The organism is Streptomyces sp. NPDC027185 (assembly GCF_055567035.1).
In genome coordinates, this window is the sequence record NZ_JBVHRF010000003.1 from 1 (window position 1) to 115,343 (window position 115,343).

Genomic DNA, 115,343 nt, shown 5'->3' on the forward strand with positions numbered 1-115,343 from the left:
AGGGAACAAGGGGGGAGTGAGTGGAAAAAAAAACAAGGAGAACAGACAAGAAAGACGCCGGGCTTTTGGCCCGCGGACCCAACCTCCCTACCGCTACCCAAATTCGCCCGGGGCCCCCGGCCCCGGCGGGTACGGGGACCGGCCCCGTACCCGCCGCATCCGCAGGCCCGCCAGGGCCGCGCGCCGGTGCGGAGCGACGGCGCGCGGCCCATGAGGAGACGACGATGAGCACGGCACAGGCCCCCGCACCGGGGGACGTCATGACACAGCGGCCGGTGGCCACCGAGCAGACACCGCCCCAGGGGACCACCGGCCCGGCGGGGGCGGGCGGTAAGGCCGACGTCAAGGTCACCCCCGACATGATCAGGAAGTTCGCCGGTCTGCTGCGGGAGGCCGCGGCGCCGTTGGAGGAGTCCGAGTCCCAGCTCGCGGCCGTCAACGGGCTGCACGCCGGATGGTTCCCCGACGGCGAGGACCTGCGGAAATTCGTCGGCTCGGGCCGGGACGGCCGGATCAACGAACTCATGCAGAGCGCGGTCACCGTCCGCGATCAGCTCCACCGGCTGGCCGACAAGCTCGACGACGTCTCCCGCCGCTACCGCACCTCGGAGGAGCTCAACGCCCACCTGGTCACCGACCTCGCCCCGGTCGTGGGCTCGTTCACGTCCGCGCTCTCCCAGGCGAAGGACGCCGGCGCCCCGGACGCCGCCGGCGGGGGAGCGGACGCGCCGCCCGCCGCCGGCAAGGGCCCGGCACCGGTCTGACCGCGCCCGCCGCGGCACAGGTCAGGGGCTGTCGGCGGACGGCCCGTGGAGAAGAGGGGAGCGTGGGGCATGGGCAAGGACAAGGAAGCGGAAAAGGACAAGCAGAAGGAAGAGGAAGCAAATTCCAAGTCGCAGCAGATGCGGTCCGATTCGGATTACAGCACCTGGGACGCCAAAGCGATCCGTAAGGTTTTCACCGGGCAGGCCCGCCCGTATTCGCAGGACCGCATCGACAGCTGGACCAAGCCCGATCCGCAGACCTTCTATCTGGCGGCCGACGCGGTGACCGCCATGTCCGATGCCATGGGAAGAACCCGCTCACTCCTCTCCGAACTGAACAAACACGTGAACCGCGGAGAATACTGGTCGGGTGCGGCGGCGGATTCCTTCTCCGGCCTGCTCACCCAGGCGGACACGGTGCTGGGAGAACACTCCTCCGCGCTGGAACGCCACGTCGGCGCCATCAACAGCAGCGGCGACGCGCTCGATGTGCACGGGCAGGAGGTGATGAATCTGTGGCACACCGCCTGCGAATCGGTGCACACCTGGTGGGACGGCCTCGGCGATCCTGGCAGGGAAGCCTGGAAGAGAAAGTACAAGATCCCGCCGGTCGAGCAGAAGGGCGGAGTGTGGTACTTCCACCTCACCGACATCCCCTCTGTGAACGGGCCCATGGAACAGAGAATGCGGGAGGAGCTCACCAAACTCGCCGCGGCCTACCGCACACAGAAGGCGAACATGCCTGCGCCGGGCGCGGTGCAGTTCGCCGGCGGCGGCTCCGGTGCCGGATCTTCCCCGGCGAATCTGAAAATGCCGAGCATGCCGAGCATGCCGAAAACGGTCACGGGCCCGGACGGTGTGAAGGCGTCCTCGCTGCCCTCGATGCCGGGAATGCCGGACCGTACGGATTCCGGCACCACGGGCACGGACGGGCCGTCGGACACGGCGATGCCCGGCACCCCGGAATTCCCCTCCGCCGGGAGCGGCGACGGCACCGGATCCGTCCCGGACATGAGCACGATGAGCGCGTCCGGCACCCCGGATCTGTCCGCCACCCCGGACCTGCCCGCCACCCCGGAATTCCCTTCCGGCGCGGGCGGTCTCGACACCTCGGCCATGCCGGGCGCCGACGGCTACGCCCCCGCCGCCCCGGACGCCGCTGCGGCGGGTGACGGCGGGGCCCTGCCCGCCATGCCGGTGATGCCCACGATGCCGACGCGACCGGGTGCGCCGGCGGGCGGTGCGGGAAGCCCCCGCGCCCCCCTCTTCCGGCCGGGTACCGGCCCCTCCGGCAACCGGTCCGCGCTGGGCCGGCCCGCGCTGCCCGCGCCGCCCAAGTTCCCGGGCGTCCCCTCCGGTCCGCCCGGCGGGCGCATCGGCGACGGCGGGATCGGGCCCTCCCCGAAAGGCGTCCCCAAGCCGACGCCGCTCGGGAAGGAGTTCGGTGACCTGCTGCGCAACGATCCGGCGGTGAAGGGGCTGACCGCGACCGCGGGTGCCGGACGGGCCGCAGCCGCGGAGGCGCAGGCGGCCCGGACCGCGGCCGCCGAGAGCGCCCTGGCCGGCCGGACCGCCGGTGCCGCGGCGCGCGGCGGTATGGGCGGGATGCCGTTCCTGCCGCCCATGACCGGTGCCCAGGGCGCCCAGCGCGGTGGCGAGTCCGAACGTGAGCGCACCACCTGGCTGCTGGAGGACGAGGACACCTGGGGCGCCGACACGGGAGGGGACACCGACGGAGTGATCGGCCGCCCGCAGCGCTGACCGGCGCCCTCCGCCACCGACGTATCCGAGAAAGGCAGCACCCAGATGGACCCCTTCGCCGGGCTGAGCGGATTTCCCGACCTGAACGTCGAGGAACTTCAGAAGAAACTCCGCGGCCGGATGGACGAACTCACCTCCGTACAGCGGAAAATGCGGGAGATGTCCGCCTCGGCGGCCTCACCGCAACGGCTGCTGACCGTGACGGTGGGCCCGCAGGGCGAGACCACCGGCGTCACCTTCCATTCGGACGGCTACCGCAAGATGGCCCGCTCCGAACTCGAACACCTCATTCTGGAAACCACCCGCAGCGCACGGGCGAAGGTCATGACGCAGATGCGGGAACTCATGACACCCATGGCGCCTTCCGGCGTGGACATGGACGCTCTCCTGGAAGGCCGTCTGGTGCCCGGAGACCTGCTGGGCCACGTCTTCTCGCCACGGACCGAAGCACCCGCGTCCCACCCGGACGACGAGGAGGACTGACCCGGCGCCCCCACGGCGTACCAGGTCAGGGCCTGCTCCTCGCCGCGAAGGCGCGGACGGCGAACCCGGCGCGAACCCGGCCTTTTCCGCCGGGAATTGGGCCCGGGGGCCCTTTTTCCGGCCGGGCGCACCGTGATGAAGTGCTGTTTCCGGCCCCGGCTCCCGCTCCGCCGGATCTCCTCACCTTTTCCCTCCCCCCACCCCTCCCTCTTTCCGTCCTCTGACGGTGCGCCCGGATTTCCGTGCCGTCCGGAGGCCGGTCCGCAGAAAGGCGGCGTCGATGACTTCCGACCACATGTCCGTGGACACCGCTCCGTTGGACGCCCACGGCCGGGAATTGCGTGATCACGCGGAAGCGGTACGCGCCGCCCACGACCGGTTCTGCGATTCCCTCGCCGCGCTCGGCACACCGTGGGGCGCCGGGGACGATTACGCCGAAGCCTTCACCCAGTGGTATTGCCCGGCGACCGAAAAGCTTCAGGAGAGCCTGAACGCCATCACCGAACAGATGGAACAGGCACACCGGGCGGTGCGGCAGGCGTCCGGGAACTACCAGGCCAACGCCGACGCCGCGGAGTAACACACCGTGTCGATGAACTTGCCGCCCGAGGTGCGGTCGGTCGCGAAGTACCTCATCGGTGTCTGGCCCGCCGCGGACGAGGACCAACTGCGGGTCCTGTCGCAGGTGCACCGGGCCGTCGCGGAGGACGCCCGCGCGCTGCACGAGGCGATGGCCGGCGGCCCCAACGGCGTACGGGGCTGGGAGGGTGAGGCGCGCGAGGCGCACGACCGGCTGATGGACCGGTTGCTCAACGATTCGGGGCTGGCGGCGCTCGCGGACTCCGCCGAGAAGATCGCCGACGGCGCCCACGAGACCGCCGCGCAGGTGGAGAAGGCCAAGCTGCAGGCGATCTTCTTCGGCCTGTATCTGGTGGCGTCCATCGCCTGGGCGGTGGCCAACGCGGTGGAGACCCTCGGCGGCTCCCTCGTCTGGCTGGCCGGTGTCGAGATCGTCGTCTCGGAGCTGCTCTCCCAGGTCGGCCGGTTCCTCCTGGAGGCGGTGATCGCCGCCGGGCTGGGCGCGCTGGTCATGGCCGGCGCCGATGTACTGGCCCAGGGCATCGTGATGGGCAAGGGGCACAGCGACCACTTCGACTGGGGCTCGGTGCTCACCTCGGCGGGCATGGGCGCGCTGATGGGCGCGGTCGCGCACGGCGTCGGAACGGCCATCGGCGCCGGCTCCCGCGCGGCGTACCGGGGCATCACCGGGGGCGTGGGGAAAGCCGCGGCGGGCGCGGAGAAGGCGGCGCTGTCCGAAGGCGGCCGTGCGGCGGAGCGCGCGATCACGGCGGGCGGGACGCGGGACGTGGTGGCCGCCGCCGGACAGTCCGCCTCGGCGCTGTCCCGCACGGCCGTCGGCGAGGGCGCCGCCGCGGCCGGGCGTGAGGTGACGGTGGCCACCTCCCGGGCGGCGGACACGGTGGCCGGTTCGGCCGCGTCGGCCGGTTCCCGGGAGGTGGCGGAAGGGGCCGCGCAGGCCGCCCCGCGGGTGACCGCGGGACGGGTGGCGGCGGGCCTCGCGGAGTCGGTGGTGCAGGCGGGCGTGGGCGGCTACGCCGGTATGGCCGCCGGGACGACGGTGATGGGCGGCAAGACCCACACCGGCGCGGACGGCCTGACGGCGGGTATGGCCGGCGGGCTCGCCCGGCGTATCGGCGGCGCCCACCCCGTCGGCGCGCCCGCCGGCCTCGCGGCCTCCCTCGCCCGCCTCTCCGCCCTCCCCGACGCCGCCCGTTTCACCCCCTTCGAACACGTCCAGGACGCGGGCCGGGGCTTCTCGCTGCCCGGCGCGACACGGGTGGAGATCACCCCGCAGGGCAATTTCTGGGCCCGCCCGCAGGACGCGGGCAGCGCCGTGTCCGACGCCGCGTTCTCCTCCGCCGTACGGACCATGGGCACGGCCGACGGCCTGCCCCGCATGGTCGTCGGCACCCCCGAACTGCCCGCGGGGAGCGGGGTGGCGCATCTGGAGTCCACCTGGCAGGAGATGGCGGCGGCGCCGGACGCACCGACGCGGCTGCCGGACCGGGTGGTCCTGGCCACACCCGTCACCGAGGCCGAGATCCCGGCCCTGCACGCGTTCGTGACACGGCATCAGGTGGAGGTGCAGGTGCCGTCCGGACCGGTGCTCGCCGGCGCCGACGGCGCGCTCTTCGTCACCGGGAGCGGGCACGGGGACGCCGCCGGCGGCCGCTGGACGACGTTCTCCCCGCCGGCCGAGGAGGCCGGGCACCGGGCCCCCGCCCCGGCCTCGCCGTCCGCCGCCGCACCGTCCGCCGGACACCCCGTCACCGCCGAGCGGACGGTGCCGCCGGCGCCCCGGATGCCGGGAGCCGCCGAGGGCCGGACGGGACCGCTGCCCGCCTCCCAGCAGGTGGCCGGGGCAGGTTCCCCGGCCACGGGCCGTACGGGTACGGCCTGGGCCGAGGTACGCGGCGCGGAAGCCGCGGGCGCGGGCGCGTCCCGCGAGCGGGCGGCGGACGCCGGCGCCCCGGCGCCCCGTGGCACGGCGACGGCCGGTGCGGCGACGGAACCGGTGGGCGGAGCCGCGGGCGCCGGACAGCGGACCGCCGGGGCCCCGGGCGCCGGGCAGGGGAGCGCGCACCTCCAGGCCGCCGGGGCCCCCGCACCCGGTGGCCGGGCCGGCGGCACGCCGGAGGGCGGGACGCTGCCCGCCCCCTCCGGCCGCCACGCCACCGGACTGTCCGGAGCGGAGGCGCCGGCCCCCGCTCACCGGCCCACCACCGAGCCGCCGGCCGCCGGCCCCCGGACCACGGAAACCCCGGCCCCCGCCACCGGGGCTCCCGGCCACCCGTCCACCGGGGCGTCGCCCTCCGCTCCCGCCGAGGGCAACGCCCCCGCGGCGCGGCCGGACGCCCCCGCCCCGCACACGTCCCCCGCGGACCGCACCCCGCCGCCGGACCCGGGCCCCGCGGCCCCCGTACCGGGGGAGCGGACCCACGACGGGCCGCCGCCTCCGGGGCCGGTGCGTACCCGGGTCGCCGGGGCGGTGCTCGACGCCCCCGCCTGGGAGCGGGCGCTTCAGGCGCACGACGACGGGAACGGGCTGCCCGCCGGTGCCGCGGAGCGGCTGGGCGCGGTACGGGCCGAACGGATACCGGCGGGCATCGCGCTCCGCGACCCGGCCGGTGCCCCCGGGTTGTTCGAACGGCCCGAGGTCGCGGCGATGCTGCGGTCCCTGGCACCGGACCCGCAGCGCCTCACCGTGATCGCGCCGGACGCCGCCGCGGCACGCTCCTTGCCCGCACTCGTCGACGCGCTGCCGCCCGGCGCCCGCGAGAGCCTGCGGCTGGTGATGCCGGAACGCGGCCTCGACCACGCCGCGAGCCTGCTGCGTTCGGTCCCCGGCATCCGCGAGGTGATCGCCGCCGACGGGCCCGTCCAGCTCACCGCAACCGGTTACGCCCACGTACTGCCGCCCGAGCACGGCGCCCCGGAATCCGGTGGGGCGGGCGCGGGCCAGTGGCAGCGCGTCACCCGTACCGAGGAGCCGTCGGTGCCCGGCGACGGGGCCGTGCCGCGTCCGGACCTGACCGCCGAACCGGTCGGCGCCCTCTTCCCCTCGCCCGCCTGGGACCAGATCCTCACCACGGCCACCCGGTACGGCACCCCCGAGGGGCTGGAGCGGATCCCGGCGGGCCTGGTCCTGACCGGCCCGGCCACCGCCGGGTCCTTCGACGCCGCCCGGCTGCTGCCCGACCCCGGCCGCGTCACCGTCGCGGGCCACGGCGATCTCCACACGCCCGAGATCCGCCGACGGGTCGAGGACACGGTGCGCGATCTGGCCGCCCTGCCCGGCACCCGCGCGCTGCGGCTCGCCTGGGACGGCGCGGCCCTCGCCACCGGTGAGCGGGGCCGCGGCTTCCTCCAGGACCTGGCCGACCGCTACCAGGTTGACATCACGGCCCCCGACGGCCGCATCGCCGTCCTGGAGGGCGGGGCGTCCCAGGTCACCCGGCCCGACGGCGGGCACTGGCAGCGGTTCCGCCCGGGGCGGGCCGCGGCGTCGGAGGGGGCGGTGTTCCCGCCGCTCGCCTGGCACGGGGCGACCGAGGACGCGGCCGCCGTCCCCGTCACGGGCGCCCGGCTGCAGTCCGTGGCGGCCGGTCTGTGGATCGACGCGGCGGCCGACCCGGCCACCGCTCACCCCGGCATGCCCGCCGCGGCCGACATCCACGCCCTCGCACCGTCCGCGGAGGGCCCGGTCGTGGTCGTCACCGTCGACCCCGCGGCGCCCGGCACCCGGACCGCCCTGGACCAGGTGCTCGGCCGGCTCTCCGCGTGGCCCGGCACGGCAGCGCGGGTCAGGCTGCTCGTCGCCCACCCGGCCGCGGACGCCGCCCTGCCCGGCCGTCCCGGCGCCGACCTCGCCGCCGCCGTCGCCCACGACGCCTTCCAACGCCTCGCCGACACCCACGGCCTCACCCTCCGCGTCGCCGAGGGCGCCTGGTCCCCCGGCCGCGCCGGCACACCCGACGGCCTGCGCCCCACCACCGCGGACGGCCCCGAAGGACGGACGCCGGTGTGGCACGACTACACCCCGGGCCGGGCAACGGCCACGTCCCGTATCGAGGAGCAGCTTCCGGGGGGCTCCCCGCCGCCCGCCGCCGCGCCGCACCCCGCCGCCCCCGGCGACCGGTCCGGCGCCCCCGCCGACGCACCGCCCCCGCGGGACGAGTTCGCCGCGGTGTCCCGTACGGAGGACCCCGCGGCGCCCCACGGCGCGCCACCCCAGGAGACGCCGCCCACGCCCACCGGCGCTCCCCGCGGGACGTCCCCCGAGCCGCCGCGGCCCGCGCCTTCCCGCGACCCCGGGGACCGGCCGGTACGTGACGGCTCCGAGGACGCCGTGCCCTCGCACGAGACGCCTTCCCGTGTCCCGGAAGACCCTCCGGCGCCGCACGACGCGCCCGCGCACGGCTCCGAGGACCGGCCGGTGCCCCGCGGCTCCGAGGACCGGCCGGCGCCGGATGACTCCGGCGCACAGCCGGCGTCTCACGGCTCCGAGGGCGCCGCGCCCCCGCACGAGACGTCCCCCCGGACGCCCGGAGCGCCCGCTGCCACGAGCGACGGAGCACCTCCGGCCGGGTCCGGCGCCTCCCGGACGCGCGGGCTGCCCGCGGGTCTCGCGGTGGCGGGCCGGTTCGGGACCGCGATCCGGCTGATGGACACCGGGGCGGTGTACGAGCGGCTGGCCGGCGCGCTGGCCGGCGCGGTCCGGCAGGGCGGCCACCCGGAGTCCGTCGTCGGGCAGGCGCTGAACCGGTTCGACGTGGTACGGCGGGCGGTGGGGGACGAGGAGTTCGGCGACTGGCTCGCCCACGGCGGTTACGAGGTCACCGCCTCGCTGCCGGACGGCGGGCACTACCGCGTCCACGCACAACTGCTGCTGCCGGCGGACCGGGACACCGTCCGGGAGACCCGCCCGGCGACGGAGGACGCCGCGAAGGCGGAGCGGCTGGGGAGGTCCTGGGACCCGGAGTACGACTTCCGGGTCTCCGGCACCCGCAGCAAGGCGGTCACCTGGAAGGTCGCGGGTTCGGTCACCGATGTCCTGCCGCCGGCCTCGTTCGCCCCGACCATCGGTATCCCCTTCTCGGGCAGCCGCACCACCACCGTCGGCAGCGGTGACATGTCCATCGGCACGGCCCGGCTCACCCCGCCGGCCGGCGACGCCGTCCACTTCACCTTCCCCGGCGCACGGGCCGAGGTCACGGTCCGCCGCGAAGCCACCGGCACACCGGCACCACCGGCCACGGCCCCGCCCCCCGCCACCGCCGTGCGCTCCGCCCCGTTCGACGTACGGATCGAGGCGGCCGGGTCGCTCGTGCCCGAGGTCCCCGTCCACGACGGTCGGCCGCTCCGTCCACGCCCCCGGGACACGTACGTCCTGACCGGCGACGGGCCCCGCACCGCCGCCGACCAGCGCCGGTTCGACGACGTGATGTGGACGCACCTGGCCGCCCCCGAGGCCCTCGACGGTCTGGAAGGGCTCCACGCTCGGGTGCTCGACCATCTCGACCGGGCCCACCGCGGCCCCGACGGCCCCCCGGACGCCACCGCGCTCACCCGTGGCTCCGAAGCCGCCTGGCGGCTGCGCCGCTTCCTGAGCGAACGCGTCCAGCTGTACGGGATCATCCACCACTCCGGCATCGGCCATGCCTCCGAGACGTTCCCGCTGAGCGGCGGCGCGCGAGAGGTGGGCATCGCCGTCCGGGCCCACCTCGTCTCCGCACGGCGCGTCGAACACACGCGGATCGACGACGGCACGGTCTCCGTCCAGCACCGCACCCTGCACTTCGCCGTCGCCGCCCGGTCCGGGGCGAACGCCGCGGAAGGCGGCTTCGCCGCGAAGGCCGGCGGCAGTATCTCCTCCGTCGCGACCGTCAAGGCCCAACTCGACTTCCACACCGGCGGATCCACCGCCCGGAGCCTGGAGCTGGACCAGGGCCCCGCGACCTGGCAGCAGCTCAACACCACGGGCCCGTCCGTCGTCTACGAACTGGGCGTCACCCTCGTCGCGCAGCTGTGGTCGAACCTGAAGGGCGCCACCGGAGAGGTCACCCACCCGGGCACCGTCCACCTGCGGCTGCCCCTGGCGGACGCCCCCGCGTTCGAGGCCGCGCTCCGCGCCGCGCCGTCCGGCCCGGAACGTCCGCCGTCCGCGCCGTCCGGCCCGGAACACCCGCCGTCCGCGCGGCCCGAGGCCCTGCTGCCGCCGGCGGTCCGCGACCACCGGGGCGCCGGCCCCACCCACGTCGAACTCTCCGGCTCCGTACGCCAGGTGCAGGTCAAGGCGCTGGAGCTGATCGTCGCGGCATGGGAGGAACACGGCAGCCGGGTCACCCCGCTGGAACTGCACCATCTGCACCGGCAGCTGGCGCCCGACTTCTCCCTCGCCGGGCTGAGCGTGCACGGCGGGAAACTCTTCACGCCCCGGGGGCTGCGGCGCCTCCTGGAACTGCCGAGCGGAAGGAGCGCCGCCGTCACCGTCACCGGCCGGTTCGACCCCGATGCGCTGCTGTCCTCCGACGTCCGCGAGGACCGCACCGTCAAGCTGCACAAGGCGATGGCGCACTCCGTCGAACACGGCGGGACGCTCACGCGGACCCAGCGCGTCAGCGCCGAGGTGTCGGCGAAGCTCGCCAACCGGGCGGCCGTCGACCTCTCCGCCGGCGTCGGCTACTCACAGTCCGTCACCCACTCCCTGGCCAGCTCCGACTTCGTCTTCACCACCACCAGTCCCGCGATCACCGGCCCCAGCAGAGGGCTCGCGTACGCCGCCGCCTTCGACATCACGGTCACCGTCGGGCCCCGGGGGCGGACCGGCCCGCACCCCTCCGCCACCGGCCACCCGCCGCAGCACACCCGGGCAGCGGCCGCCGCGGGCCGCGCGGTCACCACCCGCCACGCCTCCGTCGACGGCGGCGAGGTGCGGTTCTGGGCGCCGGAGAGCCTGCTCTTCGCCACCCGGGCACTGGGCCCCGGCCCGCGCCGGGCCGAATTCGCCGCCGACCGGCGGGAGTTCGGTACCGGCCAGGAGCGGGAACGGCTGGGCCCCGACGACCTCCTCCTGAGCGTCAACAGCGCGCCCGAGGTCGCCGAACTGCTCACCGGGATACTGACCCGGATCGCCTCCTTCCCCGCCGACGACCTCGCCTCGGTGGTCGACCGGCTCACCGACGCCGAACGCCTGATGGCGCTCTTCCAGCGCGGTATCGGCGACGGCGCCGTCCACACCGAACTGTTCCGGGACAGCCGGACGCTGCGCGAACACGGTCTCGTCGTCCGCATCCGCGCCGCACTCGGCACCTCCTGGACCGCCCCCGGCGAAGTGTCCGCGACAAGGATGTCCCTCCACGAGTCCACCCCGCAGATCACCGAGGGGATGGCGGCCGGCGCGAACCACACCTACAAGGCCGGCGCCGGCATCGGCGTGGGGCTGCCGTGGCGCTACGCCCCGTCCGCCGGCGTCGCCGGGAACTACAGCCGCGGCGGCGCGGTGGGGACGTCCCGCCTCCAGAAGGTCACCTCCGGCGGCCTCACCGAGACCGGCGCCGCCCCGCACCGCCACCACTTCGCGGACGTCGTCTACACGGTGGAGGTGGAACACCGGCGCACCTGGGACCTCGGGGTCTTCGGCTCGTCCCGGCAGCTGGTGCACGAGCGCGGCAGCGTCAAGGTGCCGGACGCGCTGGAGTTCCTCCGCCGCGTCCCGCGGACCCCGGCGGACGGCGCCGAGGCCCGCCCGACCCTCGACGCCCGGACCACACTGCTCTCCCAGGTGCCGTACGCCCTGCGGTTCGACGACCCCGCCCGCCATCCGGGCGACGAGCGCGCGCCGGGCGACAATCCGCTGGTCGACGCCGTGGTGGGGCTGCTGCGCCGCCACCCGGCCTTCGCGAAGCTGATGGGGGACGCCGCCGACTCCCGGGTCCCGCTGCGGGCCGAGAGCGCGCTGGTGGAATCGCTGCACCAGATGCTCAGCCCGACGTCGCTGCTGGGCGCCGTCCGGCGGATGCTCGGCACCGGCCTGCGGCTGAACCCGCTGGGCGCCGACGGCCCGTACTTCGTGGAGGTGACGGCGGTACCCGTCGGCGAGCTGACGCATGTCGAGACGGACGCCGCCATGTCCGTCGGCCGCTACCTCAACACCTTCGACTGGGCGGTCACCAGCGAGAGCGCCACCCGCGCCAAGGAACTCTCCGCGCACCTCGGCGGCACCGGCAAGCCCCCGGAGTCCGGCCGGGTCACCGAGCCGGGCGGCAACCTGACGTACACCCGGGGCGAGTCCCGCAGCACCTCCTGGAAGCTGTACGAGGGCCGCACCCTCGTCGACAGGGTCACCTTCCCGCCGGGCGCCCAGCTCTACACCGGCCACCTGCGCGTCACGCTGGCCGTCAAACGCGTCGTCCAGCCGGTGCCCCTGCTGCTCAACACCGTCCTCGGCGGGGTGCCCGACCGGGTGCGGAGCGCCTACCACCGCGCCGGCGACCCGCACCCGGACGACGTCCGCGAGGTGACGCTGAAGCAGTACGTCGCGGTGGCGCAGGCCCTGGACACCGACACCGGACCCCTCGCCCGCCCGGCCCGCCCCGCCGTGGAACGGCTGACCGGCGCCGCGGACACCAATCCGGTGCGGCCGTTCCCGCTTCCCGCGGCGGACCTCCCGCGCGCGGTGCACGAGCGCCGCCTCGTCCTCAAGGCACTGGACGACCTGTCGGTCCGTGAGATGTACGAGCAGTTCCTCGGCGCGCTCCGCGGCGAGTCCGGCGGCGGGCTGCTCTCCCGCCTCCGCCCCAGCGGCGCCGGACTGCTGACGGAGTGGGGCACGGTCTCAGAGGAGGCCCTGCGCAACGCCCTGTCGTCCCCCTTCCTCAGCGGATTCTTCGACCGGACGCTGGCGCCGGAGGGATTCCGCCCGCCGGGATTCATCCGCGACGGCGTCGTCAGCGACACCCACGGTCACCTCACGGTGCGCGCCGAACTCTTCGACGCCACCCCGCTCGGCCGGGTCACGGTCGAGCACGGCCTGGAGGACAACGGCCGCAGCCGCCAGGTCAGCGGTACCGGCACCGGCCGGACCGCGGGCACCACCGGCGACGCGACGGCCACCGGAGAGGCCGGAGGGGCGAGCCTGACCGGAGCCCCGAGCGCCGGCCGGACCTCGACGCGCGCCGCCGCGGGCAGCGTCACCACCCACGCCCTCCTCGGCCCGCACCGGTTCGTCGAACGGGCGAAGCGGGAGTATCTGCACGTCCGCGCGGGCATCGCCTACACCCTCACTCTCGAAACGTCCGGGCGGCCCGCCGCGGGTACCCGCCCGGACGGTTCCTTCACCTTCCGGCTCAGGGACTCCGTGGAACTGCTGGTGGACCCCGGACAGGCGCGGCTCTTCGAGGCGGACGCGACCACCGGCACCCGCGATCCCGGGACGACGCCGGAGCCCGCCGACCCGCCACCCGGCACGGAGCCGGACCCGGCCACCGCACCCCGCCCCGCCGACGCCCCGCTCACCGGCACACCCGGCCCCGGCCGTGACCCGGGCCCGGACACCCCGGACCGGGCGGCCCCCGCCGAGCAGCACATCGACATCAGCCCGGCGAACGTCGCCCGCGGCCTGAAGGCGCTCGGCAAGCTCCCCGAGGGGAAGTACGCGCAGGTCATGGGCGCTGCCAGGGATCTCCTCGCCGACCGCGGCATCAACGTCCCGGACCAGGCGCTCGACCTCGACGCGCCGGGCGACCAGGCCGTCCGGCTCCGCCAGGTCGCCCACGTCCTGCACCGCCACGGCGACGAGGCGGCCCACGCCCTCGCCGACAGCTTCGCGCCCGCCCTCCGGCCCGGCACACCGCCCCGCGACCCCGGTCGGCCCGCCTCCGGGGACAGCGCGCTGTCGCGGGTACTGCGCGGCGACGACCCCGCCCCGCGGCCACCGGACATCCGGCCGGTGCCCGGCGCCACGGACCGGCCCCAGGAGCCGCGGCCGGTCCCCCGCGATCTGATCTCGGCGGTGCTGAGCGGCGCGGCGGACCCCAGGGAGCCCCGCCCGGCCGCACCGGAGACGATCGCCGGGGTCCTCGGCGGCGCCCACGACGGTGCGCCCGCGCCGGGGGAGAGCCCCCGGCAGCCTGCCGGGCCCGCCCCCGCCGACGGCCCGGCCCTGCCGTGGCGCCCGCGGATCGTCCTCGGCCGGGACGCCGCCGCCGAGGAACTGCGCAGCCTCCAGCGCGGGGCACCGGCCCGGCTCGCCGAAGCGCTGGCGGCGGCCGGCGGCGACGCCGCCCAGGTCGACGCCCTGGCCGGGCAACTGGGCATGACCCGGGAACCGGGCCTGCCCGGCGGGATGGACCGTGGCGCCGCCCCCGGCGCCAGGGGGCCGTTGTCGTTCGTCCGCAGGGTCAACGGGCACGTCGCGTTCGGCACGGCGTCCGGGACCGTGAACTTTCTGGCGAGGATTCCCGCGGAACCGGCCGCGATGATGGTCGTGGCGATGGTGTCGCAGGACGGCCACCTGGGTGCCTGGCTGCCGAACGCCGGTCAGACGGAGTGGAACGCGGTGGAGATCGCCAGGGCACTCGTCCACGACGACCCCGAGGCGTACGCGCGGACCGCGATCCTGCGGTTCGTGCTGCCCGGCCACGCCGAGTGGAACACGCAGCGCGTCACCGAGCACCTCCAGCGGATCGCCCACCTCACCCGGCGCCCCGTGTGGTACCGGCCCGACGTCCACGACCTGCACGTCGACGGCTGGGGAGAGCTGTCGCCGCCCGACGGCCCCGCCCCCGGACCCTGGCGCGAACTCCTTCCCGACACACCGGTCCACCGCAGCCACCGGGTGGGGAACGACGGGTCCGTGGGGCAGATCGCCGACCGGGCACCGATCGGCCTCGGCCTGCAGGACCACTTCCTCGTCAACAGCCCCGCCCGCCGGGAACTGGTACTGACCGGTGTCCTCACCCGGGAGGGGCGGCTGCGCATCCCGGACGGGTACGGGCTGCTGCTGCGCGTCGAGGAGGAGAACCTCGGCGTGGCACACGGGTGGGAGAACAGGGCGGGGAACATGGCCCTGCCGGAAGGCGAGGCTCTGCGCGCCCTGTTCGCGGAGGCCGAGAAAGGTCAGGCCGGCGGCCCCCGGCGGGTCGGCCTGATCCGCCTCCATCTGCCGGCCGCGGGGCCGCTCGCACCGCAGGCCCATGGGGTCCTGGCCCGGGAAGCGTCCCGGCTCGCGGAGTTCCTGAACCGCCCGGTGGCGTTCCCCGGAGCCGGCCGGGCGACGGTCATCGAGGGGGGAGCCGTGCGCGCGGTCGGGCCGGTCACCGACGGCCCGGACTGGGGCCTGGCGAACCCCCGGCCGCTGACGCTGATGTTCCGGGAGGGCGCGAACCTCGCACAGCTCACCGGCCACCTCACGGAACGGGGCCACGCCCTGCCCGCCGCGACGGACGCCCTCGTCATGGTGGCCGCCGCGGGCCCGCGAGGCGAGATCACCCGCCTCGGGGACGCCGAGGCCGTCACGCCGGACACCGTGCGCGACGAGATCGCGCTGGCCGGGGCCGGTGACCTCCCCGATGAGCCGCTCCGGATGTATCTCCCCGAGGGCGTCCCGCCCCACGTGTACGAAGAGTTCGTCCGGCACGTCGAGGAGTTGGCGCGTCGGACGGAGCGGATCGTCCTGCTCCCGCCGCCGGGCGTCCGCGTCCTGGTCGACGGGGGAGAGCTGACCGTGCCCGAGGGGCACCTGTGGAAGATGGTGAACGGCACCGGCGGCGTACCCGAGTTCTTCTTCCCCACCGACGCCCGGGGCCGCGCGCGGCGGGACTGGCCGACGGTGCTGACGGGTCTGCCCGACCACCCGCTCGAAGCGCGCCTCGCGGCCGGGGGGATCGGCATCCCCCCGGTCCGCAGCGACCGGAGTGTCGTCTTCCTCGCGGCCGGAGGACGGGGCGAGTTCCTCCGGTACGGCAGCGACGAGAGTTTCGTGCCCGTATCTCCTGAGCAGTTGAGCGAGGAGCTCGCCCAGCACGAGGCGCCGGTCGTCCAGATCCACGGGCCCGGCCCCATTTTCGCCGAGGTGTTTCCGCAGTTCGCCGCAGGCGCCCGCGACCTGGCCCGGCTGACGGGCCGTACGGTCGTGTTCCCGTCGCCCGAGACCTCCGTCCGGGTCGGCTCGGAGCCCGCGGATCTGCTGGTCACCGCCGAAGGCGCCACCTGGCGGGTGGCGGTGCCGGACGGCGGGACGGCGGACGGGTTCCGCACCGGCGAGGCCGGTCAGCTGCTGGCGCCGGAAGCCGACTTCACCGATGTCCACGGTGGTCAGTGGTCCCGCGCCGACGTGGACACCGAGACGACGCCGGACGGGTACTGGTCCTTGCGGAGGAACGCCGGCCAGGAGATCGACTTCCCCGTCCCCGCCGAGGGCACCTTCTTCGTGGGGCTCGACGTGGACCACGCGGGCCGCCCCGCGCTGGTCACCTGGTTCAGGGAACTGCTCCCCGTGTCCCCCGAGCAACTGGTGCGGGCGCTGTGGCCGGACGGCGTACCCCAGGGGTGGCCGATCATCCTCGCCAGGACCACCGCGGACCCCGGCAGGCCCCTCGGGGACGCCGCCCGTGCCGCCGGCCTCACCGCCTGGGTGTACGACCTGGCCCGGTACCTCGGCCGGGGAGTGGGCTTCTCCGAGGACCAGATCTGGACACGCGGCGGACTCGGCCGCGTCGACGTGGCCGTACCGCTCCCCGAGGGGTACCGGTACCGCTGGGACGTCGGCGGCGGGGCGTTGCCCGGCACGCTCCAGATGCCGGGGGCGGTGTCGGTGACCCTCCCGGAGTGGCACGGGGAGCCGACTTTCCAGCAGATCGCCTCGCAGGTGATTTTCCACGTCGTCGCGTGGCGCGGACGGCTGGCGGACCGCCCCGGCGAGCTGTTCCTGGCGAATCTGTACCGTGCCCCCCAGGGTGGGCTGCGGTTGCCCGGACAACCGCGTCCGGCGACAGCGCGGGAGGTCGCCGACTGGGTGCGGGCGTACGGCTGGGACCGGACACGGGCGCTCCAACTGGCGTGGACGGGGGAGCTTCGCGAGGACGCCCGGCTCCCGGACCGTGATACCGAGCTGGCTGTCGGGGTCGCGGCAGAGCTGGGAGTTCCGGTGTACCTGCCGGCCAGGGGCGGTGCCGCGCTCCCGCTGTTCCGGGGAGGAACGGCGGCAGCGCGCCGGGACATGACCGTCGTCGCCGATGAGGACGCGCTCTCCGGGTGGCGGCGCGTCGATCCGCCCGACGGCACCCACCACGGTCTGCCCGACTTCACCGGTGACCCTTACGGGCGCCTGGTGCCGGCCGACGAGCGCCCGGCGTTCGCCCCCACTCCGGGCGGCATCACGCTGATGCCGTACCGCACCGAGGAACCCCCGGCGCACTCCTGGACCTACGACGTGTCCCTGAGCCTCTCCGAACAGACCGGCGCCCCCCTCGTCCGCCGGGTGGACGGCGCCGAGCGCGAGGCCACCCCCCAGGAGGTGGTGGAGGTGCTGACCCGACGTGTCGCGTTCGCCGAGCCGCTGCCGGACGGCGGGGTGGCGGGTGCCTGGCGCGGGCAGCCGGTGCGGCTGCTGACGGACACGCCCGAGCGGGGCCCCCGCTACGACCGGTTCCTGGAGTGGGTCCAGGGCCGCCCGGGGGAGCCTGGTCTGCGGAGCTTCCTGGAAGCGGCCCCGGGCCGCACCGGGGACCACCCGGTCCAGCTGTACGTGCCGGAACCCGGCTCCCGCGTCGGCCTGTCCGGGGGGAGGCCCGGCTCCGACGCTCCGGACGTCTTCGTTCTCCGGTCCAGGGAGAATCCCGAGCTGCCCGGACAGTGGGTGCGGCTGCGCGGCCCCGGGGAGGAGGACCGGGGCGCGGAGCTCGTCGAGAGTCCCGACGGCCCGTTCGACGGCACGCTCGTACACATGGGGGCGGAGCCGCTGCCCGCGATGCTGGTGACGGACGAGCGGGGCGCCCTCGTGCCGGACCAGGCTCTGGAAGGGTTCTTCCGCGTCTCGAAATCGAGGGCCCTGGTCTCCGCGGCCGTCCAGGACGAAACGCCCGTCGGCCACGCTGTGATCAGCGCGTCCGGCCTGCACAGCTCCCCGGTCGGCGACGACCCGTTCCGCCTCCGGTCCTACGTGGGGCTGCAGGCGCTGGACATGATGGTGCGCCATGACGGGAACCTGGCGACGCTCCGGTTCGACGGCACCCCGGTCACCGTCACGCCGGCCGCGCTGGCGCGGCACCTGCGCAGCCTGCCGCAGTTTGTGTCCGGCGCCGATGTGCAGTTTTTGGCGCGCTTCCAGGTGCGGCAGGACGGCGAGGTCGTTTTCCAGATGCTGGGGATCGGAGGGGAAGCCGCGCGGAGGCTCGCCCGCCGGATGGCGGAGCTGGCCCGGGAACTGGGCCAGGACGTGTACTTCCCGGTGAGCGGCGGGGAGACGGCCTCGCTGCCGGCTCTGCTGATGCAGACGGGCGAGGTGCTCGCCCGGGGCGTCGACGGAGCGGTGGGCGCCTGGCAGCGGGCCGCCGCACGGGAGGACACCCCGCCGCGGTTCGCGACCAACACCTATGGGGCCCTGGTGCCTGCCGCAGATCTGCGGACCGACGAACTGGCACGGCTGGGCGCCGGTCCGGCCGACGTCCGCACGGAACCGTTCGCCGGTGGCCTCGCCCTGTACCGCGGTCCCGACTCCGCCACCGGTGCGGTCCGGCCACGGCTGGCCGGTACCCTCAAGCTGCCCGACCCGGAAGTGTGGGAGCGGTGCGCCGTCCCGGGCGAGTTCTTGGTGGTGGCCTCCGGGGGCCGGGACCGGGTCGACCTGGTACTTCCGGGCAGCGACCGCCGGGTACCCGCCGGGCCGCAGCCGCTGCTGGAGGTGTTGCGTCGGCCCGGGTCCGGATGGGACGGCCGTACGGAGCTGCGTCTTGCCGTCGACCGACTGGCGTTCGCGGACGATCTGTCGCGCAAGCACGACGAGTGGGTACCGGGCCCCCGTTTCGGACAGCAACTGGCGGACCTGGCCGGTGTCACCGTGCACGCCCCCACCGGACAGGTGGACTGGGACGCGGCCGTCCACGACTCGTCGGTAGGGGCGAAGCTGCCCTTGGCGGAGCAGCTGGGGGACGAAGACGCGGCCCGGGTCCACTGGGTCACCTACGTCCCGTCGGGGGAGCGGCCGGTGTCCGCCGGCCTGTCGGCGGGTGAGGAACCGGCCACCGCCCCGGCCGCTACCGCCCCGCGCGGAGCAGGCGGGAGCGTGAGCGGGCCCGACGACGCCCCCCGGCCCGCCGGGGAATCCGGCCTGATACTGCCAGGGGCCACCCGCCACGGCGGTGTCGCCGATCTTGCCTCGCTCGGTGCGCACGGCGGGCGGCTGGGGCTCACGCCCGCCGCTTTCGACATCGTGAGCCATCCGGAGCTGCTGCCGGTGGACGTGGTCGTCGCGTACGACGGTGAGTTCGCGGAGCTGGCCGAGGACGGCCGGGTCCGCACTCTCTCCGTCGACGAGCTGGCCTTCCGCCTGCGGGGCCGGCCGGACGTCCCCGACGCCTCCGGCACCCCCGCGGGCCCGGCGGCGAGCGGTCCGGGGCGGCCCGCGGCGCGGCCGGAGATGGGGCCGCCCGACTTCGCCGGGCCCTGGGAGGGCACCGAGGACATCCAGCTTCTCGGGCGGTTCACCGGGCGCGCGGACGCCACCGTCGCCCACGGGGAGCCGCTGCCCGCCGCGGCGCGGGAGACCTTCCACCGGCGGGTGCGCGCACTCGCCACCGCACTGGGCGCCGATGTGTACGTCCCGGCGCCGTCCGGCGGCGCGGCGGCGTACCGCATCGACGCGACCGGCGAGGTGGTCGTGGCGGACGCCGACGGCCGGCCGGGCACCTGGCATCTCGTCGCCGGGCGGCCCGACGCCGTGGGCCCCCGGTTCGCCACGAACTCCTACGGCGCGCTGGTACCGGCCGCTTCGTTCCCGGTGGAACACCTCACACGGCTGCGGGCGGTGCCCGGCGACGTCCGGACCGAACCGTTCCCCGGCGGACTGGCGCTGCCCACCCAGGAGCACATGCCGCTCCCCGCCGCCTGGCGGGAGGCCGCCGCGCCGGGCGAGTTCCTGGTGGCCGGCCACGGCGTGCCGGACGCGGTACACCTGCGGCTGGCCGCGTCGGCCCCCGGCGTCGTGGGCACCGCCGGTCTCACCGTCGCGGCCGGTCCCGAGGCGCTGCTGCAGGTGCTGCGCGCGGCGGGGTGGGACGGGCGTACCCCGCTGCGGCTGGCCGTCGACCGGCTGGCGTTCGGCCAGGACGGGCCGCCCGTGCCCGGCGACCGGTTCGGCCGGCGGCTCGCCGACCTCACCGGCGTCACCGTGCACGCGGCCACCGGAACGGTCCGCTGGGACCTGGCCGCCCCGCACGCCGCCCACCCCGACACCCGCCTGCCGGTGACCGGCGAAGGCCCCGGAGGCTGGGCCACCTACGTACCGGGGGCCGGACCGGCCCACCCCCATCAGCGGCCTGACGGCCCGTCGGCCAGGACGCACCGGTGACCCGGGCACGGCCGGGCACCGGGCCGGAACCGGCCTCGTGGCTCCCCGGCGCGCACCGGGCACCGGCCGGTGCGACGCCTGCCGGGGCGGCGCCGGGGACTGCCGGTGTGCCGTCGGACGGTGCGGAGCCTTCCGGTGTGCCGTCGGACGGCGCTGTGCCGGGGCCTGCCGGTGCCGCGTCGGCCGGTGCGCCGCCGGGGCCGTCCGCCGTCCGCGGGCCGTCCGCCGGTGGACACCCCGGAGCTTCCCCGGCATGCCCGCTCAAGACGCCCGGCCCGTCCCCCCGCCCGCGCCACCGGGTACGGGCCCCCGGAGGCCGCCGGGCACCGTGCCGACCCCTCGGAGGACACCTGCCATGAACCCCACCGCACCCGGCGCCCCGCCGACCGGTCTCCCCGCATCCGGCCACGCCGGTCATGACCTTCCCGGACCGCCCGTCCCCCTCCCGCCGCGCCCCACCTGGCGGGCCGACTGCCACCACCTGCTCCTCTCCCTCGCCGGGACCGTCGACGACGACGCGCTGACCCGCGCCCGGCGGCACCTCGCCGTGCCCGCCCGGCCGGACTTCGCCCGCGAGGCGCTCCGCGCCGTGCGGGCGGCCGGTGCCGCGCTGCCGGAGGGCGACGCCGACCTGCTCGCGGAGGTGCTGGAGGCCGACGGCCAGGACTCCGGCCCCCTCGACCTGCTGCCCGCGCCGCCCGCTTGGCCGACGCCGCTCCCGTACGTCTTCGAACCGTCCGGCGACCCCGCGCCCCCGGCGCTCGCCGCGGCCGCCGCGCGGGCCGGCGCGCGCGGCCTGTGGTGCGCCCGGCGGCGGCCCGTCACGGACCGGGCGCGGCCCGCGCGCCGGGTGTACGTCTGCGAGACCCCGCCCGGCACCGGCCTGCCGTCCGTCACCGCCGTACTGCTGGACGCCCTGGCGACGGCGGGCGAGCCGACCGCACAGGCCGAGGTCTACGCCACCGGCGACCGGCTGCCCCGCTACCAGCGGGCCGCCCGCGACGACGGGGCCCTTGTGTGGGCGGTGCGGCGCACCCCGTTCACGGCGGCCCCGGTCTTCGACGGGGTGACGGACGCCGGACGGCCCTTCTTCCGGCCCGGCCACCCCCGGCTGGAGCCCGCCGAACGCACCCGCGTCCTCGCCTACCTGCGGGCCGGCGCCCCGCTGCTCGACTGCCCGGAACCGCTCGACGACGTCGTGGACCCCGCCCGCCCCGGCGGCGTCCCGGCCGGAATCCGTACCGACGGCACCTGGCTGTGGTCCGAGGCGAGCGCCCACTACCTCGACGTGTACGGCCTGGCCCCCGCCGAGGGGCTGCTGCGCCACATCCGGGCGGCGGGCCACACCGCCCCGCCCGTCGACGACACCACCCGCCACCGGGCGCTCGCCCACTGCACCACCGGACAACTCCGGCCCTGACCCCCGGGCCCGACCCCCGCCCTGACCCCCGTCCGCCTCCGACGTCCCTCGACCCCGCACCCACCGGCCGTACCGAGCGGACCGGTACGCCGAGCTTGGAGCACCCCGTGAACCCCTCCCGATGCCACACCGCCCCCGAGCCGGGCACCGCACCCGCCCGCCGCGCCGGCACGGCCGCCGAGGCCGCGCGATGAGCCGGGTCCTCAACGTGTCGGACACCGAGGCCGGTTGCTACCCGACCATCGGCCAGGCCCTCACCGAGGCGGACCCCGGAGCCATCATCAACGTGCTGCCCGGCTCCTACCACGAGAGCCTGGTGATCCGGGTGCCGGTGAGCATCACCGCCGAGGAGGGCCCCGGCAGCGTCACCTGGGACAGCGCCGAGGGCAGCACCGTCCTCCTCGCCGCCGAGACGCTCACCCTGCGCGGCCTCGAACTGCGCGGCCGGGACGGTGGCGCCGCGGTGGTGGACGCCGCGATGGGCACCCTGACGATGGAGGAGTGCACCGTCACCGCCGCCTCCGCCGCCGCGGTGCTCGCCCGCGGCGGCGCGCGCCTCGCGCTCCGCGACTGCGCGCTCGCCAACTCCGCGGGCTCCGGCCTCGTCGCCATGGAGGAGGCCGCGGGCGAGGTCGAACGGTGCGCCTTCCGCGCGGTCCAGGGCTCCGGCGTCGTCCTCGCCTCCGGCGCCGACCCGCTGATCCGCGACTGCGCCTTCGGCGACATCGGCGGCAACGCGGTCTGCTCCACCGAGGGCGGCCGCGGCCGGATCGAGGACTGCGACCTCTCCGGCATCCGCGGCCCGGCCATCGGCGTCGAGAAGGGCGGCGCCACCTCCGTCCGCCGCACCCGTATCCACGACAGCGCCGACTCCGCGGTGCACCTCACCGGCCGGGTCCGCGGCGTCTTCGAGGACTGCGAGATCACGGACGTCACCGGCCACGGTTTCGTCCTCGGCGCGGGCGCGGCACCGCATGTCGTCCGCTGCACCGTGACCCGGACCGGCGGCAACGGACTCCTCGTCACCGACCGCTCCCACGGCACCTTCGAGGACTGCGAGATCACCGGCGCCGGGGAGACCGCGGTCTGGGTGACGGGGGAGAGCGACCCGCAGCTCACCGGCGTCCGCATCCACCACGGCGCCGCACTGGCCGTCGCGGTGCGCGACCAGTCCGCCGGGACCTACACCGGCCTCGACATCCACGACATGGAACGGCACGGCATCGGCATCTCCACCGGTGCCAACCCGCTGTTCCGCAAGGCGGCCGTCCGCGACTGCCGGGGACACGGCGTCCTCGTCGCCGAGGACGGCCGGGGCCGGATCGAGGACTCCCGCATCGAACGCACCACCCTCGCCGGACTGGCCGCGACCGGCGGCGGGAACCCGTACGTCCAGGGCACCCGGATCGCCGACTGCGCCGACGCCGGGGTCCTGGTGGGCGAGGGGGGACGGGCGGTACTGCGGGACTGCGAGGTCACCGGGGCCCGCGCCCAGGGCGTCGCCGTCGAGGGCGACGGTGACCTCGCGCTCGGCCGGTCCCGGGTGCACACCAACCGGCGGCACGGCGTCCGCCTCACCGGCCGTGCCACCGGGGCCGTCACCTCCTGCGAGGTGTACGGCAACGACGGCGACGGCCTGCTCGTCGAGACCACCGGCGAGGTCACCGTCGTCTCCAGCGAGGTCCACGGCAACCGGGGCGCCGGACTGCGCCGCACCGCCTCGGACACCGCGGTCCGCGTCGAGGAGCTGACCAGCCACGGCAACGGCGCACCGGACAGCGGCAGCCCGGCCACCGCCACCGCCGACGCCGGCCCGCCGGCCACCTTGCCGCCGGCCACCCCGGAACCGGCCGCCGCCCCCGCGCCCGCCGGCGGGCCGGACGGCGACGACCCGCTGGCCGCCGCGCTCGCCGAACTCCGCTCCCTGGTCGGCCTCGCCGGCGTCAAGAAGGAAGTCACCTACCTCGTCAACCTCAACCGGATGGCCGCCCACCGCAAACAGGCCGGACTGCCCGTGCCGCCCATGAGCCGCCACCTGGTCTTCGCCGGCCCGCCCGGCACCGGCAAGACCACCGTGGCCCGCCTCTACGCCCGCATCCTCGCCGCCCTCGGCACCCTGCGCAGCGGCCACCTCGTCGAGGTGGCCCGCCTCGACCTCGTCGCGCAGGTGGTCGGCGGCACCGCCCTGAAGACCGCGGAACGCTTCGAGGAGGCCCGCGGCGGGGTGCTCTTCATCGACGAGGCGTACGGACTGCTGTCGGGCGAGGGCGGCAGCGGCCCGGACTTCGGCAAGGAGGCGATCGACACGCTGGTGAAGCTGATGGAGGATCACCGCGACGAGGTGGTCGTCGTCGCCGCGGGCTACGAGGACGAGATGCGCCGCTTCCTCTCCTCCAACCCGGGCCTGTCCTCCCGGTTCACCCGTACCGTGCAGTTCGACAACTACGCCTCCGGCGAACTGGTCACCATCGTCGAGCACATGTGCCGCACCCACCACTACGACCTGGGCGACGGCACCCGGGAGACCCTCACCCGCCACTTCGACCTCATCCCCCGCGACCGGGACTTCGGCAACGGCCGCACCGCCCGCAAGATCTTCGAGTCGATGGTGGAACACCAGGCCCAGCGCCTCGCCGGCCAGGAACACCCCACCGGCCGGGAGTTGACCCTGCTGCTGCCCGAGGACGTCGCCCTCCCGGAAGGCGTGGACGAGCCCGACGCGGCGGACGGGGCGGATGCCGCGGACGCCGCCACCCTCCTCGGCGAACTCCACCGCATGGTCGGCCTGGCGCAGGTCAAGCGGGAGGTGTCCGGCATGGTCGACCTCCTCGAATCGGTCCGCCGCCGCCGGGCGGCCGGGCTGCCCGCGCCCTCCCTCAGCCGCCACCTGATCTTCTCCGGCGCCCCCGGCACCGGGAAGACGACCGTCGCCCGCCTCTACGGCCGGCTGCTGCGCGCCCTGGGCGTCCTGCCCCGCGGTCAGCTCGTCGAGGTCTCCCGCGCCGACCTGGTGGGGGAGTGGGTCGGCCACACCGCGCAGCGCACCAGGGAAGCGTTCGAACGGGCCCGGGGCGGTGTGCTGTTCATCGATGAGGCGTACACCCTCGCCCCGGCGTCCACCGGCTCGGACTTCGGACAGGAGGCCGTCGACACGCTGGTGAAGCTGATGGAGGACCACCGCGAGGAGGTCGTCGTCATCGCCGCGGGCTACTCCGCCGACATGGAGCGGTTCATCGCCTCCAACGCGGGCCTGGCCTCCCGCTTCTCCCGCACCGTGGAGTTCGACGACTACACCCCGGCGGAGCTGGTGACCCTCGTCGACCAGCAGGCCGCCGACGCCGGCTACGTCTGCTCCGACGACCTGCGCCGGGCCCTGCTGCACCACTTCGAGGAGGTGCCGCGCGGCGCCGCGTTCGGCAACGGACGCTACGCCCGCCAGGTCCTGGACGGCATGGTCACCCTCCAGGCGGGGCGGCTCGGCGCCGTCCCCCGGCCCACCGACCACGACCTGTGCACCCTGCTGCCGGCGGACCTCGCCCTCCCGCCGGGCCCCGGCGCCCCGGCCGGTGGCGCCCCCGCCCGGGAGGAGAAGGCCCTGGACAACTGCTGACGGCCGCCCGGACCGCGCCACCGGAGCCCCGCACGGGACCCGGCGGCGCGGTCCGCCGCGGTCAGCGGGCGCGCCGCAGCGCCGCCACCGCCGCGTCCGCCTCCTCACCGGCCGACCGGTAGCGCCCGGCCGCGGCCAGCAGCCCTTCGGCCCGGCTCTCACAGGTCCCGACGAGGTCGCCCAGCACGCGGATCAGCTCACCGGCCGTCAACTCCCCTTCGCGGTCCGCGGCTTCCCCGGCGCGCGTGGGGCCGTACCCGCCGCCGGTGTCCGCGCAGCGCTCCCGGTAGCGGTCGAGACAGGCGGCCAACTCCCGCCCGGCGTCCTGGAGTTCCCGGCCGAGCCGCCGTACGGCGTCGGCGTCGATGGTGACGGAGTCGTTGCGGTCGGGCATGTCGCTCCTCGGTACGGGGTGCGGGACGGCCCCCGCGCGGTGGCACCACGCCGGGGCCGAAAAGGGGCGCCGGTCCGGGCAGGTCCGGCGGCGCCCCGGCACGATAGCCCCGCGCGGCCCGTCCGTGAGACGGTCGCCACCGGCCCGCGTCTCCGCCGGGCGAGGAGGTCTTCGCAGGTGGGGAGCGGGCGGACGGCGGCTCGCGGCGGCTTGCGGATTGAGCCTGTGGACCCTGTCCGGGGCGCGACGGGCCCGCTTGACTGTGGGGGACGCCGCCCAGCCCCCGTGACGGCGTCGTCCCGCGCCGGAACCGGCCCGCCGGAGTGCGGCGGCCCGGCTCCGGCGCGGGTGCCACCGGTCCTTCCGCAGGCCGGGCGCCCGCGGACCAGCGCGCCGGAACGTCCCCATCCCGCAGCGCACGCCGGCCTCCCGGCCCGGGGTCCACGCCGGCCGGGCCGCGTGACGGCTGCACCGCGTACGAAGGACACCGCAGTGAGCCACTTGAGCAAGGCCCCCGCAAGCGCCGCGGCACCGGGGCCCGGAACCGGGCGGCCCTGGACCGGCGCCACGGGACACGGCCCGGCCGTGGCCGTACCGCTGCCGGACCAGGGGCCGCGCCACCCGGCGGCGACGGCCGCCTGCCCGCCCGGCCGGACCTACGGGACGCCCAACGGCCGCCCGATCGACGGCGGGGTGGTCTTCGAACCGGGCGGCGAGCCGCTGGAGCCCTCCCAACTCGCCCCCTGGTGGCGGCCGGACCGGAATCTCCACACCGTCTTCGTCCGCTTCGACGACCACCTCGGCGCCTTCTACATCGCCTCCCGGCCGGTCACCCCGCTCGAACTGGCCGAGCGCGTCCTCGCCTGCCCCCGGCGGAGCGGCCGGGCCGTGCTGCTGGTCTCCAACGGGTCCGTCGCCGGCTGGATGGTCCAGCAGATCGCGGACCGCCTCCAGGTCCCGGTGCTCGCCGGCGGCCACCGTGACCGCTGGTGGGGGGTGACCCCGCAACGCGCCGACCGCCGCCGGACACCCGCCGTCCGGCTCACCGGCCGCCACCCCTTCCCCGAGGCGGAACTGGACCGGCTGCGGCCCGGCACCGAGCCGCCCCGCGATCTGCCGGGCCCCGCGCCGCTGGCCCGCCCGGACGCCCGCGGACTGGTACTGGCCGAACGGAGCGCCCCGGAAACGGCCGCACTCACGGCGGACCTCGGACACTGGGCCGAGCAGCGCTGGCGCCCCGGCCTGTACGGCGTCGCCGTCCACCGCCCGGCGGGCAACCGGGGCGCGCCCTACCTGATCGGCACCCGCCCCGCCTCGGTGTGGGACCTCGCCCGCGCCCTGTGGACCGTACGGAGGCACTGGCAGGGGCACGCCGCGGTACTCGCCGTCCTCACCTCGCCCCCGCCCCCGGCGCCGGACGGCGCCCGGGAACTCCGGCTGCTGGCCTCCTACCTCCGCACCTCGGTCGTCGACGCCCGCGACCCGGCCGCCTGCGCGGCCCCGTCACCGGCGAGCCTCCCGGCCACCTCGGCGGTGGGCCCGTCCGCGGTGGGCCCGTCCGCGGTGGGGGCGGGCGGAGGGGCTGTGCCCCTGTCTCCGTCCGTGCCCGTGCCCGCGTCTGCGTCCGTGCCCGCGCCGGTGGTCGCGGCTTCGCCCGCGCTTGCGGCTCCGGCCGGGCCGGAGCCGGCTGTGCCTTCGCCCGTGGGCGTGTCTGCGCCGGTTCCCGGGCCCGCGGCTCCGGGTAGGTCCGCGTCCCCGTCCGAGCCCGCACCGGTGGCCGCGACGCCCTCGCCGGTGGCCGGGGATTCCCCGGCCCCGGCCGGGCCGGGGGCCGCCGTACCCGTGGCCGCCTCGATGGCCGCCGCCCCGGTGGCCGCGTCGCCGTTCCCTCCGGTGCTCGGCCCGTCCTCGCCTCCCCTCGCACCCACCGCTCCCGGCCCCGCGGGGTGGGCGGCCCCCGGTGCTCCCGCCCCCGCGCCGCCGCCCGTCCCCGAGGGGCCCTCGGCCCCGGCGCCCGGCCCCGGAGCGCCGCCGTCCGCCCCGGACGTACCCGCCGCCCCCGTACCGCCGTTCCTCCCGGAGGCGGCGACACCGCCGCCGCCCGCCCTCGGCACCCTCCCGGCGGCGGTCGCGGGACTGCCCGCCGCCGTGGGCGTCACACCACGGCCGCCCGGCCCGCCGGCAAACGCCCCCGCGGCACCGGCGGCCCCGCACCGTACCGACGACGAACCGCGTCAGGACGGGCTGCGCCAGGACGGACCGCCCGCCGCCGGGCCCGCCCTCGCGGACACCGGCCCCGAGCCCGAGCCCGTGCCCGAGCCCGTGCCCGTGCCCGCCGACGCTGCCGACCCCGCCGCTCCCGAGCCCGGTACCGCCCCCGGACCACCGCGCCGCCCGGGGGTCCTGTACGCGCCCGCCGGTCTGCCGCCCGTCCACCGCAGTACGGCGGGGGAGCGGGCCGTGCTGCGGGAGGCGCTGCGGCGTGGCTACGACGTGCACGCGCGGGCCGTGGCGCGGGTGCTGGCCACCCGGCCGGGGCTGCGGTCGGCGGCCGACGCGGAGGACTCCGGTCTCTGCGACCTCATCGCCGTACGCGCGCTGATCTGCGACGACTGGCAGGCGGCCGGACCCGGACGGCTGCCCTCCGCACCCCTGGCGGGCGCCTGGGCGGCGTGCGTGGCCTCCGGTCTCCGGCGGCTGCCGTCCTACCGCGGGGTGGCCTACGGCCGGGACGCGCCGGCACCGGACGGTCCGGACGGGTACCGGACCGGGCAACTGCTCCGCCCCGCCGAGGTGGTGCGGGCCCGCCGGGGCGCGCCGGAGCCCGGTGACGCCGGGGTGACGTACGCGGTCTGGTCGGTGAGCGGCCGCCGGACCGACGCGCTCGGCACCGCCGGCGCCGGCGAGGAGATCCTCTTCCCCGGGAACAGTGCGTTCCGCGTCCTGGCGGCCGGACCGGACACCGGCCCCGGCCCCCGCCTGCTGCTCCGGGAGGTCACCGCCGCCGAATACGACGCCCCGGACGCCGGGCGCCGGCCGGCGGCCCCTGAGGCGGAGCTGGACGAGCGGGAGCTGGCGGTGCGGGACAAGCTCCTCGCCGCGTGCCGGGCCTGCTGAACGGTGCGGCGGCCGGGCCGGGGCGGCCCGACGACGGGCACCGGCACGGCTCCCTCGCCGTCCCTCCGGCCGCCCGCCGCCCGCTGTCGCCCTCCGTCCCCGCCGCCGTCCCTCCGGCCGCCCCGGACACCGCGACGGCCAGGGCTCCGCCCCCGCGCGCCGGCTCAGCGCCCTGCCTGGTCCGCGAGGCCGGGACCGGCTTCGCTCCGCCCTCGCGCCGGGGGCCCAGGGACACCGCGGCGGTGCGAAGAACCGCACCGGACACCGCCGTTGGGCCCCCGGGCTCACCCGCCCTGGGCTCACCGGCCCAATTCGCCGCCCGCCCGCCCCGGATATCGCAGAACGCGCCCCGCCCTGTGCCAGTCTGACGAAAGGCGGCCGCCGGGGAGAACTCCCCCCGAACTCCGGCCTTTCCCCCGTACATTTCTCCGCCGGCCCGTGCGGTGCGGAAGGTGCGAGGTGGAATGCGTCGCCGTCCCGCCGCGCGGATTCCGGAGAATCCGAACAGCCGGAATCCGCGCGGCACCTTCAACAGAACTCCCCGGTCAGGAAAGGCTCCCACATGAAGAACCAACGCCTTTCGGCCGGCCCGAGGAACGGTGCCGAGCCGGACGGGGCCACCCACCACGAGACGTTCCTGCGAGAGCTCTACGCCCATCACTGCGCCGCCCTGGAGCACTATGTGATGCGGGTCGGAGGAGTCGGCAGGGAAACCGCGGAGGACCTCGTCCAGGAGACCTTTCTGCGCGCCTGGCGCAACGCCGCGAAACTCGCCCGCCCCCACGGCGGGACCGGCGACGCGATGCGCCCCTGGCTGCTCCGCGTGGCCCGGAACCTGGTCATCGACGCCTACCGGGCCAGGAACGCCCGCCCCCGGCAGACCACCGACCCCGCGCCGCCGGACACCGAGGCGGTCCCGGACGGCGCCGAACAGGTCGCCCTCGCCCAGGACATGGCGGGCGTCCTGGCGCTGCTCTCCCCGCCGCACCGGGAGGTCGTGGTGCATCTGCACTGCATGGACCGGTCGATACCGGACACCGCCCGGACGATCGGCGTCCCCGCCGGCACCGTCAAGTCCCGTAACCACTACGCCCTCAAGGAGCTGCGGCGCATCGTCGCGGAGACCGGCATGGCCGGCTGAGCGGGCGGCCGGTCCGTCCGGCCGCCTCCGCCCGACCGCCCGGCGGGAACATGGGAGCCGCCGGGCGGTCCGGGTGACCGGAAGGTCAGGCGCGGCGGGCCGCCGGCCGGTCGCTCGCCTCGACATCGGCGCCGAGCCAGAGCGCCACCGCCGCGGCACGGGTGCGGACCCGCAGCTTCCCGTAGATACGGTTCACATGGTTCTTGACCGTCTTCTCGCTCAGGAAAAGCGTATCGGCTATTTCCCGATTGCTGCGCCCGCGCGAGATATGGCCCATGATTTCGCTCTCCCGCCGGGAGAGCGATCCGATACGGGCGCCGGGTCCGATTCCGTCATAGCGCGGTGACGCCATCCGCAGATTTCCGGGAAAAGCGCCGGACGTTCCGCCGGTACGCGGAGCGCGCCCCCGGGCGGCCGAGGCGACCGTGGTGTAGAGATCCGTCACCGAGAATTCCCGGTGCATCAGACAACCGGCCGCACCGCCCCGTACGGCCTGCTGGATTTCCTGCGGACGCTCCCGGTGGGCGAGCAGCACCACCTCGCACAGCACGGAAAGTCCGGGCAGCGCGTCGAGGCTCGCTCCCCCGGAAAGGCCGAGCAGTGCCACATCGGGGGCGGAATGCCGGACGAGTTCCAGGGCCTGTCCGAATTCCTGGGACTCACCGACGACGGCGAACCGGCTGCTCGCCCGGAGCAGACCGACCAGACCGTGGCGGGTCACCAGATCCCTGTCGATGACAACGACCCGTACCGGTCGGGCCCTCCCGTCCGGGCTCGGGGCCGTGTGCGTCATGTTCATCATGGAGTTTTCCCTAGAAGGTGCAGCTGAGGGGCGGCGGCCGCAACGGGCCGACGGCGCCGGGGACTTCACCCAGCATCGCCGCGCCCGGTCGCCGAGTGATCCGCCACCTGACGAGGATTGCCGCGCCCGCCGCCCGCCCGGCCGCACAGCTCGCCGCCGCCCCGCCTCAGTCCGGCAACCCCCAGCGGGGCGCCGGATCGTTCGGTGTGACCGGTACGGGCCGGATGTCCGGCCGCTCCCCGGGCGGCGCGAGCAGCGCGGTGCCGCCCCGGGCCAGCCGCAGCCGCACCGTCCCCGGGCCGCTCTCCTCGTACGGCAGCGGGCGGCCGTGTCCGTCGGTGACCGCCACCGGTCCCGGCAGCGAGTGCCGCACCACGCACGGCGCGCCCGCCTCGCTGAACACCCGCACCCACCGCGTGCGGCCACCGGTGCGCGCCGCGCTCAGCAGGAACGCGCCCTGGGTGCGGAAATCGTGCAGCCGCACCTCGCGCCAGGACGCCGGGACGGCGGGGAAGACCCGGATCACCCCGCCCCAGCTCTGGCAGAGCATGTCGTGCAGCGACTGCGCCGCCGACAGCGGCGTCTCGATCACCGGGCCGGACTCCTCGTACATCGTGTTCGGCCGGATGAAGCGGTCCAGCAGCGTCCGCAGATGGCCCAGCGCCTCGTCGCCCCGGCCCATCTGCGCGCACATCGACGCCGCACCGGTGAACGTGTAGCCCTGCAACGCGCCCTCGAACCCGACCCAGTGCCGCAGCGAGGTCTCGATCAGCTCCCGGTGTTCGGGCTGCTCCCAGGTCACCTCGTACAGCGGGTACACCGCCAGCAGATGGGAGTAGTGCCGGTGCGACTTCGCGAACGGCACGCCCGCGCCGATCATGAAGCCGTCGCCGTTCACCGCGTACGGCGCGAGCCGGGCCAGCACCTCCCGCCAGCGATCGGCCGCCGGATCGGACACCTCCAGTGTCCGCGCCGCGTCCAGCAGCGTGGCGCAGCCCCACCGCAGCAGCGCCAGGTCGAAGGTGCAGTCCCGCGCGTCGACGCCGTACTCCGGGGAGAACGTCGCCGGCAGATGCAGCCGGCCGTCCGGCCCCCGCTCCAGGAACCGCAGGTAGTAGGCGACCGCCCTGCGCAGCAGCGGGAAGAGGACGTCGCGCAGGACATCCTCGTCCATGGTGTGGCGGTAGGTCAGCCACACGTTGTGCAGCGCCCACGTCAGATTGCCGACCTCCGGCGCCGGCGGGTCCTGACCGGGCACCCCGACCGGATACCCGCCGCCCGGCACCGCCGTACCGCCCCGCAGGAACCGGTCGGTGGTACGCGGGATGCCCGCGCACCCGGCCCGGTACGGCGCCTCCAGCTGCTCCGACAGCGCCTCGCGGTACTCGCCCAGCGCCCGTGTCACCGCGTCCAGTTCGAGGTGGTTGGCGCCGTGGATCGGCCAGTACTCCAACTGCACGTTGAGGTTCCACCAGGTCGCGGGCCACGGTGTCGGCTCCAGCCAGGGGCCGCAGGTCGCCATCACCGGCGCCGCGGCGCGCGCCGCCGACGCCGCCTTGTACAGCTGGATCCAGTAGAACCGCTGGAGCCGGGCGTCGGGCACCGACAGGAAGCCGCGGCGGAAGTAGGCGTGCCACCACGCGCGGTGGTCCGCCGCCAGCGCGTCGTACGGCAGCGCGGCGGCGTCCCGGACCGTCCGCAGCGCCCGCCGCCGCACCGCGCGGCGCGGGCGCGCCGGGACGACCGCCGCGTACAGCGTCCGCGCCCCGTGCCCGCCGGTCCGCTCCCGCCACGCCGTGACATGCTCTCCGCCGGCCAGCAGCGGCTGGACGGCGGCGCGCGCCGCCGTGTGCTCCTCGATCCGGGCGGGCGGATTGCCGGTGTACCCCTCGGGCACCGGTTTGAACGCGGCGCGCGGACTGATCGCCTCGGCCGGGTGGAACACCCAGCGGAACGCCCGCTCCCCGGTGCTCGGCACCACCTCGACCGCCAGCACGGAGCGGGAGGTGTGCACCAGCGCCCGCACCGTCAGGGTGCCGCGGTCGGTGGTGACCGTGCCGGTCAGCTCCGCGTCGCGCAGCCGCAGCCGCCAGTCCACCGCGGTGATCGTGCCGCACGGCTCCAGCGTGAAGTGCCCCACGGGCAGCCGCGCCAGCCCGAACAGTGCCCCGAACTCCGGCCGGTGGTCCTGTACTTCGCTGTGCTGCACGGTGAACCGCACCGCGTTCGCGTCCGGTTCGGCGTACACCTGGCTGCCCAGCAGCGCGTTCCCGAGGAACGGCGCCTCGTGCCACGCCGCGGGCAGCCGCCGCCACACGGGGTCGGCGTCGTCGAGGATCCGCACCCAGGGATCACCGGACACCGCCTCCCGCCGCTCCCGCGCCGCCCCGGGCCCCGGCGCGGCCACCGCCGCCCCTCTCCCGGTGGCCCCCACCGCACCGACGGCGAGCGCCGCCCCCAGCACCTGCCGTCTCGGCGGGGACGCGGGGGAGCGGGGGGACGGGGACGGTTCGACGGCCATGCGGCCTCCAGTCGGCACGCGCGGCGGGGAACGGGCGCGTACGGGACGGCCGCCCGCCGCACCGGCCCCTCCCGCATGGTGCGGGCCCACCGGCCGGACCGGAAGCCCCCGGGCCCGGCGTACGCCGGAGGGGTGAGCGGATTCAGGACGGTCAACTCCCTTGTGGTGGAGGGGGTTCGGCGGCGTGCCGATCCCGGCCGGGTGCTCCCCGGCCCCGTGCGGGAGCCGTCCGGTGCCCGGTCCCGCAGCCGCTCAGCACCCCGCCAGGTCCGCCGCCACCCGCGCCCGCCGCAGCTCCTCGGCGCCGCCCGGGACGTCGCCGTGCGCCGCCTCGTACAGGGCGCTCTCCACCCCGCGCGCCACCGACCAGGCCAGCAGCCGCGCCGGGTCCTGGGCGAGGGCGTCGCCGAGCAGCGCGGCGCGGGCGCGCAGCACCGGGCCCGGACCGGAACGGGTGAACGGGTCGTCGATCTGCATCAGCAGCGGCCACGGGTCGTACGCCGGATCGCCGGTCATCGGCTTGGGGTCGATGGCCAGCCAGGGGCGGCGCCGGGCGGCGAGGATGTTGCCCGGGTTGGCGTCGCCGTGGACGACGGTCCGGCGGCGGGCGCCGCGCGGCAGTGTCCGCAGCAGCCGCGCGCCCAGCGCCACCAGCCCAGGGTCGTAACCGGTCCGCAGCCGCGCCGCCCGCTCCTCGACCAGCGCCGCCCACGCGTCGCACACGTCCGCCATCCGCTGCGGCCCGCCGTCCGCCGGGAGCGGCGCCGCCCACAGCCGGCGCAGCACCCCGGCGGCGCGGGTGAGCCGTTCCTCCGGAGGCAGCGGCGCGGCGGCGAGCGGGGTCCCCGGGGCGCACCGCTCGATGAGCAGCGCGCCGAGCGCCGGGGCGTCGTCCAGCAGCCGCACGGCGCCGTCGCCCGCCCAGGCGCGGAGCGCCGGTCCCTCCCCGTCGGCCTCCCGGTGCGGCAGCCCGATCTTCACCACGGCGGGCGTACCGTCCGGCAACTCGACGGGCGCGACCCACGCGCAGCTGCCGCCGTCGTACGGTGCGCCCAGCCGCAGGTCCCAGCGCTCCTGCGCGGACCGGATCAGCCCCGGCAGGCGCGCCAGCCACTCCCGTCCGTCCGGGGTGCGCCGCACCGTGCGGAGCATGGTCAGGCCGGGCGGGAAACGGTCCGTGCCGTGCCGGTCGTGGGTGTCCATCCGGGCAGCGTAGGGGCGGCGGCGCGCGGGGAGAGCCCCGGGGGGCCGGTCGTCGGGGGCGGTGGCCCGGGAGGGCGCGCCGCCGTCCGGGCGATATACCGGCGATGCGTGCCGCACACGTCTTATCGGAAGAACCATGTTGATATGCGTCAGGGATGAGCCAGTACACCCGGTATGCGGCGACCGCTCTGCTCGCCGCCCTCGCCGCCGGCTGCGGTGCGCCCGCTGCCGCCCCGCCGCCCCGCCCGGCCCCGCCCGCACCGGCCGCCGCGGGCGGTCACGCCGGAGCCCCGCAGCCCACGGAGGCCAAGGCGCCCTTCACCCTCGTCGCGTCCGGCGACGTCCTCGCCTCGTCCCCGGCGGCGTTGGACACCGCGAAGGGAGACGTCCCGGCCTTCGCCCGGCGCGGCTCCGGCCCGACCGGCTACGACTACCGGCCGATGCTCAAGGGCATCAAGCCCGTCATCGCCGAGGCGGACCTCGCCCTGTGCCACCTGGGCACCCCGCTCGGCCCGCTGACCGGCCCCTTCACCGGCTCCGGAGCCCTGCAGTCCCCGCCGCAGGTCGCCACCGCCCTCAAGGACGCCGGATTCGACTCCTGCGCCACCGCGTCCGGCCACACCCTCGACCGCGGCGACGCCGGGATCGGCTCCACCCTGGAGGCGCTGGACACCGTCGGACTGCGGCACACCGGGTCCGCGCGGAACGCCGCCGAGGGCACCCGGCCCGCACTGCTGCGGGCGCGCGGCGGCGCCCAGGTCGCCCACCTCTCCTACGCCCTCGGGAACGGCAGGACCGCCCGGGGCGGGAAACCCTGGGCGGTCTCCCTCGTCGACGAGCAGCGGATCCTCGCCGACGCCCGCGCCGCCCGGCGGGCCGGCGCCGACCTCGTCGTGGTCAGTGTCGCGTGGGGCGCCGAGTACCGCACCGCCCCCGACGCCACCCAGCTCGCCCTGGCCCGCACCCTCACCGCGGCGGAGACCGACGGCCGCCCCGACATCGACCTGATCCTGGGCTCCGGCGCGCACACCCCGCAGGCGTACGAGAAGGTCAACGGCGTCTGGGTGGTCTACGGGCTCGGCGACCAGATCGCCGGTTCCACGAAGCGTCCGGAAGGCACCTGGGGCACCGTCGCGCGCTTCCGCTTCGTCCCGCCGGAGCGCCCCGGCGAGCGCTGGCAGGTGACCGACACGGAGTACGTCCCGCAGCTCGTCACCCGTACCAAGCCGCTGCGCACCGTCAACCTCAACCGCACCAAGCTGTGGGTCAGGGAACGGGCCGCGATCGCAAAGACCGTGCTCAGCAGGGGTGCCGCCGCATCGGGCCTGGTGGCGGGCCGCTGACCGGGCCCGCCCGCCGGGCGTCCGCCGCTCCGGCGGCCGGTGTGCCACCCTTGGGGAGGAATCCGCCGGGCCCGGCCAGGGCCCGGCCGGGAGTGCGCGGAAGGAACGGGGGCCGGAGGGCAGTGAGCGGGAAGGCGCCCGTCCGGGCCAGGAATCCGCGGGGACAGGGCGACCGGCTGCGGGAGGAGCTGCTGCGGGCCACCGAGCGGCTGCTCGAAGAGGTCGGCAGCGAGGACGCGCTGTCGCTGCGCGCCGTCGCCCGGGAGGCGGGCGTCGCGGCCCCGAGCATCTACCGTCACTTCGCCGACAAGACCGAGCTGGTCTGGGCGACGCTGGAGACCAGCTTCGAGCGGCTGGCCGCCGCCATGACCGAGGCCGCGGCGCGGGCCGAACCGTCCGGCGACCCCGTCGCCCGCCTCCGCGCCATGCTCCGCGCCTACTGCCGCTACGCCATCGACCACCCCGCCACCTACCGCCTCGTGTACAACACCCGGCAGACCCCGGTCGGCCCGGAGCGCCTCGCCGGTCACCCGGCGGGCGTGCTGGTGCGCGGCTGGCTCGACGCGCTGACCGCCTGCGAGGAGGCGGGCTGGCGGATCCGCTGCACCCGCGCCGAGGCGCCGTACCTCCTGTGGTCGGCGGTCCACGGCCGCGTCATGCTCTGGCAGGCCATGCCCAGCCGCAAGGACCCCGCCCGCCTGGACCGCTTCATCGACGAAATGCTCCAGCTGCTCCTGGAACGCTGAAGCCGGGCGCGTGCCCCGGGCGCCGCCCCGCCGAGCGCCGGAGCGCCGAGCCGGGCGGCACCGGAATGCCCGGGGCGCCGAGCCGCGCCGGTCTCGCGGGGCGCCGGATTTCCGGTTGGCCGGGGGCTCGGCCGGAGGGGCCCAAAGCCGGGGCCTGCCGGATGGGGAGTGCCGAGCCCGTCGGGGGTTGAAGGCGCGGGGCGCCGCACAGCGGGGAGCCGGGCTTGCGGGGCTGCGGGCCTCCGGTGCCGGTGCTGCCCGAGCGCACGCAGAAGGGCGAGCCCTCGGCCCGCCCGCCGGGCGGTTCCCCGTCCCGCGCACGGCCTGGCGCCGCACTCGTCCGGCACCGGCACCGGCTGCCCCGGCCTCCCGCCGTTCCCCGGCGCCCCGGCGGCACCTGCCCCCCCCGGCCACACCCGTCCCTCCGGCCTCCCCGCGGGCCCCGCCCGACCCGGCATCGCCGGATCGTCACCTTTCGGCCCGGTCACCGCTGATCCACCGTCAGTCCGGATCTCCGTCCGGCAACCCGACCGCCGTCCCCCTCGGTTTACCTTCCCATTACGCGTGTAAGTTTACGCTTGTTAGGCGAGCGTCGGAGCTCCGGCGCCCGCTTCCGCCACCGCGCGTATCTGGAGCTGAGCGAGATGACTCTCACCGACGCCGTCCCGGCACCCCTTCCCGTGCAGCCGCCGGAGGGCTGCCCCTTCGACCCGCCGCCCGAGTTCGCGGCGCTGCGTGCCGCCGAACCGCTCTCGCGGATCGCGCTGCCCGACGGCACCACCGCCTGGCTCGCCACCCGCTACGCCGACATCCGCGCGATCCTCGGCGACACCCGCTTCAGCTCCGACACCACGCGCCCCGGCTACCCGCTCAGCGGGATGACCGGCGGCGCCCCCGCCGGACGGCGCGGCTTCATCCGCATGGACCCGCCCGAGCACACCCGGCTGCGCCGCATGGTCACCCGGGAGTTCATGGTCAAGCGCGTCGAGGCGCTGCGCCCGGAGATCCAGGCGCTCACCGACCGCCTCTGCGACGACCTGGAGGCCACCGTGCGCGCCCACGGCCGCGCCGACCTCGTCGAAACCCTCGCCCTGCCGGTGCCCTCCCTCGTCATCAGCCTGCTGCTCGGCGTCCCCTACGACGACCACGACCTCTTCCAGCGGCTCACCGGCACCCTGCTCTCCCGCACCGTCACCGACGCCGAGCGCGAGGAGGCGCGGGGAGAACTCCGCGTCTACCTCGACCGGTTGGTCACCGCGAAGGAGGCCGAGCCGGGCGACGACATCCTCGGCCGCCTCATCACCGAACAGCAGCGCACCGGCGAGATCACCCACGACGACGTCACCGCCTTCGCCGCCCTGCTGCTCATCGCCGGGCACGAGACCACCGCCAACATGATCGGGCTGAGCGCCCTGACCCTGATGCGCGACGCGGACACCGCCCGGCAGCTGCGCGAGGAACCGGCGCTGATCCGCGGCGCCGTCGAGGAGCTGCTGCGCTTCCACAGCATCATCCGCAACGGCCCGCGCCGCGTCGCCACCGCCGACATCGAGATCGGCGGCCACCTCATCCGCACCGGTGAGGGCGTCGTCGTCGCCGTCCCCTCCGCCAACCGCGACGAGGAGACGTTCCCCGAGGCCGACCGCCTCGACATCCGCCGCCCCAACGCCCAGCACCACGTCGCCTTCGGCTACGGCATCCACCAGTGCCTGGGGCAGGCGCTGGCCCGCGTCGAGCTCCAGGTCGTGCTCGCCACCCTGCTGCGCCGCTTCCCCGGCCTGCGGCCCGCCGAACCGCTGGACGCCATCCCGTTCCGCACCGACATGTCGATCTACGGCTGCCACGCCCTGCCGGTCACCTTCTGACGGCGGTACCGTCCTTCCGCCGGGCCCTCGGAACGTACGCCCCAACAGACCCACCGAACACAGGAGTTACCTGCCATGAAGATCACCCTTGACGCCGACAAGTGCTGCGCCGCCGGTCAGTGCGTGCTCGTCGCCCCCGAGGTCTTCGACCAGCGGGACGAGGACGGCGTCGTCGTGCTGCTCGACGACGCGCCGCCCGCCGAGCAGCACGACGCGGTCCGCGAGGCGGCCGCCCTCTGCCCCGCCGCCGTCATCGAGCTGCACGCATGAGCGCCCGCCCCGTCGCCGTCGTCGGCGCGTCCGCCGCCGGACTGGCCGCAGCCGAGACGCTGCGCCGCTCCGGCTGGACCGGCCCGCTGACCCTGATCGGCGACGAACCGCACCTGCCGTACGACCGGCCGCCGCTGTCCAAGCAACTGCTGCACGGCACCTGGGAGCGCGAGAAGCTGCTGCTGCGCACCGCCGACCAGCTCGCCCCGCTCGACCTCGATCTGCGGCTCGGCACCCGCGCCACCGCCCTGGACGCCGCCACCCGCACCCTGACGCTCGACGACGGCACCCGCCTCGCCTGCGCCGGAGTGATCGTGGCGACCGGCGTCACCGCCCGCACCCTGCCCGGCGCGGACGGCCTCGACGGGGTGCTGACCCTGCGCACCCTCGACGACGCGACGGCGCTCCGCGACCGGCTGTCCGGCACCGGCCACCGTCTCGTCGTGGTCGGCAACGGCGTCCTCGGCTGCGAGGCCGCCGCCGTCGCCCGGGAGCTGGGGCACGACGTCACCCTCGTCGGCCGCGACCCCGTCCCGATGGCACGCGCCGTCGGGCCCGAGGTCGGCGCGCTGCTCGCCGAGGAGCACCGCACCCGCGGCGTCCGCCTGGTCACCGGTGACGTCGCGGAGTTCCTGACCGGCCCGGCGCCCGGCACGGTCGGCGGGGTCCGGCTCACCGACGGCACCGAACTGCCCGCCGACACCGTCCTGCTGGCCATCGGCTCCGTCCCGGCCACCGGCTGGCTGCGCGGCGAGCCCGCCCTCGACACCACCGACGGCCTGCGCTGCGACGCGTACTGCGCGGCGGCGCCCGGCATCTACGCCGCCGGGGACGTGGCCCGCTGGGACCACCCGCTGCACGGCGCCCCGCTCCGCTTCGAGCACCGTATGAACGCCACCGAGCAGGGCATGGCCGCCGCCCGCAACCTCCTGGCCGAACTCGCCGCGGAGAAGACCCCCGGCGCCCCCGCCACCGAGGACGCGCCCGACGCCATGCCCGCACCCGAGCGCCGCCCGTTCGCCCCCGTGCCGTACTTCTGGTCCGACCAGTACGGCATCAAGCTCCAGGCGTACGGACTCACCGCGGGCGCCGACCGGACGGAGACCGCGGTCCTGGACCGCACCGCCCGCAGCGCCGTCGCCCTCTACGGACGCGACGGCACCGCCACCGGCGTCCTCGCCGCCGGACTGCCGCCCCGCCAGGTGCGGGCGCTGCGTGCCGTCGTCGCCACCCCGCTGCCCTGGGAGGAGGCACGCGCCCGCACCCGGGCGGTCATCGCCCCCGCCTGACAGTGCCCGATCATGGAGAGATGACCGACTCGTACGTACGGGTGCGCGGCGCCCGTGAGCACAACCTCCGCACCGTCGATGTGGTCATCCCGAGGGACGCGCTGGTCGCGTTCACCGGGGTGTCCGGATCGGGCAAGTCCTCCCTGGCCTTCGGCACCCTCTACGCCGAGGCGCAACGCCGCTACTTCGAATCGGTCGCCCCGTACGCCCGCCGGCTGATCCACCAGGTCGGCGCACCCAAGGTCGAACAGGTCAGCGGACTGCCGCCGGCCGTCGCCCTGGAACAGCGCCGCTCCGCGCCGTCCGCCCGCTCCTCCGTCGGCACCGTCACCACCCTCTCCAACTCGCTGCGGATGCTCTTCTCCCGCGCCGGTGACTACCCGGAGGGCGCCGCCCGCCTCGACTCCGACGCCTTCTCGCCCAACACCGCGGCCGGCGCCTGCCCCCGCTGCCACGGGCTCGGCCGGATCCACCGTGTCACCGAGGACTCCCTCGTCCCCGACCCGTCGCTGACCATCCGCGAGGGCGCCGTCGCCGCCTGGCCCGGCGCCTGGCAGGGCAAGAACCTCCGCGACATCCTCGCCACCCTCGGCCACGACATCGACCGGCCCTGGCGCGACCTGCCGCCCGCCGACCGCGAGTGGATCCTCTTCACCGACGAACAGCCCGTCGTCACCGTCGAACCGGTCCGCGAGGCGGGCCGTATCCAACGCCCGTACAAGGGTCAGTACATGAGCGCCCGCCGCTATGTGCTGCACACCTTCGCCGACTCCAAGAGCGAGACACTGCGCACCCGGGTCCGCGGCTTCATGATCACCGAACCGTGTCCGGCGTGCGACGGACGGCGGCTGCGCCCCGAGGCGCTGGCCGTCACCTTCGCCGGCCACGACATCGCCGAACTGGCCGCCCGCCCGCTCACCGCGCTCGCCGCCCTGCTCGCCCCCACCGCCCGCCGCGACGACGAGGGCGTCGCCGCCACCCTCGCCCGCGACCTCGTCGCCCGCATCGAGGTCCTCACCGAACTCGGCCTCGGCTACCTCGCCATGGACCGCCCCGCGCCCTCCCTCTCCGCCGGGGAACTCCAGCGCCTGCGCCTCGCCACCCAGCTCCGCTCCGGCCTCTTCGGCGTCGTCTACGTCCTCGACGAACCCTCCGCCGGACTCCACCCCGCCGACACCGAATCCCTCCTCGGCGTCCTCGGACGGCTCAAGGAGGCGGGCAACTCCCTCTTCGTCGTCGAACACGACATGGACGTGGTGCGCAGCGCCGACTGGCTGGTCGACGTCGGCCCGCGCGCCGGCGAACACGGCGGCCGGATCCTGCACAGCGGCCCCGTCGCCGGCCTCGCCGACGCCGCGGAATCCGCCACCCGCCGCTTCCTCTTCGACCCCGCGCCGCCCCCGGAGCGCACCCCCCGCACCCCCACCGGCACCCTCGCGCTGCGCGGCGTCACCCTGCACAACCTCCGCGACCTCGACGCCGATTTCCCGCTCGGCGTCTTCACCGCCGTCACCGGCGTCTCCGGCTCCGGAAAGTCCACCCTCGTCACCCGGGTGCTGGCCGACGCCGTCCGCGACCACCTGGGAACGGCGGAGGAACCGGCCGCGCCCCAGGACGACGGCAGCGCCGAGGACGCCGCCGCCGACCGCGCCCGGATCGCCTCCGTGACGGGCCTGGACGCCGTCGGCCGGCTGGTCCGCGTCGACCAGAAGCCCATCGGCCGCACCCCGCGCTCCAACCTCGCCACCTACACCGGCCTCTTCGACGCGGTCCGCAAGGTCTTCGCCGCCACCGACATCTCCCGCGCCCGCGGCTACACCGCCGGCCGCTTCTCCTTCAACGTCGCCGCCGGACGGTGCGAGACCTGCCAGGGCGAAGGCTTCGTCGCCGTCGAACTCCTCTTCCTGCCCGGCACCTACGCCCCCTGCACCGCCTGCCACGGCGCCCGCTACAACCCCGAGACCCTGGAGATCACCTACCGCGGACGGACCGTCGCCGACGTCCTCGCGATGACCGTCGACACCGCCGCGGACTTCCTCGCCGACGTCCCCGCCGCCGCCCGCAGCCTGCGCACCCTGCGCGAGGTGGGCCTGGGCTACCTGCGCCTCGGCCAGCCCGCCACCGAACTCTCCGGCGGCGAGGCCCAGCGCATCAAACTCGCCACCGAACTCCAGCGCACCCGCCGCGGCCACACCCTCTACCTCCTCGACGAGCCCACCACCGGCCTGCACCCCGCCGACACCGAGGTCCTCCTGCGCCAGCTGCACGGACTGGTCGACGCCGGGCACACCGTCGTGGTCGTCGAGCACGACATGGGCGTGGTCGCCGGCGCCGACCACGTCATCGACCTCGGCCCCGGCGGCGGCGCGGACGGCGGCCGGATCGTCGCCGCCGGCACCCCGCAGCAGGTCGCGGCCGCCCCCGGCAGCCGCACCGCCCCCTACCTGGCCCGCGCCGGGGCCCGCCCGGCGGGCGGCTGACCGGCCCCGTTAATGTACGCAGGTCATATCAGCGACACGGATCGTCCAGTACACGAAGGGGGCACTCGCATGGCAGACATCGAGAAGGCCAGGGAACAGTTCGCGCGGTTCGACGGGGACGGCGACGGCCTGGTCACCGCCGATGAGTTCAAGCGCGCCATGGCCGAGATGGGCGACCCGTTCGTCACCGGCCCGATCGCCGAGTCCGTCATCAAGGCCAAGGACACCGACGGCGACGGCCGGATGTCCTTCGACGAGTTCTGGACCGCGCTCCAGGGCTGACCGCGCCCGCCCGGGGCGGGCGGCCCGCGAGCCGCCCGCCCCGGACACCGCCGCTCAGCCCGCGCGGTCCGGCCGTCCGGATCCCGCGTCCATCGGCGGCGGCGCGTCCGCCGCCCCGGTGCCCCACCCGGACGGCGAGCCGCCCACGGTGAACGCCAGCTCCCGCGCCCCGCGCAGCTCCCCGGTGGTCAGATACGTCCGCTGCCGCGCGACGCCGTCGAGCCGTACCGACCGCACATAGCGGTCCGTCGCCGACGTACCGGGCGCCGTCACGGTGAAGCGGCCCGCCGGGTAGAACCGCCGGTCCAGCCGCAGGTCGACGCGGTCGAAGACCGGGGTGCTCAGCCCCCAGGTGTCGGTGCCGGGCTGCACGGGGAACACCCCGATCGACGACAGCACCATCCACGCCGACATCGTCCCCAGATCGTCGTTGCCGGTCATCCCGCTCGGCGCGTCCGTGAACAGCGTCAGCGCCGCGTGCACCACATCCGTCGTCTTCCACGGCTGACCGGTCGACAGATACGTGTACGGCGCGATGAGATCCGGTTCGTTCTGCGGGTTGTACTTGTCCGCGTTGTAGTAGTCGTACGGACCGTTGACCCACACCTCCCGCGCGGTGCGCTCCGGGTCCTTCCGCAGCGCGCCGTAGGCGAAGAAGGAATCCAGCCGCTCGGTGGCCTTCTCCTTGCCGCCGATGAGGGAGAGCATCCCGGGCAGGTCCTGCGGCACCAGCCACTGGTACTGCCACGCCGTGCCCTCGTGGAACCCCTCGCTCTTCGCCGGATCGGCGGGCCCGGTGAACGCGCCCTGCCCGTCCCGCGCCCGGAAGAAGCCGGTCGAGGCGTCGAAGACCTTCCGGTAGTTCTGCGCCCGCGCCGCGTACCGGTCGGCGTCCGTGTCATGCCCCAGATCGCGCGCCATCCGCGCCAGCGCCGCGTCCGCCAGGGCGTATTCGAGCGTCGCCGACGCGCCGTGGTCGAAGTCGGAGTCCCCGGGCTTGGCGTGCGGGCGGCCCTTGAGGAACGGCACGAAACCGTTCCTGAGGTACTCCGCGTTGCCCTCCCGGCCCACCGCGGGCGAATCGGCCGGCGGCACCCCGTCGGCGTTCCGCCTCAGCGCCGCGTACGTCTCCTCCTCGTGCCCGGCCAGCAGCCCCTGCCGGTAGGCGTTGGTCAGGAACGGCGTCACCGGATCGCCGGTCATGATGTTCGTCTCGACCGTGCCGTAGCCCCACTTGGGCAGCCAGCCGCTCTCCTTGCCGGCCCGCAGCACCGACAGCGCCATGTCCCGCGACTCCCGCGGCGCGAGCAGCGCCAGCAGTTGCGCCTGGGTGCGGTAGGTGTCCCACAGCGACCAGTTCTGGTAGTACGTGAACCCGCGCGCGGTGTGGACGCGCTGGTCCCAGCCCCGGTAGCGGCGGTCCACATCCGTCCCGGTGTTGGGCGCGAGGAACGAGCGGTACAGCGACGAGTAGAACGTCCGCCGCAGCGTCGGATCGCCGCCTTTGACCCGCACCTGCCCGAGCCGCCGCTCCCACGCCGCGTCGGCAGCCGCCCGCACCCGGTCGAAGGACGCGCCGCCCTCCGCCCGCAGATTGCGCGCCGCGCCCGCCGCGTCCACATAGCTGATCGCGGTGACCGCCTCGACGGTGCGGTCCCCGCGCGTATCGAAGCGGACGTACGCGCCGTGCCGCCCCGCCGCCGTCGACGCCTTCGAACCGGCCGTCACCGTGTCGCCCCGCCACGTCCCGTAGGAGGCGAAGGGCCGGTCGAAGCGGGTCAGCGTGTAGACGGTGTACGGCCGGGTGTCCTGGCAGAAACCGCGGCCGGTGACGGCGGTGCGCACGGTGTGCGAATCCAGCACCTCGACGCGGCTGGACACCACCTCGTGCAGCGCCTGCCCCGCGTTGAGCAGCACATTCGCCTTCTCCGTCGCCGGGAAGACGTACCGCTGCCGCCCGGTGTGCGCGGTCGCGGTCAGCTCGGCGCCGATCCCGCCGTACGAGGTGAGCTTCACGCGGTACGAGCCGGGGCGGGCCGACTCGCCGTCATGGGTGTAGGCCGCGGCGTACTTGGCGTAGTCGGTCTCGGTGACGTCGCCGGTGGTCGGCAGCGTCGGCAGATCGCCGCCGAGACCGCAGCCGACACCGGAGATGTGCACGGCGCTGAAGCCGCGGATGTGAGCGTCGTCGTAGTCGTAGCCCGTGGTGTGGCCGGTGTCGGGGGAGAGCTGCACCATGCCGAACGGCACGGCGGCGCCCGGGTAGGTGTTGCCGTCGTTACGGCTGCCGATGAACGGGTTGACCAGATCGGTGAGGCGGCCGGACGGGGGCGCGGCCTGCGCGGCGGGCGACGCGAGGGCGCCCCCGACGAGCGCGGCCGCCAGCACCGCGCCCGCGGTACGCAGCCGGGTGCGACGGGGCCATGGCATGGGTGGACCTCCGGGGTGAGCGCGGCGCGGCCCCGCCGGACGCGGCCGGGCACCGGGGCACCCGGCAGGGCGGCGGGCCGGCACCACGGGAGCCGACAACGTTGTCAGGGCGGGCTCATTCTCGGGGTCCGTCCGGGGCCGGTCAAGAGGGCCCGGACGTCTCCGGGAACGGGAGCCCACCCTCGGGGCGTCTTGACGATGACACGTCAAAAAAGTCGGCGGCGTGGCCTTGTTCTCTGCGCGGGGCCATGTCTGAATGGGCTCCGCATTCAGGTTGCTGAACACACGTCAGATCCGTGTGCCGGCACGGGACCGCGCCCGCGGCCCCGCGCGGACGCCCGCCGCACCACCACGGGCGCCCCGGCCTTTCGTCCCCCCACGCGAAGGCGGACCCCACATGAGACACGGCAAGCTCGGCATCGGCAGCGCACTCGCCGTCGGCGCGGCACTCGCCGGCACCCTCGCCATGGCCCCGGCCGCCGGTGCGGTGGACCCCGACACCGCCACCATCGGCTTCGACTGCGGCAGCTACGGCAAGGGCACCGCCACCCTCACCGCCACCCAGGACGGCACCGCCGCCACCATCAGCGTCTCCACCTCGGCCGTCACCGCCCCCATCGACGTGGCCGAGAACTCCGTCAAGTCCACCCTCACGCTCACCAAGAACGGGTCGGACACCGCCACCTTCAGCGGCAGCTCCAACCCGAAGATCCCCTCCGGCAGCGCCGTCAGCACCGGCCCGCTCACCGGCACCGTCGCCTCCGGCGACAAGCTCGAAGCCACCTCCCTCAAGGTCGTGGTCTTCGGCATCACCGCCACCTGCAAGGCCACGAGCGCCCAGGACCCGGGCCCGTTCGTCTTCTGACCCGCCCGCACGGAACACGGCGGGCCCCGGGACGCTCCCCGGGGCCCGCCGGCCGTCCGCGTGCCGTCAGGCCGCCCCGCCGCCCGGCCCCGCCGCGCGGCGTTCCGCCTTCGCGACCTCCGAACGCCGGTAGGAGTAGCCGAAGTAGACGACCAGGCCGATCAGGAACCACACCACGAACCGGACCCAGGTCTGCCACTCCAGGAACGTGATGAGCCAGAGCGAGAAGAGCACCCCGAGCGCCGGTACCACCGGCATCCCCGGCGTACGGAACGTCCGCGGCAGGTCGGGGCGCTTGTACCGCAGCACGATCACCGCGACGCAGACCACCACGAACGCCAGCAGGATGCCGATGTTGGTCAGCTCCGCCGCCTCGCCGATCGGCAGGAAACCGGCGATGGCCGCCGACGCCACCCCGACGATCCACGTCACCCGGGTCGGTACGTGCCGCGTCGGATGGGTCTTCGCGAACCACTTCGGCAGCAGCCCGTCCCGGCTCATCGAGAACCACACCCGGGTCACGCCCAGCATGAAGGTGAACATCACGGTGAGGATGCCGATGATCGCGCCGACCGCGATGACGTCCGCGATGCTGCTCAGCCCCACCGACTTGAACGCCGACGAGAAGCCGCTCTCCGGGTCGATGTCCTTGTAGTTCTGCATGCCCGTCAGCACCAGGCACGCCAGGACGTACAGCACCATCGAGATGACCAGCGAGTAGATGATCGCCTTCGGCATGTGGCGCTGCGCGTCCTTCGACTCCTCCGCCGCGGTGCTCATCGCGTCGTAGCCGAAGACGGCGAAGAAGACGGTGGCGGCGCCGGTGAACGCGCCGCTCACGCCGAACGGGAAGAACGGGTGGTAGTTCGCGGTCTTGATGTGGAAGAAGCCGACGGCGATGACGCCGACCACCACCAGGACCTTCAGCCCCACCACGATCATCTCGAAGCGGGCCGCGTTCTTGATGCCCAGCGTCAGCAGATAGGCGATCAGCAGGCAGAGGACCGCGGCGAAGAGGTCCACCCGGTGGCCGGGCCCGGTGCCGGGCGCGCCCAGCATCCAGTCCGGCAGCTTCGCCCCCATCTCGCCCACCAGGAAGCTGAAGTAGCCGGAGATGCCGATGGCGACCACCGCCACGATCGCGGTGTACTCCAGCAGCAGATCCCAGCCGATGAACCAGCCCGCCAGCTCACCGAGGACCGCGTAGCCGTAGGTGTACGCCGAACCGGCCTTCGGGATCAGACCGGCGAACTCCGCGTACGAGAACGCCGCCGCGGCGCTGGCGATGCCCGCGATCAGGAAGGAGATCAGCACGGCGGGTCCGGCCTTGCCGTTGGCGACGGTACCGGCCAGCGTGAAGATGCCGGCGCCGATGATGCCGCCGACGCCGATCGCGGTCAGCTGCCACAGGCCCAGCACCCGCGTCAGCTGCTGGGCCGAGCCGCCCTCCGCCTCCTCGATGTGCTCGATCGGTTTGCGGCGCAGTACACCGTGTCCTGGGCGCAGCCCCATTGGTGACCTCCGTACCCTCCGTCGTGGCCTGACGGCGGCTCATGATGGACCCTCGGTGGCCGGCGGGGAAGGTGCCTCCCCGGGGTGTTCACGCCGGCCGGGCGAGGAGATCACCGGGGCATGCCGGGACGGAGTCAGTCCGTCTCCTCCAAGCGGAAGCCGACCTTGAGGCAGACCTGGTAGTGCTCGATCTCGCCGTCGGAAAGGTTGCCGCGCACCTGGGAGACCTCGAACCAGTCGAGGTTGCGCAGGGTCTGCGAGGCGCGCCGTACGCCGTTGCGGATCGCGGCGTCGACGCTCTCGTGGGACGTGCCGACGATCTCCGTCACACGGTAGGTGTGGTTCGTCACGGTGGTCTCCCTGGCCGGGGCGGCGCTCCGCCCGTGCCCTCTCACCGTGCCTCAGCACCGCCCGGCCCACCAGCGGGACTGACCCGCCCGGAGCCGTACCCCCTACGGGACGACCGTCACCGGCCAGCGTCCGGTCTTCACCAGCCGGACCGCGACCGACCCCATGATGCGGTGCCCGGCCGACTCCGAGGCGCCCACGACCACGGCGTCCGCCCGCAGCTCGTCGGCCATCTGCACCATCCCGCCGTACGGATCGCCGCGCAGCGTGTGGAACTCCCAGCGCATGTGGTAGATCCCCTGGAGCCGCTCCACCGACCGGCGGATCTCCGCCATCAGCTCCTCGGCCACCTCATGGGTGGCGTCGACGACCGGCGCGCCCATCGCCGCCCCGGCGGCCAGCACCGGCTGGATGTACACCAGTGCCAGCTTCGCGCCCTGGCGGCGGGCCAGCCCGGCGGCGTAGGCGGCGGCGCGCCACGACGAGCCGGAGCCGTCGATCCCGACGACGATGACCTTCGGGCCGTCCGTACCGCGCTCGAACACGGGCTGCTGCTTGTCCTCCACACCTTTGAGGTTATCCGTACGCCTGTCCGCACGGACGGCCGGGACCGGGCGTCCGTGCGGCGCGCGGTCAGACGGCGCGCGGCGGCCAGCTGCCCGGCTCCAGGATGCCCAGGACGTAGGCGCGGGCCACCAGCGCGGTACGGCCCTGGACCCGCCAGCGGCGGGCCAGCCGGGAGAGGTGGTAGTTGACGCCGTCGACGGTCAGTCCCAGCGCGGAGCCGATCGCCGCGGTGGTGGCGCCGCCCGCGGCCAGCGCCAGGATCCGGCCCTCGACCGGGCTGACCCGGCCGCGCGGCGCGGGCGGCGGTGCCGCCGGCTCCCGCACCTTCAGCAGCGCCAGCAGCGCCGGGGGACGGGCCGACGGATCGCCCACCGGGTCGAGGGACAGCTCACCCTGGCGCGCCATGCCGTCCGTGCCCCGCCAGCCCACGGCCACCGGGTAGCGCGAGCGGCGGCCCAGTCGCAGCGCCTCCGTCAGCCGGTCCAGCTGCGCGGTGTCCCGGGGGCGGAAGAGGTCCAGCAGATTGCGACCGCAGAGCCGCCCGGGGGCGACGCCCCACTCGCCGGCCATCGCCGGGTTGGCGATCAGCACCCCGCCGTCCGCCCGGCACACCGCGATCGGGGTGGGGAGCCGGTCGAGCAGGGTCAGGAAATGGTTGCGCCAGGAGCTGTGCGGGCCCTTGCCCGGAGTGCCCGGCGGAGGGAACGCCGCGCCCTCCGCCGGGATCTCTGCGGCCTCGGTACAGCCTCTGTCCGGTGTTCCGCTGCGCACCGTACCCGCCTCGGCTCCGTCCGCCATGCCCTGTCGACCCTTCCTCGTCCCGCCTCGGAGCGGCGGGGAAAACCACTGCACAATCATGCAGTGGCGGGGCGCGGGCCGGATACCCCTAAAGGCGCACCGCACTGCGATGACCTGCGCAGGTGTCCGGCCGACGGCCGCGGATTAGGGGTTGCGCCAGGGGTTCGCGGGGGCGGGGCCGGGACTCGTGAGGGGCCGGGGCCGGCACGGGCCGTGGCGCGTGAAGGGGCCGGGGCCGTGGCGCGCCGGGCGCCTTCATGTACGGTCCGTGACCCGCCGCGGCGCCGCCGGGGACCGTACGCCGGGCCGCGCGGCCCGGTCCGTCAGCCGCCGGCCCGGTCCGCGGGGAGGCCCCGGGCCGGCGGCGGTACCGCGTCCCGGGCGGCGGGGTCCGTCTCCCGGCGTCCGGTCGCCTGCACCACCAGCAGGGCCAGGCCCGCGACGGTGACGTTCCGGGTCGCCGCGTCCAGCCCGTTCCACTGCTTCGACTGCCACATCGCGAACCACTCGCCGCCCACCGCGAGGAACCCGGCACCGAACAGCACCAGCACCATCAGCAGCCCGGCCACCGCCGCCGTCCGCGCCCGTCCGGGGGAGTCCCGCCGCAGCCGCAGCGCCCACCCCACCGCCCCGGCCGTCAGCAGCGCCGCGGCCACCGTTTCCCAGACGATGATCGCCACATACGCGCCGTCCTGCACCGTGCGGGAGGTCACCGCCCGCCACATCAGGTCCTCGTCCCCGAACGTCGTGTCCATCGCCAGGACATGGCGGACGAACTCCTGGTTGGTGGCGAAATCGGTGAGGTTGCCGAACGCGACGAGCGCCATGTACAGCGCGACGATCCCGGTCAGTACGACCGCGGCGACCGGTGATCCGCCCCGCGTGGCCCGTTCGGACATGGTTCCTCCCCTGGTCGGCCGCGCCCCGGCGGCCACGGCCCGTGCAGCCTGCCACGACCGCCGCCCGAACGTGCCCGACCTGCCGCCGGCCGGCCTCACCGGGCGTCAACTCCCGTACGCTGCTGACCGTTCGACCGGGTGAGCGACCGGTGGACGGCGGCGCGGTGCGCGGTCGCGGAGCGAGCGGGAGAGCGGGACGGATGAAAAAGGTGTGGGGCGCCGGAGCGGTGGCCGTGGCGGCGGCCGGACTGATCACGGTGGCGGCCACCGCGGGCGCGCAGACGGCGCCGGCGACATACGCCACCAGTACCTCCGTCGGCGTCCACAACGCCTACGAGAAGGACAAGTACCCCTACTTCGCCGACGCGTTGGACTCCGGCGCCTCCCTCATCGAGGTCGACGTGTGGACCAACGGCTTCGGCCGCTCCTGGCGCGTCTCGCACAGCAACCCGCTCGGCGACAACAGCAACTGCGAGGGCGCCACCACCCCGGCCGAACTCCGCACCAAACAGCGCGACCAGGACTTCGGCGGCTGCCTCGCCGACATGCGCGCCTGGCACGACGCGCACCCCGGCCACCGGCCGGTGCTCATCAAGGTCGAGATGAAGGACGGCTTCAGCGACAAGGGCGGCCGCGGCCCCGCCGCCTTCGACGCGCTGGTACGGCAGAAGCTGGGCGACGCGGTCTACGGCCCCGGCGACCTGACCGCCGGACACGCCACCCCGGACGAGGCGGTGCGCGCCGGCGGCTGGCCCGGACGGGACGCCCTCAAGGGGAAGTTCCTCTTCGAACTGATCCCCGGCACCGTCGAGGAGAAGAACCCCCTCGACAAGCTCTGGACGGACGTCGAATACGCCGGCCACCTCAAGGACCTCGCCGCCAAGGGCACGTTGTCGCAGGCCACGGCCTTCCCCGCGGTGCACGGCGCGGCCGGTGGCGACCCCCGGAGCCGGTACGCGGACGCCTCGCTGCGCCCGTGGTTCGTGATGTTCGACGGCGACGCCGCGAAGTACCTCGCCGACGGCATCGACACCGCCTGGTACGACACCCGCCACTATCTGCTGATCATGACGGACGCCCACAAGGTGGCCCCGGAGATCGACGGGACGAAGCCCGGTGAGAGCGAGGCGCTGGCCCGCGTCCGCCAACTCGCCGCCGCGCACGCCAGCTTCGCCACCGCCGACTGGTATCCGCTGCCGTCCGTCCTCAAGGCCGTCGAGCCGCGCGGCGGTTCCTGACCTGCGGGCCCGGGTCCGGTCGCGCGGCCGGACCCGGTGCGCTCACCGGGCCCCGGCGTGGAGCGCTCTGCCCGGACGGGCGCGCCGGGGCCCCGCGGCGCCGGTCACACCAGCGCGTCCCCGACGTTGTGCCGGATCAGGGTCTCGGCCAGCCCGGTCTCGTTGGGGAAGTCCATCGGGACGATGCCGAGTCCCTGCCAACCGGCGCCCTCACCCTCCAGCAGGCTCTTGACCCGCGGGTTGAGACGGTCGGCGTTGGAGCGGGGCGGCAGCAGCGCCGCGGTGGAGACGTAGTTGACGAACAGCTTGCCGGGCTCCGCGACGGCCTTGCGGAACTGCGCCTCGACCTTCGGGAACTTGCCGATCGGCTCCGTCATGTAGTCGTCCTGGATGTCGAACAGCTCCGACGCGCCGTAGCGCACGCCCGGCATGCCGTCGGCGTCGGCCAGCAGCACGACCCGGCCGCGCGCCTCGCCCAGCGCGGGCAGCCCGCCGTCCAGCCGGAAGAGGGAGCGGTAGCCCTTGTCGTCGAGGTAGATGTCGAAGATCCGGCGGAACTCCTCCGCCGGTACCTCGGAGTACTCCTGCTGCACCCGCATCAGCACCGTCTCCGACGGCTGCGCCGCCAGGAAGTCCCGGCAGGCGTTGAGCACATCGCCGAACATCAACTCCTGGTAGAACGCGCCGTGGTGGATGGCGAAGACGGAGTCGATGGCGCGGCAGCGGATGTCGAGGAAGCGGATACCGCTCGCCAGTTGCTCACCGATCGAGGTGTTCTGGCACTCCGTCCAGGGGCCGCCGTGCCGGGCGCCCGAGTCGTGCGTGCCCGGGATCGAGAGCCGCTGCACAGGAGTGGCGTCGCCGACCGCCGCCAGCCAGTTCTGTGCCGAGACCGTCGCCGTGCGGCGCTCCGGTGCGGCCACCGCGGCGCCCGCTCCCGCGCCCGCCAGCATTCCGGCGCCCGCCACCGCGGCCGCGCCCTTGAGGAAACCCCGCCGATCCAGCCCCATGCCGACACCCCTGCCCTGGTCCGTGGTACGCCCGGACCTACCGGTGCGTACAGGTGATCGAGGTATCGAACCACACGGGCCCGCCGCACGGCACCCGTGCGGCGGGCCACAAAAGGCGGGGGAGGAGCGGAACCGGTCAGCGGCGTACCGACAGCGACAGGGCGAAACGCCCGGCCGCATCCGTCCACCAGTGCGTCAACTCCATTCCGGCGGCGGCCAGTTCGGTACGCACACCCGCCTCGCGGAACTTCGCGGAGACCTCGGTGCGCAGCTCCTCACCCGCGGTGAACGGCACCGCCAGGCCCAGCTCCGGGATCTTCACCGTCAGCGCGCGGCGGGCGCGCAGCCGCATCTCGATCCAGGCGTCCTCGGCGTTCCACCGGGCGAGGTGGGTGAAGTCGTCCGGGTCGAAGTCGGCGTCCAGCTCGCGGTTGATGACGTGCAGGACGTTCTTGTTGAACGCGGCGGTGACGCCCTGCGGATCGTCGTACGCCGCGACCAGCGTCGCCTCGTCCTTGACCAGATCCGTGCCGAGCAGCAGCGCGTCCCCCGGGGCGAGCAGGCCGTGCATGTCGCGCAGGAACACGGCGCGTTCGGCGGGCAGCAGATTGCCCAGGGTGCCGCCGAGGAACGCCAGCAGCCGCGGGCCCGGGGTGTCCGGCAGCGTCAGTCCGTGCTGGAAGTCGGCGACCAGCGCGTGCACCGTCAGCCCGGGGTGCTCGGCGAGCAGCGAACGCCCGGCCGCCTCCAGGGCGGAGGCGCTGACGTCAACCGGGACGTAGGTGTCCAGATCCTCCAGCGCGCCGATGAGATGGCGGGTCTTGTCCGACGAGCCGGAGCCCAGCTCGATCAGGGTGCGGGCGCCCGTCGCCGCGGCGATCGCACCGGAGCGGGTCAGCAGGATCTCCCGTTCGGCGCGGGTCGGGTAGTAGACCGGCAGCCGGGTGATCTCGTCGAACAGCTCGCTGCCGCGGGCGTCGTAGAACCACTTCGGCGGCAGCTCCTTGGGGCTGCGGGTCAGTCCGCGCCGGACATCGGCGCGCAGCGCCGCCGCGGTGGCGTCGGCGGGCAGGGCGGTGGTGAGGGAGAAGGGGCTCACGGGGTGTGCTCCTCGAAGGGGGTGAGGTGGACGCCGCCGCGGGTGGCCCGCAGCAGGGTGCCGTCGGGCACCTCGGTCCAGTGGGGGGAGTCGTCGAACGGCTCGGAGGCGACGACCGTGCCGCCGCCCGGCACCGCCAGATGGAAGAGGGTGTCGCCCCAGGTGGTGGCGGCGATGGCGGCGCCGTCGGTCAGCAGGAACGTCAGCCGGGAGCCGGGCGCCGCTTCGGCCACCGCCGTGACGGTGTGCGCCAGCGCCCGGCCCATGTCGTCACCCAGGGCGAGCCTGCGCCGGACGAGCGCCCAGCAGAACGCGGCGTCGCAGCGGGCCGCCAGCCGCAGCAGATCGGCCGGCGGCAGCGACGCGGTGAGCGGTGCCAGGGACTCCGGCCAGCCGCGCACCGCGCCGTTGTGGCTGAAGAGGTGCCCGTCGCCGGTGTACGGCGCGGCCGCGGCCTCGGCGTCGGCGCCCGACTCGGTGGCGTCCCGCACCGCGGCCAGCAGCGCGCCGGTGCGCACCACCCGCGCGATGCCGGGCAGGCACTCATCGGCCCAGATCGGCCCGGCGCGGCGGTAACGGGCCGGTTCGGGATCGTCCGGCGCGTACCAGCCGACGCCGAAACCGTCGGCGTTGACCGTGCCGTGCCGCTGGTGGCGCGGCGCCCACGACTGGTGATAGAGGCCGTGCGGCGGATCCAGGACGATCTGCCGCACGGGCACCGGCGGGCCCACGTAGGCGAGATGACGGCACATCGCTCACCGCCCTCCCCGCCGCGGGCCGGGGCGCCTCACGCTTCCCCCGGTGCGGCGTCGCGGGCGGTGCGGAACCCGGCGAAGATCTGCCGCCGCACCGGCAGGTCCCAGTTGCGGAACGTGCCCCGGCAGGCCACCGGATCGACGGCGAACGAACCGCCCCGCAGCACTTTGTACGCCCCGCCGAAGAACACCTCCGAGTACTCCCGGTAGGGGAACGCGGCGAACCCCGGATACGGCAGGAAGTCGTCGGCGGTCCACTCCCACACATCGCCGATCAACTGCCCGACGCCCAGCGGCGAACGGCCCTCGGGGTAGCTGCCGGCCGGGGCGGGCCGCAGATGGCGCTGGCCGAGGTTGGCGTGGCGGGGCTCCGGGTCCGCGTCGCCCCACGGGTAGCGGCGGGAGCGGCCGGTCGCCGGATCGTGCCGGGCGGCCTTCTCCCACTCGGCCTCGGTGGGCAGCCGCCGCCCCGCCCAGCGCGCGTAGGCGTCCGCCTCGTACCAGCTCACATGCAGGACCGGCTCGTTCGGCGGGACCTCCTCGACGGTGCCGAAGCGGCGGCGCAGCCAGCTGCCGCCGTCACGCCGCCAGAACAGCGGGGCGCGCAGGCCGTGTTCGCGGACCTGCGCCCAGCCCTCGGCGGCCCACCAGCGCGGCTCGTCGTACCCGCCGTCCTCGATGAAGCGCAGATAGGCGGCGTTGCTGACGGGCGCGGTGTCGAGGTGGAACGGCGCCACGACGCGGGGATGCGCGGGCCGTTCGTTGTCCAGCGCCCACGGCTCGGTGGAGGTGCCCATGGTGAACGGGCCGCCGGGGACCAGGACCTCGGCGGGCAGCGGACGGCCGGTGGCGCCCGGCGGCTCGGGCGCGGTGAGGACGGCCGGGCCGCGGCGCAGCTGGTGGGTGATGAGCATCGTCTCGTCGTGCTGCTGCTCGTGCTGGGCGATCATGCCGAACGCGAAGGCGGCGTCGAGCAGCGGACCGCCGCGCAGCGCGGTGCCCTCCAGGACGTCCAGGACCCGGCCGCGGACCTCGGCGACGTAGCCGTGCGCCTCGGCGGGGCCCAGCAGCGGCAGCGACGGGCGGCTGGCACGGGGGTGCGCGAACGCGTCGTAGACGGTGTCCAGCTCCGGGCGGAGCGCGTCACGGCCGCCCACGGTGCGCAGCAGCCACTGCTCCTCCTGATTGCCGATGTGCGCGAGGTCCCACACCAGCGGCGACATGAGCGGGGAGTGCTGCGCCAGCAGATCGGGCTCCTCGACGCAGCCGGTCAGCAGGTGGGTGCGGTCGCGGGCGGCGAGCAGCGCGGTGGCCGCGCGGGAGCGCAGCGCCTCGGGATCGTGGGTCACGGGCTGTCCTTCCCAGAGGTGGGGCCGGCCTCGGGTAACCCCGTGGCGGCCGCGGTGTCCAGGGCGTCCAGATGATCGTCGGCGGGGCAGCGGCCCGGGGCGACGTAGCGCGCGGTGAACGCGTCGACGGCGTCTTGGACCTCGGGGGAGGCACCCAGCCGGGGCAGCGCCTCGCGTGCGGCGTCGAAGCAGGTCAGCGCGGCGGCGTGCAGCTCCGGATCGGTCAGCGCGGCGCGTGCCGCCCGGCGCCACAGCGGGTTACGGGGCGCGGGACGGCCGCCTGCGGTCTCCGCGAGGGGCTTGACCGCGCGGTAGGCCCGCTCGGCGGCCTCGGGGTCGTCGAAGAGCGCGGCGGTGACGGCCAGCGGGACCACCCAGCCGTGCTCCCCGGCCTGCGCGTCGATCATCCGCAGCTCCAGATGGCCGCGCGGGCGCACCGGTGGGAACAGGGTGGTGACGTGGTAGTCGAGGTCTTCCAGGGTCGGTGGCCGGGGCGCCCCGCCGCGGACCCAGTCGCGGAAGGTGAGCCCCTCGGGGGCGTCCCAGGGCCCTTCCGGCCCGCGGATGCACATCACCGGGGCGTCGAGGACGTACCGGGCCCAGGCGGCGCGCGGATCGTCGTCCTGCGGCGGGGCGAGGGTACGCGCCGGGTCGAGCTGGGACCACACCAGCTGCCGGGTGGTGCGGTAGCCGGTGGGGCACCCCTCGCTGGTGGGGGAGTTGGCGAACGCGGCGGACAGCACGGCGCCGAGCAGATGCGCCATCAGCCAGCGGCGGCCCAGGCCCAGCGGTCCGGGCTCCTCGTGGCCGGCGTCGACGCAGACCTGCACCGACGCGGTGGCGCACATCATGGAGCGCCCGGCCGGGCCCCAGCGGTCGAAGTACGCCTCCATCGTGTCGTACCGGGGCTCGGTGAGGACCCGGCGGGGGGCGTGCCAGGGGTTGTGGCCGTGACCGGCGAGGCCCAGACCGTGGGCGCGGACGACGGGCCGGACCCGCGCGAGGTCGGCGGCGACCGTCTCGACACAGGACATCAGGGAGGTGGCGGGCGGGGAGCTGAGCTCCAGCTGACCGCCCGGTTCGAAGGTGAGGAGGGAGGCGAGGGGAAGCTCCCGCAGCGCGTCGGCGACGGCGTGCAGCCGGGACGGCGCGACCGGACATCGGGGGGTGCGGGCGTCGTGGAGCAGCCACTCCGTCTCGACACCGATCCGGCGGGGCGGGCCGGTCTTGAAGCAGATGCCGCGCAGATGGGCTTCGAGTTCGGCTTCGGCGACCACGGAACGTACGGGCATCGCTTCCCTCATTCCTCCGGGGCGGCTGGGCTGCCGCCCTCCACCTAAGCCGCTGTGGCGCGTGTGCTCAAGGGGGCTTCGGGCCCCGGGAGAGGCGGGCACCGCCCCGCTGCCCCGGGGCGGTACGGCGCACCGGGGGAGCGGGCCGCCACCGGGCGGCACGGCCGTCCGGGTGAGGGGCGGGGCGGCGGCCCGGGAGCGGACGGTACCGGGCCGTCCCGGCGCCGCCCCGCCCGTATGGCCGGTCATTGGCGGTATCCGGCGAGGAAGCGGCCGATGCGGCGGATCGCGGCGTCCAGGTCGTCGGCGTGCGGGAGGGTGAGGATGCGGAAGTGGTCAGGTCGCGGCCAGTTGAAGCCGGTGCCCTGAACGACCTGGATCTTCTCCCGCAGCAGCAGATCCAGGACGAACTTCTCGTCATCGTGGATCTTGTGGACCTTCGGGTCGAGCCGGGGGAAGGCGTAGAGCGCGCCCCGGGGTTTGACGCAGGAGACGCCCGGGATCTCGTTCAGCCGCTCCCACGCCACGTCCCGCTGCTCCCGGAGACGGCCGCCGGGCAGGACCAGCTCCTCGATGCTCTGGCGGCCGCCCAGCGCCGCCTGGACGGCGTACTGCGCGGGCGCGTTGGGGCACAGCCGCATGGCCGCGAGGGTGCCCAGGCCCTCCAGATAGTCGGCGGCGTGCTGCCGTGGCCCGGAGACCACCAGCCAGCCCGAGCGGAACCCGGCCACGCGGTACGCCTTGGACAGTCCGCTGAAGGTCAGACACACCAGATCCGGGGCGAGCGCCGCGGCGTGGTGGTGGATCTCGCCGTCGTAGAGGATCCGGTCGTAGATCTCGTCCGCGAGGACCAGCAGCTGATGGCGGCGGGCGAGGTCGAGCATGCCCTCCAGCAGCTCGCGGGGGTAGACGGCGCCGGTGGGGTTGTTGGGGTTGATGATCACCAGCGCACGGGTGCGGTCGGTGATCTTGGAGGCGAGGTCGTCGAGATCCGGCAGCCAGTCCGCCGACTCGTCGCAGAGGTAGTGCACCGCCTTGCCGCCGGCGAGGTTGGTCACCGCCGTCCACAGCGGGAAGTCGGGGGCCGGGATGAGGACTTCGTCGCCGTCGTCGAGCAGCGCCTGGACGGCCATGGAGACCAGCTCGGAGACGCCGTTGCCCAGATAGATGTCGTCGACGCCGACCTCGGGCAGCCCGCGGCCCTGGTAGTGCTGTGCCACCGCGCGCCGGGCGGCGAGGATGCCGCGCGACTCGGTGTAGCCGTGTGCCCGGGAGAGGTTGCGGATCACGTCCTGGAGGATCTCCTCGGGCGCCTCGAAACCGAAGAGCGCGGGATTTCCGGTGTTCAGCCGCAGCACGCTGTGCCCGGCCTCCTCCAGCGCGTCGGCGTGCTCGATCACCGGGCCCCGGATCTCGTAGCAGACCTCGGCCATCTTGCTGGACTGCTTGAACTGCATGCGGCGGCCTCCCCTTCGTCGTTCACCGGGCGCGGGGCCGGGCCGCGCGCGGCGGGCGGACCGCCCGCGCGTCGTCGCCGACCGCTCCTCGTCCCGCCGCGCGGTGCGGCGGATTCCCGGTTTCCTCACCGTACTTGGTTTTACCAAGCCTGCACTTGGAAAGTCCAACCATATGTCTATGCTGGAGCCATGCCGCGCCGAAGTTATGACCAGTACTGCGCCGTCGCCCGCGCCCTCGACGCCGTCGGCGACCGCTGGACGCTCCTCATCGTCCGCGAACTGCTGGGCGGAGCCCGCCGCTACACCGACCTGCACACCGACCTCCCGGGCGTCTCCACGGACATGCTCGCCTCCCGCCTCAAGGACATGGAGCGTGAGGGCCTGGTCACCCGCCGCCGCCTCGCCCCGCCGGGCGCCGCGTTCGTCTACGAACTCACCCCGCGGGGCCGGGGGTTGCTGCCCGTCCTCACCGCCCTCGCCGACTGGGGCGCCCCGGCCCTGGGTGACCCGCGCCCCACCGACGCGGTGCGTGCCCACTGGTTCGCCGTCCCGCTCCTCACCCGTCTCGCCGCCCACTTCGCCGACGCCCCGGACACCCCCGGCCCCGGCGTGCTCGACATCGTGCTCGACGAGGGCACCTTCCACGTCACGCTCGGCGACCGCCCGGCCTACGGCGAGGGCCCGGCCCCGGAGTCCGACGTCAGCCTCCGGATGTCCACCGCCACCTGCGTCGACGTCGCGTACGATCACGTCTCCTTCGCGCAGGCCCTGAAGTCCGGGCGGATCGAGGCCACCCCGTCGGCGGAGCCGGACGGCCCGGAGGGCGCCACCGTGTCCGCGGAGGCGTAGGCGGAAGGGGCGGCGCCGCGGGCGCCTGTCGGCGCTGCCGGGACGGCCGGAGCCGGACGCGGCCCCGGCGCGCCGCACCGGGCGCCCGACGGCGACGTCGCGGCGCGGGGCCGCCCGCCGAGGGGCGGGCCCGCGGGAAGCCGAAAGGACAGTACGCAGATGACGCAACGCCCCCTGGCGGTCTTCGACCTGGACGGCACTCTCGCCGACACCGGGCACCGCCAGCACTTCCTCACCGAGCGCCCGCGCGACTGGGCCGCGTTCTTCGCCGCCGCGCCCGACGATCCGCCGCTCCCCGAGGGCGTCGCCCTGGCCCTGGCAGACGCCCGGGAGTGCGAGATCGCCTACCTCACCGGCCGCCCCGAGAAGTACCGCCGTCCCACCCTCGACTGGCTCGCCGCCCACGGCCTGCCCGAGGGCACCCTCCGGATGCGCCCCACGGGCGACCGCCGCCCGGCCCGCCACGCCAAGCTCGACCTGCTGCGCCGCCTCGCCCGCGGCCGGGAGGTCCGCCACCTCGTCGACGACGACCCCCTCGTCTGCGACGCCTGCGCTGGGGCGGGCTTCCCCGTGGTCCGCGCCGACTGGGCCACCCCGTCCGACGCCCTCCGGCAGGCTCAGGAGCGGGAGGGGCGGACATGAGGGGGTGACGAGGGAGGGCAGGGGCGGCCGTCCGGTGAAGTCGTAGGCGGGGTGGGGAGTTCCCCCTCCCGGGGCGGGTGCGCCACCGCGGGGGCGGTGATGGCCGCGGGGTGTGAACCCGGTCGAATCGCCCCCTGGTTGAGCAGCAAGGCGTGTAGCTGTGGATTGGATGGCCTCATGGATTCCGGTGGGATTGCGTTGGTGACGGACCCCAGCTCCCGCGCAAGGAGCGGCGCCGTGCTGGCCGAGGCCGTGCGGCGGCTGACGGGTCGAGATCCGGTGTGGCTGGATGCGCGAGACTTCGCTCCGGGCGGCCGGGGCCGGGCGCGTGTTGACGACGGTGTACTGCGTTTGGATGTGCCGGGCCGTGTGCCGACGGTGTCGCCTGCAGCGGTGATCGTCTACTCGATCCCGCCTGATGTCCGTCACACCATGGAGGGGTTCCAGCAGTTGCTGCGGGAGTCCGGAACGGTGTGCCTGGGCACCGACACCCAGGCGTGGCGGATGGCCAGCGACAAGGCACTGACGGTCGAGGCGTTCGCGCGGCACGGCGTACCGCAGATGCCCACCCTCTGCATGGACCGCCCGCGTCCGGAGGAGGCGATCGGGGCTTTCGTGCGGCTCGGGGGTGATGTGTGGGCGCGGCCGGCACTCGGGTCCCGCGGACGGGACGTCTTCCACCTCACCGCCGTTGACCACGTGCGGACGGCCGTCGCCCGTTATGAGGCGTCCGGGGCACGGTGGCTGATGGCGGCGGACGCGGGCAACTTCGCGGACAACGGCCTGCGGCATCAGTACCGGGCGGTGATCCTGGAGGGCGAGGTGATCTGGGCGGCCGAGTACGTCCAGAGTCTCCCGGACGCCCCCTGCAACCTCGCTCGGGGCGGGGTTTCCACCGTCTTGGGGCCGGGCCGGTTGCCTGCCCATTTGCGGCCGCTGGCCGTGGCCGCGACCGCGTCGATGGGCCTGCCGTTCGCCGGAGTGGACCTGGCCGCCGAGAACGGCGGCGTGGTCTTCGAGGCCAACCTCCATCCGGGGCTCATGTCGGACGGCGCCCTCGAAGGTATGGCGGTGCCCTACGTCCAGGCCCACCTCAACCGTCTCCGGGCCCGTGGACCGTACTGAGATTTCCTTGTTCCCGGACCTCGGCCGCACCACTTCGCCGTGGCCCGCCCCAGGGGCCCTCCAGCCGGTCGCGGGACGCGGACGCGGTCCGGAACCGGGGGCGCCTGCGGGGCATCGCCCCACTGTCCGGGCGTGATCAAAACGGCCGGCGGGCGGCATCCGCCGTCACCCGCCAGATGGATCGTCGTGACGCTGCCGCGTGTACGGCCGATCGCCTCGTCGGGGCGATGCCAGGCAGGAGCACGGCGTCGCCCCGGTACCCGTGCGGCCGGTGCATTAACCGTCCGTTAGCGGAACGCCATCTCGATCTTCGAAGCTGACTGCCGTCCGGGAACGAAACCGACTCCCGGAGAGTGGACGCACGCCGTCGCGCGGGCACGCCACGTACATGCACAGGCACAAGAGGAGAGAAGACATGCGCAAGTTCCAGCGCACCGCAGTCGTCGCCGCCGGCCTCCTGGCTCTGTCCGGTATCGCCGCCGGAGCGGCGCAGGCCGCCGATCTCCAGACCATGGAAACGCAGGGCAACTACCAGACGGACTGTCACACCGACCAGACCCAGCAGGAACTGGACAGGGCGGTGGGGCACCACGTCACCATCGACCACTGCGAGGCCGGCGGCCCCGGCAGCATGGTCATCTACTACTCCTGAGTCCGGGCGGGCCGGTGGCGTCGAGCGCCCTTCGCCGGCGTCGCCGCCCCTCCGGCCCTCCGCCGGGCGCCCGGCGGAGAGCCGGACCGTGGATGACGAACCACGAAGGCGGCTGCTCCCCCCGGGGCAGCCGCCTTCGCGTTGCGAGGAGCCTCCCTGTCCGTTGACGTCCCGTCCCGGTCCGCCCCGGCGGCCACCGTGCGGGAGTCCCTGAACGGTCCGGCGCACCCGTCCGCGCCGGCTCGCGGCCGGGTGCGCGGGGCCTTGGACGTGCCCGGCGGACGGTTTCCGGAAGCTGTTCCCTCCGGCATACCGACCGCTTAGTATGCCCGTGGCGCGCCGGAGCCCCACGGTCCGGCGCGCTCTCCGCATACCGACGGCCCGGGAGGCAGCTGGTGAAGGCATGGCGCGTACACGCGAACGGCGAACCGCGTGAGGTGATGCGGCTGGAGGAGGTGGCGGAGCCCCAGGCGGGCCCCGGGCAACTGCTGCTGCGGGTCCTGGCCGCCAACGTCAACTTCCCCGACGCACTGCTCTGCCGCGGCCAGTACCAGGTGCGGCCACCCCTGCCGTTCACCCCGGGCGTGGAGATCTGCGGGGAGGTGCTGGCCGTCGGCGAGGGCGCGCACGGCACGGTCGGGCAGCGGGTGCTGGCCCAGCCGCGGCTGCCGGACGGCGGGTTCGCCGAACGGGTGGCCGTGGACGCGGCGACCGTCCGCCCGGCGCCCGCATCGCTGGACGACGCCGGCGCCGCCGCCCTGCACATCGGCTACCAGACCGGCTGGTTCGGCCTCCACCGCAGGGCCCGCCTCCAGCCGGGGGAGACCCTGCTGGTGCACGCCGCGGCCGGAGGTGTCGGCAGCGCCGCCGTCCAGCTCGGCAAGGCCGCCGGGGCCCGCGTCATCGGGGTGACCGGCGGCGCCGAGAAGGCCCGTATCGCCCGTGACCTGGGCTGCGACCTCGTCCTCGACCGGCGCGCCGACGACATCGTCGCCGCCGTGAAGGACGCCACCGACGGCCGCGGCGCCGACGTCGTCTATGACCCGGTCGGCGGTGACGCGTATGCCAAATCCGTCAAATGCATCGCCTTCGAGGGCCGCATCGTCGTCGTCGGCTTCGCCGGCGGCGCGATCCCCACCCCCGCCCTCAACCACGCCCTGGTGAAGAACTACGCGATCCTCGGCCTCCACTGGGGGCTGTACAACACCAAGGACCCGCGCGCCGTCGACGCCTGCCACGACGCCCTCACCGAACTGGCCGCAAAGGGCGCCATCGCCCCGCTGATCGGCGACCGGGTACCGCTCGAAGGCGCCGCCGACGCGGTGCAGCGCGTCGCCGACGGCACCACCACCGGACGCCTCGTCGTCCTCCCCGGCGCGGAGGGCGGCCGATGACCGACGCCGCCGACCTGCGCGAGCGCACCGCCCGGCTGCTGGCCGCGCACCCGCCCGCCACCACCGCGCCCCTGGACTTCCTGCGGGCCCGCTTCGACGCCGGGCTCGCCTGGGTGCACTTCCCCGAGGGGCTCGGTGGGCTCGACGCACCGCGCGCCCTCCAGCCCGTCGTCGACGCCGAACTCGCCGCCGCGGGCGCCCCGGACAACAACCCCGGCCGTATCGCCATCGGCCTCGGCATGGCCGCGCCCACCCTGCTGCGCCACGGCACCGAGGAGCAGCGGCGCCGCCATCTGCGGCCGCTGTGGACCGGTGAGGAGGTCTGGTGCCAGCTCTTCAGCGAACCGGGCGCCGGCTCCGACCTCGCCGCCCTCGCCACCCGCGCCGTCCGCGACGGCGACGACTGGATCATCGACGGCCAGAAGGTCTGGACGTCCAGCGCCCACCTCGCCCGCTGGGCGATCCTCGTCGCCCGCACCGACCCCGCGCTCCCCAAGCACCAGGGCCTGACGTACTTCCTCTGCGACATGCACGCCCCGGGCGTCGAGGTCCGGCCGCTGCGGCAGATCACCGGCGAGGCGGAGTTCAACGAGGTCTTCCTCACCGGCGTCCGGCTGCCCGACAGCTACCGGATCGGCGAGGTCGGCCAGGGCTGGGAGGTGGCCCGCACCACCCTCATGAACGAGCGGGTCGCCATCGGCGGCGCCGCCACCCCGCGCGAGGGCGGCATGATCGGCATCGCCGCCGCCGACTGGCGCGCCCGCCCCGAACTGCGCACCCACGACCTCCACCAGCGGCTGCTGGCCCTCTGGGTGGACGCCGAGGTCACCCGGCTCACCGGCGAACGGCTGCGCCAGCAGCTCGCCAAGGGCGCCCCGGGCCCGGAGGGCAGCGGGATGAAGCTGGCCTTCGCCCGCCTCGCCCAGCAGATCAGCGGCTGGAACCTGGAATTCCTCGCCGAGGACGGACTGACGTACGACGACTGGACGCTGCGGCGCCCCGAGACCGTCGACTTCACCGGACGCGAGGCCGGCTACCGCTACCTGCGCGCCAAGGGGAACTCCATCGAAGGCGGCACCTCGGAGGTGCTGCTCAACATCGTCGCCGAACGCGTCCTCGGGCTGCCGCCCGAGCCGCGGACCGACAAGGACGTCGCCTGGAAGGACCTCCCCCGATGACCGACGGGACCCCCGTACCGGACCTGCTCTACGGCGAGAGTGAGGACGATCTGCGCGCCGCCGTCCGCGCGCTGCTCGCCGCCCGCAGCGATCCCGCCACCGTCCTCGCCGACCTCGAAGCGGGCCGTCCCTGCGACACCGGGCTGTGGGAGGCGCTGGCGGGCGGTATCGGCGCCGCCGGACTGCTGGTGCCCGAGGAGTTCGGCGGTGCGGGCGCGAGCGCCCGGGAGGCCGCCGTCGTCCTGGAGGAGACCGGCCGCTCCGTCGCCCGCGTGCCGTATCTGACCAGCGCCGTCATCGCCGTCAGCGCACTGCTGGGCTGCGACACCGCCCAGGAGCCGGTCGCCGCGCTGCTGACCCGGCTGGCCGCCGGCACCGTCGGCGTCCTCGCCGTACCGCTGCCCACCGCCCCCTACCAGGCGTTCCCGGCCGCCCGGCCGACGGTCCTGGCCGGTGCGGACGGCGCGCTGCGCGGTACGGTCACCACCGTCGCCGACGCCCGCTGCGCCGAGGTGCTGCTCGTCCCCGCCGACGGACCCGAGGGCCCCGCGCTGTACGCCGTCGACGCGTCCGCCGCGGGCGTCGCCACCACCGCGCTCACCCCGCTGGACCTGACCCGTCCGTTGGCCACGCTCACCCTGGACGGCGCGGCCGGGGCGCCGCTGGCCACCGGGGAGCGCGCTGTCGCGGCGGTCCGCGGCGCGCTCACCGCGGGCGCCGGACTCCTCGCGTCCGAGCAGCTCGGGGTCGCCGAGTGGTGTCTGACCACGGCCGTCGCGTACACCGGGACCCGCACCCAGTTCGGCCGGCCCGTCGGCTCCTTCCAGGCGCTCAAACACCGGATGGCCGCGCTCTGGCTCGATATCGCCGCCGCCCGCGCCGCCGCCCGCAACGCCGCCGACGCGCTGGCCACCGGCAGCCCGGACACCCCGGTCGCGGTCGCGGTGGCCCAGGCGTACTGCGCGCCGGTCGCGGTACGGGCCGCCGAGGAGTGCCTTCAGCTGCACGGCGGTACCGGGATGACCTGGGAGCACCCGGTGCACCTCTTCCTCAAGCGGGCCAAGAGCGACGAGAGCGCGCTCGGTGCCCCGGGCCGCCACCGCGCGGCCCTGGCGGAACTGGTCGCGCTGCCCGCGCCGTGACCGCCCCGGGGCGGGCGGCGGCACCCACCGCGCCCACCGTCCGCCCCGGCCCTCCGGTCCCGCCGGGGGCGGCGTCCCGGACGCGCCGGTACCGCTTCCCGCCGTCGCGGCCGATGTCTTGAATACGCCGTTCGGGTAGCGTCGTGAGCATGAAGACCGTCAGCCGTCGTGTGCTGCTCCTGCCCCTCCTGGTCCTGCTGGCCGCGCTGCTGGTGCCCGTCGGGGCACCGGCCGCCTGGGCCCGTGCGGCGGGCGGGCTCGACGAGGCCGCCGCGGCCCTGCGCAAGGGCCCGGTCTACGTCGATCCGCGCGCCGCGTCGCTGCTGCCCCGCGCCAAGGCCGACGCCCTCGCCGAGAAGATCGAGAAATCCGGCAAACCGGTCTTCGTCGCGGTGCTGCCCCGCGCCGCCGAATACCACCCCGACACCCTGCTGCGCGATCTGCGCACCAAGACCGGTATCAGCGGCGTCTACGCCGTGGAGCTGGGTGACGGCTTCAACGCCGGCGCCGACCCCCGGGTGATGACCCGCAGCGCGGTGCAGAACCTCGTCGGCGCGGTCAAGCGCTCCGCGTACCCGTCCGTCGACGAGCGGCTGAACAGCTTCGTCGACACCGCCGTCCAGCAGGCGAACGGTCACGCCCCGGCCGCCTGGGAGGGCGACGGCGGCGGGGGAGCGGGCACCGGCACCCTCGTCGGGCTGGGCGTGCTGGCCGTCGTCGGCGCCGGTGGCGCGTACGCCCTCACCCGCCGCAACCGGCGGCGCCGCGCGGAACAGGAGCGCGCCGCCCTGGAGGACCTGCGGGTCGTCGTCGACGAGGACATCACCGCGTTCGGCGAGGAGCTGGACCGGCTGGACTTCCGGCCCGGTGAGCCCGGCGCCGACGACGCGATGCGCGCCGACTACGGCCGGGCGCTCGACGCGTACGAGAGCGCCAAGGCGGCGATGGCGGCGGCCGGGCAGCCGGGCGATGTGCGGGCGGTGACCGAAGCTCTGGAGGAGGGGCGGTTCGCGCTCGCGACGCTGGCGGCCCGCCGCACCGGCGCCCCGCTGCCCGAGCGGCGCCTGCCGTGCTTCTTCGACCCGCGGCACGGGCCGTCCGTGGTCGACGTGGCGTGGGCCCCGGAGGGCGGCGCGGCGCGCACCGTCCCGGTCTGCGCCGCCGACAAGGCGCGCCTGGACGACGGCCGGGAGCCGCTGGCCCGCACCGTCCGCACCGCCGACGGCGACCGCCCCTACTGGGACGCGGGCCCCGCCTACGCGCCCTGGGCGGGCGGCTACTTCGGCGGCGGACTGCTCCCCGCCCTGCTGGTGGGCACCGTGCTCGGCAATGTGCTGACGGCCCCGCACGCCTACGGCGCGGACCTCGGCGGCACCGACGGCGGCGACTTCTCCGGCTCCGACTTCGACCCGGACGACTTCGGCGGCGGTTTCGGGGACGGCGGCGGCTTCGGCGACGGCGGGGGCTTCGGCGGCGGAGGCGGCGGCGACGGCTTCGGCGGGGGTTTCTGAGAGCGGAGCGCCCCCGGGCAGCCTCCCGGGGGTACGTGTCCCCGGCTCCGGCGGAGTGCCGGGCCCCGGCGGCCGGGCGCGCCGGGGCCGGCCCTTCGGCGGGGAGCCGGGAACCGGCAGGGAACGGGGCGCCGCCCGCCCGCGTCAGTCCGGCGCCCCGCCCCGCCCCTGCGCCACGGACCGCACCACCCGCTTGAACCCCACCACCCGCGCGTACCGCGGCCGCGCCGCGAAGTCCGCGTAGCGCCACACGACGGGGCGGCCGACCTCCTTGCACAGGTGCAGCACCCGGTCCGGGCCCAGGTGCACCCCGACGTGGGCGCCGTACGCCGCCGGGCGGCCGGGGACCGGTCCGCCGTCGAAGAGCACCAGGTCCAGGGGGCGGGCGACGGCGACATGGCGGGTGGCGACGGTGTCGGCCCACAGCTCCGAGGAGCGCAGCGGCGGCGCGAGCAGGTGGTGGTGGCGCAGCACCGCGTACGCGTAGAGCTGGCAGTTGGCGCCCGCCGACAGATCGGGGCCGTCGCCCCCGCCAGGTGACGGCCCATCAGGTGACACCGTTCCCGGATGGCGGGCCGCCGAGTAGGCGATGTCGCGCAGGGCCCCGGGCAGCCCGCCGAACGGGTCGGAGCCGCACGGCCCGGGGCCGGTGTACCGCGTGTCGGACGTCATCGGGCCATCATCGCGCGCGGGTCGTGCCCGCGCCGACAGCGGCGGGGACGGGGAGGCTCGTCGGGCCGAGTATCCGACCCGCGAGGAGAGCTTCATGCACCGTCGCCACCGCAAGGCCGCCGTCCGGGGCGCGGCCGCCGCCGTCGTCCTGGCAGCCGTCGCCCCGCTCGCCACCGCGCACGCCGCGCCGTCCCCCGACCCGAGCCCGCCGCCCGCCGAGCGCGGCATGCTCGACGCGATGCAGCGGGACCTCGGCCTGACGCCGGATCAGGCGCGGGCCCGGCTCGCGCAGGAGGCGGAGGCGGAGCGCGCGGCGAAGGCGGTGCGCCGGGCGCTGGCCGACCGCGCCGCCGGTATGTGGTTCGACAAGAAGAGCGGCAAGCTCGTCGTCGCGGTCACCCAGGACGCCGACGCCCGGCTGGTGACGGAAGCGGGCGCCGTCGCGCAGCGCGTCACCCACAGCCGCGCCCAGCTCCGCGCGCTGCTGGAACAGATCGACGCCAAGGCGGGCAACGGCGTGCCGGGGGTGACCGGTTGGGGCGTCGACCAGCGCGCCAACGCGCTCACGGTGCGGGTCGACACCCGCACTCGGACCGCCGCCACCGACTCCTTCGTCGAGGAGGCCCAGCAGCTCGGCGCCCCCACCGGCATCGCGGTCCGCGCCGTCCGCACCGCCGACGCACCGCGCCAGCAGGGCGGCACCGTCGTCGGCGGCGAGAAGTGGATGCCGGGCAACGAGGGCATCTGCTCCATCGGCTTCTCGGTGACCGGCGGTGGCCGCCGCGGCTTTTTGACGGCCGGTCACTGCACCGAGACCCCGGACCAGGCGGCGTACGGCAAGGACGGCAGCCGGGTCGGCACCTCCAACCGCGGTGGCACCCACAGCGTCGACGACCGCGAAGGCGACTTCGGGCTGGTCGACGTGGATCAGGCGGACTGGAAGCTGAGCGCCGACGTGGCGGGCCAGGGCGGCGCCCCCGTCGCGGTCACCGGCTCCGAGGACGGCGTGGTCGGCACCTCCGTGTGCCGCTCCGGTGAGGCGAGCGGCTGGCACTGCGGGGAGATCACCGCCGTCGACCAGACCGTGGACTACGGCACCACGGTGGTCGACGGCATGTCCTTCACCGACGCCTGCTCCACCGCGGGCGACTCCGGCGGCTCGTACGTCACCCAGCCCGGTGACCCGAAGGCGGTCGGTATCCACTCCGGTGGCGGCACCGCGACGTGCAGCAGCGGCGGCGACACCATGACGGTCTTCCAGCCGGTGACCGAGGCGCTGACGAAGTGGCAGCTCACGCTGGTGACAGGCGGCGCCTGACCGGTACCGCCGGCCCCGGTCGCCCGGGGTCCGGGCCGCGCGAGGCGGCTCCGGACCCCGGCCCGTTCAGCGCACCCGCACCGTCACCACCGCGGAGGTCCGCGACGTCCGGGGGTGCCGGTCGTGCGGGCCGGTCAGCGCGTACTGCACCGCGCGGAACTCCACCGGACCGCGGCGCATGCTCCTGGCGTGCGCCGCCACCCGCGCCTCCGGACCGCCCCGCTCGACGACGGCGCCGCAGGCCACCTGGTGCCACGCCCGCCCGCCGCCGCGCTCCTGAAGGCATATCCGCAGGTAGGAGGCGGCGTCATCGTCCCCGCGCGCGGTGACCGCGAAGGTTTTGCCGACGGCCGCGGTGCGCGGCGCCGTCACCTCCGCACTGCCCTTGGCATGGGCGGGTACGGCGGCGAGCGCCACCGTGGACAGCCCCAGCACACCGGTCACGGCCGCCCGCCGCAGACCCGGCGCGTCGGCCCCGGTGCTCTTCGTGTACGTCCTGGTCATGGACTTCCCTTCCCGTGGAGCCCCCGATACGGCATCCGCCGGCGTCTCGTCGTGCACTCCTGGTGTGACGGCCGGGCGGGAGCGGCCCCCGTGCGTCCGCCTCCCGCACCCCTCCAGAGGCGCGGGGCACGCCACGGGTTGCGTCCGGTGCGGGCGGCATCACGGATTCCTGACCTGTCGCCGCGGCGCGGCGGCCCCGCTCAGACCGGGACGGTCCCGGTACGCACCGGCAGCCGGTCCTCGGCGCGCTGCAAGGACCGGAACGCGTCGTACCAGGCCGGATTCGGCGCCGGGGTGCCGTCCTCAGCGGGCCGCGCGGTGAGATTGGAGTAGACGCTGTTCAGCAGCCAGGGCACGGTGTCCGGACCGATGTCGCGGACCATGGCGGGCCCCTGGGCGATGCCGTACGCGGCGACCGTGAGGCGTCCGGTCGCCCGGAACCGCCGCACCTGGTTCGTCAGGAACGACCGGTGCGCGGCGAACCAGCCGCTGCCGAGCAGCAGTTCCCTCCAGTCCGCCGGCGGCAGCGGGCGCGCGGCGGCGTCCCGCAGCGCCTGCCAGACGGGCGTGTCCGCCGCGAGGGAGCGACGGCGCGCGAACGCGGCGGGAACGGGGTCGCGCAGATGCCTGCGCCACAGCCGGACGAGGGAGAACTCGGTGGCCAGGAAACGCTGTTCGGGACGCATCCGGGGCAGCACGTACCGCAGGTACGCCTCGGTGTCCCCGAGCGCGGCGACATGCGGGTGGATGTCGACGCCCTCGATCTCGCGGGTGGCACGGACGAACGCCATCCAGCGGTCGTGCGCCGCGTCGTGGGTGGCCGGGTCCTCCAGGCGGTTGAGGGCGCCCATGTAGAGGCGGGTGCGGCAGCCGTCGGGGAAGCGCGTACGGCGGCGTTCGGCGATGTGCCGGGCGACCGTCTCGTAGAAGGCGTTGAGCCGGCCGCGGCGCTGATCCTCGGCGCGGGTTTCGAGGAACGGCTCGTTGCCGATGCCGAGGATGTCGACGGTGTCGAGCGTGGCGTCGAGGACCTGGTCGACGCGGCGCAGTTCGGCGTCCATGGCGGCGCTGCCCGGGGCGGGCAACGGGCGCCGGGTGAAGGGGAACTTCAGCGACAGGACCGTGCCGTAACCGGCGCGGTGCGCCGTCAGCAGCATGGCGACGGCCCGCTGCCGCCCGGCCGCCCCGTCCTCGACCTCCGGCATCGGCACGAAACCGCGGACCCAGCCGGCCCGTACGCCCTTCAGCCGGTCGAAGGTGGTGCCGCGCGGATCCTCGTTGAAGTTCGCGGCGAGGACCCCGCTGGGCGCCCGCCCCGGATCCGGTGACGCCGCGTCGCCGTCCTTGTCGTCCTTGCCGGCCGTCTGCTCCGGCTCCGCCGAGCAGCCGGCGGCCAGCAGCGCCCCGGTCGCGGACATGCCCAGCAGGATCCGCCTGCGCGTCGGTGCCTCGTCCCGGCCGTACACCACGTCCGTCACTCTCCTCGCCCCTGGGGTGCGCGATCTTCCCCGCACCCTAGGGGGTGTCCTCCCGGTCCTCGCGGGCGCGTGACGCGGTCCGCCCCGGCGGGCACGCGCCGTCGGCGGGAGGCGGGCGCCTGCGTGACGGGGAGCCCTCTCCGTGATCACGGAGCCATTACCAGAACCGGCCCCCTTCATGGCAGCACCTTTACATACGATTTAATTGCGATGAGCATGCAGTAGCGATACCTGTGCAAAGGAGATGAGGATGACGGTCCGGGCCCTACGGGGAGCCGCTGCGGTGACGCTGGCGGCCGGTCTCGCGCTTGGCGCGGCGGCCTGTTCCACACCGGGCGGCGGCAAGAGCGCCACCGGAAGCCCGGACTCCGCGGTGGTCGGCATCGCGTACGAGCCGGAGACCCTCAGCCCGCTCCTCGGCTACGGCAAGGACGGCAACTCCAAGATCTTCGACGGGCTGCTCACCCACGACGCCGCGATGCGCCTCAAGCCCGCGCTCGCCACGGCGCTGCCGAAGGTCACCGACGGCGGCCGGACCTACACCTTCGACCTCCGCCGGGGCGTGACCTTCAGCGACGGCAAGCCCTTCACCGCCGACGACGTCGTCTTCACCTACTCCACCATCCTCGACAGCAAGACCAACAACGCCTCCAAGGCGGAGCTGGACGCACTCAAGAACGTCGAGAAGAAGGACGACCACACCGTCGTCTTCCACCTCAAGTACCCCTACGCGCCGTTCGCCGAGCGCACCGTCCTGCCCATCGCCCCGCAGCACATCGCGGGCAAGCAGGACATCAATCACGGCGCGTTCACCACCAAGCCGATAGGTACCGGCCCGTACGTCCTGACCAACTGGTCCAAGGGCGAGAAGCTCACCTTCAAGGCCAACCCGCACTACTGGGGCGGCGCGCCGAAGGTGAAGAACTTCACCATGGCGATCATCAAGGACGACGACATCCGCGCCACCCGGCTGCGCTCCGGCGACCTCGACGGCGCCATCCTGCCGCCGGAACTCGCCGCCACCTTCAAGGGCGACAAGCAGCGCACCACCGTCACCGCCAAGACCTTCGACTACCGCAACGTCACCCTCCCCACCGGCAACCCGGTCACCGGCGCCAAGGCCGTCCGCCGCGCCCTCGACCTCGCCGTGGACCGGCAGGCCATGGTCAAGGGCATCCTCAACGGTGCCGGAAAGCCCGCCTACGGGCCGGTGCCCACCGACAGCCCGTGGTTCGCGAAGGGCACCGAGCGCCCGTACGACCTGAAGAAGGCCGAGCGCATCCTCGACGACGCCGGCTGGAAGAAGGGCTCCGACGGCATCCGCGTCAAGGGCCACCAGCGCGCCTCCTTCACCCTCTGGTACCTCTCCGGCGACAAGCTCCGCCAGGAGCACGCCCTCGCCTTCGCCTCCGACGTCAAGAAGGCCGGGATCGAGGCCAAGGTCGAATCCGGCACCTGGGAGGTCATCGAGCCGAGGATGGCCAAGGACGCGGTCCTCGCCGGCGGCGGCAGCCCCGCCGACCCCGACTTCGACCAGTACCTGCTGCTCCACTCCTCACTGGCCGGGGACGGCTTCAACAACATGTCGCGCTACGCCGACAAGACCGTCGACGCCAAACTCACCGAGGCCCGCCGCACCGACGACAAGGACGTCCGCAAGGCCGCCTACGACGCCGTCCAGCGCCGCCTCGCCGACAACCCGGCCTACACCTTCCTCACCCACGTCGACCACGTCTACGTGGTCGCCGACCGCTGGAAGGACCTCACCACCCAGACCGAGCCGCACGACCACGGGCTGGCCTCCGGCCCCTGGTGGAACGTCGAGGACTGGCAGCCCGCCGCGTGACCACCCGCACCTCCTTGCCCTGGGCGGCGATGGCACGGATGACCGGCCGGCGGGCGCTGCTCGCCGTGCCGGTCCTCCTCGCCGTCACCTTCGGGGTCTTCGCCGTCGCCGCGGCCTCGCCCTTCGACCCCGTACGGGCCTACGCGGGCGACGCCGGACTCACCGCCTCCCAGGCCAACCTCGACCAGCTGCGCCACAACCTCGGCGTCGACCAGCCGCTGATCGGCCGCTGGTGGCACTGGCTCACCGCCGCGCTCACCGGTGACCTCGGCGACTCCGCCACCCTGCGCGCACCCGTCACCCAGGTCATCGGCGAACGCCTCGGCTGGTCCGTGCTGCTCTGCGCGCTCGCCTTCGTCCTCGCCGTCGCCGCCGGCACCGCCCTCGGCGTGGCGGCCGCCCGCCGCCGCGGCGGACTCCTCGACCGCACGGTGACCTCCCTCGCCTACACCCTGGAGGCGGCCCCGCCGTTCTGGCTCGGCCTCCTCGCCGTCTGGCTCTTCGCCCTGAAACTGGGCGTCCTGCCGGCCGGCGGCCTCACCGACACCGGCACCGACCTCGCGACCGCCGGCCAGATCGCCCGCCACGTCGCCCTGCCCGCCGTCGTCCTCGCCGTCTCCCAGCTGCCGTGGTTCGTGCTCTACGTACGCCAAGGCGTCGGCGACGCGCTGGAGGAGGACCCGGTACGCGGTGCCCGCGCCCGTGGCCTGCGCGAACGCACGGTGCTGCTGCACCACGCACTCCGCTCGGGACTGCTGCCGGTCCTCACCCTCATCGGCTCCCGGGTGCCGGAACTGATCACCGGCGCGCTGCTCGTCGAGACGGTCTTCAGCTGGCCGGGCATCGCCGCCGCCACCGTCGAGGCGGCCACCGCCGTCGACTTCCCGCTGCTCGCCGCCCTGACCGTCCTCGCCACCGCCGCCGTCCTCGTCGGCAACCTCCTCTCCGACCTGCTGTACGGTCTCGCCGATCCGAGGGTGGGCTTCGATGGCTGACACACACACCACCACCGAACCGGACGCCACCGCGGACGCGGTGGTCTGGCACCGCCGCCCCGGCACGGGCCGGCAGCGCCGCACCCGCACCGTGCGGGTCCGGGTCAGCGCCGTCCTCGTCGCCGCGGTGGTCCTCGCCGTCCTCGTCGTCCCGCTGCTGTTCCCGCTGGACAGCCAGTCCGTCGATCTGGCGCAAAAACTCCACGCACCGTCCTGGGCCCACCCCTTCGGCACCGACGAGGTCGGCCGCGACCTGCTGCTGCGCTGCGTCTACGGGCTGCGGGTCTCCCTGCTGGTCGGGGTGGTCGCCGCCCTCGTCGCCGTCGGGCTCGGCACCGCCGTCGGCGCCCTCGCCGGGGCGCTCGGCGGCTGGGCCGACCGCGCCGTGATGCGGCTCGTCGATCTCTTCTCGTCCGTCCCGCACCTGCTGCTGGGCATCTTCATCGTCGCGATGTTCCGGCCCGGCGTCTGGCCGGTGATCCTCTCCGTGGCGCTGACCCACTGGCTGTCCACCGCGCGCATCGTCCGCGCCGAGGTGCTGTCGCTGCGCTCCCGCCCGCACATCGACGCGGCGGTCTCCGGCGGCGCCTCCCGGTGGCGGGTGGCCGTGCGGCATCTGCTGCCCGGTGTGCTGCCGCAGGCGGGACTCGCCGCCGTGCTGATGGTGCCGCACGCCATCTGGCACGAGTCCGCGCTCTCCTTCCTGGGCCTGGGGCTCCCGGCCCACAAGGCGAGCCTCGGGATCATGGTCAACGCCGCCCGCGGCTCGCTGCTGGCCGGCGCCTGGTGGCCGACGCTCTTCCCCGGTCTCTTCCTCATCGTGCCGACCCTCGCCCTCGCCGGTCTGGCCGGTGCCTGGCGGGAGCGGATCAACCCCCGCCGCCGATCGGAGCTGATGCTGTGACCGCGCCCCGCACCACCGCGCCGCAGGCCCCCGTGTTGTCGGTGCGTGAGCTGTCCGTCCGCTTCCGGATGCGCGGCGGCCACCACGTCCACGCCGTCTCCGGCGCCTCCTTCGACCTGGCGCCGGGCAGCTGCCTCGCCCTGGTGGGGGAGAGCGGCTGCGGCAAATCGGTCCTCGCCTCCGCGCTGCTCGGTCTGCTGCCGGGCAACGCCGAGACGTCCGGCGCGGCCCACCTGACCGCCGCCGACGGCGCGCCCGCCGTGGAACTCCTCACCGCAGGCGAACGCCGCCTGGCCCGGACCGTCCGCGGCCGCCGCATCGGCCTCGTCCCGCAGAGCCCCGCCGCCCACCTCACCCCCGTCCGCACCATCCGCGCCCAACTGGAGGAAACCGTACGGGAGTTGGGCGTATGGGAAGCCGGAGCGGAGGACGGGGCGACCACCGGCGGGCCCGCCGCCCGGCGCCCCGGACGGCGGGCGGCACGGGCGGCGCTGCGCGCGGCGGCAGAGCGGGCCGCGACCCGCGCCGCCTTCCCCCTCGACCACCTGGACCGCTACCCCCACCAGCTCTCCGGCGGCCTCGCCCAACGCGCGGCGAGCGCCCTCGCACTGGTCGGCGACGCCCGGCTGCTGCTCGCCGACGAACCCACCACCGGCCTCGACCGGGACCTCGTCGACCACACCGTTGACGCGCTCCGGGCCCACGCCGACGACGGACGGGCACTGCTGATGATCACCCACGATCTGGCCGCCGCCGAGCGGATCGCCGACCAGGTCGCCGTCATGTACGCGGGACGCATCGTCGAACACGCCGACGCCGCCGCCTTCTTCGGCGCCCCCGGGCCCCGCCACCCGTACGCCCGCGGCCTGCTCGACGCACTGCCCGGCCGCGCCTTCACCCCCATCCCCGGACTCCCGCCCGAACTGGGCGCCCTGCCGGACGGCTGCGCCTTCGCCGCCCGCTGCGCCCGCGCGGACGCCCGGTGCGCCGTCCGCCCGGAACCGTCCCGCGGCGTCGCCTGCCACCACCCGCACCCCGGCCCGCCGCCGGCCGACGCCCCCGGCCCGTCCGGGGAGAAGGACGACCGCCGTGCTCGAACTGCGTGACATCACCGCCGGATACGAACGGCGGCGCCCGGTCGTCACCGGCGTCTCCCTCACCGTCGGACCCGGCGAATCGGTCGGACTGCTCGGCCCGAGCGGTTGCGGCAAGTCGACGCTGGCCCGCGTCGCGGCGCTGCTGCACCGGCCGGAGGCGGGGACGGTCACCGTGGACGGTGTGACGGCCCCGGGCTGGCGCCACCGCGCACCGCGCGCCCTGCGTACCTCCTTCGGTGTGGTCTTCCAGCAGCCCCGCCTCTCCGCCGACCCCCGGCTGCGGCTCGCCGACCTCATCGCCGAACCGCTGCGCGCCACCGGCCACCGCGCCAAGGCCCCCGCCGCCGTCGCGGAACTGGCCCCCGTCGTCGGCCTCACCGCCGATCTGCTGACCCGCCGCCCGCACGAGGTCAGCGACGGCCAGCTGCAACGCGCCTGCCTGGCCCGCGCGCTGGTGCTGGAGCCCCGCTGGCTGATCTGCGACGAGATGACCGCGATGCTCGACGCGTCCACCACCGCCGCGCTGGTCACCGCCGTCGAGGAGTACCGCGCCCGCACCGGCGCCGGTCTCCTCGCCGTCGGCCACGACCGCACGCTCCTGGAGCGCTGGTGCGACCGGACGGTGCGGTGGGCCGATCTGACGGCGCAGCCGGCCCCGGCGGAGGGGCCCGAGGCGGCATGAGGCGAGGGCCGCGGGCCCGGCCGTCCGGGACCGCGCCGGCCCGGCGCAGCACACCGGACGGCTGTGCGGCGCGGGCGCTCCGCCGCCACCCCGTGCGGCGGCCGGGCCCGCGAGGCCGGGCGCCCGGCCGACCGCTGACCTGGTGCATCACACGGGGATACTGTGCAGGGCTTGGGATTTCGCAAGGCCCCCGCCCCGTGCGGCGGCCGGGCCCGCCCTGCTACTCCCGCCCCTCCGCCGCGTCGATCAGGACGCGGGCCAGCTCCGCCGGCTGCGAGACCATCGGCCAGTGCCCCGTGTCGAGGTCGGCGCGGCGCCAGGCGCCGTGTGTCAGCAGCTCGGCCACCGTGGAGTTCGGCTCCGGGCCGTCGAGCCGGCACTTGACGTAGGTGGCGGGCAGGGCGCCGAGCGGGCCGGTCAGCACCGTCGGCTCGGACAGCGAGGCGCCCGGATGCGGTGTGGCGCCCGCCAACAGACGGGCGATCTGCGCCTCGGAGAGCCCCTGACCGGCGAGATCCGCGGCGGTCGGAGGCGCCCACCAGCCGTCGTTCGCGGCGAGCGCCTCGGCCAGCCGCTCGGGCCCCTCCCACCAGCCGGAGACGAACGACTCGCCGTCGACGGGCACTTCGGAGTCGACGAAGACCACCCGGGACAGCCGCCCGCCGATCCGCGCGGCCGCCTGACCCACCGGTATGCCCGAGTAGCTGTGCCCGACCAGGACGACCTCGGGCAGATTCCGCCGGGTGATCTCGTCGACGATGTCCCGCACATGGGTCTGCTGCCCGGCCGGGACACCTCGCTTCTCCGCGAGGCCGCTCAACGTCAGCGGATGGGCGCCGTGCCCTGCCGCGCGCAGCAGCCGCGCCACGTCGTCCCACACCCAGGCCCCGAGCCAGGCCCCCGCCACCATCACGAATTCGGTCATGCGGGCAACGTAACCGAAGGGTCTGACAACGCCCCTCCGCCGAAGGCCCGAAACCGTCCGCCGAGGGCCCCGGCCGGGCCGGACGCGTACGTCCGGAGCCCCGCCTTCGGACATCACCCCAGCTCAGCGCCGGTGCACCTCACGGCGCCACCGGTGTCTCCCGCTCGTGCGCGCGGTGCAGCAGCGCCACGAACTCCGGCGCCTCGGGGAGGGCTTCCGCGCCGATGCGGTGGACGGCGACGGCCGGGGTCCGGGAGTTCAGCACCACCGCCCCGCGGGCCCACCCGGCGAGCCCGTCGGGCCGTACCCCGGCCTCCCGCTGCGGTACGCCCATCCGCGCCAACTGCCGTTTGACGACGGACTGCATGACGCCGTCCAGCATCCCGGCGAGGGGCCACACCACCGCCGTACCGTCCCAGAACGCGAGGTTCCAGACCGTCGCCTCGCTCAGCCGCCCCTCCCGGTCGACGAACGCGGCGTCGTCGAACCCCTCCGCCACCGCCTGCCGCCCGAAGAACCGCTTCGCGGGCTCCCCGACGTGCTTGACGGCCGGCTGGAACCGCTCGTGCGCCACCGTCGCCAGCGGACCCGACGGCGGGAGCCCGGCGGACGCCGTCCGCACCAGTACCTCGGGCTCGCCCGCCTCCGCCGCGAACGGATCGCCCGGCGCGTGGACCAGCACCCGCAGCGACACATCGGCGGGGCTCACCGCCAGCGCCGCCCGCACATGGGCGCGGACCTCGCCGTCCGGTGTCGCCCGCCCGAACAGCTCCAGCGAGGCGGCCCGCAGCCGCGCCAGATGGAGATCGAGGCCCCGGATCAGACCGCCGCGTACCTGCATGGCGGTGAAATGGGCGGGGCCGCCGAAGGCGACGGCCGCCAGCTCCCCGGCGGTCGCGTCCCGCCCGTTGCGGTGCACCACATAAGTCGTCATGTGCGGCCAACGCACCGCCCCGGGGCCGTGTTCCCCGGCCACACAAGCGCCGCGCGCCCCTCCCGGGGGAGAGGCGCGCGGCGTCAGGGGTGCGGACCGCTCAGCGGCGCCGGACCAGCGGGAACGGCAGCGTCTCGCGGATCGACAGACCGGTGAGGAACATGACCAGCCGGTCCACGCCGATGCCCAGACCACCGGTGGGCGGCATCGCGTACTCCAGCGCCTGGAGGAAGTCCTCGTCCAGCTCCATCGCCTCCACGTCACCGCCCGCCGCCAGCAGCGACTGGGCGGTCAGCCGCCGCCGCTGCTCGACCGGGTCGGTCAGCTCGGAGTAGGCGGTGCCCAGCTCCGTGCCGAACGCGACGAGGTCCCAGCGCTCGGCGAGCCGCGGGTCCTTGCGGTGCTGGCGGGTCAGCGGTGAGACGTCCGTCGGGAAGTCCTTGTAGAACGTCGGCAGCGTCGTGCGTTCCTCCACCAGCCGCTCGTACATCTCCAGCACGATGTCGCCGCGGCCCATCTCCGGCTTCACCGGAACCGACGATGCGTCGCACAGCCGCCGCAGCGTCCGCGCGTCGGTGTCCGCACCGACCTCCTCGCCCAGCGCCTCGGAGATCGCGCCGTAGACCGTCTTGACCGGCCACTTCCCGGAGATGTCGTGCTCGACCAGCCGGCCGTCCGCATCCGCCTTACGGGCGGTCGCGGTGCCGAACGCGGCGACCGCCGCGCCCTGGATCAGCTCCCGGGTCAGGTCGAGCATCACGTCGTAGTCGGCGAACGCCTGGTACGCCTCCAACATCGTGAACTCGGGGTTGTGCTTGTACGAGATGCCCTCGTTGCGGAAGGTCCGCCCCATCTCGAAGACCTTCTCCATACCGCCCACGCAGAGCCGCTTGAGATACAGCTCGGGCGCGATCCGCAGATAGAGGTCGAGGTTGTAGGCGTTGATGTGGGTGTGGAACGGCCGGGCGTTGGCGCCGCCGTGGATCTGCTGGAGCATCGGCGTCTCGACCTCCAGGTAACCCCGGTCGATCAGCCCCTGCCGCAGCGCCTGCACGGCCGTGCTGCGGGCCCGTACGGTCTCCCGGGCGTCCGGCGAGACGACGAGGTCGACGTAGCGGTGGCGGACCTTCGCCTCCGGGTCGGTCAGACCACGCCGCTTGTCGGGCAGCGGCCGCAGGCACTTGGCCGTCAGCCGCCAGTCCGTGACGAAGACGGTCAGCTCACCGCGGTCACTGGCGCCGACCTCGCCCTCGGCCTCGACGTGGTCGCCGAGGTCGATGTCGGAGCCGAAGCGCTCCAGCAGTTCCTTGCCGGTGGTATCGCGGGTCAGCGCGATCTGCAGGTCACCGGACCAGTCCCGCAGCACCGCGAAGAGCACACCGCCGTGGTCGCGGGTGAGCAGCACCCGCCCGGCGATCCGTACCGTCTCCCCGGTGTGCGCCCCGGCGGCCAGGTCCGGATGCGCGTCGCGGACCGCGCCGAGCGTGTGGGTGCGCTCCACCCCGACCGGGTACGGGTCGGTGCCCTCGGCGCGCAGCCGCTCCAGCTTCAGATGACGGGTGCGCACCTGCTCGGGGAGGGCGGCCAGCTCCCGCTCCCGCTGTTCCTCGGCGGTCGGCGCCTCGCTGACCAGGCCCAGCTCCTCCAACGAGGGCAGTCCGGCGGTGCTCGCCGGGGCCAGCAGCTTCTTCTTGTGCCCCTTGCCCCACAGCTTGCCCAGGCTCGGTACGGCGACGAAACCCTCGGCGATGCCGGAGGCGAGGCCGATCCGGGCCAGCGCACCGGTGTCGGCGTAGCACAGGAACCGCGGGTACCACTCGGGCGCGTACTTCGCGTTGGAGCGGTAGAGCGCCTCCAGCTGCCACCACTTGGAGAAGAACAGCAGCAGCCGGCGCCAGAACTTCAGCACCGGGCCCGCGCCGATCCGCGCGCCCTCCTCGAAGGCGGAGCGGAACACCGCGAAGTTCAGCGAGATGCGGTGCACCCCGAACTGCCCGGCCTGCGCGCACAGCTGCGCGACCATGAACTCCATGACGCCGTTGGGCGCGCTGCGGTCGCGCCGCATCACGTCCAGCGAGATGCCGTCGTCGCCCCAGGGTACGAACGACAGCAGCGCGATCATCCGGCCGTCGCCGTCGAACGCCTCGGCCAGCAGGCAGTCGCCGTCCTCGGGGTCGCCGAGGCGGTCCAGGGCCATGGAGAAGCCGCGCTCGGTCTCGGTGTCGCGCCAGGCGTCGGCGCGGTCGATGACCTCGCGCATCTCGGCGTCGCTGAGCGCCGAGTGACGCCGTATCCGGCAGGTGGCGCCGGTGCGCTGCACACGGTTGACGGCCTGCCGGGTGACCCGCATGTCGCGGCCGTCCAGCTCGAAGTCCTTGACGTGCAAGATCGCCTCGTCGCCGAGTTGCAGGGCGCCGAGACCGCAGCGGGCGAACGCCTTCGCGCCCTCCTCGCTGGCGCCCATCACCGCGGGCTGCCAGCCGTAGCGTCCGGCGACCTCCAGCCACGCCTCGATGGCCTGGGTCCACGCCTCGCGGTCGCCGACCGGGTCACCGCTGGCCAGGCAGACGCCCGCCTCCACGCGGTAGGTGACGGCGGCCTTGCCGCTGGGGGAGAAGACGACGGCCTTGTCACGGCGGGTGGCGAAGTAGCCCAGCGAGTCGTCGCCGCCGTAGCGGGCCAGCAGCGCCCGGATACGGGCCTCCTCGTCGCCGTGCAGCGCCGCTTCCATCCGCTGGGAGCGGAAGAGCGTGGCGGCGGCGTTGAGCAGGGCGAGCGCGCCGAAGAGGCCGAGCAGGGTGATGATCCAGTGCGGCGGGTGCCCCTCGACGAGCCGGCCGCCGACCAGTCCGCCGCAGACCCGGTTGGCCGCCCACAGCAGCCGGTTGCCGGCGCCGTGCTCCAGCGAGCCGGGGAACAGTGTCACCAGGCCCCAGCCGAGCAGTACGGCGGCGACCAGCCCGGCCACCAGCACGCCCGCGGCGCGGACGAAGGCGCCGCGCCGGGTGATGGCGTAGAACTCGCGGTGGGAGACGACGAGCAGGACGAGGATGGCGGTGCACACCGCCAGCGAGACCGCGAACTCCCAGTACCCGGCGGCGAGGAACAGCGCGTCCGCGAGGGCGACCAGCAGCATGTAGGCGACGACGAACCACAGCGCCACCCGCTTGCGGGCGGCCATCGCCGCGCCGAGCAGGAACAGGAAGGCGGCGTAGGCGAAGTTCGGCGTCACCGGGATGGTGAGGGTGTCCAGCCAGTAGATCGCGGGGTGCAGCCCGCGCCGCAGCGGTCCGAAGAGCGCCGTCACGGCGCAGAAGAGCCCCAGCACACCGAAGGCGATGGCGAAGCCGTTGGGGACGCGGTGTCTGAACCGCCGCCACCCCGTGAGTTGATCCTGGTCCTGCACGGTGCTCATTCCGTCACATTAAGCTTGGAAAAGGGATATTCGGCCGACGTGGGAGCGCACGGTGGCCGCGCACGGCGGGCCGTATGCCCCACGGATCGCCGTGGGGCGCGCTGTCGGGTCATGGTGGTACTTCCGTCGGCCGGGGGTGTGCGCCGGCGCGGAAGGCGCCGGGCGTATCCGTCGCTAAGACGGCTGGGGGCGGGGCCTCGTTGCCCGCGGAAAAAGTGATCCGCGACACACGCGTGCCGGGAACTCCGGGGCGGGAAGGGGTGTGACCCGCAGTGATCACCCGGATGGGGTACCGGATCGCGGCCGGGATTTTGCCGGAAATGCGCCAAAATTGCCACCCCTAGCCGTCCGATCGGGCGGCCGTCGCGGAGGTGCACCCATGGCTCTGACGATCTCGGTCGTCCTGTTGCTGCTCATTCTGGCAGCGATCTTCCTGCGCAGCGGAAAGCTGAAGCTCTCGCATGCCATCGTCTGCACGCTGCTCGGCTTCTACCTGGCGAGCAGCAGCATCGCCCCCGACCTGCGGCACAGCCTCTCCGGCGCCGCCGACGTGATCGGCAGCGTCCGCCCCTAGCCGGCGGGCCGCCCGCCGTCCGGGGCCGGTGTCAGCCGCGCGCGAAGACCCCGAGCGCGTTCGCCACCGGACGCTCCGCGCCGCCCGACGGATGGTTGCGCACCACGACCGGCCCGCCGTGCGCTGCGGTCACCAGCGTCGAGGAGCCGCCGCCGTCCAGGTCCACGCCGTCCCGCGCGCCGATGCCGCGCAGGACGGCGGCCAGTTCGGCGAGGGTGAGCCCCGGCTCGCCCGGGGTGCCGTCCAGGGCGAGCAGGTACAGGGTGCGGCCGCCGTCCCCGATCCCGGCGCCGGTCCGTACCGCCGGTGTGACGGTGTCGGTGCCCGGCACGGTCAGTCCGCCCCGGAGCACCGCGAACCCGCCGACCGCGCACCGCAGCGGTGCGCCGCCGCGGGCGGTCAGCCGGTGTCCGACGCGTACCGGCTCGCCCGGCCGCAGGGCCGCCAGCCGACGCGCGCCCGCCTCACGGCCGAGCAGCACCTGATCGCCGGGGGCCACCGCGCCGCCGGGACGGTCGGCGACCGCCACGACCCGGCCGCGGCGCACGGTCACCTCCCGCACCCGCGCGGTGCACGGCGCCGCCCGGTCGGTGTCGGTGCCGCACACGGCGCGCGCCCGCGCGGCGGAGCCCCAGCGGGAGGCGTACGCGCCGATGCCGTCCACCGGCAGCGCGTACTGGTTCAGCCCGGTGAGCGGCAGGGTGCCGTGGCCGGTGACCGCCGCGCCGCGCAGGGTGAGCCGGTCAAGCCGTGCCCGCCGGTCGTAGCCGATGCCGAGGACGTCCCCGGTGCCGGTGCCGGGCGGCGGCGCGGGGCCGAACCGCTGACCGGCGGGGACGGCGGCCTTCAGGGCGTGCCCGGCGGCGACGGCCGGGCCGACCGGGGCGCCGGTCGCCGGGACGCCGGGGTGCTGGACCTCGACGAAATGGAAGAAGTCGCCGTTGACCGCGGCGAGCGCGCCGCGCGCCGCGGCCAGTGCGGAGACCGGGGCCCGCGCGGCGACGGTCCCCGGGTACAGCAGGTCCACCGTGACCCGCGGCGCCCGCAGGTCCACCGTCAGCAGATGGCCGTGGGCGGTGCCGCGCGCCACGGCCACCCGGAACGTCGTATAGGTGACGCCCGGCGCCTGCCGGACGGCCGGTGCGATGGTCAAGGTGGTGGCGGCGCCGGCCCGGGGGCCGCCGGCCACGGCCAGGATGCTCCAGACGGCCAGCGCGGTCAGCGCCGCGCGCAGTGTGCCCCGTCGACGTCGCACGGTCCCTCCCGAGGTCGCACCGACCCTCGCGGCGCCCGGCGTCGTCGCCGTGGCGGGCGGGTGTCGGTGCGGCGGACATCTCGGGAACGGCCGCGCCGGGGGCGCGGACCGTCAGGCGCGGCCCTTGACCAGCTCCATGTAGCGGGCCCAGTCCCAGTACTGGCCCGGGTCGGTGTGGTCGGTCCCGGGCACCTCGACGTGGCCGATGATGTGCTCACGGTCCTTGGGGATGCCGTACCGGTCGCAGACCGCGGCGGTCAGCGCGGCGGATTGCCGGTACAGCGCGTCGGTGAACCACTTCGGGTCGTCGATCCAGCCCTCGTGCTCGATGCCGATGCTGCGGGTGTTGTAGTCCCAGTTGCCCGCGTGCCAGGCGACGTTCTTCTCGCTGACGCACTGGCTGAGATAGCCGTCCGAGGAGCGGACGACGTAGTGCGCCGCCGCCTTGTGGTTCGGGTCCTTGAAGAGCTTGAGGGTGTCGGCGAACGTCTCCTGCGTCACGTGGATGACGACCAGCTCGACCGGATACTCCTTCGGGCGGTCGGCCTCCGTGAAGTTGGCGGGGTCGGCGGCGGACCAGTGCACGGGCGGATAGCCGGCCGCCCGGCGCCGGGCGCCGCGGGGGAGGGCGGCGGCGCTGCCGGACGAGGTCAGCGCGGCGGCCGTGGCGAGGGCTGCGGCGCCGGTGAGCAGACGGCGGCGGGGCAGGGAGGTGCGGTCGGGCTCCATGCGTACTCCTGACGAGGCCGAGGGGGGACGCGTACATGACACGTGTGGCCGGTGTGTTCATGATGCGCAGCCGTCCCCCGGCTGCCAAGGCCCTCCGAGTGGTGCCAATGGCCCGACCAAAGGTGGAACTCGCAGGTGGCGCAAGGGACTTGGAGGTGACACGCCGTCACCCGGATGCCGTAACGATCCCGGTGGCGTCCGGGCGTGCCGTGCCGGCCGGTCCGCCGGCACGGTCCCCGGCCCGCCCTCACCGCCGCAGCAGCGCGTCCCCGTCGGCCAGGGTCGCGGTCAGGCGCTCCCAGGTGGCGGTGTCCCGCTCGTACGGGGCGTACGCGGTGCCGCGGGCGGTGCCCCAGCGCCGGGCCACGGCCGCCGGGTCCTCGTCGAGGAGCAGCCCCGCGGCCTGTGCCGCCGCGCCCAGGGCGACCAGTTCGCGGGCGTCGGGCACCTCCACCGGGCGCCCCGACAGGCGCCGTACCGTCTCCCGCCAGGCCCGGCCCCGCGCGCCGCCGCCGATCAGCAGCAGCGGGGCGTCGGCCGGGGAATCGGCGTCCAGCACCTGGTCCACCGCCTTCAGCAGCGCGAACACCGCACCGTCGTAGGCGGCCTGGAGGACCTGACCGGGCGTCGTGTCGTGCCGCAGTCCGTGCAGCAGGCCCGACGCGCCCGGCAGATTGGGGGTGCGCTCCCCGTCGAGGAAGGGCAGCAGCACCACCTCGCCGCCCGCCTCCACCGCCTCCCGGTCGCGGCCCAGCAGCGCGGCGATCCGGTCGACGGCCAGGGTGCAGTTGAGGGTGCAGGCCAGCGGCAGCCAGTCGCCGCGCGCGTCCGCGAAACCGGCGACCGTACCGGACGGATCGGCCGGCCGCCGCCGGGAGACCGCGTAGACCGTGCCGGATGTGCCCAGGCTCAGCACCGGCCGGCCCGGCCGCAGCCCGAGGCCCAGCGCCGCCGCCATGTTGTCCCCGGTACCCGCCGCGACCAGCGCGCCCCGGGGCAGCGGCAGTTCCCCGGTGCGTACGGTGCCCGCCGCCTCGCCGGGGGCGGCGACGCGGGGCAGCGCCGCCGGGTCCAGCCCGATGTGGTCGAGGACCGCGGGGTCGTACGCCCCGGTGGCCGAGGACCACCAGCCGGTGCCGGAGGCGTCGCCGCGGTCGGTGACCGCCTCGCCGGTCAGCCGTTCGGTGAGGTAGTCGTGCGGCAGCCGGACCGCGGCGGTGGCGGCGGCCGCGGCCGGTTCCCGCTCGCGCAGCCAGGCCCACTTGGCGACGGTGAACGCCGCGCCCGGCACACTGCCGATCCGCTCGGCCCACGCGGCGGGCCCGCCGCGCTCCGCCACCAGCCGCTCCGCCTGCGGCGCGGACCGTACGTCGTTCCACAGCAGCGCGGGCCGCACCGGCGCACCCGCCGCGTCCAGGGTGACCAGCCCGTGCTGCTGCCCGGCCACCGACACCGCGCCCGCCCGCCCCGCCGCGTCCCCGCACTGCCCCAACGCCTCGGCGAGCGACGCCCACCAGCTCCCCGGATCGCTCTCCTTGCCCGCGCCGCCACCGGCGTGCGGGGCCCGGCCGCGGGCGACGACCGTGCCGGAAGCCGCGTCCACCACCAGCGCCTTCGTGGACTGCGTCGAGCTGTCCACCCCGACGACGAACGGTCCCGCTGCCTGTGCCCCCATCGCGCACTCTCCCTCCGCCCGGCCGCGGACCGGGCCGTTCGGCCACCGCGCCCGGGGCGCTCCCCGGTGCGGTGCCGCATCGTAGTGCGGCCCGGCCCCCGGGCGGCCCGGGGCCCGGGGGCCCGGCCGGGCGCCCCACGGACCGGAGCCGCTCCGGTCCGTGGGGCGCCCGCCGCGTGCGTACGCGCCGGACCGCCGCCCGCCGCTCCCCGGGCTCGTGGCGAGGCGCGCGGTGTCGTCTGTGACATCGCGTCACCCGGCCCGGTGCCGAAGAGCGCGCCCGCCCGCGGAGCCCCGGCCCGTCACAGATCCGGCGAACTCCACGCCGTACGTGTCCGGAAGGGCCGCCCAAAACCGGCTCCCGGCGCACCGCGCGGCGAGGCGTGGTGCGGGCCGCCCGCCACACCCGCCGTCACGAGGTGCCGCAGCAGGGCGGCCCGGGCGGGCTCGGGCGGTGGCGGCGCGGTTCGTCCAGGGGCAGGGCGATGAACACGTCAAACTTCCGGGCCGTAGGGTGGAGCGGGTGGCCGTGGTCCGTGCCCGCCTCCGGACATTTCAGCCGCCGTCCGTATCAGCTCGATAACCGGGTTCCCCAAGCCCCCGTAAAGAAGCGATTATCTCTGCCATGAGCTTTCCGCCGCCTCCGCCGCCTCCGAACCAGCCCCCGAACGACGGTCAGGGCGGCTTCGGCCCGCCTCCTGGCGGCTACGGCGCCCAGGGCCCGGCACAGGGCGGATTCGGCCAGGGCGGGTTCCCGCCGCCCGGAGGAGCGCCGGCCGGTCCGCCGCCCGGCGGTTTCGGTCCGACCGGTCCCGGCTTCGGCCCGGCGGGCCCCGGCGGCCCCGGCGCTCCCGGGGGCTGGCAGCCGCCGCCCCCGCCGCCGTCCGGCGGCGGCAACAACGGCAAGATCATCGCGGCGATCATCGGCGGCGGAGTGCTGGTGCTCGTCGTGGTCTTCGGCATCATCGCGATGACCGGTGGCAGCGACGACGACAAGAAGAACCGCGCCACCCCGACCGCGAGCAGCGACGCCTCACCCAGCGCCACCCCCGACAGCTCCAGCAGCCCCACGGGCTACCCGACCGACGACGCCTCCCCGACGCCGACGGACGACACCATCCCGTTCTACAAGCTGAAGGTCGGCGACTGCTACGACCTCCCGGCGGACGGCAGCGGCAACAACGAGGCGGCCTCCTGCGACGGTTCGCACGACGCCGAGGTCGTCTCCGTCCACCAGCTGCGCTCCGGCTTCACCTCCAGCTCCGACATCAAGGAGGAGGCCGCCCGGATCTGCAAGAGCGACCTGGAGAGCAAGGCCGCCCGCCAGCCCGCCGGCACCGCCGAGGGCACCTACGTGCAGTTCCCCAACCTCAAGGGCTACGACCTCGGCATCAAGAGCGTCAGCTGCAGCCTGATGGGCAACCGCACCGGGACCAAGAAGCTGCACGCACCGCTGTCCTGACCATCGCGCCGCCCCGGCCCGGGGCGGCGCACCCGGGGCCGTGCGCCACCGCGCGGACGCCCCCGGGGAGCGGTCGACGGGTCTGCCGGGCGGGCGCTCCGGCACGAGGCGCGCCCCGGGCGCCGCCCGGCCCGGCGGCCTCGCCCCGCCGCTCCCGTCAGCCCCGCAACTGCGCCGCCAGCGCGCGGATCTGTGCGGGGCCCACCCGGCAGCAGCCTCCGATGAGCCGCGCCCCGGCCGCCGCCCAGCCGGCCACACTCCCCGCCGCGAACTCCGGCGTCCCCGACCAGGCGCGGGCGTCGGCGTCCCAGCTCTCCCCGCTGTTCGGGTAGACCACGACCGGCTTGCCGGTCACCCGCGCCGCCACCTCGACGGCACGGTCCACATCGCCGGGCGCACAGCAGTTGACGCCCACCGCGACGATCTCCGCAGCCTCCGCCGCCACCGCGAACGCCTCCTCCAGCGGCTGCCCCGCCCGCGTGGCCGCCCCCGCCACGCTGTACGAGAGCCACGCCGGGGTGTCCAGCCCGCGCACCGCCCGCACCAGGGCCCGCGCCTCGTCGGCGTCCGGCACCGTCTCCAGCGCCAGCACGTCGGGGCCGGCGGCCGCCAGGACCTCCAGCCGCGGCCGGTGGAAACGCTCCAGCTCGGCCACGGTCAGCCCGTACCGGCCCCGGTACTCCGAACCGTCCGCCAGCATCGCGCCGTACGGCCCGGCGGACGCGGCGACGTACAGCGGACCGGCGACGCCGTCCGCCCGCGCCCGGTCGGCGGCCTCCCGGGCCAGTGCCACGGAGCGGCCGAGCAACTCCGCGGCCCCGGCGGCGTCGACACCGCGCCGCGCGAACCCCTCGAACGTCGCCTGATAGCTGGCCGTGATGGCGACCTGCGCGCCCGCCGCGTAGTACGCGCGGTGCGCCTCGACGACCGCCTCGGGCTCCTCGGCGAGCAGCCGGGCCGACCAGAGGGCGTCACCGAGATCGTGGCCCGCGGCCTCCAACTGGTTGGACAGCCCGCCGTCGAGCACCACCGGCCCCGCGGCGAGAGCGGCGGCGAACTGCGGGGACGTACGGACCATGGGGGACCTCTCCGGGGAACGGCGGAACGGGGACGGGGCACGGACGTCGTCCGGACCCACCTGCCCGGATCGTAACGCCGCCCGGTGACGGCGAGCGGTCACGGGGAGGGCGACGGATCCGGAGCGTTCCTGGTCAGCTCGGTGTGCAGCCGCTCCGGCACCGCGTGCCCGAGGACCGTGGCCGGGTGTCCTGCCGGAGAGCGTCACGCCCGGACCGTACGGTTCTCCGGCGCCGCGCCGGCCGGTGCCGCACTGCGCGCCGATGACCGCGACCGGAGCCACGCCGCCGCCCTCGCCGGCTCCGCCCAGGATCTGCTGCTCGTCGCCCACGGCCGCAAGCTCCCGCCGGGCCGCCTCCGGGGCGCGCCGCCGCTCCGCCCTGAGGCCTTCGTGCGTACGCCTCACCGCACCCTGGAGAACGTGAACGCGAACCGCGCGGGTCCGGCCGCCAACCGGTGCCGGGGAAGGACACCGGGACCGCAGGAGCGGCTGCCGAGGCCGTGCTGGGCGTGGTCGAGATGGAGCCACACCTGGTCACCGGCGGTCAGATCGGTGGTGTGCCGGGCGGCGTCCAGCTCCTCGGTGGTCCAGCGGCGGGCCGTGAGGAAGAACTCCGGTACGCCGTCGATCCGCAGCCCGGTGCCGTCGGGCCGGGTCAGCTCCGCCCACCGCACCCCGGGCCGGGCCCCGTTCTCCTGCGGGCGGACGTACGGCGTCTGCAACGCGTCGACGGACGCCTCCCAGCGCCCCAGGCGCGCGGCCGCCCGGCTGTCGGGGTAGCCCTCGCCGGGGCCGCCGCCGAACCACCGCGCATGGCCGAGGGCGCCGGGCACCGCCATCCGCATCCCCAGCCGCGGCAGCGGAACGAGCCATTCCCCCTCGGGCTCGACGGCCACCTCCAGCCGCAGCGACCCCGCCGTGGCCGACCAGCGGTGCACCACGCGCAGCGCCGCGTCCGTCCCGGCGGCCGCGACCCGCGTCCGCACCGTCAACCCCTCCGGCGAGACGGTCACGGCGTCCGTGCGGTGGTGCATACGGTGCAGACCGGCACGGCGCCAGGCGGCGGCCGGGCCCGGGTCCGGCTTACCGGGCGCCGCCTCGTCGTTGTCGGTGGGCGCCCGCCAGACATCGAGCCGCGGACCGCGCACCGGCTCGCCCGCCACAGCGGTGAGCAGGCCCGTCGCCGGGTCGAAGACGCCGGGACCCAGCGCGAGGGTGCCCTCCGGCCGGAGCGGCGCCACCGGCGCCCGGGACGGGCCAGAGCGGCGCCCCGGCGCGCGGGCGGGCAACTGGCCCCAGGCGACCTCGTGCCCGGCCGCTGCCCACGCGGTGTCCTCCGCCAGCACCGCCCGGACCGTCCACCACGCCTCCGGCCCGGCCCCGTCCGCCCTGTTCCCGCCGGGCGCCCCGGCGGGCGGCGACGGCACCGGCGGCAGCGCCACCTCGCACGCCGCGCCCGCCGCCGTCTCCGGGAGCTCCAGCGTGCCCGCGCCCCACACCGCGCCATCCACCTCGTACGCCCAGCGGAACGCCAGCCCCGAAAGGTCCGCAACGTCATGGAGATTGCGGATCACGACCGTACGGGGCACCCCCTCCGGACCGTCACCGCCCGCCGTGATCCGCACCGGCTCGACGACCTTCTTCAGCTCCGTCAGCCCCGGCGACGGCGTACGGTCAGGGAAGACCAGCCCGTCGCAGACGAAGTTCGCATCGTGCAGCTCCTCGCCGAAGTCGCCGCCGTAGGCGTGGAATTCCGCGCCCTCCGGGGTGGTGCGGCGCAGTCCGTGGTCCAGCCACTCCCAGACGAAACCGCCCTGGCAGCGCGGGTACGTCTCGAACAGCCGCTGGTACTCGCTCAGCCCGCCGGGCCCGTTGCCCATCGCGTGCGCGTACTCGCACAGCACGAACGGCAGCTCCCGCCGGTGCGCGGCCAGGGCGGCGTCGGCCGGCGGCTCCTCCGTCCGCCGCCCGATCCGCTCCACCTCGGCGTGGTCGGCGTACATCCGCGAGTACACGTCGGTGTCGGCGCAGTCCGGATCGCCCTCGTAGTGCAGGGGCCGGGACGGATCGCGCCGCCGCATCCAGGCGGCCATCGCGGACAGTCCGCGGCCGGTACCGCATTCGTTGCCCAGCGACCACATGATGACGCTGGGATGGTTCTTGTCCCGCTCGACCATGCGGCGGGCCCGGTCGAGCAGCGCGGGCTCCCAGCGCGGATCGTCGACCGGGTTGTTCCGCCACCCCAGGGCACGGAAGCCGTGGGTCTCCAGATCGCACTCCTCCACGACCCACATCCCCAGCTCGTCACAGAGGGCGAGGAACGCCGGATGCGGCGGATAATGGCTGGTGCGCACCGCGTTGAGGTTGTGCCGCTTCATCAGCAGCAGATCGCGCCGCATCGTCGCGGTGTCCAGGGCGCGGCCCCGCACCGGGTCGAACTCGTGGCGGTTGACGCCGCGCAGCAGAATGCGCCGGCCGTTGACCTGCAGCAGTCCGTCCGCCACCCGGACGGTACGGAAACCGATCCGCAGCGGCACCCGCTCGCCCGGCGTGACCAGCTCACCGTCGTACAGCACCGGCGTCTCCGCCGACCACGGGCGGACGGCGACGGTCGCGCTCCCGCCCGTCGCCAGCTCCAGGCCGAGCGCCGGTACGGTCACCCGGCCCGGCGGATCGCAGCTGACACGGAGCGTGCCGAGGCCCGTGGTGTGGTCGTACCCGGCGTGCACGAAGTGGTCGGTGACCGACCCTTCGGGGCGGCTGTGCAGCGTCACCTCGCGGAAGATGCCGGGCAGCCACCACTGGTCCTGGTCCTCCAGATAGCTGCCCGACGACCACTGGTGCACCCGGACGGCCAGCACGTTGCCGCGCCGCCGCAGCAGCGGGCCCACCGGGAACTCGTGCGCCAGCCGGCTGCCCTTGAAATGCCCCAGCTCCGTGCCGTTGAGCCACACCCGGGCACAGGACTCCACCCCGCCGAAGTGCAGCACCGCCGGGCCGTCCGGCCAGCCGGCGGGCAGGTCGAAGCGGTACCGGTGGTCGCCGGTCGGGTTCTCGTCCGGCACCCGCGGCGGATCGACCGGGAAGGGGTACGCGGTGTTGGTGTACGCGGGCGCGCCGTGCCCCTGGAGCACCCAGTGGCCCGGCACCCGCAGCTCGGCCCACCGCTCGTCGTCGAAGTCCGGGTCGGCGAACGCGGTGTCCCGGGCGGTGGCCGTCGGCGACAGCCGGAACCGCCAGCGGCCCTCCAGCGACAGCCGTGCGGCGTCGGACCCGGCGTACCAGGACCGGGGCGGCAGCGCCCCGGCGCCCGGCGCCCGGTCCTCGTGATACGGCAGGGTGTCCCGGCCAGGGGCCGGCGGCGTACCGGACATGTTTCCTCCTCGCTGCGGGGCACCGGCCCGGTGGCGGGCAGTGGCGCGGGGTCGCGATGGGATGGATGCGGCGCGGTGCGGCGTCGAACGGTGCGGTGCGATCGGTGCGTCAGGGCTCGGTGCGGCGGGGTCTCGGCGAAGCCCCCGGTTCAGCGAAGCACGTCCCGCCCCCCGCCCGCAGGAGGACGCCACGGACCGACGCTACGGACCGGCCGACCGGACAGCCGCACACGGGAGAGCCGGTACGGACGCGATACGGCCACCGGCAGTGGCCCTGCCGCGGCCGGCACGTGATACCTCGTCAGGACGCTCCCGCCGCAGGCACCCCAAGGGCAGCCCGCGACCGGCGTGAAGAGCGCCACTCCTCGGCCGCCCGAGAGGAGGGGACGAGGGAAGGCTGCGGAGTCTCCTAGAAGGTGCCGCCGAAAGGCATTGCCACGAGGAGATACAGCCCGAATCCGGTGGCCACGACGCCTATCGCGGTGAAAAACCAATAGGCGGAGCCTCCGTCGTAGCCCTGGAGCGCCGCGTTGTCGGGGTCGGCCGGGTCGTAGTAGATCACCACGCGGGTGCCCACCTTGAATCGTCCTTTTCCGCTCTTGTACATGCTGGGGCAGTACTCGTGCCGGTCGCCGTCCGGCGTCTGCCAGGCCACGACGGGGGAGTAGAGCCGCTGCCCGTCGCCGTTGCTGCGGCCGTGCCGGACGACCTCCCCGTACGCCCTGACTCCGGCCCGCCGCATCTTCCTGGTCTTGCGGATGTTCCGTATTCCGACGGTCAGAAAAGCCGCACCGAAGATCAGCACGAAGACGAAGGCGAACGGTGCGCTGTACCCACTGGACTCTTCCATGCCAGGAAACACGCGCCTCCCCGCACCGGAGTTCCGGCGACGCCGACGAGGGCGCAAAGCAGCCCCTGCGGTGACGGCCCCGGGACGGCGTCGCCGGTGGGCGGAATTCCTCCGCCCCCGGCCCTCCTCCCCGCCCTGGTAGCACCGGTGGCGCTGCTCCCTCCGGCCGGGGCCCTGGCGCGCGGGCCGGTACGGACGCTTGTGGAGGTTGGCCTGAAGCCGGCCCGGGGGCCGGTGGAGGCCGGTGGAGGTGGCGGAGACGGCGGTGGCGGGGCTCATCGGGGAGCCCGGCTGCCGCTCGTCAGCTTGTGGAGGGCCCGGGAGCGGCCTCGTCCCGGCCCGCCGCCGAGGTGCTGCGGGCCCTCGGCGGGCCCGATACAGGGTGCCGACCTGCCGGGAGCCCGGCTCGGCGCCCCCGCGCCACGCCTTGCCCGGGGCGCTTCCCCGGGCGCTGTGACGGACCAGGCTCCGTGGTGTCCGGAGCGAGGTCCGGGAGCGCACCGCCCGGAAGCCGGAAGCCGGTCCGCCCGGCGCGGGGCAGGCCCGCCGACAGGGCGACGGCGCAGCCGGGCGGTTCCCGGCAGGCACGGTGGAGGGACGGGGCTACCGGCTGCCACGGGACACGGCGGGACGGACTCCCCAGGCCCGACCGCGCGCCCGGTGTGGCGCCGGAGGCCACCGGGCGCGCAAGCTGGCCATGGAACCTGCGAGGCCCGCACGGCGTTCAAGAAGTGACAGAGCGCGGTACGTGCCGCGGAAGGGGAGTGAATCCATGTCCACACGGGCGAAGGTTGCAGTGGGTGGCGTCGCGGTGGGAGTGATCCTGCTGTGGCTGCTGCCGCTCTGGGCGGCCCTCCTGGTGATGGTCGGAGTGCCGGCCATCGCCTATCTGACGCTCGACCCCTCCCAGCGCCGCCGTCTGCGGCGCGTGAGCCGCAAGCAGCTCGGCCGCTGAGCCGGCGGACACACCGGGGCGCCCACCACCGGCGGAAGGCGGACACCGCCGGCCGACGGGGGCGCCCCGGGCACGTCCGGGGCCGTACGCCCCGGGCCGCTCGCGGCCGGCGGAGGCCGCCCGATTCCTGAGCCCGGCGGATTCCGTGCCGCGGGGCGGCGCGACGCCCGGGACCACCTCCACGGACGGACCGGCGGCGATCCCTGAGCCGTGTGTCGTGATCCGTGGCCGTGTGCGGCCACTCACGGACCTGCCTCCCCGATGGACGCCGGAACGACCCGAGCTGCCCAGGACTCCGCACCCTGCGCAGCCCCCGCAGCCCCCGCAGCCTCCGGCCTCGGACGCGCCCGCGGCCTCGGCCGAAAGGACCGCGACCCTGGCCCGATGCCCGTACCGCCCTCTCGCGCCTACGCTCCGGAAACGGCCCGAGACCATCTCCGCAGCGAAAGGGGGCCGCCGTGCCGTTCACCGGCGCAAGCCACATCCGTATCGCCCGACCGTCCCGTGATCTCGCCGAGGCCGAGCGGTTCTGGGTGCAGGGGCTGGGGCTCACGGTGCTCCACCGGACCGCGGGCGGGCCCGGACTGCACGACCTGCTCATGGTGGGACACCCGGACGCCTCCTGGCACCTCGAACTGGTCCACGACGCCGAGCACCCCGAAGAGCCCCGTCCCACCGAAGAGGACCTGCTGGTCATCTACCTGGACGGGCCCGTCCCCGAGGACCTGGTCTCCCGGCTCGTCAGGTACGGCGGCAGGCGCGTCAGCTCACCGAACCCGTACTGGAACACCTGGGGCGTCACCGTCGAGGACCCGGACGGCTACCGCCTCGTCCTCTCCACACGGGACTGGCGGAACTCCTGACCGGAGGACCGCGAGCCCCACTCCCGACAGACTCCGGGCGAGCCGCCTCGCCCGGGTGAAGCCGCCCGCCCGCAGGGTCCCGGGCCGGGCGGCTTTCCCCTCTCCTCTCCTGTCCGTGTCACGCCGGTCCGTATGCCGTGCCGTTCAGCCCGCGCTCACCCTCGTACGGCCCCCGCGCCGGTGCCCGCACTCCGGTACGCGGGGCGGGGCGCCACCGGCCGGTGGTTGTCGGAAGGACGCCTGCGGGCGCCGAGGGCGCGGCCACCGCGGAACGCGCCGTCGCGGCCCGCCGCCGGGCCGTGGCCGTGACGCTTCCCCCGAGCCGTCACCGCCTGACCGAAGACCGTCTCCGAGGCCGCGGTGCCGGCCGTCCGCCCCGCCGTCGCCAAGGCCCCTGCGCGGCGCTTCCCCGTCACCGTCACCTGGATGCGCGCACCACTCATCACCTGCATCAATGCCTCCCCGTGGGTCTCGTCGACCGATGCAGGACAAGTCCATCACGAGGGTCTGACAATCGAGGCCGACGCACGCGGCGCCGCCCGGCCGCCCTCAGACGGGTCGGGCCGCGAGCGCGTCCAACGACTCCAGCAGCGCGGGCAGTTCCGGCCCCCGGCCCACGGGGTGCACCTCGCCCGGCTCCTCGTCCAGCAGCACGAAGGCGATGTCGTCGGTGCGGGCCACCATGCTCCACCCCGGGCCGTCCACCCGCAGCGTGCGCGCCTCGCCGGCGGCGAAGGACGACCGGACCCGCCCCGGCGGCGGAGGCTGCGCCACATAGCCCCGCGCCTCGGCCATGGCCCGCCGGACACCGTCGTGCGGCTGCGCACCGGGTGCCACGAACGTCACCTCACCGGCGGCCTGTTCGCGCCAGGAAGCCCACTGCAACGCGATCTCGTCGGCCCCCAACCGCCGCTGCGCGGGTCCCCACACCGAGGCATCCGGCGGGGTCAGCGGCGGCCGGCCGCCCTCCTCGGGCGCGGGATCGTGCGGCTCGGGCACCCCGGGCGCGGCCACGGCCAGGGCCAGCGGCCAACCGGGCAGAGCGGCGACGACACCGTCCTCCCCGGGGGAGAGGTCGTACGCCATACCGCAGTCCCACGCGGCGACGGCGCACGCCACCAACGGCACGTCCTCGGTGACCACGGTCCACCGGGCGCCCCGCCCGTCCTGCCCGAGGACCAGCCCGTAGCCCTCGGCATACGGTGCGAGGCCGAGCCTCGCGCACACCTCGGGGTAGTCGTCGCCGAGCACGCTCGGGAACTGCGCGGGCGTCAACAGCACCGCCGTCAGCACGAACAGCTCGTCATCGTCAGCGCTCTCGCCCGTCGCCACGCGAGCCACCCCATCCGGTCGGTCCGACACGTGTCGGCGCACCTTAAAGGGACCGGCACGGCCTTGTCACCGGACGAGGACGGCTCCCGGTGGTGGCGGGCGCCACGGCGTCTTCCGGCCACGCTGCCCGGCGAGCCTGCGGGCGACGCCCCCGCCCGTCTTAAGGTCGAAGCCTTCCAACCGAACGGACGGGGCAAAAGGTGCGGCGCTACGATTGGCTGAAGGAAATCCGGCGACTCGACCCGGAACGCGACCACCTGCGGATCTACCGCATCACCGCGACCCTCGAATTCCCCTGGGACATGGCCAGGGCCCTGGAACTGGCCCTCTACCGCACCTACGCGGTGCCCAGCATCGGCCGGCTGCTGGCCGAGACCGCGGAACTCACCGACCGCACCCAGAAGCGCTACGACGACACCGCGCTCCTCCTGGACGCCGTCGTCGAGCACGGCTTCGACGGCACCGAGGGCCGCGCCGCGATCCGCCGTATCAACCAGATGCACCGCAGTTACGGCATCAGCGACGACGACATGCGCTACGTCCTGTGCACCTTCGTCGTGGTGCCCGAACGCTGGATCGGCCGGTACGGCTGGCGGCGGCTGAGCGACCACGAGACCCACGCCATGGCCACCTACTACGCCACCCTCGGCCGCCACATGGGCATCACCGACATCCCGCGCACCTACGAGGAGTTCGCACACTGCCTCGACAGCTACGAGGAGGCCCACTTCGGCTGGGACGAGGGCGCCCGGCGGGTGTCCGACGCCACCTTGGACCTCATGGCCGGCTGGTACGGTCCGCTCGCCCCGGTGGTGCGCGGCGCGAGCATGGCGCTCCTGGACGACTCCCTGATCGCCGCCTTCCGGTACCGGCCGCCTCGCCCGGCCGTCCGCAGGGCGGTGCACACCGCCCTGCGGCTGCGTTCCCGCGCGGTGCGGCTGATGCCCCCGCGCCGCACCCCTCACTACGCCCGGCAGAATCCCGAGATCAAGGGCTACCCCAACGGCTTCCGCATCACCGAACTGGGCACCTTCCCCGGACGACGGGCGGGCACCTGCCCTGTGCCGCACCCGGAGGGCCCGTCGACGGCCACCGGGGGAGCCGGCCCCGCGCCCGGTACCGGGGAGACCGTCTGAGCACTCAGCCCCGGCGCACCGCCACCGCCAGGTACCGCTCGTCCTCGTCGGCGTACCGCACCAGCTCCCAGCCCGCGCCCGCCAGCAGGGGCCGCAGGTTCGGCTCGGCCCGCAGGTCCTTTGGGGTGAGCGTCCGTCCCTTACGGGCGGCGAGCGCGGCCCGCCCCACCGGCTGGAACAGCGCCAGCCGTCCCCCGGGGCGGACGGCCCTGGCCCATTCGCCGAGGGCGCCCGCCGGGTCCGGAACGTGGGAGAGCAGCCCCGCGGCGAAGACGGCGTCGAGCGCCGCGTCGCCGACGGGAAGGCGGGACGCGTCGGCCAGCAGCAGGAACGCCGACGCGTCCCGCCCGGCCCGCACGGCGGCGTCCAGCATCTCGGGGGTGAGGTCGGCGCCCAGCACGAGCCCGTGCGCCCCCACCGCGCCCCGTAGCGCGGGCAGCGCCCGGCCCGTACCGCAGCCCGCGTCCAGAACGCGTTCCCCGGGCCGCAGGTCCAGCGCGGCGACACCGGCCGCGTAAGCAGGTCCGTCACCCGGGAAACGCGCGTCCCAGCGGGCCGCACGCGGGCCGAAGAAAGCCCGTACGTCCCGCGGGTCTTGGGTGTCTCCGTGGGCCATACGGGCTCCTCACTGGCGGGGCGGCGCCCGTCGGGGGCCGTCGGGGCGGAACGGGAGACGGCGGACGGACGGGCCGCCACCGTGCCGGTGCTCTCCGCCCCAGTGTGCCGCGAGCGGCGCCCCGGGGGCGGCGCGGGCCGTCACCGGACGCCGCACCGCCCGGGTCACGCAGCGAGATCGGCCATGGCGATCACCTTGTCGATCCGCACCCGGACGACCAGTTCACCGGGGACGCCGTTGCGCGCGCCGAACTCCTCGGCCCGCTCCTCGCCCATGTAGCGGGCCGCGATACGGGTCGCCCAGTGGCGTACGTCCGTCAGGTCCTCACCGACCTCGGCGGTGCCCTGGACGACGACGAATGAGAACGGCGGCCGCTCATCGTCCACACAGAGCGCCACCTCGCCGTCGCGCAGCAGGTTGCGGCCCTTGACGGTCTCCTTGCCGGTGTTGAACACCAGCTCGTCGCCGTCCATGACGAACCAGACCGGAGCCACATGGGGCCGGCCGTCGGCCCGGACGGTCGACAATTTTCCGGTTCTGGTTCCTTCGGAGAGGAACTTCAGCCACTCGTCTTTCCTCATTTTTCGCGCCATGCGCACATACTCCCCATCCGCAGCGATCGTGCCGCACAGGGCACGCCGCAGGGCCGCTTGCCGAGAAGCCGGAGGTGGGCCACGCTGGCACAGCAGTCATGTACCAGCTGCCGTCCGCGCCAGGGTGGGGACGGAGATACGGGGAGGATGCGGCATGGCACTGACCAGCGGGCTCGACTGGCTGCTGGACGATCTGACACAGCGTGTGGAGAAGGTGCGGCACGCGCTGGTTCTCTCCAACGACGGCCTGGTCACCGGCGTGAGCCAGGGCCTCGCACGACAGGACGCGGAGCATCTGGCGGCCGTCGCCTCGGGCCTGCACAGCCTCGCGAAAGGCTCCGGGCACCACTTCCGCGCCGGACGGGTCCGGCAGACGATGGTCGAGTTCGACGACGTGGTCCTCTTCGTGACCGCCGCGGGCGACGGCAGCTGCCTGTGCGTACTGGCGGGCAACAACGCCGACATGGGCCAGATCGCCTACGAGATGACGCTGCTCGTCAACCGCGTCGGCGAACATCTCGGCGTCGCGGCACGCAAACCGCAGAGTTATCCACAGGCCCGAGAGCAAGGTTGACCGGCTGTCATACACCCCCGCTACAGTCGTGACTGTCAGTGACCAACCGGACTGCGGGGGAAACGCCATGACAGTCATGCCCGACGGACAGCAGACACTCACAATGGGCCAGGCCGCCCGTGAACTGGAATTGCGCACGGGGGAGTTGGAGCTCGCCGTCCAACTCGGCGCGGTGCACACGGTCCCGGGGGGAAAGGCCGCGCGGCCCGGCGCGGCGCACCTCCGGCGCCGCGTCCCGGCCGGAGAGATCGACCGGCTGCGCTCCGAGCCGGACTACCCGGACGCCTTCCGGGAGCGGATCCGCACCGTCGGCACCACCGAGGCCGCCGCCCTGATGGGCATCGGCCCCGGCCGCTTCCTGCGCCTGACCAAATCGGGCTGCTTCGCCCCCGTCAGGTTCTACGTCAACCGCTACGGCGCCCTCGTCTGGCTCTACCTCGCCTCCGAGGTCGCCCTCTTCACCCGTCGCGAGCCCGAAACGCTGCACGCCAACACCCCGGCCGCGGTACGGACGATGCTGGACGAGGGACAGGACTGGCGGGCCCGTCAGTGGCGTGGCCGACGCGTCGCCCAGCTCATGGGGCAGGCCGCCGATGCCTGGGAGGAGGCCGCCGTCATCGCCGCGGTGCTGCCTCCGGAGGAGTTCGCCTCCGTCGTGCCCGACCCGGCGGAGCGGGCCGTGCTCCGCGGCCTCAAGCCCCACTTCGCCTCCGTGATCACAGCGACCGCGGCCGCCCGTGAATCCTTCGAAAGCGTGCTGACCGCCGAGGAGTTCGACGAGGTGCTGTGGTATCGCGTCAACCTCTCCCGCGCCGTCGCACGGGCCCGCACCGCGGCGCCGCACCGCACACGGAGCGTCACCAGCGGGCCGGCCGCCATGCCCCGCCGACGACGGCCCGCGGCACCGACCGCCCCTGATCGGCGCCGGCCGCCCGCCCCTCAGACCGGGCGGAAGAGGCCCTCCTGGACGACGGAGACCAGCAGCCTGCCCTCCCGGTCGTAGATCGAGCCGCGGGCCAGACCCCGGCCACCCGTCGCGATGGGGGACTCCTGGTCGTACAGGAACCACTCGTCGGCGCGGAACGGCCGGTGGAACCACATGGCGTGGTCGAGGGAGGCCATGTCGAAACCGCGCGGCCCCCAGAGCGGCTCGACCGGGAGACGGACCGCGTCCAGCAGTGTCATGTCGCTGGCGTAGGTCAGCGCGCAGGTGTGCACCAGCGGATCGTCACCGAGCGGCCCGACCGCGCGCATCCACACCGCGCTGCGCGGCTCGGCCCCCTCGACCTCCTGTGGTGTCCACCGCAGCCGGTCGACGTACCGGATGTCGAAGGGCTGCCGCCGGGCCATGCGCTCCAGGGCCTCGGGCACCGTGCCCAGATGCGCGCGGGCTTCCTCCGCGATCGTCGGGAGGTCCTCCGGTCCGGCCACCTGACGGAGCGGCAACTGATGGGTGAAGCCGGGTTCCGGCTTGTGGAAGGAGGCGGTCAGATTGAAGATCGTACGTCCCTGCTGGACGGCGACGACCCGGCGCGTGGTGAAGGAACGCCCGTCACGCACCCGCTCGACCTGGTACACGATCGGCACCCCGGGGCGGCCCGGACGCAGAAAGTACGCATGGAGGGAGTGGACCGGCCGGTCCCCGTCCGTGGTCCGCCCGGCCGCCACCAGCGCCTGCCCCGCGACCTGCCCGCCGAAGACCCGCTGGAGGGACTCCTGCGGACTCCGGCCGCGGAAGATGTTCACCTCGATCTGCTCCAGATCGAGCAGATCGACCAGTCTCTCCGCCGGATTCGTCATCACCGATGGCCCTCCTCCGCGGCTCGCCGCATCCCGCTCACAGCTGCCCCACCTCCGTGACCCGCACCACCGCGCGTCCCTCCTCGTCGGAGGCGGCGAGATCGACCTCGGCGGAGATGCCCCAGTCATGATCGCCGTTCGGGTCGGCGAAGGTCTGCCGCACCCGCCACAGACCGTGCTCCGCGTCCTCCTCGATCCGCAGCAGCTTCGGACCGCGCGCGTCCGGGCCGGTGCCCAGCTCGTCGTACTCGTCCCAGTAGGCGTCCATCGCCTCGCCCCAGGCGTCGGCGTCCCATCCGGAGTCCGCGTCCAGCTCGCCCAGCTCCCCGACCTTGTCCAGCGCCGCGAGTTCCACCCGACGGAACATCGCGTTGCGGACCAGCACCCGGAACGCCCGCGCGTTCGCCGTGACCGGGCGGACCTGATCGGCGCGCTCCGCGGCCTCCTCCGCCGTCTCCGTCTCCGGATTGGCCAGCTGCTCCCACTCGTCCAGGAGGCTGGAGTCCACCTGCCGCACCATCTCGCCCAGCCAGGCGATGATGTCCTCGAAGTCCTCGGACTTGAGATCGTCGGGGACGGTGTGGTCCAGCGCCTTGTACGCACTCGCCAGGTACCGCAGCACGATGCCCTCGGTCCGCGCCAGCTCGTAGAAGGACGTGAACTCCGTGAAAGTCATGGCGCGTTCGTACATGTCGCGGATGACCGACTTCGGCGACAGCGGGTGGTCGCCGACCCACGGGTGGCTGTGGCGGTACAGCCCGTACGCGTGGAAGAGCAGGTCCGCCAGCGGCTTGGGGTACTCGACGTCCATGAGCCGCTCCATGCGGTCCTCGTACTCGACGCCGTCGGCCTTCATCTGCGCGACCGCCTCGCCGCGCGCCTTGTTCTGCTGGGCCGCGAGGATCTGCCGCGGATCGTCCAGCGTGGACTCCACGACCGACACCATGTCCAGCGCGTACGACGGCGACTCCGGGTCCAGCAGGTCGAACGCCGCGAGCGCGAACGTCGACAGCGGCTGGTTCAGCGCGAAGTCCTGCTGGAGGTCGACGGTCAGACGGACGATGCGGCCCTCCGCGTCCGGCTCGTCCAGCCGCTCGACGATGCCGCCGTCCAGCAACGACCGGTAGATCGCGATGGCCCGCCGGATGTGCCGCAACTGATTGCGGCGCGGCTCGTGGTTGTCCTCCAGCAGCCGGCGCATCGCCTCGAACGCGTTGCCCGGCCGGGCGATCACGGACAGCAGCATCGTGTGCGTCACCCGGAAACGCGAGGTCAGCGGCTCGGGATCGGAGGCGATCAGCTTCTCGAAGGTGTTCTCACCCCAGTTGACGAACCCCTCGGGCGCTTTCTTCCGCACGACCTTGCGGCGCTTCTTCGGATCGTCGCCCGCCTTCGCCAGCGCCTTCTCGTTCTCGACGACATGATCGGGAGCCTGCGCCACGACGAAGCCCGCGGTGTCGAACCCGGCCCGGCCGGCCCGCCCCGCGATCTGGTGGAACTCCCGGGCCCGCAGCGTCCGCACCCGGGTGCCGTCGTACTTGGTCAGCGCGGTGAACAGCACCGTCCGGATGGGCACGTTGACGCCCACGCCCAGCGTGTCCGTTCCGCAGATCACCTTCAGCAGGCCGGCCTGCGCCAGCTTCTCGACGAGCCGCCGGTACTTGGGCAGCATCCCCGCGTGGTGCACGCCGATGCCGTGCCGGACGTAACGCGACAGGTTCCGCCCGAACTTCGTGGTGAACCGGAAGTTCCCGATGAGCTTGGCGATCTCGTCCTTCTCGGCGCGGGTGCACATGTTGATGCTCATCAGCGCCTGCGCCCGCTCCACGGCCGCCGCCTGGGTGAAGTGCACGATGTAGACCGGCGACTGATGGGTCTCCAGCAGCTCGGTCAGCGTCTCCGTCATCGGCGTCGCCCGGTACTCGTACGACAGCGGAACGGGCCGGGTCGCCGACCGCACCACCGACGTCGGCTTGCCGGTGCGCCGGGTCAGGTCCTCCTCGAACCGCGACATGTCGCCGAGCGTCGCGGACATCAGGATGAACTGTGCCTGCGGCAGCTCCAGCAGCGGGATCTGCCAGGCCCAGCCACGGTCCGGCTCCGCGTAGAAATGGAACTCGTCCATCACGACCTGGCCGATGTCGGCGTCCTTGCCGTCCCGCAGGGCGATGGAGGCGAGCACCTCGGCGGTGCAGCAGATCACCGGGGCGTCCGCGTTCACGGACGCGTCGCCCGTGAGCATGCCGACGTTCTCCGTACCGAACAGCTTGCACAGATCGAAGAACTTCTCCGACACCAGCGCCTTGATCGGCGCCGTGTAGAAGGTGACCTGGTCGTGGGCGAGCGCGGTGAAGTGGGCGCCGGCCGCCACCAGGCTCTTACCGGAGCCGGTCGGGGTCGACAGAATGAGGTTCGCGCCCGAGACCACTTCGATCAGCGCCTCCTCCTGGGCAGGGTAGAGCGTGATGCCCTGCTGCTCGGCCCAGCTCGAAAAGGCTTCGAAAAGGGCATCGGGGTCGGCGTCTTTCGGCAAATGATCGATGAGGGTCACGCCCCCATACTGCCTGGCCCCGGCCGGTATCCGGGAACCGGCCGCTCATATGGAGATCATCTGGCGTTACGCTGTGTGGCCGACCAGGCGTCACAGAGACCGGACACCGTAATTCAAGGGGTGGGGAACGACCATGATGGGACCGGCGCATTCGCTGTCCGGGGCCGCGGCCTGGCTGGGGGTGGGGGCGGCTGCCGGAGCGGCCGGGTATCCGATGCCCTGGCCCGTGCTCGTCTGCGGCGCCCTGATCTGCGCCGGGGCGGCGCTCGCCCCCGACCTGGACCACAAGTCCGCCACCATCTCGCGCGCCTTCGGACCGCTGTCACGGATGGTCTGCGACGTGGTCGACAAGCTCTCGCACGCCGTGTACAAGGCGACGAAGATGCGCGGCGACTCCCATCGGGCGGGCGGTCACCGCACGCTCACCCACACCTGGCTCTGGGCCGTCCTCGTCGGCGGCGGTATGTCGCTCCTCGCCGTCCAGGGTGGCCGGTGGGCGGTGCTGGGCATCCTCTTCGTCCACATGGTGCTGGCCATCGAGGGGCTGCTGTGGCGCGCCGCCCGGGTCTCCAGCGACATCCTGGTGTGGCTGCTGGGCGCCACCATGGCGTGGATCCTGGCAGGCATCCTCGACCAGCCGGGCAACGGCGCCGGATGGCTGTTCACCGAGCCGGGGCAGGAGTACCTCTGGCTGGGCCTGCCGATCGTCCTCGGCGCGCTGGTGCACGACATCGGCGACGCCCTGACAGTGTCGGGCTGTCCGGTCCTGTGGCCCATCCCGATAGGCCGCAAGCGCTGGTACCCGGTCGGTCCGCCGCAGGTCATGCGGTTCCGCGCCGGAAGCTGGGTCGAGCTGAAGATCCTCATGCCCGCGTTCATGCTCCTCGGCGGCATCGGCGCGCTCGGGGCGCTCGGCTACGTCTGACCTGCCGCCGCGGGCGGGCGACGTGGCTCCCGGCAGCGCGATCCGGTTCCCCCGGCGGCGCACCGGTCCCGCCGCCCGCCGGGCCCGGTCCGGCCGAGGCCCGTCGCCAGTGTGCCGCCCGGCTCCCGCGCCGGTACCGTCCGGGCCCGGTCCCCGCTCCGGCGGATCACCCGGCCCGGCGCCGCCCGGCCGCCGCACCCGCCGGGCCGGCCGGTGGTCCACCCGCTCCGTCCGGCGGATGGCCGCCCCGTGCCTCAGCCGTGCCAGGAACGCCACAACGCCGCGTACGCGCCGTCGGCGGCGACCAGCTCCTGGTGGCTGCCGAGTTCACTGATCCGGCCGCCCTCGACCACCGCGATCAGATCCGCGTCATGGGCGGTGTGCAGCCGGTGGGCGATGGCGACCACCGTCCGGCCGTCCAGCACCTGCCCCAGCGACCGTTCCAGATCCCGGGCCGCGCGCGGGTCCAGCAGCGACGTCGCCTCGTCGAGGACGAGGGTGTGCGGATCGGCCAGCACCAGCCGGGCCAGCGCGATCTGCTGCGCCTGCGCGGGCGTGAGCGGGTGCCCGCCCGAGCCGACCTCGGTGTCCAGCCCGCCGGGCAGCGCCCGCGCCCAGCCGTCGGCGTCGACGGCCGTCAGCGACGCCCACAGCTCTTCCTCGGTGGCGGCGGTGCGGGCCAGCAGCAGATTGTCACGGAGCGACCCCACGAAGACGTGATGCTCCTGGTTGACCAGCGCCACATGGGAGCGGACCCGCTCGGCGGGCATCGCGGACAGCTCCGCGCCGCCGAGCGTCACCGAACCGGTGCGGGGACCGTAGATCCCGGCCAGCAGACGGCCGAGCGTCGACTTCCCGGCCCCGGACGGGCCCACCAGCGCGAGCCGGCTGCCGGGCCGTACCCGCAACGACACCTCGTGCAGTACGTCCACGCCCGGCCGGTAGCCGAAGCGCACCCCGTCGGCGTGGACGTCCCGACCCTCGGGGACGAGCGCCGGGTCGGTGGCGTCCGGCGCGATCTCCCGCACCCCGACGAGCCGGGCGATGGACACCTGGGCCACCTGCAGCTCGTCGTACCAGCGCAGGATCATGTCGACCGGCTCGGTCATCATCTGCGCGAGCAGCGCACCGGTCGTGAGCTGCCCGGGGGTGATCCAGCCTTCGAGGACGAAGACACCGCCGAGGATCAGCACCGTGCCGTGGAGCAGTACGTACGACATGTTGATGACGGGGAAGAAGACCGACCGGAGGTAGAGCGTGTACCGCTCCCAGCGGGTCCACTCGTACACCCGCCGGTCGGAGAAGGCCACCCGCCGCCGGCCCAGGCGGTGCGCCTCGACGGTGCGGCCCGCGTCGACGGTCTCGGTGAGCGCGGCGGCCACCGCCGCGTACCCGGCGGCCTCGGACCGGTAGGCGCGGGGTGCCCGCGCGTAGTACCAGCGGCAGCCGAGGATCAGCAGCGGGAGCGCGAGGGCGACGGACACGGCGAGCGGCGGCGCGGTGACCACCAGCCCGCCCAGCAGCAGGGCGATCCAGACCACCCCGATGGCGAGTTGGGGCACGGCCTCCCGCATCGCCTCGGAGAGCCGGTCGATGTCCGTGGTGATACGGGACAGCAGGTCGCCGGTGCCCGCCTTCTCCAGGACACCCGGCGGCAGCGCCACCGACCGTACGAGGAAGTCCTCCCGCAGGTCCGCCAGCATCTGTTCACCGAGTACGGCTCCGCGCAGCCGGACGATGCGGACGAAGACCGTCTGCGCCAGAAGCGCGGTGAGGAAGAGCGCGACGGTGACGCCGAGCGGGATCGAGGTGGCGCCGCGGGCGAGGTCCTCGACGAGCCCGCCGAGGAGGTAGGGGCCGGTCATCGACGCGACGACCGCCGCGGTGTTGACGCCGATGAGCAGGGCGAACGCGCGGCGGTGCCGACGCAGCAGCCCGGCGACGTAGGACCGCACCGTCGCCGGGGAGCCGACCGGCAGGGTGGGTGCGGTCTGCGGGGCGTCCGGATCGTGTTCCGGCGGGGCCAGGCCGATCATGCGGTCTCCTCGATCGGTGCGGTACGGGCGGTGGTGTCCGCGGGCCGGGGCCCATCGCCGTCCGGGAGGTCGGGCGGCGTGGTGTCACGGGTGACGACGGCGCGGTACGCCGGGCAGGTGCGGAGCAGTTCGCGGTGCGGGGCGGCGGCGACGAGCGAGTCACCGCGGAGGAGGACGACCTCGTCCGCCCGGTCCAGGAGCAGCGGGCTGGAGGTGAGGACGACGGTGGTGCGGCCGGTGCGCAGGGCACGCAGTCCGTCGGCGATCCGTGCCTCGGTGTGCGCGTCGACGGCGCTGGTCGGCTCGTCCAGGACGAGGACCTCGGGGTCGGCGACCAACGACCTGGCGAGGGCCAGACGCTGGCGCTGGCCGCCGGAGAGGGACCGGCCGCGTTCGGTGATACGGGTCGCTTCCGGGTCGCCGGAGGCGTCGGCCGATGCCTGGGCCAACGCGGCCAGCACATCGCCGCACTGGGCCGCGTCGAGTGCCTCGGCGGCCTCGACCCGGCCCGAGGCGGGGACGTCGAGGAGGTCGCCGAGGGTGCCCGAGAGGAGGGTGGGGTCCTTGTCCTGGACGAGTACGGCGGCGCGCGCCGTCTCACGCGGCACGTCATCGAGCGGGACGCCGCCCAGGAGGACGGAGGGGCGGGGCCCACCGGGGGACGGCGGAACGGCGTCGGGGCCGGAGCCGCTGTCCGGTGCTTCGGCGTCGGATGCTTCGGCGTCCGGCGCGTGGCCGCCGAGGCGGTCGGCGAGGCGCCCGGCGGCGTCGGGATCGCCGCAGACCACGGCGGTCAACCGGCCCGCGGCGGCGGTCAGTCCGGTCACCGGGTCGTGCAGGTCTCCGGTGAGCGGGGCGTCAGGGGCGAGACGCCTTCCGGCCGGACGGGCCAGGGCCAGCACCCGGGCGGCGCGGTCGGCGGAGGGACGGGCGAAGGAGTACGCCATGGCCGTCTCCTCGAAATGGCGCAGCGGGAAGAGGAGGAAGGTGACGGCGCTGTAGACGGTGACCAGTTCGCCGACCGCGATCCGGCCCTGGAGGGCGAGGTGGACGCCGTACCAGACCACCGCGACGAGCAGCAGACCCGGGAGGGCGACCTGGACGGCGGAGATGAGCGACCACATGCGGGCGCTGCGGACCGCGGCCCGGCGCTGTTCCTGGGAGGCGGCGCGGTAGCGGTCGAGGAAGAGGTCCTCGCCGCCGATGCCGCGCAGGACGCGCAGCCCGGCGACGGTGTCGGCGGCGAGTTCGGTGGCGCGTCCGGCCTTGTCGCGCTGGGCGTCGGCGCGTCGGGTCGCGGGCGGCAGCAGCGGCAGCACCGCCAGGGCGATGACGGGGGCGCCGACGGCGACGACGGTGCCGAGGGCCGGTTGGTAGAACACCAGGGCGACGCAGACGCCGACGGAGGTGACGGCGGCGGCGCCGAACCGGGAGACGCCTTCGACGAGCCAGCCGATCTTCTCCAGGTCACCCGTACCCACGGCCGTGATCTCGCCGGAGGCGACCCGGCGGGTGAGGACGGCCCCCATGGCGGTGGCCCTGCGGGCGAGGAGCTGCTGCATCCGGGCGACCGCGGTGATCCAGTTGGTCACCGCCGCCCGGTGCAGCATCGTGTCGCCGAGGGCGACGAGCACGCCCAGAACGGCCAGCAGACCGCCGGCGAGGGCGAGTCGGGAGCCGGAGCGGTCGACGACCGCCTGGACGGCGAGGCCGACGGGCACCGGGAAGGCGGCCTGCGCGCCGGTGTGCACCAGCCCCCAGAAGAGGGCTTTGAGCTGGCCGCCCAGTTGGGTGCGGTAGAGCCAGCGGAGAAGTGAGCCGCCGCTGCGGACGTCGGGTTCGCCGGGATCGGTGTAGGGAAGGTCGCGAATCTGCATGGTGTCCAGAGGCGTTGAGGCGGGGCGCCGGGTACGGCGCGCGGGCGGCGGCGGGCCGGATACGGCCCTGACGGTCGGGGGCGGAGCGGGGCCCGCTCTTCGTACGGTCGGGGGCGGAGGCGGGTACGGCCCCGGCGGTGGGGCGGGCGCGGTCGGGGGCCGTGGGGGGGGCGGCGGCGGGTCGCGGGGCGGGGAGCGGAACGGGGGCGGTGTGCCGTGGTGCCCGGTGTGCGCGCTCGCCGCCGGCCGGTCCGGTGCCGGTCGGGCCGGCACCGGGCGAGTGCGCGCACCGGACGCCGCGGCTCCCGCCGGGCGGGCGGATGACGCGGCGTCGCGGACTTGCTCAGGCAGGCTGACGTGGTGCCCGGCCGATTTCAAACGGTTTTTCCGCGGCGCGGGCCGTCCAGGACGGTTCCACGTCGGATGACGGTCCGTGACGGGTGTCCGAGCGGGCCGCGGCTGAGGCATTGTCGGTGGTGGGTGGGAGCATGGGGACATGCGATGTGCGGGTGGAGTGATGCGGGCCGTGGCGTCGGCCGCGGCGGGGCTGGTGCTGCTGGTGGGCTGCGGCTCCGCCGGTCAGGGCGCCGGCCGGGGCGATGACCACGCCGGCGGCCGGGCCTCCGGCCGGCACGGCGGCGCGACCGGCACGGACGCCGCCCGCGCCGCGCCGCTCACCCGTGTCCCCGGTGTCGGCCCGGAGCTGCGCGCCCAAATCCCCGCCGCCTCGCGGCAGGTCGTCGCCGTCTACGGCCGCGGCGCCGACTCCCCGGACGCCACGCTCGTGCTGTACGAAAAGGGCGCCAATGGCTGGGAGAAGAAGGGGAGTTGGGCGGCGCACAACGGGCGGCGCGGCTGGACGACGGGCCATCACGAGGGCGACAGGCGCAGCCCGGTCGGGGTGTTCACGCTGACCGACGCGGGCGGGGTGCTCGCCGACCCCGGGGCCCGGCTGCCGTACACGCACACGGCGGCGTTCACCCCGCCCGCGTACTGGTCGAAGAACACCCGGCACGACTTCGACTACGTCGTCGCCGTGAACTACAACCGTGTCCCGGGCCGGTCGCCGCTGGATCCCGAGCGGCCCGAGGGGCAGGCCAAGGGCGGCGGGATATGGCTGCATCTCGACCACGGCAGCGGCACCTCGGGATGCGTCAGCATCGCCAAGGAGGGCATGGCGGCGCTGCTCCGCACCCTCGATCCGGCCCGCTGCCCGGTCGTGGTGATGGGCGACCGGGCCCACCTCGCAGGATGAGGCGCGGGCCCGGTCGCCGCGGTCCGGGCCCGGCGCCGCCCCCCCCCGGGAAGGCTTTCCCCGCGCTCCCGGGCCCCGTGGGGCCGTGGCGACCGGCGCCGCCCCGCGTGGTGCTGTCGCTCTCTCCACGGAGATCCGGACCGGCCCGGCGCGGGGCGGAATCCCGCGCTGGGCCGGCACCGGGCGCCGGGCGCCGGGACCTGACCCGTGGCGACCGGAAGGCCCCACGGGCCCGCGCTATTCCGCGGGCTTCTCCGGGTCGACGGGCTTCTCCGAGTCCATCCCGGGCCGCGCCTTCCTCCAGTGGCCGCGGGTGAAGTCGGGGATCTCCTGGGGTGCGCCGCCCGCCCTGATGGAGGCGTCGCTCAGCGGGACGGGGGCGGTCCAGGTCGCCGCGTCGTAGACGTCGAAGTCGGGTACGAGGCCGAGCCGCATGCACTGCATCAGGCGGAAGACCAGCATGTAGTCCATACCGCCGTGGCCGCCGGGCGGGTTGGCGTGCTCCTTCCAGAGCCAGTGGTCCCACTCCGCGTACTTGCCGAAGTCGCCCCACTCGTCGTTGCTGTGGTCGGGCTCGATGTAGATGCGTTCCGGGTAGTCCTCGAAGACGCCCTTGGTGCCGCCGAGGCTGTTGATCCGGCTGTAGGGGTGCGGGGTGGAGACGTCGTGTTCGAGGCGGATGACGCGGCCCTTGGCGGTCTGTACGAGGCTGATCGTCCGGTCGCTCTCGATGTACGACTCCTTCCAGCTCGGGTCGCCGGGCGGCATGTGCTCCTTGCGGTACGCGGCCAGGCCCAGTGCGGGGGTGCCGAAGCTGGCGATGCGGACCGCGCGGTCACCGCGGTTGACGTCCATGTAGTTGGCGACCGGACCGAAGCCGTGGTTGGGGTAGAGGTCACCGCGGAGCCGGGTGTGCCACAGGCGGCGCCAGGGCCCCTCGTAGTACTCCGGGTCGAACATCAGGCCGCGCAGATCGTGGTTGTAGGCACCGGCGCCGTGCAGCAGATCGCCGAAGAGCCCGGCGTGGGCCATGCGCAGCACCCGCATCTCGTTCCTGCCGTAACAGCAGTTCTCCATCTGGAAGCAGTGTCTGCGGGTGCGTTCGGAGAGGTCGACCAGTTCCCACAGCTGGTCGATGCGGAGGGCGAGCGGGCACTCCACGCCGACGTGTTTGCCGTGGCGCAGCGCGGTCGCGGCCATGTCGAAGTGGCGGTCCCACGGGGTGGCCGCGTAGACGAAGTCGATGTCGCTGCGGGCGCAGAGGTGGACGAAGTCCTCCTCGCCGTTGACGTAGACGGCGGGCGCGGGCTGTCCGGCGTCGGTGACCTTCTTGGCGGCGCGGGCGGTCTTCTCCTTGACCGGGTCGCAGAGGGCGACGACGCGGACGCCGGGGACCGCCAGGAAGAGGTCGATCATGCTGCCGCCGCGGTTGCCCAGCCCGATGATGCCGACGCGTACGGTGCGGCGCGGTGCGAACGGCACCCCGATCATGGTCCTGCCCCTGGCCGCCGGAGCTGCCGCGCCGGATGCCGTGGCGGGACCGCCGGCGGGGGACGCGGCCGCCGCCCGGCCCGCCGTGAGCTGGCCGAGACCGAGACCGGCTCCCGCGGCGCCCGCGGTCCACAGGACCGAACGGCGGCTGGGCAGGGAGTCGTCGGCGGGGGAGTCCGCGGCGGGGTGGCCGCCGGAGGGTGACGCCTGGTTCTGCGAATGGGCCTCGTTCATCGGTCCTCCAGGAGAGCGGATGGCGGGGTACCTACGTGAACCTCGCCCAGGACCCTGGCGGTTGGGCGGCCGACGGCACAAGGGGGCCGGTTGGACGGAATGTTCGGGTACTTGGACTTCTCGCCCGAGCCCCGGCCCGCGGCGCGGGGGCCCGGCCCGGGGCGGACCGTCCGGGCGGTGTGTCCCGCCCGAGGTGTGCGCCGCGCCCGGCGCCCCTTCTCACACGTTCCGACCATCCTGCAATCTCTTGCGTAAACATCTGAAAAAACTTGCGACGAACCTTGACGTGTCCACGGAAGGGCGGCAGGCTCCGACGCGGAATCCCCCCATGGCGGCCTGGCGCGTGGCTGCTTGTTCCCGGGCGCGGCCCGTCCGCGTCCGTTCGACGAAGGAGCCGCAAGATGCAGCAACGTTCCCGAGTGCTGGGCGGGACGCTGGCCGGTGTGCTGGCCGCCGCCGGCCTCACCGCGTTCATGCCCTGGCCGTCCCAGGCCACCCCGGCCGAGCAGCGCCCGGCCGCCGCCCCCGCCGCGGAGAAGACGGTCACCGCCACCCTCTTCGAGCGCCCGTTCGCGGAGGTCGCCAAGGCGTGCACCGATCAACTCGGCCCGGCGGGCTACGGCTACGTCGAGGTCTCACCCGCCTCCGAGCACATCAAAGGTGACCAGTGGTGGACCTCCTACCAGCCCGTCAGCTACAAGATCGCCGGACGGCTCGGTGACCGCGACGCCTTCGCGGCGATGACGAAGGCGTGCCACGCGGCCGGCGTCAAGGTCATCGCGGACGCCGTCATCAACCACATGACCTCCGGATCCGGGACCGGCACCGGCGGCACGCAGTACACCAAGTACGCCTACCCCGGCGTCTACCAGGACCAGGACTTCCACGGCTGCCGTAAGAACATCTCCGACTACGGCAACCGCGACGACGTGCAGAACTGCGAACTGGTGGGCCTCGCCGACCTCGACACCGGCAGCGACGCGGTCCGCGGCAAGATCGCCGCGTACCTCGACGACCTGCGCACCCTGGGCGCCGACGGTTTCCGGATCGACGGTGCCAAGCACATGGCCGCCGACGACATCGCCGCCGTCAAGGCGAAGATGAGCCAGGACCCCGGGTACTGGGTCAGCGAGGTCATCGCCGGTGGCGGCGAGGCCGTCAAGCCCGAGGAGTACACCGGTATCGGGGACGTCGACGAGTTCCGCTACGGCACCCACCTCAAGAGCGCCTTCCAGGGGCGGAACATCGCGCAACTGAAGTCCGTCGCGGACGGCAAGCTCCCCGGTGACAAGGCCCGTACCTTCGTCGACAACTGGGACACCGAGCGCAACGGCTCCACGCTCACCTACAAGGACGGCGACCGCTACACGCTCGCCAACGTCTTCCTGCTCGCCTCGCCGTACGGTTCGCCGAACGTCTACTCCGGCTACACCTGGGACGACAAGGACGCGGGGCCGCCCTCCGGCGGCGACGGCTGGACGGACGAGCACGCCGCCACCGCCGTCACCGGGATGGTCGGCTTCCGCAACACCGTCGGCTCGGCGGAGCTTGCCAACTGGTGGGACAACGGCGGCGACGCGCTCTCCTTCAGCCGCGGCGACGCCGGTTTCGTGGCCCTCAACGACGGCGACGGTGACCTCTCCCGCACCTTCACCACCGGGCTGCCCGCCGGTACGTACTGCAACGTGGCGGCGGCCGAACCCGGGGACTGCGCGGGCCACACCGTCACCGTCGGCGACGACGGCACCGCGGAGCTGACCGTACCGGCACGGAGCGCGGTGGCGCTGCACACCGGCGCCAAGGGCTGATCCGCGCGAGGGGGCGCGCCCGTCCACCGGGCGCGCCCCCTCAGTCGCCGTCCGGCCGCGTCGCCCGTTCCAGCTCGGTCAGCACCGAGCGGTAGCGCGGCGTGCCGAGCGCGTGGTCCATGCCGACCTCGCACATCCGGTTCGCGGACAGATACGCGTCCCACTCCCGGGCGGCGACCTCGGCGGCTTCCGGTGCGGTCGCCGACTCCGTCAGCTCCCGGTGCAGCATCCCGCGGTCCCCGGCGAACGCGCAGCACCCGGCGTCGTCCGGCACCACCACCTCCTCGGCGCACGCCTCGGCCACCCGCCGCAGCTCCGCCTCGTCGCCCAGATGCTGCATGGAGCAGGTGGGGTGGAGCACCGCGGAGCCGGTACGGCGGTGGACCTCCAGGCGCGGCAGCAACTCGCGGGCGGCCCACACCACCGAGTCGGTGACGGTCAGCTCCGCGTGCAGCGCGCGGTTGGCGGGTGTCAGGTACGGCACCACCTCCCGGGCGATGCCGAGTGTGCAGGACGACGCGTCGACGATCAGCGGCAGCCGTCCGCCGGCCGTCCAGCCCCAGGCCGCCTCGACGATGCGGTTGGCCATCACGACGTTGCCCCGGTCGTAGCCCTTGGAGTGCCAGATCGTGGCGCAGCACGTACCGGTCACACCGGGCGGGATCCACACCGGCGTACCGGCCCGCCGCGCGAGCGTGACCACCGCCTCCGGCAGCGACGGTCCCGGATCGCCCGCCGGGCCGCCGAAGATGCGGTTGACGCACGCCGGGTAGTAGACCGCGCTCGCCGCAGTCCGCTCGGTGGCGGGCAGCTGCCGGGCCGCGGCGCCGGGGATCTGCGGCAGCCAGCCCGGTACGAGATCGGGCCGGACGGCCTTGCGGACGGCGCCGGTGACGCGTTCCAGCAGCCGGTCGTCGAGGTGTCCGGCGGCGGCGACGGCCAGCCGCGCGGCCCGCTCGACGCGTCCGAAGTGCCGGGCCGCGAGCGCCGCCACCCGCTCCTCGCGCGGTGAGTGCCGCCGGTGGCGGAAGTCCTTCATCAGCGCGCCGGTGTCGATCCCCACCGGGCAGGCCAGTTCGCAGGTCGAGTCGCCCGCGCAGGTGTCGACGGCGTCGTAGCCGTACGCGTCGAGCAGCGCGTCGGTGACGCGGGCGGCGGGCGGTTGCCGCAGCATCTCGCGGCGGAGCACGATGCGCTGGCGGGGCGTGGTCGTCAGGTCCTCGCTGGGGCAGGTCGGTTCGCAGAAACCGCACTCGATGCAGGGGTCGGCGATCGCCTCGACGGTGGGGATGGTCTTCAGGCCGCGCAGATGGGCCTCGGGATCGCGGTCGAGGAGGACGCGCGGGGCGAGGATGCCGTGCGGGTCGAGGGTGCGTTTGATCCGCCACATCAACTCCGTGGCGCGCGGCCCCCACTCGCGTTCCAGGAACGGCGCGATGTTCCGCCCGGTGGCGTGCTCGGCCTTGAGGGAGCCGTCGAACCGGTCGGTGACCAGCGTGCAGAACTCCTCCATGAACGCCGCGTAGCGCGCCACGTCGTCGGGGCGGGCCGCGTCGAAGGCGAGCAGGAAGTGGAGGTTGCCGTGGGCGGCGTGCCCGGCGACCGCCGCGTCGAAGCCGTGCCGGGCCTGGAGTTCCAGCAGCGCGGTGCAGGCGTCGGCGAGCCGCTGCGGCGGCACCGCGAAGTCCTCGGTGATCAGCGTGGTGCCGGACGGCCGGGAGCCGCCGACCGCCGTCACGAACGCCTTACGGGCCTTCCAGTAGCCGCCGATCTCCGCGAGGTCGCGGGTGAAGGTGTTGGTGACGGAGGCGACCGGCGCGACCAGCTCCAGACCGTCCAGCAACCGCCCGGCCGCCGCCAGCCGGGCCGCGGCAGCGTCCTCGCCGGACTCCCGGAACTCCACCAGCAGCGCGGTGGTCCCCTTCGGCAGCCGCGCCCAGTCGGCCGGCACCCCGGCCACGCTCACCGACGCCCGCAGCGTGTTGCCGTCCATCAGCTCCACCGCCCGCGCGCCCGCGTCGTTGAAACCGGGCACGGCGGCGGCAGCGGCGCGCAGCGTGGGGAAGAACAGCAGCGCGGTCACCGGATACCGCTCCAGCGGCAGTGTGTCGAAGACGGTCTCCGCGACGAAGGCGAGCGTGCCCTCGGAGCCGACGGCCAGCCCCCGCAGGATCCCGGCGGGCGTCGCGGCGTCCAGGAACGCGTCGAGACGGTAGCCGTTGGTGTTCTTCAGCGTGTACTTGGCGCGGATGAGGGCCACCAGCTCCGCGTCCGCCTCGATCGTCGCCTTGATCCGCAGCAGCCCGGCGCACAGCTCCGGCTCGGCGTGCGCCAGCCGCTCGTCGGCGTCCGCCTCACCGGTGTCGACGAGCGTGCCGGACGGCAGGACGAGCGTCACCGACGCGAGCGTCCGGTAGGAGTTGCGGGTGGTCCCCGCGGTCATCCCCGACGCGTTGTTGGCGACCACCCCGCCGAGGGTGCAGGCGACGGCGCTGGCCGGGTCGGGCCCCAGCACCCGGCCGTGGCGGGCGAGCGCCGCGTTGGCCCGCAGCACCGTCGTCCCGGGCCGGATCCGGGCGCGGGCCCCGCCGTCCAGCACCTCCACGCCCCGCCAGTGCCGCCGCACGTCGACGAGGATGTCCTCGCCCTGCGCCTGCCCGTTGAGGGAGGTCCCGGCCGCCCGGAGGACGACATGGCGGCCCTTGCCGTGGGCGTAGGAGAAGACCGCGGAGATGTCGTCGACGTCCTCGGCGAGGACGACGACCTGCGGGACGAAGC

79 protein-coding genes and 1 pseudogene (1 of these 80 running past the window's edge) are annotated in these 115,343 nt (G+C 74.8%); 42 read left to right on the top strand and 38 right to left on the bottom strand.

The genetic code is table 11. From position 1 onward, the window contains the following. Positions 1-224 precede the first annotated feature (224 nt). The 7 genes from ACZ4M8_RS10510 to ACZ4M8_RS10540 all read left to right on the top strand — a co-directional run bounded on the left by ACZ4M8_RS10510 (position 225) and on the right by ACZ4M8_RS10540 (position 25,187). Complete coding sequence (locus ACZ4M8_RS10510; protein WP_467605394.1) at positions 225-764, top strand: WXG100 family type VII secretion target; 540 nt, start codon at positions 225-227, stop codon at positions 762-764. 69 nt (positions 765-833) lie between these two features. Continuing rightward, complete coding sequence (locus ACZ4M8_RS10515) at positions 834-2,525, top strand: WXG100 family type VII secretion target (RefSeq protein WP_467605396.1); 1,692 nt, start codon at positions 834-836, stop codon at positions 2,523-2,525. Positions 2,526-2,570: 45 nt separating this feature from the next. After that, positions 2,571-3,008 (top strand): YbaB/EbfC family nucleoid-associated protein, encoded by a 438-nt coding sequence (locus ACZ4M8_RS10520; protein ID WP_467605399.1) that lies wholly within the window; start codon positions 2,571-2,573, stop codon positions 3,006-3,008. A gap of 280 nt (positions 3,009-3,288) precedes the next feature. Beyond that, positions 3,289-3,588 (top strand): WXG100 family type VII secretion target, encoded by a 300-nt coding sequence (locus tag ACZ4M8_RS10525; RefSeq protein ID WP_467605401.1) that lies wholly within the window; start codon positions 3,289-3,291, stop codon positions 3,586-3,588. Positions 3,589-3,600: 12 nt separating this feature from the next. After that, the gene (locus ACZ4M8_RS10530) at positions 3,601-20,157 is read left to right on the top strand and encodes a WXG100-like domain-containing protein (protein ID WP_467605403.1); all 16,557 of its coding nucleotides are present in this window, start codon (positions 3,601-3,603) and stop codon (positions 20,155-20,157) included. Between the two features lie 355 nt (positions 20,158-20,512). Continuing rightward, positions 20,513-21,577 carry a hypothetical protein gene (locus ACZ4M8_RS10535; RefSeq protein WP_467605405.1) on the top strand — a complete coding sequence of 355 codons (1,065 nt, stop codon included), beginning with the start codon at positions 20,513-20,515 and terminating at the stop codon, positions 21,575-21,577. 190 nt (positions 21,578-21,767) lie between these two features. Then, positions 21,768-25,187, top strand: a complete 3,420-nt coding sequence (locus tag ACZ4M8_RS10540) for a right-handed parallel beta-helix repeat-containing protein (RefSeq protein ID WP_467605406.1) — start codon at positions 21,768-21,770, stop codon at positions 25,185-25,187. Between the two features lie 61 nt (positions 25,188-25,248). On the opposite strand, the gene ACZ4M8_RS10545 is transcribed toward ACZ4M8_RS10540, so the two are convergent. Continuing rightward, positions 25,249-25,581, bottom strand: coding sequence for a hypothetical protein (locus tag ACZ4M8_RS10545; RefSeq protein WP_467605409.1), 333 nt, complete (start codon positions 25,579-25,581; stop codon positions 25,249-25,251). Between the two features lie 585 nt (positions 25,582-26,166). Between ACZ4M8_RS10545 and ACZ4M8_RS10550 the strand changes: the two genes are divergently transcribed. Together ACZ4M8_RS10550 and ACZ4M8_RS10555 are read left to right on the top strand one after the other, a co-directional pair. Further along, positions 26,167-28,698, top strand: coding sequence for a hypothetical protein (locus tag ACZ4M8_RS10550; protein ID WP_467605410.1), 2,532 nt, complete (start codon positions 26,167-26,169; stop codon positions 28,696-28,698). 562 nt (positions 28,699-29,260) lie between these two features. After that, positions 29,261-29,839, top strand: a complete 579-nt coding sequence (locus ACZ4M8_RS10555) for a sigma-70 family RNA polymerase sigma factor (protein WP_467605411.1) — start codon at positions 29,261-29,263, stop codon at positions 29,837-29,839. An 85-nt stretch (positions 29,840-29,924) separates the two neighbouring features. Here ACZ4M8_RS10555 and ACZ4M8_RS10560 read toward each other — a convergent pair whose 3' ends face one another. The 3 genes from ACZ4M8_RS10560 to ACZ4M8_RS10570 form a co-directional block, all read right to left on the bottom strand. After that, positions 29,925-30,641, bottom strand: a complete 717-nt coding sequence (locus ACZ4M8_RS10560; protein ID WP_467605414.1) for a LuxR C-terminal-related transcriptional regulator — start codon at positions 30,639-30,641, stop codon at positions 29,925-29,927. A gap of 166 nt (positions 30,642-30,807) precedes the next feature. After that, positions 30,808-33,162 carry a glycosyl hydrolase family 95 catalytic domain-containing protein gene (locus ACZ4M8_RS10565; RefSeq protein ID WP_467605416.1) on the bottom strand — a complete coding sequence of 785 codons (2,355 nt, stop codon included), beginning with the start codon at positions 33,160-33,162 and terminating at the stop codon, positions 30,808-30,810. A 252-nt stretch (positions 33,163-33,414) separates the two neighbouring features. Continuing rightward, positions 33,415-34,365: an aminoglycoside phosphotransferase family protein gene (locus ACZ4M8_RS10570; protein WP_467605417.1), complete on the bottom strand. Its 951-nt coding sequence runs from the start codon at positions 34,363-34,365 to the stop codon at positions 33,415-33,417. 155 nt (positions 34,366-34,520) lie between these two features. On the opposite strand from ACZ4M8_RS10570, the gene ACZ4M8_RS10575 reads away from it, so the two are divergent. From ACZ4M8_RS10575 to ACZ4M8_RS10605, 7 genes are all read left to right on the top strand, one after another. Continuing rightward, a complete protein-coding gene (locus tag ACZ4M8_RS10575) occupies positions 34,521-35,708 on the top strand; it encodes a CapA family protein (RefSeq protein ID WP_467605419.1) in 1,188 nt (395 codons plus the stop codon). A 122-nt stretch (positions 35,709-35,830) separates the two neighbouring features. Then, entirely contained in the window at positions 35,831-36,454 is a 624-nt protein-coding gene (locus tag ACZ4M8_RS10580; protein ID WP_467605421.1) for a TetR/AcrR family transcriptional regulator, read from the top strand. 644 nt (positions 36,455-37,098) lie between these two features. After that, positions 37,099-38,319, top strand: coding sequence for a cytochrome P450 (locus ACZ4M8_RS10585; RefSeq protein WP_467606518.1), 1,221 nt, complete (start codon positions 37,099-37,101; stop codon positions 38,317-38,319). A 75-nt stretch (positions 38,320-38,394) separates the two neighbouring features. Next, the gene (locus ACZ4M8_RS10590; protein ID WP_399082960.1) at positions 38,395-38,589 is read left to right on the top strand and encodes a ferredoxin; all 195 of its coding nucleotides are present in this window, start codon (positions 38,395-38,397) and stop codon (positions 38,587-38,589) included. Next, the gene (locus ACZ4M8_RS10595; protein WP_467605423.1) at positions 38,586-39,878 is read left to right on the top strand and encodes an NAD(P)/FAD-dependent oxidoreductase; all 1,293 of its coding nucleotides are present in this window, start codon (positions 38,586-38,588) and stop codon (positions 39,876-39,878) included. The genes ACZ4M8_RS10590 and ACZ4M8_RS10595 overlap by 4 nt, the downstream gene beginning before the upstream one ends. Before the next feature lie 20 nt (positions 39,879-39,898). Next, positions 39,899-42,358 carry an excinuclease ABC subunit UvrA gene (locus ACZ4M8_RS10600; RefSeq protein ID WP_467605425.1) on the top strand — a complete coding sequence of 820 codons (2,460 nt, stop codon included), beginning with the start codon at positions 39,899-39,901 and terminating at the stop codon, positions 42,356-42,358. Between the two features lie 69 nt (positions 42,359-42,427). After that, on the top strand, positions 42,428-42,640 hold the full coding sequence (locus tag ACZ4M8_RS10605; protein WP_399082952.1) for an EF-hand domain-containing protein: 213 nt from the start codon (positions 42,428-42,430) through the stop codon (positions 42,638-42,640). Positions 42,641-42,694: 54 nt separating this feature from the next. Here ACZ4M8_RS10605 and ACZ4M8_RS10610 read toward each other — a convergent pair whose 3' ends face one another. Beyond that, positions 42,695-45,070 carry a GH92 family glycosyl hydrolase gene (locus tag ACZ4M8_RS10610; RefSeq protein WP_467605427.1) on the bottom strand — a complete coding sequence of 792 codons (2,376 nt, stop codon included), beginning with the start codon at positions 45,068-45,070 and terminating at the stop codon, positions 42,695-42,697. Between the two features lie 397 nt (positions 45,071-45,467). On the opposite strand from ACZ4M8_RS10610, the gene ACZ4M8_RS10615 reads away from it, so the two are divergent. Beyond that, complete coding sequence (locus ACZ4M8_RS10615) at positions 45,468-45,935, top strand: hypothetical protein (protein ID WP_467605429.1); 468 nt, start codon at positions 45,468-45,470, stop codon at positions 45,933-45,935. A gap of 66 nt (positions 45,936-46,001) precedes the next feature. Here ACZ4M8_RS10615 and ACZ4M8_RS10620 read toward each other — a convergent pair whose 3' ends face one another. The 5 genes from ACZ4M8_RS10620 to ACZ4M8_RS10640 form a co-directional block, all read right to left on the bottom strand. Then, positions 46,002-47,447, bottom strand: coding sequence for an amino acid permease (locus ACZ4M8_RS10620; protein WP_467605431.1), 1,446 nt, complete (start codon positions 47,445-47,447; stop codon positions 46,002-46,004). 134 nt (positions 47,448-47,581) lie between these two features. Next, complete coding sequence (locus ACZ4M8_RS10625; RefSeq protein ID WP_399082940.1) at positions 47,582-47,797, bottom strand: dodecin; 216 nt, start codon at positions 47,795-47,797, stop codon at positions 47,582-47,584. 102 nt (positions 47,798-47,899) lie between these two features. Then, positions 47,900-48,361: a universal stress protein gene (locus ACZ4M8_RS10630; RefSeq protein WP_467605433.1), complete on the bottom strand. Its 462-nt coding sequence runs from the start codon at positions 48,359-48,361 to the stop codon at positions 47,900-47,902. 67 nt (positions 48,362-48,428) lie between these two features. Next, positions 48,429-49,160 carry a PAS domain-containing protein gene (locus ACZ4M8_RS10635; RefSeq protein WP_467605436.1) on the bottom strand — a complete coding sequence of 244 codons (732 nt, stop codon included), beginning with the start codon at positions 49,158-49,160 and terminating at the stop codon, positions 48,429-48,431. Between the two features lie 323 nt (positions 49,161-49,483). After that, a complete protein-coding gene (locus ACZ4M8_RS10640; protein WP_467605439.1) occupies positions 49,484-50,059 on the bottom strand; it encodes a DUF2165 domain-containing protein in 576 nt (191 codons plus the stop codon). A gap of 200 nt (positions 50,060-50,259) precedes the next feature. Here ACZ4M8_RS10640 and ACZ4M8_RS10645 point away from each other — a divergent pair, with 200 nt between their 5' ends. Next, complete coding sequence (locus tag ACZ4M8_RS10645; protein WP_467605440.1) at positions 50,260-51,297, top strand: phosphatidylinositol-specific phospholipase C domain-containing protein; 1,038 nt, start codon at positions 50,260-50,262, stop codon at positions 51,295-51,297. Between the two features lie 104 nt (positions 51,298-51,401). Here ACZ4M8_RS10645 and ACZ4M8_RS10650 read toward each other — a convergent pair whose 3' ends face one another. From ACZ4M8_RS10650 to ACZ4M8_RS10675, 6 genes are all read right to left on the bottom strand, one after another. Continuing rightward, positions 51,402-52,307, bottom strand: coding sequence for a phosphatidylinositol-specific phospholipase C (locus tag ACZ4M8_RS10650; protein WP_467605443.1), 906 nt, complete (start codon positions 52,305-52,307; stop codon positions 51,402-51,404). Between the two features lie 136 nt (positions 52,308-52,443). Next, positions 52,444-53,406: an L-histidine N(alpha)-methyltransferase gene (gene egtD, locus ACZ4M8_RS10655; RefSeq protein ID WP_467605444.1), complete on the bottom strand. Its 963-nt coding sequence runs from the start codon at positions 53,404-53,406 to the stop codon at positions 52,444-52,446. After that, positions 53,403-54,158: an ergothioneine biosynthesis protein EgtC gene (gene egtC / locus ACZ4M8_RS10660; protein ID WP_467605447.1), complete on the bottom strand. Its 756-nt coding sequence runs from the start codon at positions 54,156-54,158 to the stop codon at positions 53,403-53,405. The genes egtD and egtC overlap by 4 nt, the downstream gene beginning before the upstream one ends. 35 nt (positions 54,159-54,193) lie before the next feature. Then, on the bottom strand, positions 54,194-55,510 hold the full coding sequence (egtB, locus tag ACZ4M8_RS10665) for an ergothioneine biosynthesis protein EgtB (protein ID WP_467605449.1): 1,317 nt from the start codon (positions 55,508-55,510) through the stop codon (positions 54,194-54,196). Next, positions 55,507-56,802: an ergothioneine biosynthesis glutamate--cysteine ligase EgtA gene (gene egtA / locus ACZ4M8_RS10670; RefSeq protein WP_467605450.1), complete on the bottom strand. Its 1,296-nt coding sequence runs from the start codon at positions 56,800-56,802 to the stop codon at positions 55,507-55,509. Before egtA ends, egtB begins: the two co-directional genes overlap by 4 nt. A 245-nt stretch (positions 56,803-57,047) precedes the next feature. Next, on the bottom strand, positions 57,048-58,259 hold the full coding sequence (locus ACZ4M8_RS10675; protein ID WP_467605453.1) for a pyridoxal phosphate-dependent aminotransferase: 1,212 nt from the start codon (positions 58,257-58,259) through the stop codon (positions 57,048-57,050). 189 nt (positions 58,260-58,448) lie between these two features. Here ACZ4M8_RS10675 and ACZ4M8_RS10680 point away from each other — a divergent pair, with 189 nt between their 5' ends. From ACZ4M8_RS10680 to ACZ4M8_RS10690, 3 genes are all read left to right on the top strand, one after another. Beyond that, positions 58,449-59,108 carry a winged helix-turn-helix transcriptional regulator gene (locus tag ACZ4M8_RS10680; RefSeq protein ID WP_467605455.1) on the top strand — a complete coding sequence of 220 codons (660 nt, stop codon included), beginning with the start codon at positions 58,449-58,451 and terminating at the stop codon, positions 59,106-59,108. A 159-nt stretch (positions 59,109-59,267) separates the two neighbouring features. Beyond that, positions 59,268-59,750, top strand: a complete 483-nt coding sequence (locus ACZ4M8_RS10685) for a phosphatase domain-containing protein (RefSeq protein WP_467605457.1) — start codon at positions 59,268-59,270, stop codon at positions 59,748-59,750. A gap of 378 nt (positions 59,751-60,128) precedes the next feature. Further along, positions 60,129-60,875: an ATP-grasp domain-containing protein gene (locus ACZ4M8_RS10690; RefSeq protein ID WP_467605459.1), complete on the top strand. Its 747-nt coding sequence runs from the start codon at positions 60,129-60,131 to the stop codon at positions 60,873-60,875. A gap of 56 nt (positions 60,876-60,931) precedes the next feature. On the opposite strand, the pseudogene ACZ4M8_RS10695 reads toward ACZ4M8_RS10690, so the two are convergent. Continuing rightward, positions 60,932-61,144: pseudogene (locus tag ACZ4M8_RS10695) on the bottom strand (IS5/IS1182 family transposase); the annotation flags it as partial. Positions 61,145-61,290: 146 nt separating this feature from the next. Here ACZ4M8_RS10695 and ACZ4M8_RS10700 point away from each other — a divergent pair. The 5 genes from ACZ4M8_RS10700 to ACZ4M8_RS10720 all read left to right on the top strand — a co-directional run bounded on the left by ACZ4M8_RS10700 (position 61,291) and on the right by ACZ4M8_RS10720 (position 66,752). After that, positions 61,291-61,527, top strand: a complete 237-nt coding sequence (locus ACZ4M8_RS10700; RefSeq protein WP_467605460.1) for a hypothetical protein — start codon at positions 61,291-61,293, stop codon at positions 61,525-61,527. 395 nt (positions 61,528-61,922) lie between these two features. Next, a complete protein-coding gene (locus ACZ4M8_RS10705; RefSeq protein WP_467605462.1) occupies positions 61,923-62,921 on the top strand; it encodes an NADPH:quinone oxidoreductase family protein in 999 nt (332 codons plus the stop codon). After that, positions 62,918-64,099, top strand: coding sequence for an acyl-CoA dehydrogenase family protein (locus ACZ4M8_RS10710; RefSeq protein WP_467605464.1), 1,182 nt, complete (start codon positions 62,918-62,920; stop codon positions 64,097-64,099). The genes ACZ4M8_RS10705 and ACZ4M8_RS10710 overlap by 4 nt, the downstream gene beginning before the upstream one ends. Then, a complete protein-coding gene (locus tag ACZ4M8_RS10715) occupies positions 64,096-65,241 on the top strand; it encodes an acyl-CoA dehydrogenase family protein (RefSeq protein ID WP_467605466.1) in 1,146 nt (381 codons plus the stop codon). The genes ACZ4M8_RS10710 and ACZ4M8_RS10715 overlap by 4 nt, the downstream gene beginning before the upstream one ends. Positions 65,242-65,390: 149 nt before the next feature. Then, a complete protein-coding gene (locus ACZ4M8_RS10720; RefSeq protein ID WP_467605469.1) occupies positions 65,391-66,752 on the top strand; it encodes a hypothetical protein in 1,362 nt (453 codons plus the stop codon). Positions 66,753-66,896: 144 nt separating this feature from the next. Here the strand turns inward: ACZ4M8_RS10720 and ACZ4M8_RS10725 are convergent, their stop codons facing one another. Beyond that, entirely contained in the window at positions 66,897-67,424 is a 528-nt protein-coding gene (locus ACZ4M8_RS10725; protein ID WP_467605471.1) for a cell wall hydrolase, read from the bottom strand. A gap of 94 nt (positions 67,425-67,518) precedes the next feature. Between ACZ4M8_RS10725 and ACZ4M8_RS10730 the strand changes: the two genes are divergently transcribed. Then, on the top strand, positions 67,519-68,742 hold the full coding sequence (locus ACZ4M8_RS10730) for a S1 family peptidase (protein ID WP_467605472.1): 1,224 nt from the start codon (positions 67,519-67,521) through the stop codon (positions 68,740-68,742). Positions 68,743-68,808: 66 nt separating this feature from the next. Here the strand turns inward: ACZ4M8_RS10730 and ACZ4M8_RS10735 are convergent, their stop codons facing one another. After that, complete coding sequence (locus ACZ4M8_RS10735; RefSeq protein ID WP_467605475.1) at positions 68,809-69,246, bottom strand: hypothetical protein; 438 nt, start codon at positions 69,244-69,246, stop codon at positions 68,809-68,811. Between the two features lie 200 nt (positions 69,247-69,446). Then, positions 69,447-70,724: a hypothetical protein gene (locus tag ACZ4M8_RS10740; RefSeq protein ID WP_467605478.1), complete on the bottom strand. Its 1,278-nt coding sequence runs from the start codon at positions 70,722-70,724 to the stop codon at positions 69,447-69,449. 250 nt (positions 70,725-70,974) lie between these two features. On the opposite strand from ACZ4M8_RS10740, the gene ACZ4M8_RS10745 reads away from it, so the two are divergent. The 5 genes from ACZ4M8_RS10745 (at position 70,975) to ACZ4M8_RS10765 (ending at position 76,248) form a co-directional block, all read left to right on the top strand. Beyond that, complete coding sequence (locus tag ACZ4M8_RS10745) at positions 70,975-72,570, top strand: ABC transporter substrate-binding protein (protein ID WP_467605479.1); 1,596 nt, start codon at positions 70,975-70,977, stop codon at positions 72,568-72,570. Positions 72,571-72,608: 38 nt separating this feature from the next. Further along, positions 72,609-73,565 carry an ABC transporter permease gene (locus tag ACZ4M8_RS10750; RefSeq protein ID WP_467606519.1) on the top strand — a complete coding sequence of 319 codons (957 nt, stop codon included), beginning with the start codon at positions 72,609-72,611 and terminating at the stop codon, positions 73,563-73,565. Further along, positions 73,558-74,469 (top strand): ABC transporter permease, encoded by a 912-nt coding sequence (locus ACZ4M8_RS10755; RefSeq protein WP_467605480.1) that lies wholly within the window; start codon positions 73,558-73,560, stop codon positions 74,467-74,469. The genes ACZ4M8_RS10750 and ACZ4M8_RS10755 overlap by 8 nt, the downstream gene beginning before the upstream one ends. A gap of 68 nt (positions 74,470-74,537) precedes the next feature. Further along, the gene (locus tag ACZ4M8_RS10760) at positions 74,538-75,575 is read left to right on the top strand and encodes an oligopeptide/dipeptide ABC transporter ATP-binding protein (RefSeq protein ID WP_467606520.1); all 1,038 of its coding nucleotides are present in this window, start codon (positions 74,538-74,540) and stop codon (positions 75,573-75,575) included. After that, positions 75,559-76,248, top strand: a complete 690-nt coding sequence (locus ACZ4M8_RS10765; RefSeq protein WP_467605483.1) for an ABC transporter ATP-binding protein — start codon at positions 75,559-75,561, stop codon at positions 76,246-76,248. The genes ACZ4M8_RS10760 and ACZ4M8_RS10765 overlap by 17 nt, the downstream gene beginning before the upstream one ends. Positions 76,249-76,468: 220 nt before the next feature. On the opposite strand, the gene ACZ4M8_RS10770 is transcribed toward ACZ4M8_RS10765, so the two are convergent. The 3 genes from ACZ4M8_RS10770 to lysX all read right to left on the bottom strand — a co-directional run bounded on the left by ACZ4M8_RS10770 (position 76,469) and on the right by lysX (position 81,522). Continuing rightward, positions 76,469-77,173 (bottom strand): alpha/beta fold hydrolase, encoded by a 705-nt coding sequence (locus tag ACZ4M8_RS10770; protein ID WP_467605485.1) that lies wholly within the window; start codon positions 77,171-77,173, stop codon positions 76,469-76,471. 139 nt (positions 77,174-77,312) lie between these two features. After that, a complete protein-coding gene (locus ACZ4M8_RS10775; protein WP_467605486.1) occupies positions 77,313-78,107 on the bottom strand; it encodes an aminotransferase class IV in 795 nt (264 codons plus the stop codon). 100 nt (positions 78,108-78,207) lie between these two features. Further along, a complete protein-coding gene (lysX, locus tag ACZ4M8_RS10780; RefSeq protein WP_467605488.1) occupies positions 78,208-81,522 on the bottom strand; it encodes a bifunctional lysylphosphatidylglycerol synthetase/lysine--tRNA ligase LysX in 3,315 nt (1,104 codons plus the stop codon). A 379-nt stretch (positions 81,523-81,901) separates the two neighbouring features. Here lysX and ACZ4M8_RS10785 point away from each other — a divergent pair, with 379 nt between their 5' ends. Then, positions 81,902-82,096 (top strand): hypothetical protein, encoded by a 195-nt coding sequence (locus ACZ4M8_RS10785; RefSeq protein ID WP_450957673.1) that lies wholly within the window; start codon positions 81,902-81,904, stop codon positions 82,094-82,096. A gap of 31 nt (positions 82,097-82,127) precedes the next feature. Here the strand turns inward: ACZ4M8_RS10785 and ACZ4M8_RS10790 are convergent, their stop codons facing one another. The 3 genes from ACZ4M8_RS10790 to xylB all read right to left on the bottom strand — a co-directional run bounded on the left by ACZ4M8_RS10790 (position 82,128) and on the right by xylB (position 85,755). Further along, the gene (locus ACZ4M8_RS10790) at positions 82,128-83,351 is read right to left on the bottom strand and encodes a phosphodiester glycosidase family protein (RefSeq protein ID WP_467605489.1); all 1,224 of its coding nucleotides are present in this window, start codon (positions 83,349-83,351) and stop codon (positions 82,128-82,130) included. A gap of 111 nt (positions 83,352-83,462) precedes the next feature. After that, entirely contained in the window at positions 83,463-84,080 is a 618-nt protein-coding gene (locus ACZ4M8_RS10795) for an N-acetylmuramoyl-L-alanine amidase (RefSeq protein WP_467605491.1), read from the bottom strand. A 247-nt stretch (positions 84,081-84,327) separates the two neighbouring features. After that, positions 84,328-85,755: a xylulokinase gene (gene xylB / locus ACZ4M8_RS10800; RefSeq protein WP_467605492.1), complete on the bottom strand. Its 1,428-nt coding sequence runs from the start codon at positions 85,753-85,755 to the stop codon at positions 84,328-84,330. 625 nt (positions 85,756-86,380) lie between these two features. Between xylB and ACZ4M8_RS10805 the strand changes: the two genes are divergently transcribed. Beyond that, positions 86,381-87,217 (top strand): hypothetical protein, encoded by an 837-nt coding sequence (locus ACZ4M8_RS10805; protein WP_467605495.1) that lies wholly within the window; start codon positions 86,381-86,383, stop codon positions 87,215-87,217. A gap of 157 nt (positions 87,218-87,374) precedes the next feature. On the opposite strand, the gene mmuM is transcribed toward ACZ4M8_RS10805, so the two are convergent. The 3 genes from mmuM to ACZ4M8_RS10820 all read right to left on the bottom strand — a co-directional run bounded on the left by mmuM (position 87,375) and on the right by ACZ4M8_RS10820 (position 92,519). Further along, positions 87,375-88,295, bottom strand: coding sequence for a homocysteine S-methyltransferase (gene mmuM / locus ACZ4M8_RS10810; protein WP_467605496.1), 921 nt, complete (start codon positions 88,293-88,295; stop codon positions 87,375-87,377). 401 nt (positions 88,296-88,696) lie between these two features. Beyond that, complete coding sequence (locus tag ACZ4M8_RS10815) at positions 88,697-91,669, bottom strand: glycoside hydrolase family 2 TIM barrel-domain containing protein (protein WP_467605499.1); 2,973 nt, start codon at positions 91,667-91,669, stop codon at positions 88,697-88,699. Positions 91,670-92,078: 409 nt separating this feature from the next. Next, positions 92,079-92,519 (bottom strand): DUF3592 domain-containing protein, encoded by a 441-nt coding sequence (locus ACZ4M8_RS10820; RefSeq protein ID WP_467605501.1) that lies wholly within the window; start codon positions 92,517-92,519, stop codon positions 92,079-92,081. 772 nt (positions 92,520-93,291) lie between these two features. Here ACZ4M8_RS10820 and ACZ4M8_RS10825 point away from each other — a divergent pair. Together ACZ4M8_RS10825 and ACZ4M8_RS10830 are read left to right on the top strand one after the other, a co-directional pair. Then, positions 93,292-93,474, top strand: a complete 183-nt coding sequence (locus ACZ4M8_RS10825) for a hypothetical protein (RefSeq protein WP_399082805.1) — start codon at positions 93,292-93,294, stop codon at positions 93,472-93,474. A gap of 458 nt (positions 93,475-93,932) precedes the next feature. Further along, entirely contained in the window at positions 93,933-94,337 is a 405-nt protein-coding gene (locus ACZ4M8_RS10830) for a VOC family protein (RefSeq protein WP_467605503.1), read from the top strand. A gap of 549 nt (positions 94,338-94,886) precedes the next feature. Here ACZ4M8_RS10830 and ACZ4M8_RS10835 read toward each other — a convergent pair. Continuing rightward, positions 94,887-95,669, bottom strand: a complete 783-nt coding sequence (locus ACZ4M8_RS10835; RefSeq protein ID WP_467605504.1) for a hypothetical protein — start codon at positions 95,667-95,669, stop codon at positions 94,887-94,889. A 200-nt stretch (positions 95,670-95,869) separates the two neighbouring features. Here ACZ4M8_RS10835 and ACZ4M8_RS10840 point away from each other — a divergent pair, with 200 nt between their 5' ends. Next, positions 95,870-96,805 (top strand): oxygenase MpaB family protein, encoded by a 936-nt coding sequence (locus tag ACZ4M8_RS10840; protein ID WP_467605506.1) that lies wholly within the window; start codon positions 95,870-95,872, stop codon positions 96,803-96,805. Positions 96,806-96,809: 4 nt separating this feature from the next. Here the strand turns inward: ACZ4M8_RS10840 and ACZ4M8_RS10845 are convergent, their stop codons facing one another. After that, the gene (locus tag ACZ4M8_RS10845) at positions 96,810-97,421 is read right to left on the bottom strand and encodes a class I SAM-dependent methyltransferase (protein WP_467605507.1); all 612 of its coding nucleotides are present in this window, start codon (positions 97,419-97,421) and stop codon (positions 96,810-96,812) included. A gap of 164 nt (positions 97,422-97,585) precedes the next feature. Continuing rightward, a complete protein-coding gene (locus ACZ4M8_RS10850; RefSeq protein WP_467605508.1) occupies positions 97,586-98,014 on the bottom strand; it encodes a PPOX class F420-dependent oxidoreductase in 429 nt (142 codons plus the stop codon). A 154-nt stretch (positions 98,015-98,168) separates the two neighbouring features. On the opposite strand from ACZ4M8_RS10850, the gene ACZ4M8_RS10855 reads away from it, so the two are divergent. Both ACZ4M8_RS10855 and ACZ4M8_RS10860 read left to right on the top strand, forming a co-directional pair. Next, positions 98,169-98,588 (top strand): roadblock/LC7 domain-containing protein, encoded by a 420-nt coding sequence (locus ACZ4M8_RS10855; RefSeq protein ID WP_399082791.1) that lies wholly within the window; start codon positions 98,169-98,171, stop codon positions 98,586-98,588. 67 nt (positions 98,589-98,655) lie between these two features. After that, entirely contained in the window at positions 98,656-99,591 is a 936-nt protein-coding gene (locus ACZ4M8_RS10860; RefSeq protein ID WP_467605510.1) for a DUF6397 family protein, read from the top strand. Here ACZ4M8_RS10860 and ACZ4M8_RS10865 read toward each other — a convergent pair. Further along, complete coding sequence (locus ACZ4M8_RS10865) at positions 99,528-100,388, bottom strand: acyl-CoA thioesterase (protein ID WP_467605511.1); 861 nt, start codon at positions 100,386-100,388, stop codon at positions 99,528-99,530. The genes ACZ4M8_RS10860 and ACZ4M8_RS10865 overlap by 64 nt on opposite strands. Positions 100,389-100,425: 37 nt before the next feature. Next, the gene (locus ACZ4M8_RS10870; RefSeq protein ID WP_467605514.1) at positions 100,426-102,939 is read right to left on the bottom strand and encodes a DEAD/DEAH box helicase; all 2,514 of its coding nucleotides are present in this window, start codon (positions 102,937-102,939) and stop codon (positions 100,426-100,428) included. 133 nt (positions 102,940-103,072) lie between these two features. On the opposite strand from ACZ4M8_RS10870, the gene ACZ4M8_RS10875 reads away from it, so the two are divergent. Beyond that, positions 103,073-103,864, top strand: a complete 792-nt coding sequence (locus ACZ4M8_RS10875; RefSeq protein WP_467605516.1) for a metal-dependent hydrolase — start codon at positions 103,073-103,075, stop codon at positions 103,862-103,864. A 254-nt stretch (positions 103,865-104,118) separates the two neighbouring features. Here the strand turns inward: ACZ4M8_RS10875 and ACZ4M8_RS10880 are convergent, their stop codons facing one another. Both ACZ4M8_RS10880 and ACZ4M8_RS10885 read right to left on the bottom strand, forming a co-directional pair. Beyond that, positions 104,119-105,900 carry an ABC transporter ATP-binding protein gene (locus tag ACZ4M8_RS10880; RefSeq protein WP_467605518.1) on the bottom strand — a complete coding sequence of 594 codons (1,782 nt, stop codon included), beginning with the start codon at positions 105,898-105,900 and terminating at the stop codon, positions 104,119-104,121. Continuing rightward, positions 105,897-107,777: an ABC transporter transmembrane domain-containing protein gene (locus ACZ4M8_RS10885; protein WP_467605520.1), complete on the bottom strand. Its 1,881-nt coding sequence runs from the start codon at positions 107,775-107,777 to the stop codon at positions 105,897-105,899. The genes ACZ4M8_RS10880 and ACZ4M8_RS10885 overlap by 4 nt, the downstream gene beginning before the upstream one ends. Before the next feature lie 496 nt (positions 107,778-108,273). On the opposite strand from ACZ4M8_RS10885, the gene ACZ4M8_RS10890 reads away from it, so the two are divergent. Then, positions 108,274-109,032 (top strand): L,D-transpeptidase family protein, encoded by a 759-nt coding sequence (locus tag ACZ4M8_RS10890; RefSeq protein WP_467605521.1) that lies wholly within the window; start codon positions 108,274-108,276, stop codon positions 109,030-109,032. A 237-nt stretch (positions 109,033-109,269) separates the two neighbouring features. Here the strand turns inward: ACZ4M8_RS10890 and ACZ4M8_RS10895 are convergent, their stop codons facing one another. Further along, positions 109,270-110,757: a Gfo/Idh/MocA family protein gene (locus tag ACZ4M8_RS10895; RefSeq protein ID WP_467605523.1), complete on the bottom strand. Its 1,488-nt coding sequence runs from the start codon at positions 110,755-110,757 to the stop codon at positions 109,270-109,272. Positions 110,758-111,158: 401 nt separating this feature from the next. Here ACZ4M8_RS10895 and ACZ4M8_RS10900 point away from each other — a divergent pair, with 401 nt between their 5' ends. After that, a complete protein-coding gene (locus ACZ4M8_RS10900) occupies positions 111,159-112,565 on the top strand; it encodes an alpha-amylase (RefSeq protein WP_467605525.1) in 1,407 nt (468 codons plus the stop codon). Positions 112,566-112,605: 40 nt separating this feature from the next. Here the strand turns inward: ACZ4M8_RS10900 and ACZ4M8_RS10905 are convergent, their stop codons facing one another. Then, positions 112,606-115,343, bottom strand: the 3' portion of a protein-coding gene (locus tag ACZ4M8_RS10905) for an FAD-binding and (Fe-S)-binding domain-containing protein (protein WP_467605528.1). 199 nt of this gene lie beyond the right edge of the window; the window shows 2,738 of its 2,937 coding nt (coding positions 200-2,937); its start codon lies beyond the right edge, outside the window; it ends in the stop codon at positions 112,606-112,608.

What these genes read in the sequence shown, in the direction of transcription:
- ACZ4M8_RS10785 (WP_450957673.1), top strand. Translation starts at nt 81,902, where the DNA reads ATGGCTCTGACGATCTCGGTCGTCCTGTTGCTGCTCATTCTGGCAGCG.
- ACZ4M8_RS10645 (WP_467605440.1), top strand. Translation starts at nt 50,260, where the DNA reads ATGAAAAAGGTGTGGGGCGCCGGAGCGGTGGCCGTGGCGGCGGCCGGA.
- ACZ4M8_RS10715 (WP_467605466.1), top strand. Translation starts at nt 64,096, where the DNA reads ATGACCGACGGGACCCCCGTACCGGACCTGCTCTACGGCGAGAGTGAG.
- ACZ4M8_RS10600 (WP_467605425.1), top strand. Translation starts at nt 39,899, where the DNA reads ATGACCGACTCGTACGTACGGGTGCGCGGCGCCCGTGAGCACAACCTC.
- ACZ4M8_RS10755 (WP_467605480.1), top strand. Translation starts at nt 73,558, where the DNA reads ATGGCTGACACACACACCACCACCGAACCGGACGCCACCGCGGACGCG.
- ACZ4M8_RS10850 (WP_467605508.1), bottom strand. Translation starts at nt 98,014, where the DNA reads ATGGCGCGAAAAATGAGGAAAGACGAGTGGCTGAAGTTCCTCTCCGAA.
- ACZ4M8_RS10775 (WP_467605486.1), bottom strand. Translation starts at nt 78,107, where the DNA reads ATGACGACTTATGTGGTGCACCGCAACGGGCGGGACGCGACCGCCGGG.
- ACZ4M8_RS10610 (WP_467605427.1), bottom strand. Translation starts at nt 45,070, where the DNA reads ATGCCATGGCCCCGTCGCACCCGGCTGCGTACCGCGGGCGCGGTGCTG.
- ACZ4M8_RS10555 (WP_467605411.1), top strand. Translation starts at nt 29,261, where the DNA reads ATGAAGAACCAACGCCTTTCGGCCGGCCCGAGGAACGGTGCCGAGCCG.
- ACZ4M8_RS10540 (WP_467605406.1), top strand. Translation starts at nt 21,768, where the DNA reads ATGAGCCGGGTCCTCAACGTGTCGGACACCGAGGCCGGTTGCTACCCG.
- ACZ4M8_RS10565 (WP_467605416.1), bottom strand. Translation starts at nt 33,162, where the DNA reads ATGGCCGTCGAACCGTCCCCGTCCCCCCGCTCCCCCGCGTCCCCGCCG.
- ACZ4M8_RS10680 (WP_467605455.1), top strand. Translation starts at nt 58,449, where the DNA reads ATGCCGCGCCGAAGTTATGACCAGTACTGCGCCGTCGCCCGCGCCCTC.
- ACZ4M8_RS10815 (WP_467605499.1), bottom strand. Translation starts at nt 91,669, where the DNA reads ATGTCCGGTACGCCGCCGGCCCCTGGCCGGGACACCCTGCCGTATCAC.
- ACZ4M8_RS10725 (WP_467605471.1), bottom strand. Translation starts at nt 67,424, where the DNA reads ATGACGTCCGACACGCGGTACACCGGCCCCGGGCCGTGCGGCTCCGAC.
- ACZ4M8_RS10895 (WP_467605523.1), bottom strand. Translation starts at nt 110,757, where the DNA reads ATGAACGAGGCCCATTCGCAGAACCAGGCGTCACCCTCCGGCGGCCAC.
- ACZ4M8_RS10520 (WP_467605399.1), top strand. Translation starts at nt 2,571, where the DNA reads ATGGACCCCTTCGCCGGGCTGAGCGGATTTCCCGACCTGAACGTCGAG.
- ACZ4M8_RS10750 (WP_467606519.1), top strand. Translation starts at nt 72,609, where the DNA reads ATGACCGGCCGGCGGGCGCTGCTCGCCGTGCCGGTCCTCCTCGCCGTC.
- ACZ4M8_RS10570 (WP_467605417.1), bottom strand. Translation starts at nt 34,365, where the DNA reads ATGGACACCCACGACCGGCACGGCACGGACCGTTTCCCGCCCGGCCTG.
- ACZ4M8_RS10620 (WP_467605431.1), bottom strand. Translation starts at nt 47,447, where the DNA reads ATGGGGCTGCGCCCAGGACACGGTGTACTGCGCCGCAAACCGATCGAG.
- ACZ4M8_RS10595 (WP_467605423.1), top strand. Translation starts at nt 38,586, where the DNA reads ATGAGCGCCCGCCCCGTCGCCGTCGTCGGCGCGTCCGCCGCCGGACTG.
- ACZ4M8_RS10525 (WP_467605401.1), top strand. Translation starts at nt 3,289, where the DNA reads ATGACTTCCGACCACATGTCCGTGGACACCGCTCCGTTGGACGCCCAC.
- ACZ4M8_RS10590 (WP_399082960.1), top strand. Translation starts at nt 38,395, where the DNA reads ATGAAGATCACCCTTGACGCCGACAAGTGCTGCGCCGCCGGTCAGTGC.
- ACZ4M8_RS10760 (WP_467606520.1), top strand. Translation starts at nt 74,538, where the DNA reads ATGCGCGGCGGCCACCACGTCCACGCCGTCTCCGGCGCCTCCTTCGAC.
- ACZ4M8_RS10825 (WP_399082805.1), top strand. Translation starts at nt 93,292, where the DNA reads ATGTCCACACGGGCGAAGGTTGCAGTGGGTGGCGTCGCGGTGGGAGTG.
- ACZ4M8_RS10855 (WP_399082791.1), top strand. Translation starts at nt 98,169, where the DNA reads ATGGCACTGACCAGCGGGCTCGACTGGCTGCTGGACGATCTGACACAG.
- ACZ4M8_RS10545 (WP_467605409.1), bottom strand. Translation starts at nt 25,581, where the DNA reads ATGCCCGACCGCAACGACTCCGTCACCATCGACGCCGACGCCGTACGG.
- ACZ4M8_RS10635 (WP_467605436.1), bottom strand. Translation starts at nt 49,160, where the DNA reads ATGGCGGACGGAGCCGAGGCGGGTACGGTGCGCAGCGGAACACCGGAC.
- ACZ4M8_RS10700 (WP_467605460.1), top strand. Translation starts at nt 61,291, where the DNA reads ATGCGCAAGTTCCAGCGCACCGCAGTCGTCGCCGCCGGCCTCCTGGCT.
- egtA (WP_467605450.1), bottom strand. Translation starts at nt 56,802, where the DNA reads ATGCCCGTACGTTCCGTGGTCGCCGAAGCCGAACTCGAAGCCCATCTG.
- ACZ4M8_RS10805 (WP_467605495.1), top strand. Translation starts at nt 86,381, where the DNA reads ATGAGCTTTCCGCCGCCTCCGCCGCCTCCGAACCAGCCCCCGAACGAC.
- ACZ4M8_RS10890 (WP_467605521.1), top strand. Translation starts at nt 108,274, where the DNA reads ATGCGATGTGCGGGTGGAGTGATGCGGGCCGTGGCGTCGGCCGCGGCG.
- ACZ4M8_RS10535 (WP_467605405.1), top strand. Translation starts at nt 20,513, where the DNA reads ATGAACCCCACCGCACCCGGCGCCCCGCCGACCGGTCTCCCCGCATCC.
- ACZ4M8_RS10875 (WP_467605516.1), top strand. Translation starts at nt 103,073, where the DNA reads ATGATGGGACCGGCGCATTCGCTGTCCGGGGCCGCGGCCTGGCTGGGG.
- ACZ4M8_RS10585 (WP_467606518.1), top strand. Translation starts at nt 37,099, where the DNA reads ATGACTCTCACCGACGCCGTCCCGGCACCCCTTCCCGTGCAGCCGCCG.
- ACZ4M8_RS10860 (WP_467605510.1), top strand. Translation starts at nt 98,656, where the DNA reads ATGACAGTCATGCCCGACGGACAGCAGACACTCACAATGGGCCAGGCC.
- ACZ4M8_RS10650 (WP_467605443.1), bottom strand. Translation starts at nt 52,307, where the DNA reads ATGGGGCTGGATCGGCGGGGTTTCCTCAAGGGCGCGGCCGCGGTGGCG.
- ACZ4M8_RS10560 (WP_467605414.1), bottom strand. Translation starts at nt 30,641, where the DNA reads ATGATGAACATGACGCACACGGCCCCGAGCCCGGACGGGAGGGCCCGA.
- ACZ4M8_RS10640 (WP_467605439.1), bottom strand. Translation starts at nt 50,059, where the DNA reads ATGTCCGAACGGGCCACGCGGGGCGGATCACCGGTCGCCGCGGTCGTA.
- ACZ4M8_RS10515 (WP_467605396.1), top strand. Translation starts at nt 834, where the DNA reads ATGGGCAAGGACAAGGAAGCGGAAAAGGACAAGCAGAAGGAAGAGGAA.
- ACZ4M8_RS10865 (WP_467605511.1), bottom strand. Translation starts at nt 100,388, where the DNA reads ATGACGAATCCGGCGGAGAGACTGGTCGATCTGCTCGATCTGGAGCAG.
- egtC (WP_467605447.1), bottom strand. Translation starts at nt 54,158, where the DNA reads ATGTGCCGTCATCTCGCCTACGTGGGCCCGCCGGTGCCCGTGCGGCAG.
- ACZ4M8_RS10845 (WP_467605507.1), bottom strand. Translation starts at nt 97,421, where the DNA reads ATGGCCCACGGAGACACCCAAGACCCGCGGGACGTACGGGCTTTCTTC.
- ACZ4M8_RS10900 (WP_467605525.1), top strand. Translation starts at nt 111,159, where the DNA reads ATGCAGCAACGTTCCCGAGTGCTGGGCGGGACGCTGGCCGGTGTGCTG.
- ACZ4M8_RS10820 (WP_467605501.1), bottom strand. Translation starts at nt 92,519, where the DNA reads ATGGAAGAGTCCAGTGGGTACAGCGCACCGTTCGCCTTCGTCTTCGTG.
- mmuM (WP_467605496.1), bottom strand. Translation starts at nt 88,295, where the DNA reads ATGGTCCGTACGTCCCCGCAGTTCGCCGCCGCTCTCGCCGCGGGGCCG.
- ACZ4M8_RS10685 (WP_467605457.1), top strand. Translation starts at nt 59,268, where the DNA reads ATGACGCAACGCCCCCTGGCGGTCTTCGACCTGGACGGCACTCTCGCC.
- xylB (WP_467605492.1), bottom strand. Translation starts at nt 85,755, where the DNA reads ATGGGGGCACAGGCAGCGGGACCGTTCGTCGTCGGGGTGGACAGCTCG.
- ACZ4M8_RS10605 (WP_399082952.1), top strand. Translation starts at nt 42,428, where the DNA reads ATGGCAGACATCGAGAAGGCCAGGGAACAGTTCGCGCGGTTCGACGGG.
- ACZ4M8_RS10735 (WP_467605475.1), bottom strand. Translation starts at nt 69,246, where the DNA reads ATGACCAGGACGTACACGAAGAGCACCGGGGCCGACGCGCCGGGTCTG.
- ACZ4M8_RS10795 (WP_467605491.1), bottom strand. Translation starts at nt 84,080, where the DNA reads ATGGAGCCCGACCGCACCTCCCTGCCCCGCCGCCGTCTGCTCACCGGC.
- ACZ4M8_RS10675 (WP_467605453.1), bottom strand. Translation starts at nt 58,259, where the DNA reads ATGCAGTTCAAGCAGTCCAGCAAGATGGCCGAGGTCTGCTACGAGATC.
- ACZ4M8_RS10730 (WP_467605472.1), top strand. Translation starts at nt 67,519, where the DNA reads ATGCACCGTCGCCACCGCAAGGCCGCCGTCCGGGGCGCGGCCGCCGCC.
- ACZ4M8_RS10575 (WP_467605419.1), top strand. Translation starts at nt 34,521, where the DNA reads ATGAGCCAGTACACCCGGTATGCGGCGACCGCTCTGCTCGCCGCCCTC.
- ACZ4M8_RS10880 (WP_467605518.1), bottom strand. Translation starts at nt 105,900, where the DNA reads ATGATCGGCCTGGCCCCGCCGGAACACGATCCGGACGCCCCGCAGACC.
- ACZ4M8_RS10530 (WP_467605403.1), top strand. Translation starts at nt 3,601, where the DNA reads ATGAACTTGCCGCCCGAGGTGCGGTCGGTCGCGAAGTACCTCATCGGT.
- ACZ4M8_RS10745 (WP_467605479.1), top strand. Translation starts at nt 70,975, where the DNA reads ATGACGGTCCGGGCCCTACGGGGAGCCGCTGCGGTGACGCTGGCGGCC.
- ACZ4M8_RS10710 (WP_467605464.1), top strand. Translation starts at nt 62,918, where the DNA reads ATGACCGACGCCGCCGACCTGCGCGAGCGCACCGCCCGGCTGCTGGCC.
- ACZ4M8_RS10510 (WP_467605394.1), top strand. Translation starts at nt 225, where the DNA reads ATGAGCACGGCACAGGCCCCCGCACCGGGGGACGTCATGACACAGCGG.
- ACZ4M8_RS10770 (WP_467605485.1), bottom strand. Translation starts at nt 77,173, where the DNA reads ATGACCGAATTCGTGATGGTGGCGGGGGCCTGGCTCGGGGCCTGGGTG.
- lysX (WP_467605488.1), bottom strand. Translation starts at nt 81,522, where the DNA reads ATGAGCACCGTGCAGGACCAGGATCAACTCACGGGGTGGCGGCGGTTC.
- ACZ4M8_RS10720 (WP_467605469.1), top strand. Translation starts at nt 65,391, where the DNA reads ATGAAGACCGTCAGCCGTCGTGTGCTGCTCCTGCCCCTCCTGGTCCTG.
- ACZ4M8_RS10885 (WP_467605520.1), bottom strand. Translation starts at nt 107,777, where the DNA reads ATGCAGATTCGCGACCTTCCCTACACCGATCCCGGCGAACCCGACGTC.
- ACZ4M8_RS10615 (WP_467605429.1), top strand. Translation starts at nt 45,468, where the DNA reads ATGAGACACGGCAAGCTCGGCATCGGCAGCGCACTCGCCGTCGGCGCG.